At 70.5% G+C, this 112,261-nt stretch carries 108 protein-coding genes, 2 rRNA genes and 3 pseudogenes (2 of these 113 running past the window's edge); 73 read left to right on the forward strand and 40 right to left on the reverse strand.

All coding sequences use genetic code 11. The annotated features are described in order from the left end of the window. The 10 genes from RWE79_RS22510 to RWE79_RS22555 form a co-directional block, all read left to right on the forward strand. A 23S ribosomal RNA gene (locus RWE79_RS22510) occupies positions 1-2,915 on the forward strand; it begins 212 nt to the left of the window's first position. Between the two features lie 75 nt (positions 2,916-2,990). Then, a 5S ribosomal RNA gene (rrf, locus tag RWE79_RS22515) occupies positions 2,991-3,107 on the forward strand. Between the two features lie 380 nt (positions 3,108-3,487). After that, positions 3,488-4,162, forward strand: coding sequence for an HAD family hydrolase (locus RWE79_RS22520; RefSeq protein ID WP_475946017.1), 675 nt, complete (start codon positions 3,488-3,490; stop codon positions 4,160-4,162). Positions 4,163-4,210: 48 nt separating this feature from the next. Continuing rightward, entirely contained in the window at positions 4,211-5,419 is a 1,209-nt protein-coding gene (locus tag RWE79_RS22525; protein ID WP_475941868.1) for an MFS transporter, read from the forward strand. Continuing rightward, positions 5,388-6,566 (forward strand): acetoin utilization protein AcuC, encoded by a 1,179-nt coding sequence (locus RWE79_RS22530; protein ID WP_475941869.1) that lies wholly within the window; start codon positions 5,388-5,390, stop codon positions 6,564-6,566. Before RWE79_RS22525 ends, RWE79_RS22530 begins: the two co-directional genes overlap by 32 nt. 177 nt (positions 6,567-6,743) lie before the next feature. After that, positions 6,744-7,559 carry a phosphatase gene (locus RWE79_RS22535; protein WP_475941870.1) on the forward strand — a complete coding sequence of 272 codons (816 nt, stop codon included), beginning with the start codon at positions 6,744-6,746 and terminating at the stop codon, positions 7,557-7,559. Between the two features lie 127 nt (positions 7,560-7,686). Then, a complete protein-coding gene (locus RWE79_RS22540) occupies positions 7,687-7,899 on the forward strand; it encodes a helix-turn-helix domain-containing protein (RefSeq protein ID WP_475941871.1) in 213 nt (70 codons plus the stop codon). A 124-nt stretch (positions 7,900-8,023) separates the two neighbouring features. Beyond that, positions 8,024-8,122, forward strand: coding sequence for a 30S ribosomal protein bS22 (locus RWE79_RS22545; RefSeq protein ID WP_003948845.1), 99 nt, complete (start codon positions 8,024-8,026; stop codon positions 8,120-8,122). Between the two features lie 187 nt (positions 8,123-8,309). Beyond that, positions 8,310-9,377 carry an NAD-dependent epimerase/dehydratase family protein gene (locus RWE79_RS22550; protein ID WP_475941872.1) on the forward strand — a complete coding sequence of 356 codons (1,068 nt, stop codon included), beginning with the start codon at positions 8,310-8,312 and terminating at the stop codon, positions 9,375-9,377. A 26-nt stretch (positions 9,378-9,403) separates the two neighbouring features. After that, positions 9,404-10,471, forward strand: coding sequence for a lysophospholipid acyltransferase family protein (locus RWE79_RS22555; RefSeq protein WP_475941873.1), 1,068 nt, complete (start codon positions 9,404-9,406; stop codon positions 10,469-10,471). A 134-nt stretch (positions 10,472-10,605) separates the two neighbouring features. Here RWE79_RS22555 and RWE79_RS22560 read toward each other — a convergent pair whose 3' ends face one another. From RWE79_RS22560 to RWE79_RS22570, 3 genes are all read right to left on the reverse strand, one after another. Then, a complete protein-coding gene (locus RWE79_RS22560) occupies positions 10,606-11,796 on the reverse strand; it encodes a DUF5667 domain-containing protein (protein ID WP_475941874.1) in 1,191 nt (396 codons plus the stop codon). A 208-nt stretch (positions 11,797-12,004) separates the two neighbouring features. Next, positions 12,005-12,790, reverse strand: coding sequence for an ECF subfamily RNA polymerase sigma factor, BldN family (locus RWE79_RS22565; RefSeq protein ID WP_475941875.1), 786 nt, complete (start codon positions 12,788-12,790; stop codon positions 12,005-12,007). Positions 12,791-13,108: 318 nt separating this feature from the next. After that, the gene (locus tag RWE79_RS22570; RefSeq protein ID WP_475941876.1) at positions 13,109-14,050 is read right to left on the reverse strand and encodes an HAD family hydrolase; all 942 of its coding nucleotides are present in this window, start codon (positions 14,048-14,050) and stop codon (positions 13,109-13,111) included. 118 nt (positions 14,051-14,168) lie between these two features. Between RWE79_RS22570 and RWE79_RS22575 the strand changes: the two genes are divergently transcribed. From RWE79_RS22575 to hemB, 7 genes are all read left to right on the forward strand, one after another. Further along, positions 14,169-14,417, forward strand: a complete 249-nt coding sequence (locus RWE79_RS22575; protein WP_475941877.1) for a glutaredoxin family protein — start codon at positions 14,169-14,171, stop codon at positions 14,415-14,417. Between the two features lie 112 nt (positions 14,418-14,529). Beyond that, positions 14,530-15,267: a 3'-5' exonuclease gene (locus tag RWE79_RS22580; RefSeq protein WP_475941878.1), complete on the forward strand. Its 738-nt coding sequence runs from the start codon at positions 14,530-14,532 to the stop codon at positions 15,265-15,267. A 131-nt stretch (positions 15,268-15,398) separates the two neighbouring features. Continuing rightward, positions 15,399-16,178, forward strand: coding sequence for a redox-sensing transcriptional repressor Rex (locus tag RWE79_RS22585; protein WP_475941879.1), 780 nt, complete (start codon positions 15,399-15,401; stop codon positions 16,176-16,178). Then, entirely contained in the window at positions 16,175-17,527 is a 1,353-nt protein-coding gene (locus RWE79_RS22590; protein ID WP_475941880.1) for a glutamyl-tRNA reductase, read from the forward strand. Before RWE79_RS22585 ends, RWE79_RS22590 begins: the two co-directional genes overlap by 4 nt. Beyond that, entirely contained in the window at positions 17,524-18,507 is a 984-nt protein-coding gene (hemC, locus tag RWE79_RS22595; protein ID WP_475941881.1) for a hydroxymethylbilane synthase, read from the forward strand. The genes RWE79_RS22590 and hemC overlap by 4 nt, the downstream gene beginning before the upstream one ends. Beyond that, a complete protein-coding gene (locus RWE79_RS22600) occupies positions 18,504-20,132 on the forward strand; it encodes a bifunctional uroporphyrinogen-III C-methyltransferase/uroporphyrinogen-III synthase (RefSeq protein WP_475941882.1) in 1,629 nt (542 codons plus the stop codon). Before hemC ends, RWE79_RS22600 begins: the two co-directional genes overlap by 4 nt. Before the next feature lie 184 nt (positions 20,133-20,316). After that, the gene (gene hemB / locus RWE79_RS22605) at positions 20,317-21,309 is read left to right on the forward strand and encodes a porphobilinogen synthase (protein ID WP_475941883.1); all 993 of its coding nucleotides are present in this window, start codon (positions 20,317-20,319) and stop codon (positions 21,307-21,309) included. Here hemB and RWE79_RS22610 read toward each other — a convergent pair. Then, positions 21,300-22,163, reverse strand: coding sequence for a DUF4253 domain-containing protein (locus tag RWE79_RS22610; RefSeq protein WP_475941884.1), 864 nt, complete (start codon positions 22,161-22,163; stop codon positions 21,300-21,302). The genes hemB and RWE79_RS22610 overlap by 10 nt on opposite strands. Before the next feature lie 72 nt (positions 22,164-22,235). Further along, on the reverse strand, positions 22,236-23,969 hold the full coding sequence (gene argS, locus RWE79_RS22615) for an arginine--tRNA ligase (RefSeq protein ID WP_475941885.1): 1,734 nt from the start codon (positions 23,967-23,969) through the stop codon (positions 22,236-22,238). Positions 23,970-24,092: 123 nt separating this feature from the next. On the opposite strand from argS, the gene lysS reads away from it, so the two are divergent. Beyond that, positions 24,093-25,769 carry a lysine--tRNA ligase gene (lysS, locus tag RWE79_RS22620; RefSeq protein ID WP_475941886.1) on the forward strand — a complete coding sequence of 559 codons (1,677 nt, stop codon included), beginning with the start codon at positions 24,093-24,095 and terminating at the stop codon, positions 25,767-25,769. 4 nt (positions 25,770-25,773) lie between these two features. Here the strand turns inward: lysS and RWE79_RS22625 are convergent, their stop codons facing one another. The 3 genes from RWE79_RS22625 to RWE79_RS22635 all read right to left on the reverse strand — a co-directional run bounded on the left by RWE79_RS22625 (position 25,774) and on the right by RWE79_RS22635 (position 28,587). Beyond that, positions 25,774-26,916 (reverse strand): DUF2637 domain-containing protein, encoded by a 1,143-nt coding sequence (locus tag RWE79_RS22625; protein WP_475946019.1) that lies wholly within the window; start codon positions 26,914-26,916, stop codon positions 25,774-25,776. 133 nt (positions 26,917-27,049) lie between these two features. Next, positions 27,050-27,754 carry a DUF3558 family protein gene (locus RWE79_RS22630; RefSeq protein WP_475941887.1) on the reverse strand — a complete coding sequence of 235 codons (705 nt, stop codon included), beginning with the start codon at positions 27,752-27,754 and terminating at the stop codon, positions 27,050-27,052. A 65-nt stretch (positions 27,755-27,819) separates the two neighbouring features. Further along, the gene (locus RWE79_RS22635; RefSeq protein ID WP_475941888.1) at positions 27,820-28,587 is read right to left on the reverse strand and encodes a hypothetical protein; all 768 of its coding nucleotides are present in this window, start codon (positions 28,585-28,587) and stop codon (positions 27,820-27,822) included. A gap of 229 nt (positions 28,588-28,816) precedes the next feature. Between RWE79_RS22635 and RWE79_RS22640 the strand changes: the two genes are divergently transcribed. After that, on the forward strand, positions 28,817-30,010 hold the full coding sequence (locus RWE79_RS22640; protein ID WP_475941889.1) for an RtcB family protein: 1,194 nt from the start codon (positions 28,817-28,819) through the stop codon (positions 30,008-30,010). 93 nt (positions 30,011-30,103) lie between these two features. Here the strand turns inward: RWE79_RS22640 and RWE79_RS22645 are convergent, their stop codons facing one another. Further along, the gene (locus tag RWE79_RS22645) at positions 30,104-30,604 is read right to left on the reverse strand and encodes a lamin tail domain-containing protein (protein WP_475941890.1); all 501 of its coding nucleotides are present in this window, start codon (positions 30,602-30,604) and stop codon (positions 30,104-30,106) included. A 97-nt stretch (positions 30,605-30,701) separates the two neighbouring features. Next, the gene (locus RWE79_RS22650; protein ID WP_475941891.1) at positions 30,702-31,640 is read right to left on the reverse strand and encodes a 5'-methylthioadenosine/S-adenosylhomocysteine nucleosidase family protein; all 939 of its coding nucleotides are present in this window, start codon (positions 31,638-31,640) and stop codon (positions 30,702-30,704) included. Positions 31,641-31,703: 63 nt separating this feature from the next. On the opposite strand from RWE79_RS22650, the gene RWE79_RS22655 reads away from it, so the two are divergent. After that, positions 31,704-32,330, forward strand: coding sequence for a hypothetical protein (locus tag RWE79_RS22655; RefSeq protein WP_475941892.1), 627 nt, complete (start codon positions 31,704-31,706; stop codon positions 32,328-32,330). Between the two features lie 6 nt (positions 32,331-32,336). Here the strand turns inward: RWE79_RS22655 and RWE79_RS22660 are convergent, their stop codons facing one another. Then, positions 32,337-33,092, reverse strand: a complete 756-nt coding sequence (locus RWE79_RS22660) for an SDR family NAD(P)-dependent oxidoreductase (protein ID WP_475946021.1) — start codon at positions 33,090-33,092, stop codon at positions 32,337-32,339. 231 nt (positions 33,093-33,323) lie between these two features. Continuing rightward, positions 33,324-33,713 (reverse strand): annotated as a pseudogene (locus RWE79_RS22665) (aromatic-ring hydroxylase C-terminal domain-containing protein); the annotation flags it as partial. Here RWE79_RS22665 and RWE79_RS22670 point away from each other — a divergent pair. After that, positions 33,712-34,272, forward strand: a complete 561-nt coding sequence (locus tag RWE79_RS22670; RefSeq protein ID WP_475941893.1) for an antibiotic biosynthesis monooxygenase — start codon at positions 33,712-33,714, stop codon at positions 34,270-34,272. The pseudogene RWE79_RS22665 and the gene RWE79_RS22670 overlap by 2 nt on opposite strands. Positions 34,273-34,361: 89 nt before the next feature. Here RWE79_RS22670 and RWE79_RS22675 read toward each other — a convergent pair whose 3' ends face one another. Continuing rightward, positions 34,362-35,069: a hypothetical protein gene (locus RWE79_RS22675; RefSeq protein WP_475941894.1), complete on the reverse strand. Its 708-nt coding sequence runs from the start codon at positions 35,067-35,069 to the stop codon at positions 34,362-34,364. 228 nt (positions 35,070-35,297) lie between these two features. Between RWE79_RS22675 and RWE79_RS22680 the strand changes: the two genes are divergently transcribed. Beyond that, complete coding sequence (locus RWE79_RS22680; RefSeq protein WP_475941895.1) at positions 35,298-35,897, forward strand: histidine phosphatase family protein; 600 nt, start codon at positions 35,298-35,300, stop codon at positions 35,895-35,897. Here the strand turns inward: RWE79_RS22680 and RWE79_RS22685 are convergent. The 5 genes from RWE79_RS22685 to RWE79_RS22705 all read right to left on the reverse strand — a co-directional run bounded on the left by RWE79_RS22685 (position 35,819) and on the right by RWE79_RS22705 (position 38,428). Beyond that, positions 35,819-36,544, reverse strand: a complete 726-nt coding sequence (locus RWE79_RS22685; RefSeq protein WP_475941896.1) for a rhomboid family intramembrane serine protease — start codon at positions 36,542-36,544, stop codon at positions 35,819-35,821. The genes RWE79_RS22680 and RWE79_RS22685 overlap by 79 nt on opposite strands. Positions 36,545-36,670: 126 nt before the next feature. Further along, a complete protein-coding gene (locus RWE79_RS22690; RefSeq protein WP_475941897.1) occupies positions 36,671-37,063 on the reverse strand; it encodes a hypothetical protein in 393 nt (130 codons plus the stop codon). Between the two features lie 228 nt (positions 37,064-37,291). Further along, positions 37,292-37,789, reverse strand: a complete 498-nt coding sequence (locus RWE79_RS22695; protein WP_475941898.1) for an NUDIX domain-containing protein — start codon at positions 37,787-37,789, stop codon at positions 37,292-37,294. A 29-nt stretch (positions 37,790-37,818) separates the two neighbouring features. Continuing rightward, positions 37,819-38,082 (reverse strand): SCO5918 family protein, encoded by a 264-nt coding sequence (locus RWE79_RS22700; protein WP_475941899.1) that lies wholly within the window; start codon positions 38,080-38,082, stop codon positions 37,819-37,821. A gap of 142 nt (positions 38,083-38,224) precedes the next feature. Further along, positions 38,225-38,428, reverse strand: a complete 204-nt coding sequence (locus RWE79_RS22705; RefSeq protein ID WP_475941900.1) for a cold-shock protein — start codon at positions 38,426-38,428, stop codon at positions 38,225-38,227. A 328-nt stretch (positions 38,429-38,756) separates the two neighbouring features. Here RWE79_RS22705 and RWE79_RS22710 point away from each other — a divergent pair, with 328 nt between their 5' ends. Together RWE79_RS22710 and RWE79_RS22715 are read left to right on the forward strand one after the other, a co-directional pair. Continuing rightward, entirely contained in the window at positions 38,757-39,710 is a 954-nt protein-coding gene (locus RWE79_RS22710; RefSeq protein ID WP_475941901.1) for a metallophosphoesterase, read from the forward strand. Between the two features lie 86 nt (positions 39,711-39,796). Continuing rightward, positions 39,797-40,576, forward strand: coding sequence for a polysaccharide deacetylase family protein (locus tag RWE79_RS22715; RefSeq protein WP_475941902.1), 780 nt, complete (start codon positions 39,797-39,799; stop codon positions 40,574-40,576). Here RWE79_RS22715 and RWE79_RS22720 read toward each other — a convergent pair. Then, positions 40,564-41,091 carry a PadR family transcriptional regulator gene (locus RWE79_RS22720; RefSeq protein ID WP_475941903.1) on the reverse strand — a complete coding sequence of 176 codons (528 nt, stop codon included), beginning with the start codon at positions 41,089-41,091 and terminating at the stop codon, positions 40,564-40,566. The two genes, RWE79_RS22715 and RWE79_RS22720, sit on opposite strands and share 13 nt — an antisense overlap. A 91-nt stretch (positions 41,092-41,182) precedes the next feature. Here RWE79_RS22720 and RWE79_RS22725 point away from each other — a divergent pair, with 91 nt between their 5' ends. Both RWE79_RS22725 and RWE79_RS22730 read left to right on the forward strand, forming a co-directional pair. Continuing rightward, a complete protein-coding gene (locus RWE79_RS22725; protein WP_475941904.1) occupies positions 41,183-41,758 on the forward strand; it encodes a hypothetical protein in 576 nt (191 codons plus the stop codon). A gap of 77 nt (positions 41,759-41,835) precedes the next feature. Then, positions 41,836-43,101, forward strand: coding sequence for a glycoside hydrolase family 18 protein (locus RWE79_RS22730; RefSeq protein WP_475941905.1), 1,266 nt, complete (start codon positions 41,836-41,838; stop codon positions 43,099-43,101). Here the strand turns inward: RWE79_RS22730 and RWE79_RS22735 are convergent. The 3 genes from RWE79_RS22735 to RWE79_RS22745 are packed head-to-tail and all read right to left on the reverse strand — an operon-like array spanning position 43,098 to position 44,272. Then, complete coding sequence (locus RWE79_RS22735; protein ID WP_475941906.1) at positions 43,098-43,535, reverse strand: protein-tyrosine phosphatase family protein; 438 nt, start codon at positions 43,533-43,535, stop codon at positions 43,098-43,100. The genes RWE79_RS22730 and RWE79_RS22735 overlap by 4 nt on opposite strands. 57 nt (positions 43,536-43,592) lie before the next feature. After that, positions 43,593-44,024: a DUF5994 family protein gene (locus RWE79_RS22740; RefSeq protein ID WP_475941907.1), complete on the reverse strand. Its 432-nt coding sequence runs from the start codon at positions 44,022-44,024 to the stop codon at positions 43,593-43,595. After that, positions 44,021-44,272 carry a hypothetical protein gene (locus tag RWE79_RS22745; RefSeq protein WP_475941908.1) on the reverse strand — a complete coding sequence of 84 codons (252 nt, stop codon included), beginning with the start codon at positions 44,270-44,272 and terminating at the stop codon, positions 44,021-44,023. Before RWE79_RS22745 ends, RWE79_RS22740 begins: the two co-directional genes overlap by 4 nt. 568 nt (positions 44,273-44,840) lie before the next feature. On the opposite strand from RWE79_RS22745, the gene RWE79_RS22750 reads away from it, so the two are divergent. Further along, a complete protein-coding gene (locus RWE79_RS22750; protein WP_475941909.1) occupies positions 44,841-46,388 on the forward strand; it encodes a UDP-N-acetylmuramoyl-L-alanyl-D-glutamate--2,6-diaminopimelate ligase in 1,548 nt (515 codons plus the stop codon). A gap of 12 nt (positions 46,389-46,400) precedes the next feature. On the opposite strand, the gene RWE79_RS22755 is transcribed toward RWE79_RS22750, so the two are convergent. Next, positions 46,401-46,967 carry a nucleoside deaminase gene (locus tag RWE79_RS22755; protein ID WP_475941910.1) on the reverse strand — a complete coding sequence of 189 codons (567 nt, stop codon included), beginning with the start codon at positions 46,965-46,967 and terminating at the stop codon, positions 46,401-46,403. A gap of 79 nt (positions 46,968-47,046) precedes the next feature. On the opposite strand from RWE79_RS22755, the gene RWE79_RS22760 reads away from it, so the two are divergent. The 3 genes from RWE79_RS22760 (at position 47,047) to RWE79_RS22770 (ending at position 51,297) form a co-directional block, all read left to right on the forward strand. After that, positions 47,047-48,024 carry an antibiotic biosynthesis monooxygenase gene (locus tag RWE79_RS22760; protein WP_475941911.1) on the forward strand — a complete coding sequence of 326 codons (978 nt, stop codon included), beginning with the start codon at positions 47,047-47,049 and terminating at the stop codon, positions 48,022-48,024. A 12-nt stretch (positions 48,025-48,036) separates the two neighbouring features. Continuing rightward, positions 48,037-49,425, forward strand: a complete 1,389-nt coding sequence (locus tag RWE79_RS22765) for an FAD-binding oxidoreductase (protein WP_475941912.1) — start codon at positions 48,037-48,039, stop codon at positions 49,423-49,425. 414 nt (positions 49,426-49,839) lie between these two features. Then, positions 49,840-51,297, forward strand: coding sequence for an AAA family ATPase (locus tag RWE79_RS22770; RefSeq protein WP_475946024.1), 1,458 nt, complete (start codon positions 49,840-49,842; stop codon positions 51,295-51,297). A 417-nt stretch (positions 51,298-51,714) separates the two neighbouring features. On the opposite strand, the gene RWE79_RS22775 is transcribed toward RWE79_RS22770, so the two are convergent. Next, entirely contained in the window at positions 51,715-53,025 is a 1,311-nt protein-coding gene (locus RWE79_RS22775; RefSeq protein ID WP_475941913.1) for a helix-turn-helix domain-containing protein, read from the reverse strand. A 158-nt stretch (positions 53,026-53,183) separates the two neighbouring features. Here RWE79_RS22775 and RWE79_RS22780 point away from each other — a divergent pair, with 158 nt between their 5' ends. The 6 genes and pseudogenes from RWE79_RS22780 to RWE79_RS22805 all read left to right on the forward strand — a co-directional run. Next, complete coding sequence (locus RWE79_RS22780) at positions 53,184-53,639, forward strand: ATP-binding protein (RefSeq protein ID WP_475941914.1); 456 nt, start codon at positions 53,184-53,186, stop codon at positions 53,637-53,639. Then, entirely contained in the window at positions 53,633-54,133 is a 501-nt protein-coding gene (locus RWE79_RS22785; protein WP_475941915.1) for a hypothetical protein, read from the forward strand. The genes RWE79_RS22780 and RWE79_RS22785 overlap by 7 nt, the downstream gene beginning before the upstream one ends. An 8-nt stretch (positions 54,134-54,141) precedes the next feature. Next, positions 54,142-55,257 (forward strand): radical SAM protein, encoded by a 1,116-nt coding sequence (locus RWE79_RS22790; protein ID WP_475941916.1) that lies wholly within the window; start codon positions 54,142-54,144, stop codon positions 55,255-55,257. 2 nt (positions 55,258-55,259) lie between these two features. Next, complete coding sequence (locus tag RWE79_RS22795; RefSeq protein WP_475941917.1) at positions 55,260-55,394, forward strand: hypothetical protein; 135 nt, start codon at positions 55,260-55,262, stop codon at positions 55,392-55,394. A 78-nt stretch (positions 55,395-55,472) separates the two neighbouring features. Continuing rightward, the gene (locus tag RWE79_RS22800) at positions 55,473-56,318 is read left to right on the forward strand and encodes a protein kinase family protein (protein WP_475941918.1); all 846 of its coding nucleotides are present in this window, start codon (positions 55,473-55,475) and stop codon (positions 56,316-56,318) included. 508 nt (positions 56,319-56,826) lie between these two features. Next, a pseudogene (locus tag RWE79_RS22805) lies at positions 56,827-57,338 on the forward strand (site-specific integrase); the annotation flags it as partial. A gap of 65 nt (positions 57,339-57,403) precedes the next feature. On the opposite strand, the gene RWE79_RS22810 reads toward RWE79_RS22805, so the two are convergent. Then, positions 57,404-57,970, reverse strand: coding sequence for a hypothetical protein (locus tag RWE79_RS22810; RefSeq protein WP_475941919.1), 567 nt, complete (start codon positions 57,968-57,970; stop codon positions 57,404-57,406). A 114-nt stretch (positions 57,971-58,084) separates the two neighbouring features. Between RWE79_RS22810 and hemL the strand changes: the two genes are divergently transcribed. The 7 genes from hemL to ccsB all read left to right on the forward strand — a co-directional run bounded on the left by hemL (position 58,085) and on the right by ccsB (position 65,973). Beyond that, a complete protein-coding gene (gene hemL, locus RWE79_RS22815) occupies positions 58,085-59,398 on the forward strand; it encodes a glutamate-1-semialdehyde 2,1-aminomutase (RefSeq protein ID WP_475941920.1) in 1,314 nt (437 codons plus the stop codon). Then, a complete protein-coding gene (locus RWE79_RS22820; RefSeq protein ID WP_475941921.1) occupies positions 59,395-60,069 on the forward strand; it encodes a histidine phosphatase family protein in 675 nt (224 codons plus the stop codon). Before hemL ends, RWE79_RS22820 begins: the two co-directional genes overlap by 4 nt. Positions 60,070-60,323: 254 nt before the next feature. After that, positions 60,324-61,634, forward strand: a complete 1,311-nt coding sequence (locus RWE79_RS22825) for a polysaccharide deacetylase family protein (protein ID WP_475941922.1) — start codon at positions 60,324-60,326, stop codon at positions 61,632-61,634. An 88-nt stretch (positions 61,635-61,722) separates the two neighbouring features. Next, entirely contained in the window at positions 61,723-62,313 is a 591-nt protein-coding gene (locus RWE79_RS22830; RefSeq protein WP_475941923.1) for a TlpA family protein disulfide reductase, read from the forward strand. 13 nt (positions 62,314-62,326) lie between these two features. Next, complete coding sequence (locus RWE79_RS22835; RefSeq protein ID WP_475946026.1) at positions 62,327-63,091, forward strand: cytochrome c biogenesis CcdA family protein; 765 nt, start codon at positions 62,327-62,329, stop codon at positions 63,089-63,091. A 3-nt stretch (positions 63,092-63,094) separates the two neighbouring features. Then, positions 63,095-64,870 carry a cytochrome c biogenesis protein ResB gene (gene resB, locus RWE79_RS22840; RefSeq protein WP_475941924.1) on the forward strand — a complete coding sequence of 592 codons (1,776 nt, stop codon included), beginning with the start codon at positions 63,095-63,097 and terminating at the stop codon, positions 64,868-64,870. Further along, complete coding sequence (gene ccsB / locus RWE79_RS22845) at positions 64,867-65,973, forward strand: c-type cytochrome biogenesis protein CcsB (protein ID WP_475941925.1); 1,107 nt, start codon at positions 64,867-64,869, stop codon at positions 65,971-65,973. The genes resB and ccsB overlap by 4 nt, the downstream gene beginning before the upstream one ends. 15 nt (positions 65,974-65,988) lie before the next feature. On the opposite strand, the pseudogene RWE79_RS22850 reads toward ccsB, so the two are convergent. Then, a pseudogene (locus tag RWE79_RS22850) lies at positions 65,989-66,991 on the reverse strand (isopenicillin N synthase family dioxygenase). An 82-nt stretch (positions 66,992-67,073) separates the two neighbouring features. Beyond that, positions 67,074-67,526: a nucleoside deaminase gene (locus RWE79_RS22855; RefSeq protein WP_475941926.1), complete on the reverse strand. Its 453-nt coding sequence runs from the start codon at positions 67,524-67,526 to the stop codon at positions 67,074-67,076. A 265-nt stretch (positions 67,527-67,791) separates the two neighbouring features. Here RWE79_RS22855 and RWE79_RS22860 point away from each other — a divergent pair, with 265 nt between their 5' ends. Both RWE79_RS22860 and RWE79_RS22865 read left to right on the forward strand, forming a co-directional pair. Further along, complete coding sequence (locus RWE79_RS22860; RefSeq protein WP_475946028.1) at positions 67,792-68,325, forward strand: rhomboid family intramembrane serine protease; 534 nt, start codon at positions 67,792-67,794, stop codon at positions 68,323-68,325. Between the two features lie 37 nt (positions 68,326-68,362). Further along, on the forward strand, positions 68,363-68,980 hold the full coding sequence (locus tag RWE79_RS22865; protein ID WP_475941927.1) for a DUF4870 domain-containing protein: 618 nt from the start codon (positions 68,363-68,365) through the stop codon (positions 68,978-68,980). Between the two features lie 17 nt (positions 68,981-68,997). On the opposite strand, the gene mqnP is transcribed toward RWE79_RS22865, so the two are convergent. Both mqnP and RWE79_RS22875 read right to left on the reverse strand, forming a co-directional pair. Further along, positions 68,998-69,921, reverse strand: coding sequence for a menaquinone biosynthesis prenyltransferase MqnP (gene mqnP / locus RWE79_RS22870; protein WP_475941928.1), 924 nt, complete (start codon positions 69,919-69,921; stop codon positions 68,998-69,000). Positions 69,922-70,000: 79 nt separating this feature from the next. Further along, on the reverse strand, positions 70,001-71,458 hold the full coding sequence (locus RWE79_RS22875) for a menaquinone biosynthesis decarboxylase (RefSeq protein ID WP_475941929.1): 1,458 nt from the start codon (positions 71,456-71,458) through the stop codon (positions 70,001-70,003). Between the two features lie 88 nt (positions 71,459-71,546). Between RWE79_RS22875 and RWE79_RS22880 the strand changes: the two genes are divergently transcribed. Then, on the forward strand, positions 71,547-71,966 hold the full coding sequence (locus tag RWE79_RS22880) for a PLD nuclease N-terminal domain-containing protein (RefSeq protein ID WP_475941930.1): 420 nt from the start codon (positions 71,547-71,549) through the stop codon (positions 71,964-71,966). 40 nt (positions 71,967-72,006) lie between these two features. Here RWE79_RS22880 and RWE79_RS22885 read toward each other — a convergent pair whose 3' ends face one another. Next, positions 72,007-73,113: a hypothetical protein gene (locus RWE79_RS22885; protein WP_475941931.1), complete on the reverse strand. Its 1,107-nt coding sequence runs from the start codon at positions 73,111-73,113 to the stop codon at positions 72,007-72,009. A gap of 97 nt (positions 73,114-73,210) precedes the next feature. Here RWE79_RS22885 and RWE79_RS22890 point away from each other — a divergent pair, with 97 nt between their 5' ends. The 3 genes from RWE79_RS22890 to mqnE all read left to right on the forward strand — a co-directional run bounded on the left by RWE79_RS22890 (position 73,211) and on the right by mqnE (position 75,683). Then, positions 73,211-73,933 (forward strand): UbiX family flavin prenyltransferase, encoded by a 723-nt coding sequence (locus RWE79_RS22890; RefSeq protein ID WP_475941932.1) that lies wholly within the window; start codon positions 73,211-73,213, stop codon positions 73,931-73,933. Positions 73,934-74,015: 82 nt separating this feature from the next. Continuing rightward, positions 74,016-74,477, forward strand: coding sequence for an Lrp/AsnC family transcriptional regulator (locus RWE79_RS22895; protein WP_475941933.1), 462 nt, complete (start codon positions 74,016-74,018; stop codon positions 74,475-74,477). Between the two features lie 42 nt (positions 74,478-74,519). Further along, on the forward strand, positions 74,520-75,683 hold the full coding sequence (gene mqnE / locus RWE79_RS22900; RefSeq protein ID WP_475941934.1) for an aminofutalosine synthase MqnE: 1,164 nt from the start codon (positions 74,520-74,522) through the stop codon (positions 75,681-75,683). A gap of 96 nt (positions 75,684-75,779) precedes the next feature. Here the strand turns inward: mqnE and RWE79_RS22905 are convergent, their stop codons facing one another. The 5 genes from RWE79_RS22905 to RWE79_RS22925 all read right to left on the reverse strand — a co-directional run bounded on the left by RWE79_RS22905 (position 75,780) and on the right by RWE79_RS22925 (position 81,455). Further along, positions 75,780-76,544 (reverse strand): sulfotransferase family protein, encoded by a 765-nt coding sequence (locus RWE79_RS22905; protein WP_475941935.1) that lies wholly within the window; start codon positions 76,542-76,544, stop codon positions 75,780-75,782. A 384-nt stretch (positions 76,545-76,928) separates the two neighbouring features. Further along, positions 76,929-77,957 (reverse strand): hypothetical protein, encoded by a 1,029-nt coding sequence (locus RWE79_RS22910; RefSeq protein ID WP_475941936.1) that lies wholly within the window; start codon positions 77,955-77,957, stop codon positions 76,929-76,931. After that, complete coding sequence (locus RWE79_RS22915) at positions 77,957-78,895, reverse strand: N-acetylneuraminate synthase family protein (protein WP_475941937.1); 939 nt, start codon at positions 78,893-78,895, stop codon at positions 77,957-77,959. Before RWE79_RS22915 ends, RWE79_RS22910 begins: the two co-directional genes overlap by 1 nt. Continuing rightward, positions 78,892-80,142, reverse strand: coding sequence for a cytidylyltransferase domain-containing protein (locus tag RWE79_RS22920; protein WP_475941938.1), 1,251 nt, complete (start codon positions 80,140-80,142; stop codon positions 78,892-78,894). The genes RWE79_RS22915 and RWE79_RS22920 overlap by 4 nt, the downstream gene beginning before the upstream one ends. Then, positions 80,139-81,455, reverse strand: a complete 1,317-nt coding sequence (locus RWE79_RS22925) for a DUF6716 putative glycosyltransferase (protein ID WP_475941939.1) — start codon at positions 81,453-81,455, stop codon at positions 80,139-80,141. The genes RWE79_RS22920 and RWE79_RS22925 overlap by 4 nt, the downstream gene beginning before the upstream one ends. 361 nt (positions 81,456-81,816) lie before the next feature. Here RWE79_RS22925 and RWE79_RS22930 point away from each other — a divergent pair, with 361 nt between their 5' ends. The 3 genes from RWE79_RS22930 (at position 81,817) to RWE79_RS22940 (ending at position 83,345) form a co-directional block, all read left to right on the forward strand. Continuing rightward, on the forward strand, positions 81,817-82,353 hold the full coding sequence (locus RWE79_RS22930; protein WP_475941940.1) for an N-acetyltransferase family protein: 537 nt from the start codon (positions 81,817-81,819) through the stop codon (positions 82,351-82,353). Positions 82,354-82,459: 106 nt separating this feature from the next. Next, a complete protein-coding gene (locus tag RWE79_RS22935; protein WP_475946030.1) occupies positions 82,460-82,753 on the forward strand; it encodes a DUF4229 domain-containing protein in 294 nt (97 codons plus the stop codon). A 40-nt stretch (positions 82,754-82,793) separates the two neighbouring features. Beyond that, the gene (locus RWE79_RS22940; protein WP_475946032.1) at positions 82,794-83,345 is read left to right on the forward strand and encodes a TetR/AcrR family transcriptional regulator; all 552 of its coding nucleotides are present in this window, start codon (positions 82,794-82,796) and stop codon (positions 83,343-83,345) included. Here the strand turns inward: RWE79_RS22940 and RWE79_RS22945 are convergent. Both RWE79_RS22945 and RWE79_RS22950 read right to left on the reverse strand, forming a co-directional pair. Beyond that, positions 83,332-84,183 (reverse strand): MaoC family dehydratase, encoded by an 852-nt coding sequence (locus RWE79_RS22945; RefSeq protein ID WP_475941941.1) that lies wholly within the window; start codon positions 84,181-84,183, stop codon positions 83,332-83,334. The two genes, RWE79_RS22940 and RWE79_RS22945, sit on opposite strands and share 14 nt — an antisense overlap. A gap of 79 nt (positions 84,184-84,262) precedes the next feature. Continuing rightward, positions 84,263-85,558, reverse strand: a complete 1,296-nt coding sequence (locus RWE79_RS22950) for a 3-oxoacyl-ACP reductase (protein WP_475941942.1) — start codon at positions 85,556-85,558, stop codon at positions 84,263-84,265. Positions 85,559-85,641: 83 nt separating this feature from the next. On the opposite strand from RWE79_RS22950, the gene RWE79_RS22955 reads away from it, so the two are divergent. Next, a complete protein-coding gene (locus RWE79_RS22955; RefSeq protein WP_475941943.1) occupies positions 85,642-86,901 on the forward strand; it encodes an acetyl-CoA C-acetyltransferase in 1,260 nt (419 codons plus the stop codon). A gap of 146 nt (positions 86,902-87,047) precedes the next feature. Continuing rightward, positions 87,048-88,931, forward strand: a complete 1,884-nt coding sequence (locus RWE79_RS22960) for an AMP-dependent synthetase/ligase (protein ID WP_475941944.1) — start codon at positions 87,048-87,050, stop codon at positions 88,929-88,931. A gap of 82 nt (positions 88,932-89,013) precedes the next feature. Here RWE79_RS22960 and RWE79_RS22965 read toward each other — a convergent pair whose 3' ends face one another. Further along, entirely contained in the window at positions 89,014-89,217 is a 204-nt protein-coding gene (locus tag RWE79_RS22965; protein WP_003984261.1) for a cold-shock protein, read from the reverse strand. Positions 89,218-89,505: 288 nt separating this feature from the next. On the opposite strand from RWE79_RS22965, the gene RWE79_RS22970 reads away from it, so the two are divergent. The 6 genes from RWE79_RS22970 to RWE79_RS22995 all read left to right on the forward strand — a co-directional run bounded on the left by RWE79_RS22970 (position 89,506) and on the right by RWE79_RS22995 (position 95,757). Next, positions 89,506-90,357: a menaquinone biosynthetic enzyme MqnA/MqnD family protein gene (locus tag RWE79_RS22970; protein WP_475941945.1), complete on the forward strand. Its 852-nt coding sequence runs from the start codon at positions 89,506-89,508 to the stop codon at positions 90,355-90,357. After that, positions 90,357-91,865, forward strand: a complete 1,509-nt coding sequence (locus RWE79_RS22975; protein WP_475941946.1) for a serine/threonine-protein kinase — start codon at positions 90,357-90,359, stop codon at positions 91,863-91,865. Before RWE79_RS22970 ends, RWE79_RS22975 begins: the two co-directional genes overlap by 1 nt. A 52-nt stretch (positions 91,866-91,917) precedes the next feature. Beyond that, positions 91,918-93,117 (forward strand): cyclic dehypoxanthinyl futalosine synthase, encoded by a 1,200-nt coding sequence (gene mqnC, locus RWE79_RS22980; RefSeq protein ID WP_475941947.1) that lies wholly within the window; start codon positions 91,918-91,920, stop codon positions 93,115-93,117. Further along, entirely contained in the window at positions 93,117-93,632 is a 516-nt protein-coding gene (locus tag RWE79_RS22985) for an imidazolonepropionase-like domain-containing protein (protein WP_475941948.1), read from the forward strand. The genes mqnC and RWE79_RS22985 overlap by 1 nt, the downstream gene beginning before the upstream one ends. 107 nt (positions 93,633-93,739) lie before the next feature. Next, on the forward strand, positions 93,740-94,432 hold the full coding sequence (locus RWE79_RS22990) for a demethylmenaquinone methyltransferase (protein WP_475941949.1): 693 nt from the start codon (positions 93,740-93,742) through the stop codon (positions 94,430-94,432). A 5-nt stretch (positions 94,433-94,437) separates the two neighbouring features. Further along, positions 94,438-95,757, forward strand: a complete 1,320-nt coding sequence (locus RWE79_RS22995) for a geranylgeranyl reductase family protein (protein WP_475941950.1) — start codon at positions 94,438-94,440, stop codon at positions 95,755-95,757. 24 nt (positions 95,758-95,781) lie between these two features. On the opposite strand, the gene RWE79_RS23000 is transcribed toward RWE79_RS22995, so the two are convergent. Beyond that, positions 95,782-96,891: a baeRF3 domain-containing protein gene (locus tag RWE79_RS23000; RefSeq protein WP_475941951.1), complete on the reverse strand. Its 1,110-nt coding sequence runs from the start codon at positions 96,889-96,891 to the stop codon at positions 95,782-95,784. A 67-nt stretch (positions 96,892-96,958) separates the two neighbouring features. Continuing rightward, positions 96,959-97,774 (reverse strand): C40 family peptidase, encoded by an 816-nt coding sequence (locus tag RWE79_RS23005; RefSeq protein WP_475941952.1) that lies wholly within the window; start codon positions 97,772-97,774, stop codon positions 96,959-96,961. Positions 97,775-98,327: 553 nt separating this feature from the next. On the opposite strand from RWE79_RS23005, the gene RWE79_RS23010 reads away from it, so the two are divergent. From RWE79_RS23010 to RWE79_RS23070, 13 genes are all read left to right on the forward strand, one after another. Continuing rightward, positions 98,328-98,687 (forward strand): NADH-quinone oxidoreductase subunit A, encoded by a 360-nt coding sequence (locus RWE79_RS23010; RefSeq protein ID WP_475941953.1) that lies wholly within the window; start codon positions 98,328-98,330, stop codon positions 98,685-98,687. A 20-nt stretch (positions 98,688-98,707) separates the two neighbouring features. Beyond that, positions 98,708-99,262, forward strand: a complete 555-nt coding sequence (locus RWE79_RS23015; RefSeq protein ID WP_475941954.1) for a NuoB/complex I 20 kDa subunit family protein — start codon at positions 98,708-98,710, stop codon at positions 99,260-99,262. Beyond that, positions 99,259-99,996 carry an NADH-quinone oxidoreductase subunit C gene (locus RWE79_RS23020; RefSeq protein ID WP_475941955.1) on the forward strand — a complete coding sequence of 246 codons (738 nt, stop codon included), beginning with the start codon at positions 99,259-99,261 and terminating at the stop codon, positions 99,994-99,996. The genes RWE79_RS23015 and RWE79_RS23020 overlap by 4 nt, the downstream gene beginning before the upstream one ends. Next, positions 99,993-101,333, forward strand: coding sequence for an NADH-quinone oxidoreductase subunit D (locus tag RWE79_RS23025; protein WP_475941956.1), 1,341 nt, complete (start codon positions 99,993-99,995; stop codon positions 101,331-101,333). Before RWE79_RS23020 ends, RWE79_RS23025 begins: the two co-directional genes overlap by 4 nt. Positions 101,334-101,368: 35 nt before the next feature. Continuing rightward, entirely contained in the window at positions 101,369-102,133 is a 765-nt protein-coding gene (nuoE, locus tag RWE79_RS23030) for an NADH-quinone oxidoreductase subunit NuoE (RefSeq protein ID WP_475941957.1), read from the forward strand. 2 nt (positions 102,134-102,135) lie between these two features. Beyond that, positions 102,136-103,467: an NADH-quinone oxidoreductase subunit NuoF gene (gene nuoF / locus RWE79_RS23035; RefSeq protein ID WP_475946034.1), complete on the forward strand. Its 1,332-nt coding sequence runs from the start codon at positions 102,136-102,138 to the stop codon at positions 103,465-103,467. Further along, the gene (locus tag RWE79_RS23040) at positions 103,464-105,941 is read left to right on the forward strand and encodes an NADH-quinone oxidoreductase subunit G (protein ID WP_475941958.1); all 2,478 of its coding nucleotides are present in this window, start codon (positions 103,464-103,466) and stop codon (positions 105,939-105,941) included. The genes nuoF and RWE79_RS23040 overlap by 4 nt, the downstream gene beginning before the upstream one ends. Next, positions 105,938-107,278 carry an NADH-quinone oxidoreductase subunit NuoH gene (gene nuoH, locus RWE79_RS23045; RefSeq protein ID WP_475941959.1) on the forward strand — a complete coding sequence of 447 codons (1,341 nt, stop codon included), beginning with the start codon at positions 105,938-105,940 and terminating at the stop codon, positions 107,276-107,278. Before RWE79_RS23040 ends, nuoH begins: the two co-directional genes overlap by 4 nt. Continuing rightward, positions 107,271-107,879 (forward strand): NADH-quinone oxidoreductase subunit NuoI, encoded by a 609-nt coding sequence (gene nuoI, locus RWE79_RS23050; protein ID WP_475941960.1) that lies wholly within the window; start codon positions 107,271-107,273, stop codon positions 107,877-107,879. The genes nuoH and nuoI overlap by 8 nt, the downstream gene beginning before the upstream one ends. Then, complete coding sequence (locus RWE79_RS23055; RefSeq protein ID WP_475941961.1) at positions 107,876-108,703, forward strand: NADH-quinone oxidoreductase subunit J; 828 nt, start codon at positions 107,876-107,878, stop codon at positions 108,701-108,703. Before nuoI ends, RWE79_RS23055 begins: the two co-directional genes overlap by 4 nt. Continuing rightward, positions 108,700-108,999, forward strand: coding sequence for an NADH-quinone oxidoreductase subunit NuoK (nuoK, locus tag RWE79_RS23060; protein ID WP_405724288.1), 300 nt, complete (start codon positions 108,700-108,702; stop codon positions 108,997-108,999). The genes RWE79_RS23055 and nuoK overlap by 4 nt, the downstream gene beginning before the upstream one ends. Positions 109,000-109,013: 14 nt before the next feature. After that, positions 109,014-110,912, forward strand: coding sequence for an NADH-quinone oxidoreductase subunit L (gene nuoL, locus RWE79_RS23065; protein ID WP_475941962.1), 1,899 nt, complete (start codon positions 109,014-109,016; stop codon positions 110,910-110,912). A 118-nt stretch (positions 110,913-111,030) separates the two neighbouring features. Continuing rightward, positions 111,031-112,261, forward strand: the 5' portion of a protein-coding gene (locus RWE79_RS23070) for an NADH-quinone oxidoreductase subunit M (RefSeq protein WP_475941963.1). The gene runs 365 nt beyond the window's last position; only the first 1,231 of its 1,596 coding nucleotides appear in the window; it begins with the start codon at positions 111,031-111,033; its stop codon lies beyond the right edge, outside the window.

Below are 112,261 nucleotides of genomic sequence, written 5' to 3' on the forward strand. Positions count from 1 at the left end.
CGCAGGAAGAGAAAACAACCGTGATTCCGGGAGTAGTGGCGAGCGAAACCGGATGAGGCCAAACCGTATGCGTGTGATACCCGGCAGGGGTTGCGTATACGGGGTTGTGGGATCGTACTTCGATGGTCTGCCGGCCGTCGGGCGAGTCAGAAACCGTATGGATAGGCGAAGGACATGCGAAAGGTCCGGCGTAGAGGGTAAGACCCCCGTAGCTGAAATCTGTACGGCTTGCTTGTACGACACCCAAGTAGCACGGGGCCCGAGAAATCCCGTGTGAATCTGGCGGGACCACCCGTTAAGCCTAAATATTCCCTGGTGACCGATAGCGGATAGTACCGTGAGGGAATGGTGAAAAGTACCGCGGGAGCGGAGTGAAATAGTACCTGAAACCGTGTGCCTACAAGCCGTGGGAGCGTCGCGCATCGAGTTTACTCGGTGCGTCGTGACTGCGTGCCTTTTGAAGAATGAGCCTGCGAGTTTGCGGTGTGTTGCGAGGTTAACCCGTGTGGGGAAGCCGTAGCGAAAGCGAGTCCGAATAGGGCGATTGAGTAGCGCGCCCAAGACCCGAAGCGGAGTGATCTAGCCATGGGCAGGTTGAAGCGTGGGTAAGACCGCGTGGAGGACCGAACCCACCAGGGTTGAAAACCTGGGGGATGACCTGTGGTTAGGGGTGAAAGGCCAATCAAACTCCGTGATAGCTGGTTCTCCCCGAAATGCATTTAGGTGCAGCGTCACGTGTTTCTTGCCGGAGGTAGAGCACTGGATAGGCGATGGGCCCTACCGGGTTACTGACCTTAGCCAAACTCCGAATGCCGGTAAGTGAGAGCGTGGCAGTGAGACTGTGGGGGATAAGCTCCATGGTCGAGAGGGAAACAGCCCAGAGCATCGACTAAGGCCCCTAAGCGTACGCTAAGTGGGAAAGGATGTGGAGTCGCAGAGACAACCAGGAGGTTGGCTTAGAAGCAGCCACCCTTGAAAGAGTGCGTAATAGCTCACTGGTCAAGTGATTCCGCGCCGACAATGTAGCGGGGCTCAAGCGTACCGCCGAAGTCGTGTCATTGCAGCATGTACTCCCAACGGAGGCTGTGATGGGTAGGGGAGCGTCGTGTGCCGGGTGAAGCCGCGCCGGAAGGCAGTGGTGGACGGTTCACGAGTGAGAATGCAGGCATGAGTAGCGATACACACGTGGGAAACGTGTGCGCCGATTGACTAAGGGTTCCTGGGTCAAGCTGATCTGCCCAGGGTAAGTCGGGACCTAAGGCGAGGCCGACAGGCGTAGTCGATGGACAACCGGTTGATATTCCGGTACCCGCTTTGAAACGCCCAGTATCGAACCAGGCGATGCTAAGTCCGTGAAGCCGCCCTGATCTCTTCGGAGTTGAGGGGAGTGGTGGAGCCGACGGACCAGACCTGTAGTAGGTAAGCGATGGGGTGACGCAGGAAGGTAGTCCAGCCCGGGCGGTGGTTGTCCCGGGGTAAGGGTGTAGGCCGTGTGATAGGCAAATCCGTCACACATTGAGGCTGAGACCTGATGCCGAGCCGATTGTGGTGAAGTGGATGATCCTATGCTGTCGAGAAAAGCCTCTAGCGAGTTTCATGGCGGCCCGTACCCTAAACCGACTCAGGTGGTCAGGTAGAGAATACCGAGGCGTTCGGGTGAACTATGGTTAAGGAACTCGGCAAAATGCCCCCGTAACTTCGGGAGAAGGGGGGCCATCACTGGTGATCCGATTTACTCGGTGAGCTGGGGGTGGCCGCAGAGACCAGCGAGAAGCGACTGTTTACTAAAAACACAGGTCCGTGCGAAGCCGTAAGGCGATGTATACGGACTGACGCCTGCCCGGTGCTGGAACGTTAAGGGGACCGGTTAGTCACATTTCGGTGTGGCGAAGCTGAGAACTTAAGCGCCAGTAAACGGCGGTGGTAACTATAACCATCCTAAGGTAGCGAAATTCCTTGTCGGGTAAGTTCCGACCTGCACGAATGGCGTAACGACTTCTCGACTGTCTCAACCATAGGCCCGGTGAAATTGCACTACGAGTAAAGATGCTCGTTTCGCGCAGCAGGACGGAAAGACCCCGGGACCTTTACTATAGCTTGATATTGGTGTTCGGTTCGGCTTGTGTAGGATAGGTGGGAGACTGTGAAGTCATGGCGCCAGCCATGGTGGAGTCGTCGTTGAAATACCACTCTGGTCGTGCTGGATGTCTAACCTCGGTCCGTGATCCGGATCAGGGACAGTGTCTGGTGGGTAGTTTAACTGGGGCGGTTGCCTCCTAAAATGTAACGGAGGCGCCCAAAGGTTCCCTCAGCCTGGTTGGCAATCAGGTGTTGAGTGTAAGTGCACAAGGGAGCTTGACTGTGAGACTGACGGGTCGAGCAGGGACGAAAGTCGGGACTAGTGATCCGGCGGTGGCTTGTGGAAGCGCCGTCGCTCAACGGATAAAAGGTACCCCGGGGATAACAGGCTGATCTTCCCCAAGAGTCCATATCGACGGGATGGTTTGGCACCTCGATGTCGGCTCGTCGCATCCTGGGGCTGGAGTCGGTCCCAAGGGTTGGGCTGTTCGCCCATTAAAGCGGTACGCGAGCTGGGTTTAGAACGTCGTGAGACAGTTCGGTCCCTATCCGCTGTGCGCGTAGGAATATTGAGAAGGGCTGTCCCTAGTACGAGAGAGGACCGGGACGGACGAACCTCTGGTGTGCCAGTTGTCCTGCCAAGGGCATGGCTGGTTGGCTACGTTCGGGAGGGATAACCGCTGAAAGCATCTAAGCGGGAAGCCTGCTTCGAGATGAGTATTCCCACCAACTTGATTGGTTAAGGCTCCCAGTAGACGACTGGGTTGATAGGCCGGATGTGGAAGCCCTGTAAGGGGTGGAGCTGACCGGTACTAATAGGCCGAGGGCTTGTCCTCAGTTGCTCGCGTCCACTGTGTAGTTCTGAAGTAACGAACCGTGTTGTTTTCCGGTGGTCGTTAACTTCATAGTGTTTCGGTGGTCATAGCGTTAGGGAAACGCCCGGTTACATTTCGAACCCGGAAGCTAAGCCTTTCAGCGCCGATGGTACTGCAGGGGGGACCCTGTGGGAGAGTAGGACACCGCCGAACGATCTTTGAAAGAAGCCCCCAGGCTCAGCCTGGGGGCTTCTTTGCGTTCCAGCCGAGTGAACCAGCCCTTGCCGTCGTGACCGGGGAGAGCGGAGACCTGGGCGCCGTCGGCGGTGCAGGGGCTGTCCCAGTAGGTTTCGAGGGCGAGGTCCTGGTGGGAGTAGGTGAGGACGCCGACGATGCGGCCGTGGTTGTCGACGGCGGTGGGATACCAACTGGTGTCCATGTTGAGGACAAGGGGCTTGAGGTCGGTCGCGGGCCCGGCGGAGCCGGCGGGGACGGTGAGGGGACAGGCGGTGGCGGCGGCGGATTCCGTGGTCAGCGGCGCGGCCACGCCCACGCCGAGGGAGGTCCTCAGCGGTCCGGCTAGTGTGGGCGCGGTGCGCTATGACCTGGTGATCTTCGACAATGACGGCGTCCTGGTGGACAGCGAGCCGATCTCCAACCGTGTACTGGCCGGGTATCTGACGGAGCTCGGGCACCCCACCACCTATGAGGAGTCGATTCGCGACTACATGGGGTCGGCGATGCACCGTATCCACGATCTGGTCGCCGAGCGGACGGGGAAGCGCCTGCCGGCGGAGTTCGATGCCACGTTCCATGAGCGCGTGTTCCGGGCCTTCCGGCGGGAGTTGGAGCCGGTGCCCGGGGTGGCGGCGGTGCTGGAGAAGCTGTCGGCGGAGGGGATTCCGTACTGCGTGGCGTCGTCGGGGAGTCATGAGCGGATCAGGGTCGGGCTGGGGAAGGCCGGACTGTACGAGAGGTTCGGCGAGGAGCGGATCTTCAGCTCGGAGGACGTGGGCCGGGGCAAACCGGCACCGGATCTGTTTCTGCACGCGGCACGGGTGATGGGTCACCGGCCGGAGCGGTGCGTGGTGGTGGAGGACAGTCCGCTGGGGGTGCGGGCGGCGGTCGCGGCGGGGATGGACGTGTACGGGTTCACGGCGATGACGGCGGCGGGGAAACTGGCCGCGGCGAGCGGCCGGTTCGCGGACATGGGGGAGTTGCCGGCGCTGCTGCTGGGCGGAGGTGCGGAACCTGATCCAAACTGTTGACCGAACCCATCTACCGGTGCGTAGCTTCGGGCCCTACGCTGCACGCTCATGGACGGCATAGACGGCAGATTGCGGCATGGACGGGCCTCGTTGGCCGTCAGTTTCTTTGTCCAGGGTGTGGCGTTCGCGCTGCTGGTGACCCGGATTCCGGCGTTGCAGGACCGCTACGGGATCAGCGACGCGCTGCTGCCGCTCTTTCTCGCCGCGGTGCCGATCCTGGCCGGCGTCGGCAGTGTCACGGCCGAGCATGTGGTCAAGCGGGTCAGGCCCAGCGTGGTCCTGCGGTGTGCGCAGCCCGCTGTGTGTCTGGCGCTGCTCGGTGCCGGTGCCGGGAACACCGTATGGGAACTCGGTCTGGCGCTGGCGGCGTTCGGACTCTGCGTCGGGGCGCTGGACGCGTCGATGAACATGCTGGGGGTGAGCCTCCAGGCGTCGTACGGGCGGAGCATCATGCTCGGGTTCCACGCGGCGTTCAGCCTCGGCGGGATCCTGGGGGCGTCGCTGGCGTGGGCGGGGGCGCACTGGCACCTGTCGCTGGCGGTGCTGTACGGGCCGGTGGTCGCGGTACTGATCCCGGTGGCGCTGGTGGCCAGCCGCTGGTTCGTCGACCAGGCCGCGTCGTCGCAGGCCGAGAAGGAGCACGCGGCCGCCGGGGTGCCGTTGGCGATGAAGCTGCTGATGCCGCTCTGCATGGTGATGGCGTTCGCGTACATCGGTGACGCGACGGTCTCCAACTGGAGCGCGAAGTATCTGCAGGACACCCTGCACAGCTCGGAGCAGCTGGCGACGGTTCCGTACAACGTCTACATGGTGATGACGCTCCTCGGGCGGTCCGTGGGCGACCTCGGGGTGCGGCGGTTCGGGGCGGCCGCGGTGGTCCGGGTGGGGACGCTGCTGGCGGTGGCGGGCTTCGGAGTGGTGGCCGTGGCACCGGGGGCATGGGTCGGGATGGCCGGATTCACCCTGCTGGGGCTGGGGCTGTGCGTGATCGTGCCGCAGACCTTCGCCGCGGCGGGCCGGCTGTTCCCGGTCGGGTCGGACTCGGCGATCGCGCGGCTGAACATCTTCAACTACGTGGGCTTCCTGGTGGGCTCGCCGCTGGTGGGCGCGCTGGGTGACGCGTGGAGTTACCGGGGGGCCATGCTGGTGCCGATGGTGCTGGTGGCGGCGACGCTGCTGTATGCCCGCTCGTTCGACCCGGATCCGGCCGGATACGGTGTCGGCCATGAGCGGCCGCGCACAGCTGATGTGGGATGAGCAGGTAACGGGCTACGACTTCGGTTCCGGGCACCCGATGGATCCGGTGCGGTTGGCACTGACCATGGGGCTGGTCCGGGACTTCGGCCTGGACCGGGCGTCCGGGGTCACGGTCACGGCGGCGCCGCCGGCCGGTGACTCGACGCTGGGGCTGGTGCACCGGCCCGAGTACGTGGCCGCGGTGCGGCACGCCTCGGCCGATCCGAAGGCGGCGGAGACCGCGTACGGGATCGGTACCGAGGACAACCCCGCCTTCGAGGGCATGCACGAGGCGTCGGCGCTCATCGCCGGGCAGTCGGTGGGCGCCGCGGAGGCCGTGTGGCGCGGGGAAGCGTCGCACGCGGTCAACTTCGCGGGCGGCCTGCATCACGCCATGCCGGGGGCGGCCTCCGGCTTCTGTGTGTACAACGACGCGGCGCTGGCCATCGCGCGGCTGCTGGAGCTGGGCGCGGAGCGCGTGGTCTACGTGGATGTGGACGTACATCACGGCGACGGTGTGCAGGCGGTGTTCTGGGACGACCCCAGGGTGCTGACGATCTCGCTGCACGAGCATCCCCGGACCCTCTTCCCGCAGAGCGGCTGGCCGGAGGAGACCGGCGGCCCGCGGGCCGAGGGGTCGGCGGTCAATGTGGCGCTGCCGGCGGGGACGGGTGACGCCGGGTGGCTGCGGGCGTTCCACGCGGTGGTGCCGGAGCTGGTGGCCGCCTTCCGGCCGCAGGTGCTGGTGACCCAGCACGGCGCGGACACGCACTTCGAGGACCCGCTGGCCCATCTGGCCGTGAGCCTGGACGCCCAGCGCGCGGTGGCGGAGGCCTGCCACGAACTCGCGCACGCGCATGCCGAGGGGCGGTGGATCGCTCTGGGCGGTGGCGGTTACGAGGTCGTGGAGGTCGTCCCGCGCAGCTGGACGCACCTGGTGGCGATCGCCGCGGGGCACCCGATCCCGCCCGAGGCGGAGACGCCGGAGGAGTGGCGGGCGGAGGTCTACCGGCGCACGCGCAGAATCGCGCCGCTGCGCATGACGGACGGGCGGGACGCGAGCTGGCGCGGGTTCGACGACGCGGGGTACGACCCGGCGGACCGGCTGGACCAGGCGGTGCTGGCGACCCGGCGGGCGGTGTTCCCGCTGCACGGCCTGCTGGCGTAGCCGCTCGCCCCGGGCCCCCTCCGTCGCCCGGGGCCCGTCATCTCCCGCCCCGGGCGGCCGGACGTCACCCGTTCGGGCCTGTCACCCCGCCTCCGTCACCCTTGGCCTGTCATCCGTCGGGGGGATTCCGGGCGCTTTGCCGCGCGGCCCGGGACCGGGGGCGGGAGCATCGCCCCCGTGCTGAGTGTCGGCGCGCTGCGCGCGCACCTGCTGGCGGCCCGCTTGTCGGGCCCCATCGCGACGTCGCGGGAGAAGAGTCTGCGCAGCTACCGGCTGTTCGCGGCGGGGGACCCGCGGCAGCTGCTGGGGCTCGATCCGGAGCGGGCCTGGACGGTGGGGGAACTGCTGCGGCTGATGGCGGAGCGATGTGGCGTATCTCCTGACCCGGAGCACACTTCAGGGCATGATGTGATCGACCCCGATCGGACGCTGGCAGCGTTGGACGCGTTCGCGGACCGGATCCGATCAGCGGCGGACCACAGGGAAACCGTGCTGCTGGGGACGGGGCATCCGCAACGGTTGCACGGCTTCTACGCCGGATTGGCCGGTGCCCTGTCGGCGGCGGGATGTCGGATCCTCACACCATCGCATGGTCGATGTATCGATATGCCAACCCAATTCGGTCTACGCAGCCACACGCTGAGGTACGTAGCCGGCGTCGCGGTCGTATGCCCCACGGCCGCTGTCGCGCCCGGGTGCGAGCCGGGGGTACACACGCACTCGCCGCTCCCGGTTCGCGCCGCGCTCGCCGGGGCGGGTGGCTCCGACGGCGTACTGCCGAGCCTCGTGGTCGGGGACCACGGATGGGTCTGCGGGGCAGGTCAGCTGGGTATTGAAGCCATGGGGCTCGCGGATTCCGACGATCCGGCGGTCTTCGTGGCCCAGGCGGAGGGACGGGTGTCCGTCGCGGTTCCGCTTGATGACGCTGTGCGGTCTGATTACTACCGACCGCTTACGCGCTATGTACTCAATCGAGCGTGTCTGTCACAGTAGTCAACCGATAGCCACTCCTCTTCCCACTTGCATCACCCGCACCTAGTCTGGGGAGGAGCGCACATGCGAGCAGGAGTCACCGGAGGGGAAGCCGGTGCCCGACATGTGCGGAAGGTTCAGGTGTGTCATGGCTTCTAGCGAGAGGCCTCTCAACGAGGTCGTGTTCCTGACTGTGGCGGAGGTCGCCGCGGTGATGCGTGTGTCCAAGATGACCGTGTACCGGCTGGTGCACAGCGGTCATCTGCCGGCGATCCGGGTGGGCAGGTCCTTCCGGGTGCCGGAGCAGGCCGTCCATGACTATCTTCGCGACTCCTACGTGGGGGTGGGGGAATCTGCCTGACGGTGGTCCGCGCTGCTTCGCACCGCCGGTTTAGGCTCCCCGCTTCGGGGCGGGTAGGCTTGGCCGACGTAGGTCGTGTGGGCTCGGACGCCCCGCACCGAGTGAAAACGAAGCGAGGGTAGTCGTGGGCTCTGTCATCAAGAAGCGGCGCAAGCGTATGGCCAAGAAGAAGCACCGCAAGCTGCTGAAGCGGACGCGTGTGCAGCGTCGCAACAAGAAGTAAGCGAGCTACGCGTATCGCTTTCCCTGCCCTCTCGTCACCGCAACCGCGGAGGCGGGAGGGCAGCGGCGTTCGGGGAGGTTTACGCTCCCGTGGGGCCGCGTCCGTGGACTCGGGCGTCATCACGGCGCAACATCGACCCGATACGGTGCGTACACAGAATCCGCACAGCCAGCAGGAGGCACGGATCTTGGGCAAGGTGGTGCTCGTCACCGGGGTCGCCCGGCAGCTCTCCGGGAGACTCGTACGGCGCGTCATGCGCGAGCCGGACGTCGACCGGGTGATCGGGGTCGACGCCGTGCCTCCCGAGCACCATCTCGGTGGCGCCGAGTTCGTGCGGGCCGACATCCGCCACCCGATGATCGGCAAGGTTCTCGCGGAGCACGGCGTCGACACGGTCGTCCACATGGACGTCAGCGGCACACTGCCCGGCAAGAACAACCGGGCGGCGATCAAGGAAACCAACGTCATCGGCACGATGCAGCTGCTCGGCGCGTGCCAGAAGGCCCCGACCGTACGCCGTCTGGTGGTGAAGTCCACGACGAGCGTCTACGGCTCCGCACCGCGCGACCCGGCCGTCTTCACCGAGACGATGCCGCCCAAGTCGCTGCCCAGGGGCGGCTTCGCCAAGGACGCCGTCGAAGTCGAGGGCTACGTACGCGGCTTCGCGCGCCGCCGCCCGGACGTGGCGGTGGCGGTGCTGCGGTTCGCCAACATCCTCGGCCCGCGGACGGACACGCCCCTGTCGGAGTACTTCGCGCTGCCCGCGCTGCCGACGGTCTTCGGCTACGACCCGAGGCTCCAGTTCGTCCACGAGGACGACGTCATCGACGTACTGCTGCTCACCATCCGGGACCCGGCCCGCGGCACGCTCAACAGCGGGACGTTCAATGTCGCCGGGGACGGGGTGCTGCTGCTGTCGCAGACCGCGCGACGGCTGGGCAAGCCGATGGTGCCGGTGCTGCTGCCGGCGGTGACGTGGGTGGCGCAGACGCTGCGCACGGCGGGGATGACCGACTTCTCGCCCGAGCAGATCAGGCTGCTGACACACGGGCGGGTGGTGGACACGCGGCAGATGCGTGAGACGCTCGGGTTCACACCGAAGTACACCACCGCCGGGGCTTTCAGCGACTTCGCCCGCAGCCATGGGCCGGGGCTTCTGCCGCCAGGACTGCTGGCCCGGGGCGTCGACCGGGTGGCCGCGCTGCTGCCGGCCGGTGCGCCCGCTGACGGGCCCGCCGGTGGTGACCAGACGTGAGTGCCCCTACGAGGAGGAGCCGAGCCATGGCGGACGCCAAGGTCATCCCGTTCGATGAGGACACCCGCAGCCCGGCGGGCCCTACGGCTCCGTCGCTCACCTCCGTACGGCAGACGGCCTCCGAGGAGGAGGGCCAGGACGCCCCCGACGGCCGTGAGAGCGCCGGAACGGCGTCCTCCGCACCCGGGGAGGCCCCCGCCTCCCCGGCGGCCCTCACGGACGCGCTCACCGGCGTCGCCGATCGCCTGCTGGGCGGCCACTGGGACCGCAAGGTCGCCCATGGCCTCGACTTCCTGCGCCGCCGCGTCACCGGCGACTACGAGGTCGACGACTTCGGCTACGACCAGGACCTCACCGACCAGGTCCTGATGTCGCTGCTGCGGCCCCTGTACGACCAGTACTTCCGGGTCGAGGTCAAGGGCATCGAGAACATCCCGGCCGAGGGCGGCGCCCTGGTCGTCTCCAACCACTCCGGCACCCTGCCGATGGACGGCCTGATGATGCAGGTCGCCGTGCACGACCACCACCCGGCGGGGCGGCACCTGCGGCTGCTCGCCGCGGACCTGGTGTTCGTGCTGCCGGTGGTCAACGAGCTGGCGCGCAAGCTCGGTCACACGCTGGCGTGCGCGGAGGACGCCCAACTGCTGCTGGAGCGGGGCGAGGTCGTCGGGGTGATGCCGGAGGGCTTCAAGGGCCTCGGCAAGCCGTTCTCCGAGCGGTACAAGCTGCAGCGCTTCGGGCGGGGCGGATTCGTGTCCACCGCGCTCAAGACCGGCGTACCGATCATTCCGTGCTCCATCGTGGGCGCGGAGGAGATCTACCCCATGGTCGGCAACGCCAGGACGCTGGCCCGGCTGCTGGGCTTCCCGTACTTCCCGATGACGCCCACCTTCCCCTGGCTCGGCCCGCTGGGCCTGGTGCCGCTGCCGACGAAGTGGACGATCCAGTTCGGTGAGCCGATTCCCACGGACTGCTACACGCCGGAGGCGGCGGAGGACCCGATGCTCGTCTTCAACCTGACCGATCAGGTGCGGGAGACGATCCAGCACACGCTGTACAAGCTGCTGGTGCAGCGGCGGTCGGTCTTCTTCTGATCCCGGCCGCCGGCCCGTGCGGTTACCGGGTTGCCGACCGGGTTCGTGACCGGGTTGCTTCACCGTTCGTGACCGGGTTGCTTCACCGGTCGCCGGACGGGCTGGAATACCAGCCGGTCCGGCGACCGTGGCGGTCAGCTGTCGTCCGCCGCGAGACCCAGGCCCGGGAGAAGGCCCGGCAGGAGCGGCGGGAGGGTGACGGAGGGCTCCGCGGTCTCGGTGGTGGAGGCGCTGGAACTCGGGGTGGAGGTGGCGCCGCCGTCGACGAGGCCGCCCACCAGACCGTCATCGGCGGAGGTGCCGGACGAGGACGGGCTGGACTTGCCGGAGCCGCTGGACCTGTCGTCCGCGGAACCGGTCGAGGAAGGCGCGGGCCTGGCGGAGGTGCCGGAGCGCGTGCCACTGGAAGGGGCGGCGTTGTGGCTGTCGCCGGTGCCGGTGGTGGCCGGCGGCAGCAGCTTCTGGAGCGGGGCCACTTCCTCCTCTATGGCGTCGAAGACCGAGGTGACCTTCTTACTGACGTCGGTGAGCCGCGACGGGAGGCGGTCACGCAGTTCGGTCCAGCCCTGGCGGTGGGCGGTGGAGAACGCGGAGAGCGTCTCGATCGGCTGGAGGGAGCCGTTCTTGCGGTAGGCCGCGCTGAGCAGCCGGTGGCCCTCCGATGCCTCCTGCTGCATGCCGGACAGCGCCTTGGCGAGCTCGCTGACCGACTCGTCGTCGAGGTCGCCGCTCCGGCCGCGTTCCATGAGGCGGCGGGCCTCCTGGAGCCGGGTCGAGGCGAGGTCGAGATAGACCTTGCCGCGGTCGGCGTCGTCGTCGGCGAAGTCGAGCCTCATGTCCTCCATGCCGCGCTTGAGCCCGTACAGCGTGTCGCCGGGCAGCGCGTTGGTGCTGGCCGCGGCGACGCCGCCGAGGGCCCCGCCGAGGACGCCGACCGACAGGCCGCCGGCGGCGAGCCTGCGGCCCCAGCGGGAGCTGGGGCGGTACCGGTGGGCGCCGCTGCGGCCGCCCGCGGCACCGCCGCCGCGCTGTTCGGGCACCGCGGCCAGGGTGCCGTCGGCGAGCGCCGCCTCCATGGCGGCGATCAGTTGGGCCCGTTGTTCGATCTTCTTCGCGGGATCCAGCGTCGGCCGCGGTACGTCCTCAAGGGCGTCCGCCAATACCAGCATTCGGCCCTGGCCCGGGTCGGCATGCCGGTCCGCGGCATGAGCCGCGTGCGTGGCATGAGCACCATGCTGCTGCTCGCCGACCGCCTGGGGACCGGCGTCCTCCAGGGCCTCGGCGAAGGCGTTCGCCCGCCGGTGCGCTGTTGGGTTCGCGATCACGGGCGGCACCTCCTCTCGTCATTCACACTCGACTCCCCGAAGCGCCCGGAAGTTGCGTTCCTTGAGCCTGTCCACCCGATCGAGTGACCGGAAGCGAGCAGGGCACGGCAGTGGGGGTCTGCGTTTGATGCAACGAGTGCCGTACGAGTTGGGTTACGCAGTCATGATGATCGGATCGTGAAAGTGGGCGCAAGCGGATCAGACACCTTCACCGGGCGTCTTCGGGGAGCAGCCGGGCCAGCGTGCGCACCGCGCGGTACTGGAGCGTCTTGATGGCGCCCTCGTTCTTCCCCATGATGCGGGCGGTCTCGGCGACCGACAGGCCCTGGAGGAAGCGCAGTGTCACGCACTCCTGCTGCTGGGGATTGAGCTTGCGCACCGCTTTGAGCAGCGACTCGTTGGAGAGCGACTCAAGGACGGAGTCCTCGGGGCTGCGTTCGACCTCGTTGGCGTCGAGCATTTCGCCGGTGACGACTTCGAGGCGGAACCTGCTCGACTTGAAGTGGTCGGCGACCAGATTCCGGGCGATGGTGACCAGCCAGGCGCCGAAGTCGCGGCCCTGCCAGGTGAAGGTGCCGATCCTGCGCAGGGCGCGCAGAAAGGTCTCGCTCGTGAGGTCCTCGGCGGTGGCCTTGCCGTTCACGCGGTAGTAGATGTACCGGTAGACCGTGTCGGAGTAATGGTCGTACAGGCGGCCGAAGGCCTCGGTCTCGCCGGCCTGGGCCCGTTCGACCAGCTCCATCATGCGGCCGCTGTCGCTGTCGGCCGCGGGGCGGCGGGACGCGGTGGCGGCCCCCTGGGACTGTGTGTTGTGCCGGGTGGCGCGACGGCCGCCGACGGTGGTGCCCGCCTCGGCCATGGCGTACAGCGGACCGCATGCGGGTGCAGCGAGGGCGGGCATGGCGGACGCGGGGACAAGGGCGCGCAGGTGGTCGGCGACCAACGCGCGCAGCGCAGCCATGCCAGAGGCGTCAACCCCGGTGTGTGGGTACACGGGACTCCCAGAGGCAGAACTTCCATCACGTGCAGTACGGAACCGTTCACCCGCCGTGGCGACGCGTGGGAACCGGCTTGCGTCTGAGGAGAATAACGCTTCGTACAGGCGACGCTACACCGAGTTGCTGAAATCGCCGATTCCGCCCACTCTCTGACGGATTGGTGACTACTCAATTATCGAACGCGAAAGCGGAGTTGACCATACCGGGTCGTGAAATGGTCGCGTGGAGTGCGTGTTGTGGCTGTGTGACGCGACGGCGACTGGCGTGGGGCCGGAGGGGGTAGACCGAAAGGATGCCCGGACCGGCCCCGTTGCCTATCGGCGGCGGCGTTGCAGGGCCACGGCGGCGGCCGCGCCGCCGGCCACGGCGCCGACTCCCGCGGCGGCCGGGATCCCGATCTTCGCCGCCTTGCGGCCCGTTCGGTAGTCGCGCAGCCGCCAGCCCTCGCGGCGGGCGTGCTTGCGCAGACGCGTGTCGGGATTGATCGCGTACGGATGTCCGACCAGCGACAGCATCGGGATGTCGTTCGACGAATCGCTGTACGCGGCGCAGCGCGAGAGTTCGAGACCCTCGGCGACGGCCAGCGCCTTGACGGCCTCGGCCTTGGAGGGGCCGTGCAGCGGTTCGCCGACCAGACGGCCGGTGTAGATGCCGTTGATGTGCTCGGCGACGGTGCCCAGGGCGCCGGTCAGGCCGAGGCGGCGGGCGATGATGGTGGCGGTCTCGACGGGGGCGGCGGTGACCAGCCAGACCCGCTGCCCGGCGTCCAGATGGGCCTGGGCGAGGGCGCGGGTGCCGGGCCAGATCTTGCCGGCCATGTACTCGTCGTAGATCTCCTCGCCGATCGACATGAGCTCCTCGACGCGGTGCCCCTTGACGATCGACAGCGCGCTGTCCCGCGCCTCCTGCATGTGTTCGGGGTCCTCGGACCCGGCGAGTCTGAAGTACGCCTGCTGCCAGGCGAAGCGCACCAGGTCGCGCTTGTGGAAGAACTTGCGCTTGTACAGGCCGCGGCCGAAGTGGAAGAGCGCGGCACCCTGCATCACGGTGTTGTCGAGGTCGAAGAAGGCAGCGGCGTGCGGATCCCCGACGACGGGGAACTCGGGCGCCGCGGCGGCCTCTTCGGCACCGGAGCCGGAATCCTTCTGCTTGGGCAGCGGCGCCGCGAGTGCGGCCTCGGCCGCGGCCTCGCCTGCCAGGACGCTGCGCGCGGTCGCGGAGCGCCTACGGGGGGTGAGCCATCGAAGAGCGGCCATGGGCCGAGCATAGCCAGTTTGTCCCCCGCTCCCGCCGCAGGCGTGGAGCGTCCGTGTGAACTCCTCGCGACGGAACCGTTACCCGGGGCCGCTGCCGCCCGGGAGCACAATGGCTCCCATGACCAGGACGAAGAGGACCGTGACGCTGATCGGCAAGCCCGGCTGCCACCTGTGCGACGACGCGCGGGTCGTGATCGAGAAGGTCGCCGGGGAGCTGGGCGCGGCCGTGGATGAGCGCGACATCACACAGGACGAGGAACTGCACCGCAAGTACTGGGAGCAGATCCCCGTCGTCCTGGTGGACGGCGAACAGCACGACTTCTGGCGGGTGGACGAGGGCCGCCTGCGCAGGGCGCTCGGCGGCTGACCCCCGGGTGGGACGGTTTGCGCCGTTTCGCTGAGCTCGCCCATTCGATTACCATCGAGGTCGTTTTGGATTGCTGCGTACGGCGGGGGCGCGCGAAAGGATCGGTGAAGGCGTGCTCCGGGCCAGGCCTCAGGGGGTTCACGGCGGCTACGCCATTGTGGATCTTGAGGCGACGGGGTCGAGTTCCCGGCGCCACCGGGTGGTCGAGGTCGCGGTCGTCCTCATGGACGGCGAGCTGACGCCGCAGGGCGAGTTCGTCACGCTGATCGACCCCGAGGGCCCGGTCGGGCCGACGCACATCCACGGCATCGAGCCCGGTCATGTGACGGCCGCACGCGCACCGCGCTTCGCGCAGATCGCCCCCGAGCTGCTGAGGCTGCTGCGCGGCAGGGTCCTGGTGGGGCACAACGTGGGCTGTGACCGTGCCTTCCTGGCGGCCGAGTACGCCCGGATGGGCATCGGGTTCCCGGCCGTGCCCGAACTGTGCACGATGCGGATGGCCGCGCTGCGCGGCGCCCTCCCCGGCGCGCTGAGCCTGCGGGCCTGCGCGGAGGCGGCCGGGGTGACCGGCTGGACGGCGCACACGGCGCTGGGTGACGCGCGGGCCACCGCACGGCTTTTCGCTTACTACACAACGGGGCTCGCGCACGCCGTGGCGGCCCGTGCGCACGCCGAGGCGGCGCTGGTGCTGGCCGCCGCGGTGGACTGGCCCCAGATGGCGGTCGCCGGTACGAGCGCCGGCGTGAGCGCCGGGGCATTGTGGGTGGGGCGCGGCGTTACGGATGTGGCGCTCAAGCGGAACGTTCCGGCGCAGCAAATGGTTTCGTATGTCCGTAATGGGGGTGCGTGATGCCGGTCACTTCCGCCGGGCAAATCGGACACTATCTTTGTGCACGCGTTCACAAAGACATAGATTGGCGGGCACGGGGCGGTCATAGGGACTGTGGTCGCCCGCAGCCCAGCTCTACCCGCAGGAGCATCGTGGCAACTGGCCGAACTCACCGACCGGCGACCCGCAGCCGAGGGATTCCCGAGGCCACCGTCGCCCGTCTTCCGCTGTACCTGCGGGCCCTGACCGCCCTTTCCGAGCGCTCGGTGCCCACCGTGTCGTCGGAGGAACTCGCCGCGGCCGCCGGCGTGAACTCCGCCAAGCTTCGTAAAGACTTCTCCTATCTGGGCTCGTACGGAACGCGGGGCGTCGGATACGACGTCGAGTACCTCGTGTACCAGATCTCCCGCGAACTGGGCCTGACCCAGGACTGGCCCGTCGTGATCGTGGGTATGGGCAACCTCGGTGCGGCCCTGGCCAACTACGGCGGCTTCGCCTCCCGCGGCTTCCGGATCGCCGCCCTCATCGACGCCGACGCGCAGCTCGCCGGGAAGCTGATCGCCGGACTGCCGGTGCGGCACGCCGACGAGCTGGAGGACATCGTCGAGGACAACCAGGTGTCCATCGGTGTGATCACCACTCCGGCGGGCGCGGCCCAGGAGGTCTGCGACCGGCTGGTCGCGGCCGGCGTCACCTCGATCCTCAACTTCGCGCCGACCGTGCTCGCCGTGCCGGACGGCGTCGACGTGCGCAAGGTCGACCTCTCCATCGAGCTGCAGATCCTCGCCTTCCACGAGCAGCGCAAGGCCGGCGAGGAGCTGAGCGACTCCGCCGGCACCGCGGTCGCGCCGCCCGTCGCCGCCAAGACCGTACGGAGCGCGGTCAAGCGCCCCGGCCCCGACGGAGACCTGCCGGCGGTGATGCCGGCATGAGTCTTCTCGTGGTCGGCCTGAGCCACCGCAGCGCCCCGGTCAGTGTCCTGGAGCGAGCGGCGCTCGCCGAGGACACCAAGGTCAAGCTGCTGCACGACGCGGTCGCCGCCGAGCCGGCCGCCGAGGCCGCGGTGCTGTCCACCTGCAACCGCATCGAGCTGTACGCGGACGTGGACAAGTTCCACGCGGGGGTCGCCGAGCTGTCCACGCTGCTCGCCGATCACAGCGGCGTGCCGCTGGAGGAGCTCACCCCCTACCTGTACGTGCACTACGAGGACCGGGCCGTCCACCACCTGTTCTCGGTGGCCTGCGGACTGGACTCCATGGTCGTCGGCGAGGGCCAGATCCTCGGCCAGATCAAGGACACCCTCAGCACCGGCCAGGAGCAGCACACGGCGGGCCGGCTGCTCAACGACCTCTTCCAGCAGTCGCTGCGGGTCGGCAAGCGCGCCCACTCCGAGACCGGTATCGACCGCGCCGGGCAGTCCCTGGTCACCTTCGGTCTCGACCAGCTCGCGCGGGCCATCGGCGGCGTCGACTCCTTCGACGGCTGGGCCAAGGGCAAGCGCGCCCTGGTCGTCGGAGCCGGTTCGATGAGCTCGCTGGCCGCCAACACCCTGGCCCGGGCCGGCGTCAGCGACATCGTCGTCGCCAACCGTACGTACGAGCGCGCCGCCCGCCTCGCCGAGGCTGTCGGTGGCCGTGCCGTGCGCATCGACGACCTGGCCGCCGAGCTGCCGTACGCCGACATCGTGGTGTCCTGTACCGGCGCCACCGGGCAGGTCATCGCCGCCGACACTGTTGCCCGGGCGCTGCTGCACCGCACGGCGGACAGTCCCATCGGCCTGCTCGACCTGGCCATGCCCCGCGACACCGACCCGGTGGTGGCGACCCTGGACGGCGCCCACCTGGTCGACCTGGAGACCATCGGCAACGCCGCGCAGGACGCGCCCATGGCCGCCGACGTGAACGAGGTCCGCAAAATCGTCTCCGCGGAGGTCGCGGCCTTCGGTGCCGCCCAGCGCGCCGCGCACATCACGCCGACGGTCGTCGCGCTGCGCTCCATGGCCGCCGACCTGGTCGCCGCCGAGCTCACCCGCCTCGACGGCAGGCTCCCCCACCTGGACGAACGCGAGCGCGCCGAGGTCACCCAGACCGTGCGCCGCGTCGTCGACAAGCTCCTGCACGCGCCCACCGTGCGGGTCAAGCAGCTCGCGGGCGAACCCGGCGGCGCCGGATACGCGGACGCGCTGCGTGAACTCTTCGACCTCGACCCGCAGGCGGTCGCCGCCGTCAGCCGGGTCAGTGGTTCCGACGAACCGGCAGAACCGAATCGAGGGCGGGCATGACGAGCCCAACCGCAACTACCGCACTGAGACTGGGCACCAGGCGCAGCGCACTGGCGATGGCGCAGTCCGGTCAGGTCGCACGGCAGGTCCGTGAGCTGACCGGCCGGGATGTCGAGCTGGTGGAGATCACCACGTACGGCGACACCTCGCGCGAACACCTCGCGCAGATCGGCGGTACCGGGGTCTTCGTGTCCGCCCTGCGCGACGCGCTGCTCGCCGGTGAGATCGACTTCGCCGTCCACTCGCTCAAGGACCTGCCGACCGCCCCACCGGACGGGCTGACACTGGCCGCGATCCCGGTCCGCGAGGACGCCCGGGACGCACTGGTCGCCCGCGACGGTCTGACCTTCGAAGCCCTCGCCGCCGCCTCGCCGGACCGGCCCGCGCGGATCGGCACCGGCTCGCCGCGCCGGATGGCGCAGCTGAACCACTGGGCGCGTCAGCTCGGGCTCGCGATCGAGACGATACCGATCCGTGGCAATGTGGACACCCGGATCGGATATGTTGCCTCGGGCGACCTCGACGCCGTTGTCCTGGCCGCCGCAGGACTCAGCCGGCTGGGCCGTCTCACCGACGCGACCCAGCTGATCCCCACCGACGCCGTACTCCCGGCCCCCGGACAGGGGGCACTGGCCATCGAATGCTCTGCGCGATCCGCAGAGCTGGCCTCCGTGCTCGCCGAGCTCGACGACCCGCTCACCCGGGCCGCCGTGACCGCCGAGCGCGCTCTGCTCGCCGCCCTCGAGGCCGGCTGCTCCGCCCCTGTGGGCGCGCTCGCCGACCTTGTGGCCGACGGGCAGGTTTCCGAGCTGCGCCTGCGCGGGATCGTCGGCACGACCGACGGCACTTCGCTGGTACAGATGTCCATCACCGGTCCCACCCCCGCCTCTCGTGAGGAAGCCGTGTGCCTCGGCCGCGAACTCGCCGCCGAGATGCTCGCCAAGGGTGCGGCCGGTCTTATGGGGGAGCGCGCACTTTGAGCCCCACCGCCGCCGCAGCGACCAACAGCCCTGTCTGCGGACATGTCACTTTCCTCGGTGCCGGACCGGGAGATCCCGGTCTCCTGACCCTGCGTGCCGTCGAGGCCCTTGCCGGTGCCGACCTGCTGGTCGCGGACCCGCACGTGCTCGACGTCGTGCGCACGCACGCCAAGGCAGGCGTGGACACGGCCGAACCCACGCCAGGCGATGGCGTCTTGGGCGCCTCGGCCGACGCCACCCAGCTTTTCATGGCGTCCGCGCGCACCGGTAAGCGGGTCGTCCGTGCCATCGCCGGGGATCCCGGTCTCGATGCCGCAGCCGCCGAGGAGATGCTCGCCTGCGCCCGTGCCGGCATCCCCTTCGAGGTGGTTCCCGGTGTCGCCGCCGCCGTGGGGGTACCGGCCTACGCCGGGGTGCCCCTGCGGGGGGACGTACGGTTCCTCGACGCCGCCGGCGCCGGCAGCCGCAGCTGGACCGAGGCGGGGGCCAGCGATGCCACGCTGGTCGTCTCCACGACCCTCCAGTCCGTGGCGGCGGCCGCCGCCGAGCTGGTGTCGGCGGGCCGTAAGCCCGACACGCCGCTGACGGTCACCGTCGCCGGGACCACGACCCGGCAGCGCACGTGGTGCGCCACCCTCGGCACGATCGCAGCCGAGCTCAAGGCCACCAAGGCGCTGCCCACCCCGGAGGGCCCGATCGCCGCGATAGCCGTCGTCGGTGAGCAGAGCGTGCAGTGCCGTGACGAGCTGTCCTGGTTCGAGACCAAGCCCCTCTTCGGGTGGAAGGTGCTCGTTCCCAGGACGAAGGAGCAGTCCGCCTCGCTGTCGGACCAGCTCCGGTCGTACGGGGCCGTGCCGCACGAGGTGCCGACGATCGCCGTCGAGCCGCCGCGGACGCCCCAGCAGATGGAACGCGCGGTCAAGGGTCTGGTGACCGGCCGCTACGAGTGGATCGCCTTCACCTCGGTCAACGCCGTCAAGGCCGTCCGGGAGAAGTTCGAGGAGTACGGGCTCGACGCCCGGGCCTTCGCCGGGATAAAGGTCGCGGCGGTGGGCGAGCAGACCGCGAGGTCGCTGGTCGAGTTCGGGGTCAAGCCCGATCTGGTGCCCAGCGGCGAGCAGTCGGCCGCCGGTCTGCTGGAGGACTGGCCGCCCTACGACCCGGTCTTCGACCCGATCGACCGGGTCTTCCTGCCGCGTGCCGACATCGCCACGGAGACCCTCGTCGCGGGCCTGGTCGAGCTCGGCTGGGAGGTCGACGACGTCACCGCCTACCGCACCGTGCGCGCCTCGCCCCCGCCGGCCGACACCCGCGAGGCCATCAAGGGCGGCGGTTTCGACGCCGTGCTGTTCACATCGAGCAGCACCGTCCGGAACCTGGTCGGCATCGCCGGCAAGCCGCACAACGTGACCGTCATCGCCTGCATCGGCCCGGCCACGGCCAAGACGGCCGAGGAACACGGGCTGCGGGTCGACGTCATGTCGCCCGAGCCGTCCGTGCACGCGCTGGCGCAGGCCCTGGCGGACTTCGGTACCCGCCGCCGCGAGTCGGCGATCGCCGCCGGTGACCCCGTCACCCGGCCCAGCGAGCGCCGCCCCGGCTCCCGGCGCAGGGCGCGGGTCTGACCGGCCGTTTGCGTGAGGCAGGTGTTTCCACCCGCGGCCGCCGTGCGGTTCTCCACGGCGGCCGCGGGTTCGCCCTCACGGGGGCGTCCCGGCCCGGCGGCCGACGTGACGTCGGGAAAGGCACCGGCCGCACCGGCGTAACGTGGTTCGCGGAAGCCCTCGGCAGAGAAAGGCACCCACGGACATGAGCAGCTCCTACGGCGAGTTCCCCGGCACGCGGCCCCGCCGCCTGCGTACCAGTCCCGCGATGCGACGGCTGGTCGCGGAGACCCGGCTGCATCCCGCCGAGCTGATCCTGCCGGTGTTCGTCCGCGAGGGCGTCAGCGAACCCGTGCCGATCTCCGCCATGCCCGGAGTCGTCCAGCACACACGTGACACCCTGCGCAAGGCGGCCGCCGAGGCGGCCGAGGCGGGCGTCGGCGGCATCATGCTCTTCGGTGTGCCGGAGGAGGCCAAGAAGGACGCCGTCGGCACCCCGGGCACGGACCCCGAGGGCATCCTGCAGGTCGCCATCCGGGACGTGGTCGCCGAGGCCGGCGACTCGCTGGTCGTCATGTCCGACCTCTGCCTCGACGAGCACACCGACCACGGCCACTGCGGCGTGCTCGACGCCGACGGCCGGGTCGACAACGACGCGACGCTGGCCCGGTACGCCGAGATGGCCCGGGTCCAGGCCGACGCGGGCGTCCATGTCGTCGGGCCGAGCGGCATGATGGACGGCCAGGTCGGCGTGATCCGGCAGGCCCTCGACGGCGCCGGACACCAGGACGTGAGCATCCTGGCGTACACCGCCAAGTACGCCTCCGCCTTCTACGGGCCCTTCCGGGAGGCCGTCGGCTCCTCGCTCAGGGGCGACCGCAAGACCTACCAGCAGGACCCGGCGAACCTGAGGGAGTCGATGCGCGAGCTCGCCCTCGACCTCGCCGAGGGCGCCGACATGGTGATGGTCAAGCCTGCTCTGCCCTACCTGGACGTGCTGACGAAGGTCGCCGGGTCGGTGGACGTGCCGGTGGCCGCCTACCAGATCAGCGGTGAGTACGCGATGGTCGAGGCCGCCGCCGCGAACGGCTGGATCGACCGCGAGCGCGCCATCATGGAGACCCTGACCGGCATCCGCCGCGCGGGCGCCGACCTGATCCTGACGTACTGGGCGACCGAGGTCGCGCGTCAGCTCTGAGCGGCGGACCGCCGGTCCCCGCCGAAGCGCCAGAACGCCTTTCCCAGGACGACGCGTCCGGCGTATTCGCCGAGCGTCTCCTCCCCGCCCTCGGGGAGGATCCCGGGGCAGAGGGCGAAGTGCTCGGCGGCGACGGCCTCGGCGTCCGCCCGGGTCATGGGCGGGGCGGCGACGGAGAGCAGCAGCTCCCAGCGGGTGAGGGCGACGACGCGGATGCCGAAGCGGTCCTCCCAGGAGCGCAGGACGGCACAGAGCGGAGCGACGTCCTCGTCGTGGCTGACGGGGCCGGTCCAGCCGATGGCGGCCGGGATGTCGGCGCTGCGCCGGGCATGGACCAGAGCGGGGCGGAAGTCCTCGGAGCACCTGCGCGCGACCAGGCCGGCGACGACTTCGGCCGCCCGGTCGTCCGGGTCGGCCGCCGGCTCCCGGGCGGGGGCCGGGCCGGGCCAGTCCGGCCCGAAGGGGGCGAGGAAGCCGTAGCCGTCCTCCGTGTCCCCCTCGGCCTCGTTCCCGGGCTCCGCCTCGGCCCCGGTGTTCTCCGTGCTGTACTCCCAGAACTCGGCGAGGACGTCCTCCGGGTCGTGGTCGCCCGGGTACGACATCAGGCCGGGGTCGAGATCCCACTTCTCCGGCGGCAGCTCCGCGACGCCCAGCAGCACCGGCTGGAGCCCGGCCGTCATCCGCGCGGGCAGCAGCCCGGCCCAGCTGTCCGGGGCCGCCGGCTGCTTCGCGTACCAGAGCAGCGAGGGCTCGTCGGGGGTGCCGAACACGCTGCCGTGCGGCAGCCGGAGGCCCAGGGAGCGGCCTGTCGGGTCGTCCGCCAGCCCGGGCAGCGGATTGGGAAGCATCGCCATGGCACGACTGTAGGGCGGGCCACTGACAATGCGGGGCCCGCCCCCGGGAGCCGGGCTTACGGCTGCTCGGGCCTACAGCTGCTCGGGCGTGCGGATGCCGAGCAGGGCCATGCCGTGGCGCAGGGTGCGGCCGGTGAGGTCGGCGAGGAAGAGGCGGTTCTCGACCGTCTCCGGGGTCTCGGCCTTCAGCACCGGGCACTGCTCGTAGAAGGTCGCGAAGGCCGAGGCCACCGAGTAGAGGTACGCGGCCAGCTTGTGCGGCTCGTACGTCTCCGAGACGGAGGCCAGGGTGTCGCCGAACTCGTCGAGGAGCAGGCCGAGGGCGCGCTCGGCGGGGGCCAGCGGCAGCTCGGGGTGAGCGGCCGGCTTCGCGTCGCCCGCCTTGCGCAGGATCGACCGGATCCGGGCGTAGGCGTACTGCAGGTAGACGCTGGTGTCGCCGGTGAGGGAGACCATCCGGTCGAGGTCGAAGACGTAGTCGCGGCCCAGGGAGGTCGACAGGTCGGCGTACTTGATCGCGCCGATGCCGACCTCGGTGCCGCGCTCGGCGACCTCCGCGTCCGACAGCTCCCCGTTCTTCTCCCGGACCACGGCCATGGCCCGCTCCACGGCCTCGTCGAGCAGGTCGGCCAGCCGGAAGGTGTCGCCCTCACGGGTCTTGAAGGGCTTGCCGTCCTTGCCGAGGACCGTGCCGAACGGCAGGTGCTTGACGGTGACCTGGTCGGTGAGCCAGCCGGCGCGGCGGGCCGCGGCGAAGACCATCTTGAAGTGCAGCGACTGCCGGGCGTCGACGACGTAGAGCAGGGTGTCGGCGCCCAGCCCGGCCGTCCGGTCGCGGACGGCGGACAGGTCGGTGGCGGCGTAGCCGAAGCCGCCGTCGGCCTTCTGGACGATGAGCGGGACGGGCTCGCCGTCCTTGCCCTTGATGTCGTCGAAGAAGACGCACAGGGCGCCGTTGGAGCGCACGGCGACGCCGGAGTCCTCCAGCAGCCGGCAGGTCTCGACGAGCATGTCGTTGTAGCCGGACTCGCCGACGATGTCCTCGTCGCGGATCTCGATGTCGAGCTTGTTGTAGACCGAGTAGAAGTAGATCTTCGACTCGTCGACGAAGCGCTGCCAGAGGGCGAGCGTCCCGGGGTCGCCGGCCTGGAGGTCGACCACCCGCTTGCGCGACCGTGTCTTGAAGTCCTCGTCGGCGTCGAAGAGGGTGCGCGAGGCCTTGTAGAGGCGGTTCAGCCGGGACATGGAGGCCTCGCCCCCCTCCTCGCCCGCGTCGTGGTCCAGCTCGTGCGGGTGCTCGATCAGGTACTGGATGAGCATGCCGAACTGGGTGCCCCAGTCGCCGATGTGGTGGCGCCGCACCACGGTCTCGCCCGCGAATTCGAGGATCTTGACGATCGCGTCACCGATCACCGACGACCGCAGGTGCCCGACGTGCATCTCCTTCGCCACGTTCGGCTGCGCGTAGTCGATGACCGTGATGCCGGGGGCGTCCTTCGCGGGCACACCGAGCCGGTCGTCGGCGGCACGGGCGGCCAGCGTCCGGGTGATCGCGGCGTCGGACACGCTGATGTTGAGGAAGCCGGGGCCGGACACCTCGATGTCCGCGATCAGGTCGTCGGTGGGGAGCTTGCCGGCCACCTGGGCCGCCAGCTCGCGCGGGTTGGCCTTGCTCCGCTTGGCCAGGCCCAGCACTCCGTTGGCCTGGAAGTCGGCCCGGTCGCTACGTCGCAGCAGCGGGTCGGCACCGAGGGCGTCAGCGACGCGCTGCTGGATCGAGGCGGAAAGGGAGGGGACCGAGGCCATGGGATGGATGCCGTTCCTGAGAGGGGGCTGAGATGGATTCTCAGTATCCCACGCGGCTGCCACCCAATATTCTCTGGGACAATTGGCGAGTACCCGCTAATTCTCTGGAAGGAAGTCGAGACAGTGGCTCAGAGCACCGAGGCCGACTGGGTCGCCCGCTTCGCGGACGACGTCATCGCGGAAGCCGAGCGGCGGGCCCCGGGCACTGCGAAATCGGGTGCCGGCGCGCCGGTGGTCGTCGTCGCCTCCGGTATCAGCCCTTCCGGGCCGATCCACCTCGGCAATCTGCGCGAGATCATGGTCCCGCACCTGGTCGCGGACGAGATCAAGCGCCGTGGCGTCAACTGCGAGCACATCCTGTCCTGGGACGACTTCGACCGGTACCGCAAGGTCCCGGCGGGCTACGACCCCTCCTTCGCCGAGCACATCGGCAAGCCGCTCACCGCGGTCCCCGCGCCCGAGGGCAGCGAGTACGCGACCTGGTCCGACCACTTCAAGGCGCCCTTCCGGGCCGCGCTGCGCACGCTGGGCGTCGAGGTCACCGAGATCAGCCAGACGGACGAATACACCGCGGGCACCTACCGTGAGCAGATCCTGCACGCCATGCGCGAGCGCGGCCGGATCGACGAGGTGCTGGGCCGCTACCGTACGAAGAAGAAGCCCGGCACCGAGCAGGACGACGAGGACACGGCCCCGGTCGCCGAGTACTTCCCGTACAAGCCGTACTGCTCCGTCTGCGACCGCGACCTGACGACGGTGACCTCGTACGACGACGAGAGCACCGAGCTGACCTACACCTGCGCGTGCGGGCACGGCGAGACGGTGTTCCTGAACGAGTTCAACCACGGCAAGCTGGTCTGGAAGGTCGACTGGCCGATGCGCTGGGCCTTCAAGGGCGTGGACTTCGAGCCGTCCGGCGTCGACCACTCCTCGCCGGGCTCCAGCTTCACCGTCGGCAGCCAGCTGGTCCGCGAGATCTTCGGCGCCGAGCCGCCCATCGGGCCGATGTACGCCTTCGTCGGCATCAGCGGCATGGCCAAGATGAGCAGCTCCAAGGGCGGCGTGCCGGTCGCGGCCGACGCGCTGCAGATCATGGAGCCGCAGCTGCTGCGCTGGCTGTACGCGCGGCGCAGGCCCAACCAGGCCTTCAACATCTCCTTCGGGGACGAGATCTCGCGTACCTACGACGAGTGGGACGCCCTGGAGCGCAGGATCGAGGCGGGCACCGCCGCCGCGGTCGACGTGGCCGTGCATTCCCGCGCCGCGCGCACCGCGTCCGGGGTGCTGCCGACGACGCCGCGCAAGCTGCCCTTCCGTACCCTCGCCTCGGTTGTCGACATCACCACCGGCGACGAGGAGCAGACGCTGCGCATCCTGCGCGACTTCGACCCGGAACAGCCGCTGCGCACGCTGGACGAGGCCCGGCCCCGCCTGGACTGCGCCGTGAACTGGGTCAACACCCACGTCGAGCCGGAGGCCCGTACGCAGCTGCGCACCGAGCCGGACCGCGAGACGCTCGCCGCGCTGTCCGACAGCGATGTGCAGGCGCTGAAGCTGCTCGTGGACGGGCTGGACGCGCACTGGTCGCTGGACGGGCTGACGACGCTGGTCTACGCGGTGCCCAAGCTCCAGGCCGGTCTGGAGCCCGACGCCAAGCCGACGCCCGAACTGAAGGTGGCGCAGCGGTCGTTCTTCGCGCTCCTGTACAAGCTGCTGGTCGGCCGCGACACCGGGCCGCGGCTGCCCACGCTGCTGCTCGCCGTGGGCGCCGACCGGGTGCGGCTGCTGCTGGGAGCCTGACCTACTACGGCACGTACTGGCTGTCCATCTCGCTGCTGAAGCGCTCGTGCAGCTCCCGGATGTCGTTGACCACGGCTCGCTCCGGGAGCATGTCACCGCCGTACAGCTCGTTGAGCTTGCGCACGAAGCGACGGGCGTTCGGGCGCTCGCCGGTTTCGGCGATCAGCGTGCGGTACGCGTGGAAGTACGCGTCCTCGCGTGACACGCCGTCCGGGGGCGTGATGGACGGCGGCTCCGGTTCCGGGCCGGCCGCGAGCGGACGGCGCCCGTTGGAGGCCGGCCGGGGCTGGAACTGCTGGACGGCCTCCGGCTCCGGCTGCCACATCGGCTCCGGCTGCGGCGTCGGGGACGGCGCCCAGGGCGGGGTCGGCAGTCCGTTGGCGTCGATCGGCGGCACGGCCTGGCGCTGGACGGGGATGGGTACCGGGGCCGCGATGGCCTCAGGGGCCGGCCGGGACTCCGGGTCCGGCGCGGCGGTCACCGACAGCTCGGCCGGCACCGCCGGGAGCGTCTCCGCCAGGGGCACCCCGAATTTGGCCAGCCGCAGGGGCATCAGTGCCTCGATCGGGGCCTTGCGGCGCCAGGCCCGTCCGTACCGGGCCCGCAACCGGGCCTGGTAGACGAGACGTTCCTGCTCCAGCCGGATCACCTCGTCGTAGGAGCGCAGCTCCCACAGCTTCATCCGCCGCCACAGCCGGAAGGTCGGCCAGGGTGCGAGGACCCAGCGGGTGATGCGTACGGACTCCATGTGCCGGTCGGCGGTGATGTCCGCGACCCGGCCGACCGCGTGGCGCGCCGCCTCGACGCTGACCACGAACAGGACCGGGATGATGGCGTGCATGCCGACCCCGAGCGGGTCCGGCCAGGCGGCGGCGCCGTTGAAGGCGATGGTCGCCGCCGTCAGCAGCCATGCCGTCTGGCGCAGCAGCGGGAACGGGATCCGCAGCCAGGTGAGCAGCAGGTCCAGCGACAGCAGCACCACGATGCCCGCGTCGATGCCGACCGGGAAGACGTTCGCGAACCAGCCGAAGCCCTTGGCGAGCGCCAGCTCGCGCACGGCCGCGTACGAGCCCGCGAAGCCGATCGCGGCGATCACCACCGCACCCGCCACCACCACACCGGCCAAGATCCGGTGCGTTCGGGTCATAGGTATCGCGGCCACGCCTGCCCCTCCTGCCACTGCAGCACTCTCCCCGTACTGGCGGGGGCCAGCCTGTCATACAAAACGCCGGGCAAGTCGGCCTAATTCACCGCAATCAGTACAGGAGGGGTGGTGTTTGTTACGCGTTCTTCGCCGCGACGGACGCCACGGCCTCCTTGGCGGCCCTCACCGCGCCGCTGCGGATGTCCGCCGCCTTCGGCGTCCTGGCGTCCTCGAAGCCCGCGCCGTTGTACGACACGACGACGACCACATTGCCGGTGCGCGCGATCACCGTGACGTCCTGGTACTGCTCCTTGTCCTTCTTCACCTCGACCGACACCGTCGTGGCCCGGTCGCCGACACCGTCCACGGTCGTCGCCTCGGCACCCTTGACGGCCTTGGACTCCGTCAGCTGCTCCGCGTACCGCTTCTCCGCCTGGCTCTCGGCCGAGCCGATACCCGCGACCGGGTCGAAGCGCTGCAACGCGACATCGAGCCAGCGGTACTGGTAGCCGTCCAGGCCGTTCCAGGAGCAACCGCCGCGCGCCTGCGGCTCGGACGACTTCGCCGCGTCACCGGAGGCGTCCTTCACCTTCGGCACCAGCGACTTGACGGTCTTGGCGGACAAGGTCCTGCAAGGCTCGGGCAGCGCCTCGTACTTGGCCGCGGCCAGAGTCGGCGAGGCGGAGGCCGAAGCCGAGGCGGAGGCCGAACCGCTCGCCGGGGAACCGGAGTCCGCGGCCGAGTCCGAACCCGACGAGCAACCGGCGACGAGGGCTGCCGAGATGGTCGCGGCGGCCGCGCAGGCGAACAGTCGGGCGGGGCGCTTGGCTGATCGTTGCATGTGTCCTTCGCTCACTTCGTACTGAATTCGTACTGACAGCAAACGGCCAGACTACGCGTTATGGGTTATTCGTCGAGTTGATCTGCGAGCTCCGCGGCCACCTTGCGGGCGCCGTCCTGGAGATCCTGGCTGCCGGGATCGACTGAATTGTCCGTCGACCACTGCGAGTACTCGACGGTGACCAGCACATTCGACTTCCGGAAAACAACGGTGATGTCCCGGTGCACCCCGGAGTCACGGTTCTTGAGAACATCGTCCAGATATGCGCTGTTGCCGAGATCACTCAGCGCGCGCGGCGCGAGGGCGGAGTCGTCGGCGGAGGCCGACGCCGACGCCGAACCGGAGGAGGAGCCGGACGGGGACGGTGATCCGGAGGCCGACGCGGACGCGGACGCCGATGCCGACGCGGTCGGGGAGGCCGCCGTCTCGATGCCGGCCGCGACCGCCTTCTCGTCGTAGTCCGCGCGCGCCTGCGTCTCGTCGCTCACCGTGGTGTCGTACGAGACCACGCGCAGGAAGTCGACGTGCAGATAGCGGTTGCCCTCGTCCGTCCGGCCCGTCCACTCGCACCCGACCCGGCGGTCCGTGTCGTACGTCACCTCCGCCTCGCCCGTGTAGTCCGCCGCGTCGGGTACCAGCGCCCTGAGCGTGCCGGCGCTCACCGCCCCGCAGGGCTCCGGCAGCACCTGGTACTTCCCCGGGGGCGCGGCGGAGGCGCTCGTCGCCGCGTTCGCCGCCTTGCCGTCGGCCGTGGAGCCGTCCGAGCTCCCCGTGCCGGTGCAGGCCGTCAGCGCCGCCAGCGCCAGCACGGCTCCCGCCGCGAGAGCGCGCACGGCGGCGCGCGACGGGTGAGGACGGTCTCCCGATGGCTGCACTGACCTGGCCCCTTCCTCGAAATCCCGTGGCGCGTGTCTGCGGCCGGTGGACACAATGTCTACCGCACCCGCCGACGCGGCCGCCCGATCATGGGGCTTTTCCTGCGCCTTTGTCCTTGATTTCATTTTTCGACGAGACTTGTTTTGCCGTACCGATTTGTCCGTTGTTCAGTCTTGGGGGATTGAAATGTCCTACACCGAAGTGCCCGGCGTCCGGGTTCCCATCCGTATGTGGACCGACCCCGCCACCGTGGAGGGCGGAGCGATGCAGCAGCTGCGCAATGTCTCCTCCCTCCCGTGGATCAAGGGCCTCGCCGTCATGCCCGACGTCCACTACGGCAAGGGCGCCACGGTCGGCTCCGTCATCGCCATGCACGGCGCCGTCTGCCCGGCGGCGGTCGGCGTCGACATCGGCTGCGGCATGAGCGCGGTGAAGACCTCGCTGACCGCCAACGATCTTCCCGGTGACCTGTCCCGGCTGCGCTCGAAGATCGAGCAGGCCATCCCGGTGGGTCGTGGCATGCACGGCGAGGGCATCGACCCCGGGCGCTTCCACGGCATGCCCACCGCGGGCTGGGACGACTTCTGGGCCGGGTTCGACGGGCTGGCGGAGGCGGTCAGGTTCCGTCATGACCGTGCCGTCAAGCAGATGGGAACCCTCGGGAGCGGCAACCACTTCGTCGAGTTCTGCCTCGACGAGTCCGGCGCTGTCTGGCTCATGCTCCACTCCGGTTCCCGCAACATCGGCAAGGAGCTCGCCGAACACCACATCGGCGAGGCCCAGAAGCTTCCGCACAACCAGGGCCTGATCGACCGCGACCTCGCCGTCTTCATCTCCGACACCCCGCAGATGGCCGCCTACCGGCGTGACCTCTTCTGGGCGCAGGACTACGCCAAGCGGAACCGCGCGATCATGATGGCGCTCTTCCAGGACGTGGTGCGCAAGGAGTTCAAGAAGGCCGGTGTCACCTTCGAGCCGGTCATCTCCTGCCATCACAACTACGTCTCCGAGGAGCGTTACGAGGGCCTCGATCTGCTGGTGACCAGGAAGGGTGCGATCCGCGCCGGCAGCGGCGACTACGGCATCATCCCCGGTTCCATGGGCACCGGCTCGTACATCGTGAAGGGGCTGGGGAATGCGCGGTCCTTCAACTCCGCCTCGCACGGCGCCGGCCGCAGGATGAGCCGCAACGCCGCGAAGAAGCGGTTCACCACCCGCGACCTGGAGGAGCAGACCCGGGGCGTGGAGTGCCGCAAGGACTCGGGCGTGGTCGATGAGATCCCGGGTGCGTACAAGCCGATCGAGAAGGTCATCGACCAGCAGCGGGACCTGGTGGAGGTCGTCGCCAAGCTCAAGCAGGTCGTCTGTGTGAAGGGCTGAACGAGCCTCCGGCTCTGTCTTCGCCCCCGCTCCCGCCCCCGCCCCCGCCCCCGGTCCATCAGGTCGGGAGGCGGGGGCGGGGGCGTCCGGCTATCAGTTGTGGAAGCGTATGTAGCCGTTGCCGTCGGGGTCGGACCCGCTCCTGGTGTAGGCGTGGACATCCGAGCGGCTGCCGGAGGGCTTGTACAGGTAGATGGTGTCGCGGTCGTTGTTCCACATGAAGTTGCAGTTGTCGCGGTAGACCACGTTGTGCTTGTCGGAATCGGTGCCGTGGCCGCCGCGGAGCTTCACGTAGTCACCGGGCTGGAGCGAGTGGCTCGCGGTGAAGGTGAAGCGATTGCCGGTGGCGTCCTCGACGACGTAACCCTTGAGGTTGATGGTCGCCGAGGACGAGTAGTTCTTGATCGTCAGATACTCGTCGGCGGTGTTGCCGGAGGAGCAGCTGTTGGAGTCGCTGCCGGGCGCGTCGTACTGGGCGCCGCGGACTTTCAGCGCCGAGTGGTACTCGGCGGCCTGCGCCTGGGCCGGCGTCAGAACGACGGCGGCGCACGCTGCGGCGACGGCCGCCACGGCGATGCGGGCACGGTTGTTCACTGGAGTTCCCCCCTGGTCGGAACGGGGCCGCGCCTCCCCTGTGCGCGGCGGAGGTCCAAGGTTACAACAATGTGAACAAATGGCTATGGGCGGGTAGTTATCGCCCGGTGACGCGTTTGCCGATGACGGGGCCCTCGAAGACGCCGCCTTCGCCGATCCTGAGACGGGTGGGCCTGCCGCCGGGGAGTTCCTCGCCCCGGACGTCCTTGCCGATGACCTGCTCCTTGAAGGTGGCGCCCTTGCCGATCTCGATGGGTTCGGGCGGCAGGCCGGTGGCTGCGCCGTTCGCTGCGTGCGCGGCCGCGCCGGTGGCCGTGCGCGTGGCCGGGACCGCTTTGCGGAGGATGGCGACGGCGGCCTCAGCCGCGTTGCGGGCGGCGTCGGGCTGGGTACCGGAGGCGTCGGCGAGGGTTTTGCGGGAGTCGGCGCGGTCGCTGATGCCGCGGACCACGAGGGCGTCGAGGTTGCCGAGCCGGGCGGCGTGGAGCACGCCGGAGCCCTCCGTCTCGATGGCGACGGCGTCGTTGAAGTGGCGAGCGATGTGCGCGGTGGTCGGGGAGCCCGAGTGGGCGATCACGATGTCGCCGACGGCGACCGGCTTGAAGTGCACACCGGTCCGGCCGCGCAGGGCCGAACGGGCCGCCTGCGTCAGGCGATGGGACGGGAACCAGGCCTCCGGCCGTACGCGGGTGCCGTCCTCGGTCTCCTTGGCGCCGTGGATCGCGTACACCTTGGTGGCCACGACGACGTCGCCGATCGCGATCTCCTCGCGCAGGCTGCCCGCCACGCCGACGAGGACGACGGCCGCCGGGTCGAGCCAGTCGATGACGTGCTGGGTGAGCGCGGCGGCGTTGCGGGCGCCCTCGCCGATCTCCACGAGGGCGATCCGCCAGGCGCTGCCCGGGAGCCGGCCGGTCTCGGCCAGGGTGCCGCCGGGATGGGCCCGCTCCTGGACACCGGTGAGATGGGCCCGTACGGCGTCGTACTCCAGCGACAGGGCGGTGAGGATCACGGCTGTGGGCATTTCGTCGACCACTGGATCGTCCTCGCAATCGCCGCTTACGGTGATGGCTCAAGTGTGCCCGGCGGGAGGGGTGTTGTGGAGCGGGATGTGACGGCCGGGCAGTTGCTGCTGGCGGAGTACGCGTGCGTCAAGGACGAGCAGAAGGCAAGGATCGGGTTCCGCGACAACCTGCTGTACGTGACGCTCACGGCGGTGGCGGCGGTCGTGGTCACCACGGCCCAGTCCCGGCAGACGTCGATGCTGCTGGCGCTGCCGCCGGTGTGCCTGGTGCTGGGCTGGACGTATCTGATGAACGACCAGAAGATCTCGGCGATCGGTGGCTACGTACGCGATGACCTCGGGCCGAGGCTGGCGCGGCTGGCCGGGGTCACGGAGGGGGAAGGGCCGGGGCGGGAAAGGGTCTTCGGGTGGGAGACGGCCCATCGGGGGGACGGGCGGCGGGCCGTCCGCAAGGCGATCCAGTGCGTGGTGGACCTGACGGCGTTCTGCGTGGTGCCGCTCGTGGGGCTGCTGGTCTACTGGGCGAGCGGGCAGGGCGGGGGCCTGCTGGTGGCGCTGTCGGTGTTCGAGGCGCTGGTGGTGGCGGGGCTGGCGGTTCAGGTGGTGCAGTACGCCGGGCTGTTCGCCCGGCGGGCCCGCCCGGGGCCGGAGCCGGGCCCGGGGCCTGAGCGGGCCCCGGAGCCCCGGCCCTCTGCCCGGTGAGGTGGCTCAGGACTGGCGGTGCACCTTGTGCTGGGCGGCCTGCGCCCGGGGCCGGACCACCAGCAGGTCGATGTTGACGTGGCTGGGCCGGGTGACCGCCCAGGCGACCGTGTCGGCCACGTCGTCCGCGGTGAGGGGCTCGGCGACGCCCGCGTAGACGGCGGCGGCCTTGTCCGTGTCGCCGCGGAAACGGGTGACGGCGAACTCGTCGGTCTTGACCATGCCGGGGGCGATCTCGATCACCCGGACCGGCTCGCCGCTCAGCTCCAGGCGCAGAGTGGCGGCGATGGCGTGGGCGCCGTGCTTGGCGGCGACGTAACCCCCGCCGCCCTCGTAGGCGACGAAGCCTGCGGTGGAGGACAGGACGACGACCGTGCCGTCGCCGGAGGCGGTGAGGGCGGGCAGGAGGGCCTGGGTGACGTTGAGCACGCCGAGGACGTTGACCTCGTACATCGCGCGCCAGTCGGCCGGGTCGGCGGTGGCGACGGACTCGGCGCCGAACGCACCGCCCGCGTTGTTGATCAGGACGTCGACCGCGTCCAGGGAGGCGGCGAAGGCGTCGACGGCGGCCCGGTCGGTGACGTCGAGGGGGTGGACGGATACCGAGGCGCCCGTCGCGGTGAGCTCCTTGGCGAGGGACTCCAGACGGTCGGCGCGGCGGGCGGTCAGGGCCACGTGGTAGCCGGCGGCGGCGAGTCTGCGGGCCGTGGCGGCGCCGATGCCGCTGCTTGCGCCGGTGACGACTGCGGTGCGGGGGCTCATGTCGCGGGGCCTTTCGCCGGGTGAGGGGCTGTGCGTGCAGCATAGGCGGCGCCGGGCGGCCGGTCGCCTGGTGGGCAGGTCTGCAGGTCCGCAGGGCGGCCGGTCCGCAGGTCCGCAGGGCGGCCGGTCGAAGCAGCACGGCAGCCACACCGTCCGTGCCTTGCCGTGGCAGCCGTCATATGTCCGGTCCGGTCCAGCGGTCGAGGGCGTCCCGAGGGCTGCCGGGCCGGCTGTGTCCGAGGCCCAGGCGATGTGGCCGTCGGGGCGTACGAGCACCGTGGTGCGGCGCCGGCCGGCCCAGGTGACCGAGGTGACGCGGGGGCCGGCCGGGGCGTCGCCGGCGGTCTCCCCGGCCGGCGTGACCAGGACGAACCTGCCCGCGCAGGGCCTCGTGGAGACGGCCGCCGTCGGCCGGCCGGAGGTCGGGTGCGCGCTTCCCCACGTTCGTTGGCAACAGTAGGGGGAATCGCCTGGCCGGCGCCCACCGTGCAGCGTTACCTCACCGCCGAGCAGCCGTAGCGGCCCCGGCCGCCGAGGCCGCCCGTGGCGGACGGGGGCAGGGCCCCCGGTCCGGGTGTCATGCCCGCCGGTCCGGTGTGCGAGCTGAGACGGTGAACCCATGAGCGAGGAGACGGAGGGCGGTCGACCGGACGAGTCGGTGACGGTGGTCTTCTCCTGGCGGGTGAATCCCGGCAGGGAGGACGAGTTCCGGGAGTGGGCGCACGGGATCACCGAGCGCGCGGTCCGCTTTCCGGGCCACGAGGGCGTGGTGTGGCTGCGTCCGGCCACCCAGGTACGTGACTACTACGCGGTGCTGCGTTTCCGGGACGGCCCACGGCTGGCGGCCTGGCTGGGGTCCGAGGAGCGGGCTGCCTGGCGGGAGGCGGCGAACGGCATCGCTGTGGAGATCGCGGCGCACCGGCGGCCCACCGGGATGGAGACCTGGTTCCATCTGCCGGCCACGGCGAGCCCGCCGCGCTGGAAGATGGTGGTGGTCACCTTCTGCGCGGTGTACCCGCTGTCCGTGCTCCTGCAGTGGCAGGTCACCCCGCACTTGACGCAGTTGCCGCTGCTGCTGCGCGGCGTGCTGTTTCCGCTGATCATCGCGCCGTTGCTGACCTATGCCGTGATGCCGGCGCTCGGCAGGCTGTTGCGTGGCTGGCTGTACCCGCTGCCCTGACCGGCACAGAACCTGAACTCAGGAACTCAGGAACTCAGGACCTGGAACTCAGCGCCCGGACTCAGCGCCCAAAACTCAGCGCCCGGAACTCAGGAGGCGACAGTCGAGGACTTGCCCAGCGCGCTGAGCGCCTCCTTGGCGGCCGTCAGGGCGCCCTGGCGGACGTCGGCGGCGCTCGGGGCCTTCTTGGACTCGAAGTCGCTGCCGTTGTAGGTGACGGTGATCAGGGCGTTGCCCCGGCGCACCACCAGCACGGCTTCCTCCGTCTGCTGGCCGTCGTCCGTGGTCAGCGCGGTGCTCACGGAGGCCTCGTCGCCCACCCCGGTCAGACTGGATGATCGTTTCTGCTGGGCGTAGGTCTTCCGCGCCACCTGCTCGGCGGTCGTCGCGTTCGCGCCGTCCCCGCCGGAGGAGATCTCGAAGGTCACGTCGAGCCAGCGGTAGTCGAAGCCCTTGAGCGCGTTCCAGGAGCAGCCGGTGCGGTGCGTGGGGTCGGTGAGCTTGAGTTCCTTGCCGGCCGGCTTGACGTCCGGTACGAGCTTCTTGAGGGTGGCGGTCGTGATGGAGGTGCAGGAGGCGGGGGGCTTGGAGTACGTGGCGCCGGTGCCGGTGCCGGTGCCCGAGGTCGAGGTCGATCCCGGAGCCGAGGCGGAGGCCGAGGGCGCGGCCGACGAGGAGGAGCCCTGGCCGGAGGCGGTCGTGGTCGTGTCGCCGCTCGTCGACATGGACCAGCCGACGATCGCCAGTATGGCGGTGGGCAACAGACGTGCCGCGAGGGTGATGGGCAGAGGCGCCACAGGGTCTTCTCTTCGGTCGTGAGGATGACGACGAAAGTGAGACTGCCATACGAACCTGCGAGCGAACAGTCCCGTAGGCCCCTGCTTACACATCCCCCTCACAACTGGGCCCCGGAGCCCTACAATGCCGCCCCCACATTTTCGGGGTGCCGCAGCGGTACGGTCCGCGCCGCGGCCGATCCGCCCGTGGGGGCAACCAGGAGCACCCGGTCTTACGTCGCCTAGGACATGACACGAAGCGCGACCCGTTATCTGTACCTCGCCCGGCATGGCCAGGCGCTCCCCGACGAGAGCGGTCTCTCGGAGACCGGCCGCCGGCAGGCCACCCTGCTGGGCGAGCGGTTGCGCGAGGTGCCGCTGTCCGTGGTCCACCACGGACCGCTGGCCCGGGCGGCGCAGACCGCGCGGCTGATAGCCGGGCAGCTGGACGGCGTGCCGCTGCACGAGTCGGAGGTGGCGGGGGACTACGTCCCGTACGTCCCCGACAAGGACGAGCTGCCGGAGGACACCGCGGCTTACCTGCTGCGGTTCCTGTCCGACACCTCCGAGCAGGAGGCCGAGGACGGCGCGGTGCTCGCGGGCCAGGCACTGGGGCGCTTCACCGGCCCGGCCGAGGGTGAGGGCGAGCTCCACGAGCTGATCGTCACGCACAACTTCCTGGCGGGCTGGCTGGTACGGGACGCGCTGGACGCCCCGCCGTGGCGCTGGCTCGGCCTCAACCACAACAACGCGGCGCTCACGGTGATCCGTTACACCCCCGGCCGGCTGTCCTCGGTCCTGTTCTGCAACGACACCGGGCATCTGCCCGCCGCGCTGCGGACCTTGTGAACGCCGGCCGCCGCCGCGCCGCAAGCCGCCCCGAACAGGGCCACCACACCGTGCCCGTCACCCAGGGCCACCAGCGCGACGGCGGCACCACAGGCGAGAACAGCCGGCACGCGCAGGGCCGACACGCGCAGAACCGGCAGTACGGGCCCGGCGTCGCCGCGCAGCAGTGCCGCCCCGGCGAGGGTCATGGCCAGGCCGAAGGTGGCGCCCGAGTTGCCGCCGCCCTCGGCGTTCCACCACACGCCGAGGAGATTCATCAGCAGGGCGCAGGCGGCGAAGAGCCCCCAGACGGCCCGGGCGCCCCAGACCCGCTCGCCGACGTACCCGACCACGGCGAGCGAGGCGAGGTTGAACAGCGTGCCGTGGAGCCCGCCGTCCTGGACCACGGCAGCGGTGATCACCCGCCACCACTGGCCGTGATGGACGATCAGGCCGGGGTCGCGGTGCAGCGTGTCGTACAGCGACGGTACGAGGGTCAGTTGGAGGAGTGAGGGGACGGCGACGACCGCCCACAGCGCGAGGGCTCCGTACGGGCGCCCGGGCGTGAACGTCCGGTGCGGCCGCATACGCCCGCCGATGAGGACGGCGAGCCACAGCAGGGCGGCGTAGAGCAGCGAGTTGGCGAGGCCGTTGCCGGACGTGTCCATGTCTGCGGGTCCCCCTGGTGCCGGTCGGAGTGGTTCTCCGACGCCAGGGTGCCCTGTGGAGGCCCCGCGTGAGCAGATGCCGCGGTCATCGGACCGGGGTGACAGATGTCATGGCGCGGCTGGGTGCTACCCCGCCGCGCTGCTCGGCTCCGGCTGGGCGCGGCCGGCCAGCGACGAGACCCGGGCGGTGTGTTCGGCCGGGCCGGCGTGGGCGCCGGTGCTGGTCTGCTGCGCGGGCTGGGGCGCGTGGCCGGCGGTGATGGCGATGGGCGCGGCGGCCGGCGCGGCGGGCTCAGGGGCGGACGGGGCCGGGGCCGCGGGGGCGGCGAGGCGGCTGCGCAGGTGGTGGGTGGCGGCCTCGTCGAGGCCCACCGGACGCTGCATGCGCACGGCCAGCCGGCTGGCCTCGCGGCCGAGAGCGGCGAGATCCTCCCAGCGCAGGTGGACGACCAACTGCAGCTCGGCCTCCCCGTTGGGGAGGGCCTGCAGGGAGGAGAGGTTGGTGTGAGCGGTGGTCATCGGCTGGTCCTCACGATCTCGATATCGGTCTCGGCGGACATGCGGCAGAGGGCGGACGGCAGGCAGCAGCCGGCATACGGGTGCGTACGTGCGTGACGATCTCGGACGGTGAGGGATACGGATGGCCGTGCGAAGGTGTTCAACCCGGGCCGGCGCACCACGTCAGCGGCACGGGCTGTCACCGTGCGTGACCGGAGGCCCCGCAGGGGCACGGCGGGCGACCAGCGGTCACCGGGGGCCGGGCGGCCCGTCCCAGCCGTGCAGCGAGACCGACGCCTCGCCGGCCAGATACCGGGTGAGCGCGCCCCGCGTGCTGGGCACGAAGGGCGCCGGGACGGCCCCGGTCTCCGCCCAGCGCACCTGGGTGTGCTTGGCCGGTTCGGCGTTGACGGGCTCGCCGGACCACCGGTCGGTGGCGAAGACGACGGTGAGGAAGCCGTTGGGGGACTCCACGCCCCAGGAGGCGTGGATGAGGTGGGCCAGCCGGAGCGAGGCCGGATCGACGACGAGGCCGGTCTCCTCGCGCAGCTCCCTCACGGCGGTCGCGGTGACCGGCTCGCCGGGGTCGTTCTTCCCGCTCGGCAGATCCCACATGCCCTGGCCGAATTTCGACCCGGGGCCGCGCTGGAGGAGCACGACGCGGTCATGCTGGCGATCGTGGACGATCACGGCGGCGACGAGGAGTGTCATCGACTCGGTCGCGGGCCGGTGAGGGCTGGACGGCATCACCCCATGATGCCGGTGCCCTCTGACAATCAGAGGGTGTTGCTGCTGCCGGTGCTGGCGCTGGTCTCGCACACGAAGCCCAGGGCGCGCATCGCCCGGATGACCTCGCCGGCGCTGAAGTCACGGCGGTCCTGCCGGGTCACCACGGCGCCGACCTGCATGGGCGGGTACATGACCCCACCGATCTTGACCGAGGGGCCGGAGACGGGCTCGGGGGTGACCCCGCTCATCGCCTGCTCCACCTCGATCGCGTGGATGTAGAAGTGTCGGCGGGCGATGGTGACACGCATCATGCCTCAGCTAGGGGGTAGGCGACTGAAACCGGCGATCCCAGACTCTCACGGAACGGCGGACGAAGGTAGCCGCGCAGGCAGCGAAGCCGCGGGCCCGCATCGAGACGATGCGGGCCCGCGGCCTGTGGTGCTACTGCCCGGATCAGGCCGGGACGATGTTCTCCGCCTGCGGGCCCTTCTGGCCCTGCGTGACGTCGAAGGACACCTTCTGGCCCTCGTGGAGCTCACGGAAGCCGGAGCTGGCGATGTTCGAGTAGTGGGCGAAGACGTCGGCGCCGCCGCCGTCCTGCTCGATGAAGCCGAAGCCCTTTTCCGCGTTGAACCACTTCACGGTGCCGGTGGCCATGTCATTCTCCTCTGGTGGTGGCACCGCTGGTTATTTCAGGGCGTTCGTAAAAACGAAAATGCGCCCGAGGGTCACATCCCGTCAGGCGCACACAGAAAACCATGGGTACCAAAACTGCAACTGACTCGAAGCTAGCACAGATCTGAGCGAAGCGTGGGATTCTCCGCAAATTCCTTCCCGCGTGTTCAGCTCGCCGTCACCGGAGCCGCCACGAGGGCCACGAAACCGCCACCGCACGCTGCACATCATGCCTTGATACGACCGCGGCCGACGCCACGGGTCCGCCAAAGGGCCTCGGAGGCGCCCGGGTTTTCGCCAGACTGCTCGGGTGATCCTCGCCCATCTGAGTGACATCCACATCGGCGGCAGCCCGCAGAGCGCCGAGCGCGCGCTGCGGGTACGGGACTACGTCAACGGCATGCCCGGCGGGGTCGACGCCGTCGTGGTCACCGGGGACATCGCGGACCACGCGCTGACCGAGGAGTACGAGACCGCCCGTGAGGCGCTGCGCTACGACGCGCCCACCCTGGTCTGCCCGGGCAACCACGACGCGCGTGCCGCCTTCCGCGCGGTGCTGCTGGACGGCGCCGGGGCCGCCCCGCCCGGCGCGTCGTCGCACACACGGGCCGGCGCCGCGGTGAACGCCCCGCCCGACGCCCCGGTGAACGCCCCGCCCGACGATCCGGTGAACACGCGGCCCGACGCCCCGGTGAACACGCGGCCCGACGCCCCGGTGAACACGCGGCCCGACGCCCCGGTGAACACGCGGCCCGACGCCCCGGTGAACACGCGGCCCGACGATCCGGTCAACCAGGTGCTGCGCCTCGACGGTCTGACGGTCGTCCTCTGCGACTCCAGCATCCCCGGCCGTGACGACGGCTACCTGGACGACGCCACCGTGGCCTGGCTGGACGAGGTGCTGGCCGGCGCCGACGGCCCGGTCCTGGTCGGGATGCACCACCCGCCCGTGCCGCTCGGCCTGCCCCTGGTGGACGCGATCCGGCTGAGGCGTCCCGAGCGCCTGGAGAACGTCCTGCGGCGCCACCCCCAGGTGGTGGCCGTGCTGGCCGGGCACGCCCACACCGCGGCCTCGGCGGTCTTCGCCGGACTGCCGCTGTCCGTGGCCCCGGGTGTGGTGTCCACGCTGAAGCTGCCGAGGGAGGCGCGGGTGCCGGAGGAGTGGATCAAGGGCGATGTGCTCGACCGCGACGCGCCGCCCGCCTTCACCCTGCACGTCCTCGACGGCCGGACGCTGGTCTCGCACACCCGGGTCCTGTACTGACCCGACCCCGCATCGGGGCAACCCGCCCGCCGGGAAAGCCGTCAATCCCTACGGCTCGACTCACCCGGACCGGCGAAAGGTTCCCCATGCCCCTGCGCAAGCGCATAAGACGGCCGCGGCTGCTCATCACCTCCGCGACAGCCGCGGCCGTCTGTCTGGCAGTCGCCCTGACGCAGGCGCTGACCGTCGCGACGTACGACGTGACCTCACCGCGCGCCGCCAGGGACAAGGCCACCGGCGTCGTCACCGGTCCCGTCGACTGCCGGATCGCGAAGTGCGTCGCCCTCACCTTCGACGGCGGCCCCAGCCCGACCACCCCCGGGCTGCTGGACATCCTCAAGCAGGACCACCTGCACGTGACCTTCTTCGTACAGGGCCGGGGGCACATCGCGAAGTACCCGCGGATCCTGCGCCGGATGGCCGCCGAGGGGCACGAGATAGGCGACCACACCTGGACGCACCCGGTCCTGACCAGGATCGGCGAGGACGCGGCCCGCGGGGAGCTCACCCGTACCCGGGACGCCATCGAGGAGATCACCGGCAGCACGCCCCGCCTGATGCGCCCGCCGCAGGGCCGTACCGACCGCGAGGTCGAGAAGATCTGCCGCGACCTGGGCATGGCGCAGGTCCTGTGGAGCGTCACGGCGAAGGACTACGAGACGACCGACCCGGCGCTGATCACCCGGCGGGTGCTCGAACAGACCCATCGCGACGGCATCATCCTGCTCCACGACCTGCACCGGGGGACCGTGCCCGCCGTCCCCGGCATCATCCGGGAGCTCCAGCGGCGCGGCTACACCATCGTGACGGTGTCCCAGCTGCTCGCCCCCGCCGTGGCCGAACCGGGCATGGTCTACCGCCCCTGAGGGGGACGGAGCTGTTCCTGCGCCCACTCGGCCCATTCGCGCTGGGTGGTGCTGAAGCGTAGCCCCCACTCCAGGGCGATCCGCCCGTGGACCGAGAGCGCGTCGTCCCCCTGGCCCACCACCTCGCTCAGCTCGACCAGGCTCTCCCGCTGCTTCGCCGCGCGTTCGGCCTGGCGGCGCAGGAAGGCGACCGCCTCGTCGGGTTCGAGCGTGCCGAGGAAGAACACCCGCAGCAGCATGTCGCTGCGGCGTACCCGGGTCGGCTCGACCTCGATCAGCCAGTGCCGCAGCTCGGCGCGGCCGGCGTCGGTGATCGCGTACTCCTTGCGGCCGCGCGGCCCCTCGGCGGCGACGGTGACCAGTCCGGCGTCGGCGAGCTTGCCGAGCTCGCCGTAGAGCTGGCTCTGGGTGGCGGCCCAGACGTTGGCCAGGGAGATCTCGAAGACCTTGAGCAGGTCGTAGCCGCTGGCGGGTGCGTCGGCCAGCAGGCCCAGTACGGCGTGTCGGAGACTCATGCGTCCATCTTACAACATTGACATGTCAGTTAGGGACTGTCTATCTTCGACATGTCATCAGTGGAATGTCATTCCGTTCGAGGAGACCCCTGTGCTCGGCTACCTCCGTTCCTTCCTGCCCTGGATCACCTTCGCCGTCCTCAGCGGTGACGGGCAGTACCGCTACGGGGCCCTCGCCGGCTTCCTCGTGGCGGTGGTCCTCGTGGTCGCCGAGCGCCGGTCGGGCCGCCCCTGGGACGCCCAGATCATCGAGCTCAGCTCGGCCCTGTTCTTCGGCCTGCTCGCCCTGGCCGCCTTCGCCGTCACCCCGGCCCCCTTCGGCGACTACGGCCCCGCCGTCTCCGTCGGCTGGCTCGCCCTCACCGCCTGGGGTTCCCTCGTCGTCGGCCGCCCCTTCACCCTCGGCATCGCCCGCACCATGACGCCCCCCGAGGTCCACGGCAGCCCGATCTTCCGTCGGGTCAACGTGGTCATCACCGCCGTGTGGGCCACCGCCTTCACCGTCAACTGCCTTGCCCTGGCGGTACTCCTGGCTCTCGCCCCGCACGCCACCGCGGCTCTGGTCGCCGTCAAGATCTGCGGATTCGCGGTGCCGGCCGTCTTCACCGTCCGCTACCCGCGGATCGTCGCCCGTCGCGCCTCGGCGGCGGTTGGTCCGAACCATTGACCCGAATGGTCTAGTCCAACTACGGTGCGGGCCAAGCCGATCCCCGTCGAGTAGCACCCGAACCGTCGAGGAGAACCATGCCCGGTCCGACCGCATCACGCCGCCGCGCCCGCCGGTCACTCACCGCGTTCGTCGCCGGATGTACGGCCCTGCTCACGGCAGGGCTGCTCTCCGCCCCCGCGCGGGCCACCGCCGTCCAGCACCCTCCGCGGAGCGCCAAGTCCGGTGAGAAGGTCGTCGGTTACTTCATCGACTGGGGCGTCTACGGGCGCGACTACCACGTGAAGAACCTGGTGACCTCCGGCTCCGCCGACAAGCTCACCCACATCAACTACGCCTTCGGCAACGTCACCGACGGCAAGTGCGCCGTCGGCGACGCCTGGGCCGACTACCAGCAGCCGTACGACGCCGCCTCCAGCGTCGACGGCACCGACGACAGCTCGCGGGACGGGGCGCTGCACGGCAACTTCAACCAGCTGCGCGAGCTGAAGAGGCTGCACCCGGACCTCAGGATCCTGTGGTCCTTCGGCGGCTGGAGCTGGTCGGGCGGCTTCACCCGGGCCGCGGCCGACCCCGCCGCCTTCGCGGACTCCTGTTACCGACTGGTCGAGGACCCGCGCTGGGCGGACGTCTTCGACGGTATCGACATCGACTGGGAGTACCCCAACGCCTGCGGCCTGGTCTGCGACAGCAGCGGGCGCGGCGCGTACCGGGACGTGATGGCCGCGCTCCGCCACCGCTTCGGCGGGCACGAGCTGATCACCTCGGCCGTCACCGCCGACACCTCCGCCGGCGGCAGGATCGATGCCGCCGACTACGCGGGCGCCGCCAGGTACGTCGACTGGTACAACCCGATGACGTACGACTACTTCGGCACCTGGTCCGGCACCGGTCCCACCGCCCCGCACTCCCCGCTCACCGCCTACCGGGGCATCCCGTCGAAGGGCGCGGACACCGCCGCCACCATCGGCAAGCTCCGGGGCCTCGGCATCCCGGCCCGCAAGCTCCTGCTCGGCCTGGGCTTCTACGGCCGCGGCTGGAGCGGCGTCACCCAGCGGGCCCCCGGCGGCACCGCCACCGGCCCCGCGCCGGGGACGTACGAGGCCGGCGCCGAGGACTACAAGGTCCTCAAGACGGCCTGCCCCGCCACCAGGACCGTCGGCGGCACCGCCTACGCCCTCTGCGGCGACCAGTGGTGGAGCTACGACACGCCGCGCACCATCGCCGGCAAGATGCGGTACGTCAGGTCCCAGGGCCTGGGCGGCTCCTTCTTCTGGGAACTCAGCGGCGACACCGCCGACGGCGAGCTGGTCACCGCCATCAGCAGGGGGCTCACGCCCTAGAACCGCGTGACGAACCGGCGCTGCCAGGGCGTCTCCACCGCCCGCGCCGCGTAGTGCTCCCGGACGTACGCGACCGCCTCGCCCCTGGGCACCCCGTCCAGCACGGCGACGCAGGCCAGCGCGGTGCCGGTTCGTCCGTAGCCGCCCCTGCAGGCGATCTCCACCCGCTCGGTCCCGGCGCGTTCCCAGGCTTCCCGCAGGGTCTCGGCCGCCGCCGTCCGGTCCGACGGCAGCCGGAAGTCCGGCCACCGCAGCCACCGGCTCCGCCACCCGACGGCGGGCGGCTCGTGCCCGAGCAGATACACCCCGAACCCCGGCTCCGGGCCCTCCGGCAGCGGCCTGCGCAGCCCCCGGCCGCGTACGAGCCGCCCCGAGGGCAACCGCAGTACGCCCGGCGCCGAGGGGTCCCAGGTCGTGTACGTCTCCTCGCCCATGGCGTCACGCCGGCGCGCCGGTCGGGCTGAGAATCAGCTCGTCCGGCGCCCGCGCGCTCAGTGGCCCGGAACGGTGGGTTCCAGGGGTTCCATGGGCTCCAGGGGTTCCAGGGGCTCCACGGCGACGGCGTCGGGCGCCCCGAGGAGGCGTTCGCCCTCGGCGGCGTCGGCGCCGGGCGGTACGACCAGCAGGTCGCAGCGGCCGACACCGTAGGCGAGCAGGCAGATCGCGCTGGGGCTGTGGGAGACGTCGGACCGGGTGATGTGCACCACCCGGTCGGCGACCTGCAACAGACCGGGCCCGGTGCGCCACATGGAGCGGCTCACCGTGACCCGGGTGAGGTGCGGCCAGCGCGGTTCCAGCGCGGCCAGCAGGCCGGGCAGCTCACGGGCGAGGGAGTGGGAACGGGGCCACCAGGCGCCGTCCAGGCGGTGCGGCCCGGTGTCCGGGGGGAGCAGCGCGAGTCGGGTGGGCAGTGGGCCGGTCATGAGCCGTCCCGGTCCGCCGGGGTCAGCCAGGGCCGGAGGGCCGTCGTCGGGTCGGGGACGCGGGTGGTGTCGACGGTCAGCATCAGGCGGGTGCCGCTCCTGCTCTCGCCGGCCGGGTAGCTGCGCTGCTCGGTGCTGCCGAACCAGCTGCGCAGCGCCTGCGCGATCAGTTGGGCCACGTCCGGCGACGCGGCGGTGACACGGACCTCGGCCAGGCCCGGCGGGGGCAGCGATCGATCGGGGCTCATGGTGACCTTCATTCCGGGGTGGGTGCGGAGCACTGCCGTGAGGCCGCGCGTCACGCTTACGGATCATGGTCGAGCGTCACGCTCAGTCAGGGCGAGGGGAGTCGCCGGACACCGGTGGCCGGCTGCGTGATCACGCCCATGGCGTGGACCTGTCCCCGGGCCCCTTCGCGTACGCGCCGACCCGGCGTCGTCGAACCCCGAGAACGACACCGGCATGGCAACCGGCGTGCGAAGTGCTCTCAGTAGTGACCACTGTACTCCGGCCGGGTTCGGGGCCCGCTGTGCCAAGGGCCGGGCGAGGCCTGTGCGGGGGCCGGGCGAGGCCTGTGCGAGGCCGGGGGGAGGGCCGGGCCGGGGCCGGGTCGGGTGGCCGGCCGGTTCGCCGGGCGTAGACTCCCGCAGCGTCGAGCCGAATTCTGCCGTGCTCGGACTTCTGTCACACCTGTGCGCTCCCCGACAGTCGGACGCCTGCTCTCCAGGCGCCGGACAGCCAGGTTCATGGTCATCACCGCGGTCCTCCGGCCTGCCGTTCCCGGCGCACCAGAGCTCCGCTTCCGAGGGGACAGCTTTGAAACTCAACGAACTGCTGGACGGGCTCGCTCACCAGGTGCTCCAGGGCGACACCGCGACTCCGGTCTGCGCGGGACCGCACTTCGACGCGCACCGGATGACCCCGGGGGCGCTGTACGTAGCGGTCCCCGGGCACCGCGAGGGCGGCCCGGAGGCGATCTCGCGGGCCGTGGAGTTCGGCGCGGTGGCGGTACTCGTGGAAGACGGAGGCGAGTACGGGGACGGGGACGGCGCCGCCCCGGTGCTGCCCGAGGGTGTGTGCGTCGTACGGGTGCCGGACGCCCGGGTGGCGGCCTCGGCGGTCGCGGCCCGCTACTACGGCGAACCGGGCCGCGACATGGACGTGGTGGCGATCACCGGCACCAACGGGAAGACCTCGGTGTCGTACATGGTCGAGTCGGTGCTGCGGATCGCCGAGGGGGCGCGGGTCGGCGTCATCGGCACGGCCGGCAGCCGCATCGGCGACGAGCAGGTGCCGATGCCCCGCTCGGCGCTGACCACGCCGGAGTCACCCGACCTGCAGTACCTGCTGGGGCACATGCGCGACCACGGCACGGGCAGCGTGGTGCTGGAGGCCACCTCCATGGCGCTGCTGACCCACCGGGTGGACGACGCCCACATCGACGTCGGGGTCTTCACCAACCTGACCCAGGATCACCTGGACGACCACGGAACGATGGCGGAGTACCGGGACGCCAAACTGCGGCTGTTCCAGGGGCTGTGCCGGCGGGCCGTGGTCAACGCCGACGACCCGGTCGGCGCCGCCGTCCTGCCGCTGATGCCCGGCGCCGTCACCACCTACGCCGTCGACACCGAGGCGGACTACCGGGCCACCGACCTGCGCCTGGACGCCACCGGCAGCCGCTTCACCCTGTACCACCGGGGGCGCGGCTACCCCGCCGAGATCCCGGTCCCCGGCCGCTTCTCGGTGTCCAACGCCCTTGCCACGGTCGCCGCCTGTCACGTCCTCGGCCACGACCTGGCGGCGCTGGTCGACGCGCTGCGGCTGATGCCGCCGGTGCCGGGACGGTTCGAGCGTCAGGTGACGGCGTCCGGCACCGCGGTGATCGTGGACTACGCCCATTCGCCGGACTCGCTGGAGAAGGTCCTCACCGCCATCCGCGGCTTCGCCACCGGCCGGGTCATCACCGTCTTCGGCTGCGGCGGCGACCGCGACACCACCAAGCGCGAGGCCATGGGCGAGATCGCCGGGCGGCTCTCCGACCTGTGCGTCCTCACGTCCGACAACCCGCGTACCGAGGCGCCCGAGGCGATCCTCGACCAGATCGCCCCCGGCATCGCCGGCACCGGCACCCCGTACGAGCGCGAGACCGACCGCAGGCGGGCCATCGCCTTCGCCCTCGCGGCCGCCGGGCCGGGCGACGTGATCCTGGTCGCCGGCAAGGGCAGTGAGCCGCACCAGATCATCGGCGAGGAGCTGTTCCCCTTCAGCGACATGGCGGTCGTCCGCGAGCTGGCCGCCGGCCCCGGCGGTCTCCCGGCGGAGCCGGCGGTCGGGCCCGCGCAGGAGGCCGTCGCCCGGTAGGCCCGTCAGCACTCAGTACGGATGCCGGTCCTTCTTGTCCGTCCAGGCCTGGTAGGCCATGGCGCCCAGCTCGGGGTGGATCTGCTCGACCGGGATCCGGCGCTGGTCGAGGGGCTTCTCGAAGTCCTCGTACTGGTACGCGTCGTCGAAGCCGATCTCACGGGTCGCCTTCAAGTCGCAGCTGTAGTACACCGCTTCGAGCCGCGACCAGTAGATGGCGCTCATGCACATCGGGCAGGGAGCGCCGCTGATGTAGATCGAGCAGCCCATCAGCATCCGGGCCCGCTCGGCCACCGGGTCGGGGGAGCCCTCGGGACGGGGCACGTAGGTCAGCGTGCTCTCGTTCTGGTGCTCCTCCGAGATGGACGGCGCCTCCGGGTTGAGGGTCGCAACTGCCTTGCGGATGGTCTCCACTTCGGCATGGGCGGTGGGGTCTCCGGTCAGGAGTACGCGATTCTGTCCGCGGGCGACGATGTCGCCGTCACGAGTGATCACCGCGCCGAACGGACCGCCCCAGCCGTTCTCGACGGACTCGGTGGCCAGCCGTACGGCTTCGGTCAGGAACTCCGTGTGGCCCATGTCGGCAACCTCCACTCAGCAATGTCGCTTAAATGTCCCATTTGTGGCGGTAACTACCTTATGTACTAGACTACTCCGTATGAGTACCCGTGCAAGCCGTGCTCCGGTCGGTGACAGCGCGACCGTCGTGACCTCCCAGAAGGTGAGGGACGGCCACGACGAGGAGTACCGGCTCTGGCAGGAGAAAACGAACCGGGTCGTGCGGGATTTCGACGGGTTCGAGGCCACGGAGGTGTATCCGCCGGACTCCGGCGACGAGCGCGAATGGGTGGTGGTGTTCCGCTTCGCCCGCGTCGACCAGCTGACCGCCTGGCTGGACTCCGGCGCCCGCCGCGAACTGCTCACCGAGGGCCGTTCGTTGCTGGAACAGGCCCCCACGCAGGAGGTACTCGCCGGTGGGCCGCCGCCGCCCTCGCGGGACACGGCCGTCACCGCGGTCGTCGCCCATGACGTACGGCCGGGCCGCGAAAGGGAGTTCGAGCGCTGGCAGGACAAGGTCAGCAGGGCGCAGGAGGGATTCCCGGGTTACATGGGGACGGAGCTCTTCCGGCCCGTCGAGGGAATTCAGGACCACTGGGTCGTCGTCTTCCGCTTCGACACCCGCGAACACCTCGACGACTGGCTCGCGTCCGACTCCCGCACCGGCCTTCTGCGCGAGGGACGCGACTACTTCTCCTCGTACGACGTACGCAAGATCGGGTCGTCCTTCAGCGGCTGGTTCCGTTTCGGCGACGACGCGAAGGACACGGCCCCGCCCAACTGGAAACAGGCCATGTCCGTGGTGCTGGCGCTCTATCCCACCGTCATGGTTCTGAATCTGACCGCCGGTCATGTGTTCAACGACCTGAGCGTCCCCGGTTACCTGGCCCTGTTCTTCGGCAACATCCTGAGCGTCAGCGTCCTGACCTGGCTGCTCATGCCCCTGGTGAACCGGCTGCTGGCCTTCTGGCTGGTGCCCGGCAGAGCCCGCACGGTACGCGTCCAGTTGGCGGGCACGGCGCTCGTGGTCCTGTGCTGGGCGGTGCTCATCACCATTTTCGCGCTGACCACCCACTAGGCCGAGGTTCTGATGCGCATCGAAACGAGGATCGCCGAGCAGACCTTCCGCCGGGGCGACCCCGGGTACGCGGAGACCTGGGCGGAGATGCTCTGGAACGGCCTCAAGCCGGAGCGCTTCCCCGACGTCATCGTGCGCGCCGCCTCGCAGGCCGACGTGGTGGCGGCCGTCAGAACGGCCCGCTCCGTCGGCCTGCGCGTCGCCGTACGGGCCGGCGGCCACAGCTGGTGCGGCTCCCCGCTGCGCGACGGCGGCATGCTCATCGACGTGTCCGGGCTCCGCGGCTGCTCCGTCGACCCGTCCTCCGCGACGGCCACCGTCCAGCCCGGTTTCACCGGCCGCGCCCTGGTCCGCGAACTGGCCCCGTACGAGCTGGCGTTCCCTGCCGGGCACTGCGGGTCGGTGGCCCTGGGCGGATACCTCCTCAGCGGCGGACTCGGCTGGAACTCCCCGGCGTTGGGGCCGGCCTGCGTCAGCGTCCAGCAGATCGAGGCCGTGACCGCCGACGGCGACGTCGTCACCTGCGACACCCAGCAGAACCCCGACCTCTTCTGGGCCGCGCGCGGCGCGGGCCCGGGCTTCTTCGCCGTCGTCACCGCCTTCCGCCTCGGCCTCCACCGCCGTCCCGCGGGCATCCTGTCGACCACCTGGACCTTTCCGCTGAACGAACTGGGCCCGGTCGTCGACTGGGCCACCGAGGCCGCGGCCGACCTCCCCCCGGCCGTCGAACTCTCCTACCTGCTGGCCACCGCGCCGCCCGACGCGCAGACGCACACGGCCGCCCCGCGCGCACCGCGGCCCAAGGCCGTCACCGTCGCCGCCACCGCCTTCTGCGGCACCCCCGAGGAGGCGGCCCGCGCCCTGCGCCCCCTGCACGACTGCCCCCTCGCCGACCGCGCCCTCTCGCACGGGACCGACCTGCCCACCTCGTACGAGGACCTCTACGAGCTCTCCGGCCCGCTCTGGCCCGCCGAACACCACTGCGCCGCCGACACCCTGTGGTCCGACGCCGACTACGCCACCCTCCTCCCGCCCCTCGCCGACGCCGTCGCCCACGCCCCCTCGGACAAGTCCCTCGTCCTCGCCCCCGTCACCCCCGTCTCACCCACCGAGGCCGGCGCGCACGACATCGCCTTCTCCGTACTCGGGACCAGCTATGCCGTCCCCTACGCGATCTGGGACGACCCGGCCGCGGACGCCGCCAACACCGGCTGGCTACGGGACACCATGCATGCCGTCGCCCCCCTCGGCACCGGCCACTACATAGCCGAGGCCGACCTCACCGCCGACCCCTCCCGCGCCCGCGGCTCCTTCACCCCGGCCGACTGGCAGCGCCTGGCCGACCTGAAGGCCCGGTACGACCCGGAGAACGTCTTCCACACCTACCTGACCCCCGAGTAGAGCCGGCCCGGCAGGGCAGCCAGGTCCGGCCCGGACCAGGCACCTGCGCCCGGCCGCGGGTCAGCGCCCCGCCACACGCCTCGACGCCCTGCGTCCACGGAGGGGGAGCTGAGATGCTGGAATCCTCGTGTCGAGAGGGGCCGGACGCATGCAGTGGGAGATCCATCCGAGCGGCCGGCGCGGACCCTCGACAGGGAGGACGGGTACGTCAAGCTCCGGCGCGGGGTGGACCAGCAGCATGCTGCTGGCAGCGCCCGTGCCGGCATCGTAGAGGCGCACTCCCATGCCGCCGGTTCCCTGCCTGAGCAGAGGTTTCGGCACGGTGCGTGGCGACCCTCGATCAATGATGAGCCTACGTATAATAGACGTGGTTATCATTGAACTCGGAGGTACGTGGTGGGCAAGCCGGCTGGGATGTTCGATCGGGACTTCGAGTGGTCGGAGCTGGTCCGGTTCGCCTCGTACTCGGGTTCTGAGGCGACACTCGGGGTGGTGTCGGGGCGTCGGAGGCAGGGGAAGACGTTCCTGCTCGACGGATTGTGCCGGGCGGAGGGAGGCTTCTTCTTCGCCGCGAGCGAGGCTACCGAGGCTGAGTCGTTGCGCCAGTTCGGGGCGGCCCTCGCCCGGTTCCAGGAGCGGCGGGCGCCCTTCAGGTTCGCGCACTGGGAGGAGGCGGTCGAGGTCCTGATGTCGCTGGCCGCCCCGGGCGGGCGGCCGTTGGTGGTGGTGCTGGACGAGTTTCCGTTCCTGGCGAAGGCGTCACCTGAGTTGCCGTCTCTGTTGCAGCGGGCACTGGGGCCGCAGGCACGTCGCGAAGTCGGGCCGGTGCGGCTGCTGTTGTGCGGGTCGGCGCTGTCGTTCATGGGGAGTCTGCTTTCGGGTACGGCGCCGCTGCGTGGCCGTGCCAGCCTGGAGTTGGTGGTGCCTACCCTGGATTTCCGCTTGGCCGCTCAGTTCTGGGGCCTGACCGACCGCCGCCTGGCGTTGTTGGTCAACTCCGTGGTCGGGGGTACCCCTGCTTATGGGCGTGAGTTCGTCCTCGGGGACGCGCCCGTCGACCTGGACGACTTCGGCCCCTGGGTGCTGCGGAACGTCCTGAACCCCGGTCGTCCTCTGTTCCGGGAGGCCCGCTTTCTGCTCGCGGAGGAACCGGATCTGCGCGACACCGCTCTGTACCACGGGGTGCTGGCCGCCATCGCCCAGGGCAACCACACCCGCGGCGGCATCGCGGGCTACCTGGAGCGCAAGTCCACCGACCTGGGGCACGCGCTCACCGTGCTGGAGGACACGGGCATGATCGTTCGTGAGCCCGACGCCTTCCACGGCAAACGCTCCGCCTATCGCATCGCCGAGCCGATCCTGACCTTCTACCACGCCCTGATGCGCCCCGAGTGGAGCGACCTGGAGCGCCCTGGTCGGGCCCCCGCTGTGTGGGAACGGTCCCAGGTCACGTTCCGCAGCAAGGTCGTCGGCCCGCACTTCGAGCAGGTGTGCCGCACTTGGACTCGCTGGTACGCAGATCCCGGCACTCTCGGCGGTCACCGCAGTCGCGTGGAGTCCGGAACGGTTCCCGACCCGGCCGCAAAGACCAGCCACGAGCTCGACCTGGTGGTCTTCGGGCGGGATGAGGACGGCCGCGAATCCCTCCTGGCCATCGGCGAAGCCAAGTGGAACGACGTCATGGGGCTGGGGCACCTGCGCCGACTGGAGCACATCCGCACTCTGCTGCGTGCGCGCAACGGTGTGCAGGCCGCCGATACCCGCCTGCTCTGCTTCAGCGGAGCGGGCTTCACCGACGAACTCCGCGCCCTCGCCGAACACACCCCTGTTATCCAACTTATTGATCTGGAGCGGCTCTACGACGGGGAATGAGCATCGCACCGGCGGTTTGTGCATGCCCGACAAGGTGAGATCCTCCAAGATGAAGAAGAAGTCGTGATGCGGGAGACCGCGATCCCGGAAACCGAGCACCAGGAACGCGCCTCACGCGGACTCCTGCCGGGTCCTTCGTCCTCCCAGAAGACGCGCCATCCGCCTCCGGGAATTACAGCGACGATCTGGTCTGCCCGCTCCAAGTGAGAGAAGTCCACATGATCCGTGACCCGACGCATTGCGCCGCGCCGGGGGTCGACTACCAACGCCTCACCGGTCGTCGGGTCCCACGCCTCCACTTCCGCTGCTTGCAACGCCAGGTCCAGCGCAGATCCTGGACTCGGCAGCGCACTCCCGTATTTCCGCGCTCCACATCGCGTCGGCGTGAAGTCCGGTAGCAGGGGTTGGCGGTGTCGGTCAGAAGCTCGCGGCACGTTCATCGAGCTCATCCGCTTCCGGCAGGCTTTTGACGCGGCTGAGGCGGGCGCGCATGTCCTGTACGGCGTCCTGGACCTTTACGGACCGGACGCCGTCGGCGCAGTCGAGGAATTCGTTCCAGGAGGCGATTGCGGCGCTGGCGTCGTCACGTCGCAGGTGGACCTGTCCGAGGTCGGCGAGCACGATCGCGCGGGTGCGGCGGCGGTCCAGGCCGTGGATGTCCAGGGCGTGGTGGAGATGTTCCTCGGCGGCGTCGAGGTCGCCGAGGCCGGCGAGGATCATGCCGGATTCGTGGGCCCAGCGTCCTGGGCTGTAGTGGGCTGCCCAGGACTCGCCCGGCGCGGACGGGGTGCGTTCGATGGCCGTTTGTGAGAGGGCGAGGTGGCGGGTGGCGGTGCGCCGGTCGCCGTCGAGGGCGGCGGCGTTGGCGAGGGTGGCGTTGTAGTAGGCGATGGCGCGTGGGTGGTTGAGGTGGCGGGCGAAGCGTACGCATTCCTCGGCGATGCGGACCGCTGCGGCTCGGTAGCCGAGGTCGATTGCCTGGACGGCCATGCCGCGCAGGGCGGTGGCGGACAGTTCGGCGTCTCCGGCTTCGGCGGCCAGGCGGTAGGAGTGGGCGTAGTACTGCTGGGCCATGCCCTGGTTGCCCTCGTCCTGGGCCATCCAGCCGGCGAGGTGGACGAGCTGAGAGGTGGCGGCGAACAGTCCTCGCCCGGTGGCTTCTGTGTAGTTGCCGCTCAGCCAGGGGGCTACGTCGTCGGTGAGGTAGCGGACGGCAAGATAGCGTGCGTGGCCGCCGCCGAGTTCTGAGGCGGCGTCGCCGAGCACCTTGGCCATGTGCCGTACGGCCGCGACCTCGCCCGTACCGACTCTCACCGCCCCTGCGGCGGCCGTGCGGGTGCGGCGGGTGATGCTGTCCAAGTCGGGGAGCGCCAAGGCGGTGAGCGCGTAGGCGCTGGAGGCTGCAAGGAACTGCCGACGCTCCACGTCGCTCCTTCCCAACTGGATGACTGAGATCACGGTATCTCCGGGCGCGTAGGTGCCGTTGCCCCGATCCTCGTCTGCCGGTGCGGACAGCGGCCCTTCCATTTTGAGGACCTGTTTCAGCCACGGCATCCAGTAATCAGGCACCCGGGTGCCGCGCTCCCAGCGATAGACCGATCCACGGTCCAGGCCGCGCGGGCCGCGTCCTTCGGCCACGCCCAGTTCGCGGGCAAGCCGTTGCTGGCTCCATCCCAGAGCGGTACGTGAGGCCTTGATGGTCGCGCCGACGCTTCCGTTGTCCGTCACGATGCCCACCTCCTGGCTGGCCTACGCGGGCCTACATGTGGTCTACAGCCTGGCAGCTCCTCATCGTCCGTGCCCGGTAGTTGACTCGGAGTCGCCGTCCAGGGCGACGAGTTCGCGACATGCTCGCTCGCTTCTTCGCAGAGGCAGGAACCGGTCGAATGACGATGTTGCAAGACGGGGTGGATGACGGGAGTCCGCTCGGATCCGACAAGCGCTCCTTCGCTCCCTACCCGACCGCCGTGGCTGAGGCCCGGCGCTTCGCGACGGACACTGCGGCTCGGTGGGGCATCACGCAGCGGGCCGGCGACATCCGGCTGTGCGTCAGCGAACTGGGCACCAACGCCATCGTGCATGCGGCTGCCCCAAAGAGCGGCTTCACCCTTCGAATTCTCGCGTGGACCCAGCGCCTGCGTGTGGAGGTGGAAGACCAAGGTGGTGGGCTTCCGGTACAGCGGACGGCACGGTTCGAGGACACCTCTGGTCGCGGTCTGCTCCTGGTCGACGTGCTCTCTGATGACTGGGGTGTCGTTGAGGGACCACGTGGCAAGACCGTGTGGTGCGACTTCATGCTCAAGCCTGATGCCGGCTGGACCGCGGGGGCGGTCGCATGCTGACCGGACCGTCGCGGCAGGACACGTACGTCTCCCTCGGTCTGCTGGCATCGCTGAGTGCGTTCACCTGGATCGGTCGCGATCCAGCAGACGCTCCGGTGGGGATGGTTCTCGTTGCGCATGCTCCGGTGCGCGGTGCGGAAGGCACTGGCCGGAACGTGGAGCAGCGCATGCGGGCCTTCGCCGCTGGGCTCGGTATGGGCAACTCCGACGAGGCCGTGCCCGACCTGGGGCCATGCCTGTCCGTCCATCCGGGCTCGCTGGTGGTGCTCCGGCCGCAAGAGGCCCGCTATGGGCTCCGTCTTCCCGCTCATCCCCGGTGGGTCCGGTCGCTGCTGTCGCGGCCGGACGTGGCGGTGCTCGTCGGCCTCGATCTGCTCGCCCGGACCAGCAGCATGTCCGACGTTGACGGCTATCTCGACCGGGGGCTGGAGGCCGGCCGCCTTTTCTTCGGAACCGCCAGTGTCGAGCGACACCCACACCGTCCTGGTCTCTAGGAGCCATCGTGCATGAAGTCATTGCCAGCCCGTTCCTGGACAGTCACCTCGTCCTCCGGCCCGGCAGCCCGTCAGGGCTGAAGGTCCCCTTCAACAAGTACAAGGAGCTTGAGAGCACGGCCGAGAACGATGAGGCGTGCCCTGCTTGGCTTGTCGAGCACGTCCATCGGGCCTGGGGAGTCGACCTCGCGGGGCGCCCGGTATCGGGGACAGTGCTGATCCGTACGCCCTCCCCGCACGGGTACGGCCGCGCCTCCTACGAGATCAACAAGGGCTGCAACTTCGCCTGCGAGCACTGCTATCTCGGGCTGAAGGAATTCCAGGGCCTGGCCTGGGAGGACAAGGTCCGGCTGCTGCACGTCCTGCGTGACGCGGGTGTGCTGTGGCTTCAGCTCACGGGCGGCGAGCCGATGATCGACCAGCACTTCGCCGACACCTACGCCCTCGCGTACGAGCTGGGCATCATGATCGAGGTCCTGACCAACGGCTCCCGCCTCGCACGCCCGCAGATGCTCGACCTCTTCTCGGGACTGCGGCCGAGCAAGGTCACGGTATCCATCTACGGCGCGACCGCCGACAGCGTCGACGCCCTCACCCAGCGAAAGGGTGCGTTTCGGATGGTGCAGAGGGGCCTGGCCGCAGCTCACGAGGCGGGCATCCCGTTGGAACTGGCACTGATCATCACGAAGCACAACGCTCACGAGACCAACCAGATGCGCGCCATGGCCGAGCGCTTCGGCGCGCGCACCAAGGAGTACGCCAACATCTCGCCCACCTACTTCGGCACCGGCGAGACCCTGGCCGCGCAGGCTCCCGGCTACCTCAACAAGGGTGAGATCTTCAGTGGCTGTCCAGCCGGCCACACGTTCTTCCACGTCGACCCGCTCGGCATGGCCAGCATCTGCAAGGTCGGCCGCGACCGGCAGATCCCGCTCATGACCGAAGGAGTCCAAGGCCTCGCCCGACTGGGCGACATCGCCGACTCCCTCATGCTTCGCACCGGTGGCTGCTCCGGCTGCCAGCTGTCCGGCACCTGCCGGGTCTGCAGGCCGCTGGCGAAGGCCTACCAGGAGGCGGAGGCACCACTCGCGAGTTACTGCCAGCACACAGAGACAAGGAGCTGACCATGACGGCTGTTCTGGTAGAGATCGCACCGATCCGGCCTGCCGAGACGGACGAGGAGGTCGTCCTTCTGGACGACCTGGAGTCATTCGGCGAGCTGGCGCTGCCCGGCTGCGGCGACGACAACCCGTACCAGTAACCGACCACGGCGGGGGCCCTCTGGCGTTGCCGGCGGCAGAGGGCCCCTGCGTCCCTCCGCTTCTGAGAGTCTGCTGCCATGGCAACGACACTGGTCTCCTTCGACGACCTGCCCGAGCCCGTCCGCGCCGCCGTCGAAGCCCAAGCGGGCTCGATCCTCAAGGCGGAGACCGTTTCCGCCGGGCTGAACAGCGCGCTGTCCGCACGCGTGCACACCGCTACCGGCACCTTCTTCCTCAAGGGCCTACGCAGCGACCACCGTTGGGTATGGACGCAACAGCGGGAAGCCGACATCAATTCGTACGTCGTCCCGCTCGCCCCGCGCCTGCTGTGGCACTTCGATACCGGTGGCTGGAACGTCCTTGGCTTCGAGGCCGTTGAAGGCCACCACGCCGACTACGCTCCCGATTCCCCAGACCTGCCCGAGGTCGCCCGCGCCCTGCGGCAGCTCGCGGACATTCCGTGCCCGGACATCCCCCTGCGTCTCGCTGAACAACGACTTGCTTCATACGTTGACGACCCGGCCGTACTGGAGTACTTCGCGGGTGACAGCCTGCTGCACACGGATCTGAACAACCACAATCTGCTGGTCGCGGATTGTGCGCACATCGTCGACTGGGGCTGGGCCACGCGCGGGGCGGCCTGGCTCGACGCGGCCTACTGGGTCGTCTGGCTCATTGCAGCAGGTGGTCATGCCCCGGGCCATGCTGAGACTTGGGCGGCTCAGATTCCTGCTTGGAGCACAGCCAGTCCATTGGCCGTGGACGCCTTCGCCGAGGCAAACGCACGCGTCTGGGAAGAGATCGCAGGCGTAGACCCCGACACCTGGACCAGCAACATGCTCGCCGCAGCAAAACAGTGGAGGGCCTTCCGGATCGGACGTGTCAATAACGAGCAAGAGCGAGGTGCTGACCAACGGGGGTAACCAGCGGGAAGTATCACAGGATTAGACAAGCTGGGTTACGGCCCCGGTTATGGTTGAAGACGCTCGATTTCTCTACTGAAAGCCCCCATGACTTCGTCATTTGTGATCAATATGAGTGTAAGAGAAAATGTGACGGGCTGAGGGTTTGGTTGCACCAAGATTACTGGGACGCCTTCGATTATTCTGATAGGCTCTCTTCATGCTCGAAGGGAAAACAGTTTCTCGAATATCGCCTGCCCAGTCGAGAAGGTCTTCGTAGCTCGTCACGATCCGATCTGCAAAGTGCTCGATAATCTCTGGGTTTCCGGGCTCTCCGGGTAGTCCAAACGCTTCGATCTGCGCGTGTTCATCGAATACTAACATCGCCCCGTTGGCGACCCCGATGGCGTCACTCCAGATTTCCTGGAGGTAGGTGATCGCCGAATCGAGGTCCAGGTATCTCCCAGTTCTTCGCCGTATCCCATTTGGTAGTCGCGCCACTTGGGCTCCAGGCGTTCTTTGTAAACCGCAGATACGGATCGTGAAGAACAAGCTGGTCTTCGCCCTACCCAAGGGCAACCGGATCCGGTCCGTGCCGATGTCACCCGGCGTCGCCAAGGAGCTGAGGGCCCACATCAAGGAGTTCCCGCCCGTGGCGATCACCCTGCCCTGGGGGACGGCGGACAGAGAGCCGCGTACCGCAGTGTCTTCAGCCAGGGTGACCGGAAAGGAGCGCTCGTCGCGGCCGGGGTGATCCCGCCCCGTACCTCCGGCTCGCAGTACTTCGCTGCCGCGCCCGACGACGGGACGCACGCGCTCCGGCACGCGTACGCCTCGGTGCTGCTGGACGCCGGGGAGACGGTCAAGGCGCTCGCCGGGTACGTGGGCCACTCCGGCCCCGGCTTCACGCTGCGGACGTACACCCACGTCATGCCCGCGAGCGCCGCCCGGACCCGTCGGGCCATCGATCAAGCCCTTGCCCTGACGGGTGCGGAGGGAGCTTCCCGGGCCGTGTGCCCGCAATGTGCCCCGGCGGCCTGAAGCGGGCCCTCCCGGGCTGCCGCTTGGACGGCCCCCTAAACGATCAACTCAGACGAACCCACAGGTCACGGCCAGACCAGGCAGTACAGCTGGTGGCCGGACTCGTGGCAGCGCTGGGCGAAGTCCTGCCATTCGTGGAGCATCTCGTAGATCACGAAGGCGTCCCGGGGGCCGCGGCGGTCGGGGACCGTGGACCAGATGAAGGCGGCGGCGCCGAGGGACTCCTCGTCGGCCTTGCGGAGGGGCTCGACGACGGATATCGGCAGCTTGACGACGGCGTAGTCGGGATGCAGCACGACCAGTTCGAGGGGCGGGACCTTCGCCGGGGGTATGCCTTCGATGCCGGTGAGGACCATCGCGGCCATGGTCTCCGGCTTGACCTTGGTGTACATGCCCTGGCCGAGCTCGTCGCCGCCCAGTTCCTCGGGGCGCATCGATATGGGGACGCGCGCGGCCGTCGCTCCGTCCGGCGCACCGAAGTACTTGTAGGTCACCCCCACTCGGCCACCCCTGCTCCCACTCTGTGCTGCGGCTTGTTCGCGATCGGCTGACGGCCGGCGACGGCGGCCGGTGGGGCGGGCAGGTTCGGGCTCGTCGTTCGCACCTTCGCCCAGCTCGTCACCGCGCTGCATGTCACTACCCGACCATTCGCAGACCCAACCGCGCAACCCGATCATCGTCTCAGATGCACGGTCGAGACCTGACCGCGCCCGCTCACAGCCTCCAGCGTTTGAGAGCATGTGCTTGTGAGCTATCCGTACGCATACGAAGCGCCAGTTTCTCAGACCCTGTTCGACCGAGCTGCGGCTGTCACCCCGGGAGGCGTGAACTCGCCGGTCCGGGCGTTCAGGGCGGTGGGCGGTACGCCCCGGTTCATGGTGTCCGGTACCGGTCCGTACCTGACGGATGCGGACGGACGGGAGTATGTCGATCTTGTCTGCTCGTGGGGACCGATGATCCTCGGCCACGCGCACCCCGAGGTGATCGGGGCCGTGCAGGCGGCGGTCGCTCGCGGTACGTCCTTCGGGACGCCGGGTGAGGGCGAGGTGGAGCTGGCCGAGGAGATCGTGGCCAGGGTCGCGCCGGTGGAGCAGGTGCGGCTGGTGTCGTCGGGGACCGAGGCGACGATGTCGGCGATCCGGCTGGCGCGCGGCTTCACGGGCCGGGCGAAGGTGGTCAAGTTCGCGGGGTGCTACCACGGTCATGTGGACGCGCTGCTGGCCGCCGCGGGTTCCGGGGTTGCCACGTTCGGGTTGCCGGACTCCCCGGGGGTGACGGGGGCGCAGGCGGGCGACACGGTCGTACTGCCGTACAACGACCTCGAAGCCGTCCGGGCGGCCTTCGCCGCGCACCCCGGCGAGATCGCCTGTGTGATCACCGAGGCGTCGCCGGGGAACATGGGCGTGGTGCCGCCGCTGCCCGGGTTCAACGCCGGGCTGGCGCAGCTGTGCCGCGACAACGGCGCGCTGTACATCTCCGACGAGGTCATGACCGGTTTCCGGGTGTCCAGGGCGGGCTGGTACGGGATCGACGGGGTCCGCCCGGACCTCATGACCTTCGGCAAGGTGATGGGCGGCGGGTTCCCGGCCGCGGCCTTCGGCGGCCGGGCCGACGTGATGGGGCACCTGGCCCCCGCCGGGCCGGTCTACCAGGCGGGCACGCTGTCCGGTAACCCGGTGGCGACGGCCGCCGGCCTGGCGCAGCTGCGGCTGCTCGACGACGCGGTGTACGCGACCGTGGACCGGGTCGCCGCGGAGGTGTCGGGGCTGGTGAGCGAGGCGCTGAGCAAGGAGGGCGTGGCGCACCGGCTGCAGACGGCCGGGAACATGTTCTCGGTCTTCTTCACCGAGGGCGCGGTCACCGACTACGACCAGGCCCGGGGCCAGGAGGCCTTCCGGTTCAACGGTTTCTTCCACTCGATGCTGGCGCAGGGCGTGTATCTGCCGCCGTCGGCCTTCGAGTCCTGGTTCGTGTCGTCGGCGCACGACACCGCCGCGGTGGAGCGCATCGCTGCGGCGCTGCCCGCCGCGGCCCGAGCTGCCGCGGAGGCATCGGTATGAGTGAGATCACCGTCGTCCACCTGATGCGTCACGGCGAGGTCGAGAACCCGTCCGGCGTGCTGTACGGACGTCTGTCCGGCTACCACCTGTCCGACCTGGGCCGGAAGATGGCCGACCGGGTCGCGGAGCATCTGGCCGGCCGGGACATCACGCGGGTCGTGGCGTCGCCGCTGGAGCGGGCGCAGGAGACGGCGGCGCCGATCGCGGCCGTCCTGGGCCTGGAGACGGCGACCGACGAGCGGCTGATCGAGGCGGAGAACGTCTTCCAGGGCAAGACCTTCGGCGTCGGCGACGGTGCTCTGAAGAACCCGGGCAACTGGAAGCACCTGGTCAACCCGTTCAAGCCGAGCTGGGGTGAGCCGTACGTCGAGCAGGTCGTGCGGATGAAGGGCGCCCTGGACGCGGCCAGGGACGCGGCGCGCGGGCACGAGGCGGTGTGCGTGAGCCATCAGCTGCCGATCTGGATCGTCCGCAGCTTCGTGGAGCGGCGGCGGCTGTGGCACGACCCGCGCAAGCGGCAGTGCACCCTGGCCTCGCTCACCTCGTTCACGTACGAGGACGACCGGATCGTGGCGGTCGGCTACAGCGAGCCGGCCCGCGACCTGGTGCCGGCGCATCTCCTCGCGGGGGCGAAGCCGGTCAAGGGCGGCTCGAAGGGCTTCGGGGCGTAGCTCTGCCCGGCCCCGGCACCCGGCCCGGCCCCGCCCTCCCCGGCACCCGGCCCCGCCCCCGGCACCCGGCCCCGCCCCCGGCAATCGGCCCCGCCCCGCCCCGGCCCCGCCTCGTCCTGTCCGGGGCTGATCCGTATGCGTGAATCCGGCCCATTGGGCAGGAACCTCCGTGTTTGTCACGGCATCTAATCAGTTGTTCATATTTTATGGACGGCAGAGAAGGGCAGTGGTGAGCGAGCACGGACGGGGTGCGCATGCGCGACATCAGCCGACGAGGGATGGTGGGCCTGGCCGCGGCGGCGGCCGGGGCGGGTGGCGCGGCCGTCTTCGGTCTGACGAGAGGACCGGCGCGGCGCCCCGAGGGGCGTCCGGCGCCCGGACCGCACGAGCCGGCCGGGCCGCGGCCGCCGCACCGGCCGGGCCGCCCGCACCGTCCGCCCGTCCGGCTGATCGGCGACGGCTCGACCGCCGACACGGGCCCCCAGCCGCACCAGCCCCCGCCGCCCGAGCCGATGGAGCCGGGGGAGAAGCCGCCGCAGTTCGTGATCTTCTCCTGGGACGGGGCGGGGGAACTGGACACCGGGCTGTTCGCGCGCTTCCGTAAGCTGGCCGCCGATCACGGCGCGACGATGACCTTCTTCCTCTCCGGGATCTATCTGCTCCCCGAGTCCAGGCGGCACCACTACCGGCCGCCCCGCAACCCCGTCGGCGCCTCCGCGATCGGCTATCTCACCGACGACCACATCCGGGCCACCCTGCGACAGGTACGGCTGGCCTGGCTGGAGGGGCACGAGATCGGCACCCACTTCAACGGGCACTTCTGCGACGGCTCCGGCTCGGTCGGCCGCTGGTCTCCGCAGGACTGGCACAGCGAGATCGAGCAGGCGATCGGCTTCGTCGAGACCTGGCGCACCAGCACCGGCTTCCAGGACCTCGAACCGCTGCCGTTCGACTACCGCAGGGAGCTGACCGGCGCCCGCACCCCCTGTCTGCTCGGCCAGCGCAACCTGCTCCCGGTCGCCGCCCGGCTCGGCTGGCGGTACGACACCAGCTCGCCCGGCGGCACCCAGACCTGGCCGGACCGCACCCACGGGCTGTGGGACCTGCCGCTCCAGGCGCTGCCCTTCCCCGGGCGCGGCTTCGAGGTGCTGTCGATGGACTACAACATGCTGGCCAACCAGTCGGTGCGGGCCACCCGCAGTGACCCGCGCAACTACCCGGGCTGGGAACGGCAGGCGCGCGAGACGTATGTCTCCGGCTTCCGGCGGGCGTACGAGACCAACCGGGCACCGCTGTTCGTCGGCAACCACTTCGAGGAGTGGAACGGGGGGATCTACATGAACGCCGTCGAGGACGCGCTGAAGCTGATCGCGGATCACGACGACGTCCGGCTGGTGTCCTTCCGGCAGTTCGTGGACTGGCTGGACGCGCAGGATCCGGCGGTGCTGGCGAGGCTCCGTACGCTCCTGCCCGGGGAGGCGCCGGTGGAGGGGTGGGCTCGTTTCCTGGCGGCGGAGCGTCGGCAGAAACGTTCCTTCCGGCGGGTCTCCGCAGTGCGGTCGTGACGCCACGCTTATGTGGGGCGTTTGCCGCTTTCGGTAAAGGTGTCGGGGGTGCGTAAGATCGCCCGGCACCCCATGCGAAACTTTTCACATGAGTTCTCTCCGCAGTGCCGCCGTGCTCGCCGGAGCCGCCGCGCTCGCGCTGACGGCCACCGCGTGCTCGTCGAGCGCGAGCTCGTCCTCCTCCGGCAGCGGCACCAACTTCGTCAGCGGCACCGGTGAGATCACGGCCGTGAAGCAGGGTCACCGGCAGGCGGCACCCACGCTGAGCGGCAAGACCGTGGACGGCGACACGCTGGACGTGGCCGACTACCGGGGCAAGATCGTCGTCCTCAACATCTGGGGATCGTGGTGCTCGCCCTGCCGGGCCGAGGCCAAGAACCTCGTGACCGTCGCCGACGACACCAAGTCCAAGGGCGTCCAGTTCATCGGGATCAACACCCGTGACCTCCAGACCGCGCAGGCCAAGGCCTTCGAGAAGGAGTTCAAGGTCGGCTACCCGAGCCTGTACGACCCCGCGGGCAGGCTGCTGCTGCGTTTCCCGAAGGGCAGCCTCAACCCGCAGGCCATCCCCACCACGATCATTCTCGACCGCGAGGGCAAAATCGCGGTGCGCGCCCTGACCCCGCTCAGCGAGGCCAAACTGCGCAAGGCGCTCGCCCCCGTGATCGCGGAGAAGTGACGTGACAACCGGCGTGACCGCACTCGCCGCCGCCGGCGACGTCAACCACACCGTGCTCAGCGGCGCGCTGCTGGCCGCCGTGCCGATCGCGCTGCTCGGCGGGCTGGTCTCGTTCTTCTCGCCCTGCGTGCTGCCGCTCGTACCGGGCTACCTCTCGTACGTGACCGGGGTCACCGGCACCGACCTGGCCGAGGCCAAGCGCGGCCGGATGGTGGCCGGGGCCTCGCTGTTCGTCCTCGGCTTCACCGCCGTCTTCGTCTCCGGGGGCGCGCTGTTCGGCAACTTCGGCTGGACGCTGCAGGAGCACAAGGAGATCATCACCAAGGTCCTCGGCGCGCTCACCATCGTCATGGGCCTGGCCTTCATGGGCGTGGTCGGCGGTCTCACCCAGCGCGAGTTCCGGTTCCACCGGCGGCCCGCGATGGGCCTGGCCGGGGCCCCGCTGCTCGGTGTGCTCTTCGGCATCGGCTGGACACCCTGCATCGGCCCGACGCTCGGCGCCGTCAACACCCTGGCCTTCAGCGAGGCCAGCGCGGCGCGCGGGGCGCTGCTCACCTTCTTCTACTGCCTCGGTCTCGGCGTGCCGTTCATACTGGCCGCGGTCGCCTTCCGCCGCGCGCTCGGCGCGTTCGGCTGGGTCAAGCGTCACTATGTGTGGGTCATGCGGATCGGCGGCGGCATGCTGGTCGCCGTCGGTGTGCTGCTCCTCACGGGCGTTTGGGACCACATCGTGTACCAGATGCAGATCTGGTCTTCCGGCTTCACCCCAGGGATCTGATCCATGAGCACGACCGACGAGAAAGAGCTCGGCGCGGCCGGCGCGCAACTGTCCACCGCCCCTCAGGAGGAGGACGCGGGCACGGTCATGGCCGGTTCCTTCGGCGGCGTGCGCAAGCCGGGTTTCGGCGGCGCGGCCGCCTGGACCGGCCGCGAGGCCTGGGGCTGGCTGCGCTGGACGTGGCGGCAGCTGACCTCGATGCGCGTCGCGCTGATCCTGCTGTTCCTGGTGTCGCTCGCCGCGATCCCCGGCTCACTGATCCCGCAGACCAGCACCGACGCGGTCAAGGCGCAGGACTTCGCGGACGCGCACACCACCGCCGCGCCCGTCTACGAGAAGCTCGGCCTCTTCCACGTCTACAGCTCGCCCTGGTTCTCGGCGATCTACATCCTGCTCTTCATCTCCCTGGCCGGCTGCATCGTCCCGCGCAGCTGGCAGTTCGTCGGCCAGCTCCGCGCCAAGCCCCCGGCCGCGCCGCGCAACCTGACCCGGCTGCCCGCGTACGCCACCTGGCGCACCGCCGCCGAACCGGACGCGGTCCTGGCCGACGCGAACAAGGTGCTGCGCAAGCGGCGGTTCCGCACGACGGCCGGCGGTTCCGCCGTCGCCTCGGAGAAGGGCTTCCTGCGCGAGGCGGGAAACCTGCTCTTCCACATCGCGCTCTTCGGACTGCTGATCTCCTTCGCGGTCGGCCAGTTGTGGAAGGGCGAGGGCAGCAAGCTGGTCGTCGAGGGCGACGCGTTCACCAACACCGCCACCTCGTACGACGACTTCACCCCCGGCTCCTTCTACGGCACCGACGACCTCAACGCCTTCGGCTTCGACCTGGACAGCTTCACCGCCTCGTACGCCACCAGCGGCCCGGACATCGGCTCCGCACGCACCTTCCGCGCCAACATCCACTACTGGAAGGGCGCGGACGGCAAGATGCACAAGTCGTCGATCGAGGTGAACAAGCCACTGGAGATCGCCGGTTCGAAGGTCTACCTCAACGGGCACGGCTACGCCCCGGTCGTTACCGTCAAGGACGGCCAGGGGTCGGTGGTCTACAAGGGGGCCGTGGCCTTCCTGCCGACGGACTCCAACCTCACCTCCACCGGTGTGATCAAGGTCCCCGACGCCCGCGACAAGAACGGCGAGAAGGACCAGCTGGGCTTCAGCGGGCTGTTCACCCCGACCTACCAGATCGACACGGTCCAGGGCCCGCACTCCGGCTTCCCGGCGCTCGGCTACCCGGTGCTGGTGCTGACCGCGTACCACGGTGACCTCGGCGTCGACGCCGGGCTGCCGCAGAACGTCTACCAGCTCGACAAGTCCAAGATGAAGCAGTTCACCGACAGCAAGGGCAGCAAACTCGCCGCCAACCTGCTGCCCGGCGAGACCATGAAGCTGCCCGACGGCGCCGGCTCGATCACCTTCGACGGCGTCAAGACCTTCGCCCAGTTCCAGGTCACCCACCAACCCGCCACCGGCTGGGCGCTGGGCAGCGCCGTCGCCGCGATCCTCGGCCTGGCCGGCTCGCTGTTCATCCAGCGGCGCCGCATCTGGGTGCGCGCGGTGCGCGGCGAGGACGGCGTCACCGTCGTCGAGCTGGCCGGCCTCGGCCGCAGCGAGTCCGCCCGTATCGCCGACGAACTCGGCACCATGGTGGACGCCCTGCTGCCGACGGCCCCGGTGGCGCCCGAAGAGCCAGCAGAGCCAGCAGAGCCAGCAGAGCCAGCAGAATCCGCAGATCCCGCAGCGGAATCCCAGCCCGACGACGAAGGAGCCCGCGCGTGAGCATCGCTGCCGCGGCGGTCAACGAGAACGCCGCACACATCAGCAACTACCTGATCTACTCCGCGATGGCCGTCTACACGCTGGCGTTCCTCGCACACATCGCCGAGTGGACGTTCGGCAGCCGCAGCAAGGTCGCCGTCCAGTCGGCCGCGCTGGTGACCGGGGCGGTGGGAACGGGGGCGGGGGCCGCGAGGGCCGGTAGACCGGCCGTCACCGGCGCCTCGGCCAAGGGCGGCACCGCCACCCTCGACCGCCCCCAGGTCGTCACCCGCACCGCGGCGAGCGACCGCGGCATCCCCGACGGCCCCGGAGCGGCCGGCGAGGACGAGCAGGGCGACATGTACGGCCGGATCGCCATCTCCCTGACCGTGCTGGCCTGGGCGCTGCACGTCACCGGTGTCGTGGCCCGCGCCGTCTCCGTCCAGCGTGCCCCCTGGGGCAACATGTACGAGTTCTCGACCACCTTCGGCGCCACGGCGGTCACCGCGTACCTGCTCCTGCTCGTACTGCGCAAGAACGTCCGCTGGATCGGCCTCTTCCTGGTCACCGCCGTGCTGCTGGACCTCGGGCTGGCCGTGTCCGTGCTCTACACCGACAGCGACCAGCTGGTCCCGGCCCTGCACTCGTACTGGCTGTGGATCCACGTCTCGTGCGCGATCATCTCGGGCGCGTTCTTCTTCCTGGGCGCCACCGCGACCTTCCTGTACCTGTTCCGGGACCACTACGAGGTGGGCCTGGCCCAGGGCCGCAAGGACAAGGGCGCCTGGGCCGGCGCCATGTCCCGGCTGCCCTCCGCGGCCTCCCTCGACAAGTTCGCCTACCGGATCAACGCGGCCGTCTTCCCGCTGTGGACCTTCACCATCATCGCCGGCGCGATCTGGGCCGAGGCCGCCTGGGGCCGCTACTGGGGCTGGGACCCCAAGGAGACCTGGTCCTTCATCACCTGGGTCGTCTACGCCTGCTACCTGCACGCCCGCGCCACGGCCGGCTGGAAGGGCCGCAAGGCCGCCTACCTGGCCCTTCTCGCCTTCGCCTGCTTCATCTTCAACTACTACGGCGTGAACATCTTCATCACCGGCAAGCACTCCTACGCGGGCGTGTGAGCCTTCCCGGCGGCATCAGCCGACGGTGATCGCGTCCAGTTTCGCGCGCAGGTACGTGTGCGAGTCGACCGGCCCGTACGCGACCCGGCCCACCGGGGCCGGGACGGACTCGACGAGGGTGCGGGTGTCGCACTCGTAGAAGTAGACCAGCGACATCAGCTCCTCGGCCGGGGCGTCGGCGGAGGGCGGGAGGACGCGGTGGCGCCCGGGAGCGCCAGCGGTCGCCGGTCCAGCGGGCCATGAGGTCCCCGATGTTGATGGTGAAGGCGTCGGGGTCGAAGGGCGCGTCCTGCCAGCCGCCCTCGTCGGTGAAGACCTGGAGGCCGCCCTTGCCCTGCTGCCGGTCCAGGACCGTCACGGTGCCGAAGTCGGTGTGCGGGCCGATCCGGAACTGGCCGGGCCGGGGCTCACCGACCACGTCGGTGCCGGGATACCAGTTGATGTTGAACCCCCAGGTGGGGTGGCCGGTGTGCCGGGTGAAGAAGTCCGTGTCCTGGCCCAGCGCGGCGGCGAGCAGCTCCAGCAGCTGGTCGGAGAGGACGCGCATCCGGGCCAGGTACTCCGTCACCAGGGCGCGCAGCCGGGGCGCCTGCGCGGGCCAGACGTTCGGGACGAACCACTCGGCGTCGGTCTCCGGATCGCCGGTGGGGTCCTCGGACGCGAAGGACCAGGACTCCTTCAGGTCCGGCGGGGTCGGCGTCCCCTCGGCGTAGCCGTTGGCCTCCGCGCCGGGGCCGAGCCAGCCACGGCCGCCCACCCTGACCGCGTACGGCTCCTTGTCGGCGGGCGGGAGCCGGAAGAAGTCCCGGGCGGCCTCGCGGATGCCCGAGCGCAGCGCAGGGTCGACCCCGTGGCCGGTGACCAGGAGGAACCCGGCGGTCTGCAGGGCCTCGTCCACGGTGGCGGCGACGGCCTTACGGGCCTCGGGGTCGCCGGACAGCCAGGGCCGCAGGTCGATGGTGGGGATCCGGGGCGCGGGCTTTGACCGCCCCGAAGGCGTCGAAGGCGTCGATGGCATGCGATCTCCTGGGGATCGGGGAACGGATCGGGGGCGGATCGGGCGGCGGATCGGGGGCGGCCCGGCGGCCGGACCGCCGGGGCTATTCGCCGATGTCCTCGTGCCACAACTCGGGCCGGGCCGCGATGAAGTCGGTCATGAGCGCGGTGCACTCGGGGTCGTCGAGCAGCACGATCTCCACGCCGGCGCTCTCGGCCAGCCAGTCGTGGCCGCCGTGGAAGGTCCGCGCCTCGCCGATCACCACCCGTGAGATGCCGAACTGCCGGATCAGACCGCTGCAGTACCAGCACGGCGACAGCGTCGTCACCATGGTCGTGCCCCGGTAGGTGCGCTGCCGTCCCGCCGCCCGGAAGGCCGAGGTCTCGCCGTGCGCCGACGGATCGCCGTCCTGGACCCGGCGGTTGTGGCCCCGGCCCAGGACCGTGCGGCCGTCCGGACCGTACAGGGCGGCCCCGATCGGGATACCGCCCTCGGCGAGTCCGGCGCGGGCCTCGGCGACGGCTGTCGCGAGCATTGTTGCGTCGTCCAGCTGCATGAGCACCACTCTCTCGGCCGGAAACCGACCGGGCAATGTACCGGCCCTTCGAACACCGGTGCCGCCCGGGGCCACGTGGCCGTTCAGAGGCCGGCAGCCTGACAGGAACCGCCCCGGATGTCACAGGCGTTGTCTACGGTGGACGCACAACGACCGGAGGGGGGATTCGGTGGCGTACAAGCCCGTGGGACGGCGGAGGGAATGGGCCCGCGAGCAGTGGGCCGGGCTGGGGGCCGGCGACCGCGTCAAGGCCGCCGCCGGGCTGATGTTCGCCTGGGTGGGGCTGCTCTGGCTGCTGGAGACGCTGGATGTGCTGTCCCATCACGCGCTGGACACCTTCGGCATCGTGCCGCGTGAGATCGGCGAGCTGCGGGACATCGTGCCGGCCGCCTTCATCCACTTCGGCTTCGACCATGTCGCCGCCAACAGCATGCCGTTGTTCGTGCTCGGCTTCCTGGCCGCGCTGCGCGAGATACGCCGTTTCGTGGCCGTGGTGTTCGTGATCGTCCTGGCCAGCGGCCTGGGCGTCTGGCTCGTCGCGCCCGCGCACACCAACACCGCCGGCGCCTCCGGAGTGGTCTTCGGGCTCTTCGGGTATCTGCTGGTCCGGGGCTTCGTCGACCGCCGCCTGCTGGACATCGGCGTCGGCCTGCTCGTCGCCGTCCTGTACGGGTCCATCCTGTGGGGCGTGCTGCCGACCGCGCAGGGGGTGTCCTGGCAGGGCCATCTCTTCGGCCTTCTGGGGGGCGTGGCGTCCGCCTTCCTGTTCCGTGACGTACGATCCGGGATCATCCGCTGACCTGGGGAGAGGCCGGCATGTCCAACGGGGGGACCACATGACCGATTTCGACAAACAGCCCGACGACGAGGCGGCGGCCACGCCACCGCCTCCCGGCCCGCAGCCCGGCCACCCGGGACAGCCCGGCGCCCCGGGACAGCCCGGCCCCGCGGGATATCCGGGGCCCGCGGGTTATCCGGGGTGGGTGCCGCCACCGCCGCGCCGGTCGCCGACCAGCATCGCGATGTGGGCACACCTCGGCGCGATCATCACGCTGACCGTCGGCGGCAGCGTGTGCTGCCTCGGCCCGCTGCTGTGCTGGATCGCGCCCCTGGTGATACGTAACGACGCGCAGAACCGGCAGGACCCCTTCGTCCGCCACCACGCCACCCAGGCCCTCAACCACGCCATCACGCAGGCGATCGTGATGACGGTCGCCATGCTGCTGGGGATCGTGGCCTACATCGGCCTGATCGTCACCCTCGTAGCCCATGACAACGGCAACGGGGCCGGGGGCCTGGCGGCCATCCCGGGGACCGCGGCCGCGCTCTTCGTCGCGCTCGTCGGGTACTGCATCGCCGGATTCGTGTTCGCCATCATCGGTACCACCAAGGCCAACAGCGGCCAGTGGTGGTCCTATCCGAAGTTCCTCGCGATCCCGTTCGTCAAGCCCTAGCGGGGCTGTTCGGACGTTCAGACGCCGAGGCCACGCACCGCGAGGTCGAGAAGCGCGCACGCGAACAGGGCGATCCCGATGAAGCCGTTGACGCTGAAGAAGGCCCGGTTGAGGCGGCTGAGGTCGTGCGGGCGGACGATGGAGTGCTCGTAGAGGAAGGCACCGGCGACGACGACCAGGCCGAGCCAGAGGAAGGCGCCGGCGCCGGTGGCCAGCGCGTACCAGACCAGCAGCCCCGTGGTGACGGCGTGGCAGGCCCGCGCGCCGTGGATCGCCGCGGGGACGCCGAAGCGGGCGGGGACCGACAGCACGCCCTGCTCACGGTCGGACTCGACGTCCTGGCAGGCGTAGATCAGGTCGAAGCCGCCGATCCAGACGCCGACCGCCAGCCCGAGGATCACCGCTTTCCATGACCACTGGCCGGTGACGGCCAGCCAGGCGCCGATCGGGCCGATGGCCTGGGCCAGGCCGAGGATCGCCTGCGGGAAGTTGGTGAACCGCTTGCCGTACGGATAGAGCACCATCGGGAAGACGGCGAGCGGCGCGAGCGCCAGGCACAGCGGGTTGAGCAGGGCGGCCGCGCCGAGGAACGCCACGAGCGCGATCAGCGCCCCGGTCCAGGCGGACTTCACCGTCACGGCGCCGGTGACCAGTTCGCGGTGCGCGGTGCGCGGGTTCCGGGCGTCGATCTCACGGTCGATGATCCGGTTGGCGGCCATCGCGAAGGTCCGCATGGCCACCATGGCGAAGGTGACCAGGAACAGCCGCCACCAGTGGACGTTCCGGTCGAGCTCGAACATCGCGGTGAGGGAGGCGATGTAGGCGAAGGGCAGCGCGAAGACCGAGTGCTCGATCATCACCAGCCGCAGGAACGCCGGAACACTCCCGCCGGCGCGGGGACCACGGCCCGTGCCGCCGACCACACCCTCCGCCGCCGACATCACAGGCCGCACCCGGGAGTACCGCCGCGGCGGCGGGGAGGCCTGCTGCCGCTGCCGCCCTCCGAAATCGTTCCGCTCGTCACAGCCCGTACTCCTTCCATCGCTTCGTCACCCGTTCGGCCGTCTCGGCGTCCGGCAGCACCATCTCCGGCCAGCCGCCGTCCCGGGTGTAGCCCTCCTCGGGCAGTTTCCTGGTCGCGTCGATGCCCGCCTTGCCGCCCCAGAACTGCTGGTACGAGGCGTGGTCGAGGTGGTCCACCGGGCCTTCGACCACGGTCAGGTCGCGGCCGTAGTCGGTGTTGCCGAGCGCCCGCCAGGCGACCTCGTGCAGATCGTGCACGTCGCAGTCGGAGTCGACGACGACGATCAGCTTGGTCAGCGACATCATGTGGGCGCCCCAGACGGCGTGCATGACCTTCTGGGCGTGCTTGGGGTACTTCTTGTCGATCGAGATGATCGCGCAGTTGTGGAAGCCGCCCGCCTCGGGCAGGTGGTAGTCCACGATGTCCGGCACGATGATCTTCAGCAGTGGCAGGAAGAACCGCTCGGTGGCCCGCCCCAGCGGCCCGTCCTCGGTCGGCGGCCGGCCGACCACGATGGACTGCAGCAGCGGCCGCTTGCGCATCGTCACGCAGTCGATGGTCAGCGCAGGGAAGGGCTCCTGCGGGGTGTAGAAGCCGGTGTGGTCGCCGAAGGGGCCCTCCGGGAGCGTCTTGCCGGGCTCCAGCCAGCCTTCCAGGACGACCTCGGCCTGGGCCGGCACCTGGAGCGGCACCGTCCGGCAGTCGACCATCTCCACCCGCTTGCCCTGTACGAAACCGGCGAACAGGTACTCGTCGATGTCACCGGGCAGCGGGGCGGTCGAGGCGTAGGTCACGGCCGGCGGGCAGCCGAAGGCGATGGCGACCGGCAGCCGTTCGCCGCGCCGCTCGGCCACCTTGTAGTGGTTGCGGCTGTCCTTGTGGATCTGCCAGTGCATCCCGATGGTGCGCCGGTCGTGCCGCTGGAGGCGGTACAGGCCGAGGTTGCGGACGCCGGACTCCGGGTCCTTGGTGTGGGTCAGCCCGAGGTTGAAGAAGGACCCGCCGTCGTCGGGCCAGGTGAACAGCGCCGGGAGCTGCTCCAGGTCCACGTCGTCGCCGGTGAGCACGACCTCCTGGACCGGCGCGTCCGAGGCCTTGACCTTCTTCGGCGGTACGTGGGTCATCCCGGCCAGCTTGCCGAAGGCCTCGCGCATCCCCACGAAGCCCTGCGGCAGTTCCGGCTTGAGCAGGCCGCCGATCCGGTCGCTGATGTCGGCGTAGGAGGTCAGGCCGAGCGCCTTGAGCAGCCGCCGGTCGGTCCCGTAGACGTTCATCGCCAGCGGCATCGAGGAGCCGCGCACGTTCTCGAAGAGCAGCGCCGGGCCGCCCGCCTTGTTCACGCGGTCGGTGATCTCGCCGACCTCCAGATGGGGGTCGACCTCGGCTTTGATGCGCTTGAGGTCGCCGTCCTTCTCCAGAGCTCTCAGGAAGGAGCGAAGATCGTCATAAGCCATGCTTTCCAGTATCCGGTACGCACTACTCTGGACCCGTCACCGGGCCCCTCGTGCGGCCCGCCACCGCGTTCTGGGGGACCCTTCCGCGATGTTCAGGTATCTGCCGTTCCTGCTGGTGCTGGCGCTGTGGATCTACGCCTTCGTCGACTGTCTGAACACGCCGGAGGAGGAGGTGCGCGGGCTGCCCAAGGTGGTCTGGGTGATCATCATCCTGCTCTTCGGCGAGGTGCTGGTCGGTCCGGTCGCCTGGCTGGTCGCGGGCCGCCGCCGGGGCGTTCCGGCGGGCGGCGGCACGCCGGCGGAGTGGCACCGCGACCACCGGGGGGAGGCCCCCGGCGGATGGGTCGCGCCCGACGACAACCCCGAGTTCCTGAAGTCGCTCCGCGAGGAGAACAAGAAGGACGAGACCCTCCTGAAGAACTGGGAGGCCGATCTGCGGCGCCGCGAGGACGAGTTGCGGCGGCGCGAACAGGGCGGCGCCGGCCCGGAGGACGGCCCGACGGCCTGAGCCGTACGGGCTGTCCTGCGGACCGGCGGGTGCCCGCGGCTCAGTCCTTCGACAGATCGCCCATCATCAGCTGCATGACGGCGCCCATGACGTCCTGGGGGTTGAGGGTGGTGGCGCCGGCCGGGGCCCGGACGGGCTCCGCGTCGGCGCTGAAGCCGATGGTCATCGGCAGTTCGCCGGTGGCCTTGTCGTCGAGCTGCGCGATGTCGATCGTGACGCCGGACAGCATGCCGTCCTTGATGGCGAGGTCGAGGCCGATGTTCTTCTTCGGGGCGTCCTTGAGGTCGTCGGGGTCGAAGCCGCCGGGCAGTTCGTCCTCGTACGGCTTCAGCGCCTTGCTGAGCGCGTCCGCGGTTTTGGCGGCCGGGACGGTGGCGGTGACGTGGTCGACGCCGTCCTCGCTGCCCGCGTTCTTGAAGGTGGCGTTGGAGCCGACGGCCTTGGTGACGGCCTTGACGATCTTCTGCTGGGTCTTCGCGTCGAGCGCGTCCGTGCTGCTACCGCTGCCGCTGCCGCTGCCGCTGCCGCTGGTGCCGGCGCCGAACTGCTCGGACAGCTCGCTAAAGGCGTCCGGATCGATCGAGACCCACTTCCCGCCGAGCAGGTCCTTCACCGACTTGTACGAGGACGGGAGCTTGTCGGCCTGGTCGAGCATCGCCTGGAACTGCTTGAGTTCCGCCTTGCTGTCCGCGTCGTCGCCGCCGCCTGCGCCGGTGTCCGAGGCCAGCGACATCAGCTGCTCCAGGTCGGCGCGTACGTAGTACTTCTTGCCGGCGAGGCTGCGGACCTCCAGCAGGGGCGACTTCCCGCCGGTCGACAGGGACAGGGCCGACGAGGCGGCCTTGGCGCCCTTGCCCTCCGTGGCGTCCTTGAGGGACGTCTTCGAACTCAGCGACACGGAGATTTCGAGATCGGCCAGCATCTTCGCGCTGTCATGCGTGAAGTCGTCCTCGCCCTTCATCGCCGACCAGATCTGACTCTCGGTCCCGTCGAACCCGCCGGTGATCGTGACGGCCTTCTGCTCGTTCAGTTTCTCCACGGCCCGCTGGGCCTTGGTGCCGGCACTGATGTTCTCGGCCGTGCCGCAGGCGACGGCGGCGGAGGCTATGAAGACGACGCAGCCGGCCGTGGCGACGCTCTTGCGCATGGTGTTGATCGCGTACTCCTCAGAGAAGGGTTTTCCGTGATGTGGGACTCCCGTCGCCGCCCGAAGGTTGCACGACGGCCGGGATAGGCTCGCCGGTATGGCAGGCATCGACGACAGCAAGCCCCGCAGGCCATGGGTCGTCGGGGTGTCCGGCGCTTCCGGGACGCCTTACGCGGCGGCGGTGCTGCGGGGGCTGCTGCACGCCGGTGAGGCGGTGGACCTGGTGGTGAGCCGGGCCGCCCGGCTGACCCTGCTCGACGAGACCGGGGGCCCCTTCCGCGACGCCCACTGGCGGGACGACCTCACGCGCTGGCTGGCCCGCGGCGCCGACGGCACGGCCGACCGCTTCGCCGTGACGGGGCCTGGTCCGGCCGGTGCGGCCGGTGCGGCCGACGTACGGTACTGGCCCGCCGGGGACCTGGCGGCGGGGCCGAGCTCGGGCTCGTACGCCGTGAAGGGGATGCTGATCGTGCCGGCCAGCACGGCCTGTGTGGCGGGGGTGGCCCTCGGGCTGTCCAAGGACCTGCTCCAGCGGGCGGCGAGCGTGACGCTCAAGGAGCGGCGCCCGCTGGTGGTGGCGGTCCGTGAGACGCCGCTCAGCGGCCAGACCCTCAAGCAGCTCGTCGCCCTGGACGAGGCGGGCGCCGTGGTCCTGCCGGCCTCCCCGGCCTTCTACGCGGGGGCCACCGGCATCCAGGACCTTGTCGACTTCGTCGCCGGGCGCGTACTGGACGTTGCGGGGGTGCCGCACCAGCTCTACCGCAGGTGGGAGGGAGAACTGGGCGCCGCTGCCGGGGCTGCGGCGGGCATCGCGGAGTAGATGCGCAGGGCGCATGCCGGTTTATGCCTTAGATTCTTGTCCGGACAGCGTAGTCGCAGCACGAATGAAGGGGTCCATTCTGATGGACGCGGTGGACAGGCAGCTCATCCAGGCGCTACGGGAGAACGGCCGGGCCTCCTACGCCGAACTGGGCCGGCTCGTCGGACTGTCGGGCCCCAGCGTCACCGACCGGATCAACCGTCTGGAGCAGGCCGGTGTCATCACCGGCTACCGGGCCACCGTGGCCCCCACGGCCCTCGGTCTGGGCGTCACCGCCCTGGTCGGCCTCCAGCTCAGCGACGCCGCCGATCACGAGGACGTGGCGATGCGGCTGCGCGACCTGGACGAGATCGAGGACTGCTGGTTCATCGCCGGCGAGGACTCGTACATGCTCAAGGTCCGGGTCGCGGACGTCGACGGCCTGGAGCGGACCATCCGCCGGCTGTCGGGGACCAAGGGGGTGGCCCGGACCCGCACCACGATCGTGCTCAGCACCAAGTGGGAGAACCGGGTCGGCGCGCTGCCCGACGAGGCGGGGGCGTAGGCTCGGCCGGGTTGATTCGTCATGGTTGGAGGAGGCTGCGGAATGGACGCTGGACTCAAGCGTGAGCTGGAGGAGAAGGTCCACTCGGGCGAGCGGCTCTCCCGCGAGGACGGTATCGCCCTCTACGAGTCCGACGACCTGGCCTGGCTGGGCGGTCTCGCGCACTACGTGCGGGAGAAGAAGAACGGCGACGTCGTCCACTTCAATGTCAACCGGCATCTGAACATGACGAACGTCTGCACGGCGTCCTGCGCCTACTGCTCCTTCCAGCGCAAGCCCGGCGAGAAGGACGCGTACACGATGCGTATCGAGGAGGCCGTCCGCCTCGCCACGGCGATGGAGAGCGAGAACCTCACCGAGCTGCACATCGTCAACGGCCTGCACCCGACGCTGCCCTGGCGGTACTACCCGCGCTCGCTCAAGGCGCTCAAGGAAGCCCTCCCGGAGGTCTCGCTCAAGGCCTTCACGGCCACCGAGATCCACCACTTCGAGACGATCTCCGGGCTGAGCGCCGGCGAGATCCTCGACGAGCTGATCGACGCGGGCCTGGAGTCGCTGACCGGCGGCGGGGCCGAGATCTTCGACTGGGAGGTCCGGCAGCACATCGTCGACCACCGCACCCACTGGGAGGACTGGTCGCGGATCCACCGCCTGGCGCACGAGAAGGGTCTCAAGACCCCCTGCACCATGCTCTACGGCCACATCGAGGAGCCCCGGCACCGGGTGGACCACGTGTTGCGGCTGCGCGAACTCCAGGACGAGACCGGCGGCTTCCAGGTCTTCATCCCGCTGCGCTACCAGCACGACTTCGTCGACCTCAAGGACGGCAAGGTCCGCAACACCCTCCAGGCCCGTACGACGATGGCCTCCGGGGCCGAGGCACTGAAGACCTTCGCGGTGTCCCGGCTGCTGTTCGACAACGTGCCGCACGTCAAGGTCTTCTGGGTCATGCACGGCGTGCAGACCGCCCAGCTCGCGCTCCAGCACGGGGCGGACGACATGGACGGCTCCGTCGTCGAGTACAAGATCACTCACGACGCGGACAACTACGGCACCCCCAACAAGCTGACCCGGGACGACCTGCTGGACCTGATCCGCGACGCGGGTTTCCGGCCGGTGGAGCGCAACACCCGCTACGAGATCATCCGCGAGTACCCGGGTCCCGACGCGGGCCGGCGCGAGGCGCCGCAGGCCATGCGCCTCTGAACCCGGCCACCCGCGGGCGGCGATCGCCGCCCGCGCCCCGGCGCCCGGGCCGGTACCGGGTCCGGGCCGGTACCGGGTCCGGGGCGGTACCGGCGGTCAGCCCAGGTAGCCCCACGCGGTGGCGATGGCGCGGAGACCCTCGGGGATCTCCTCGGCGGTGGGAAGCGGCCGGCCCGGCTGGACCGTGCCGGAACGGATCTTGTCCTTCCAGTCGCCGATGCCCTTGGTGAAGTCCCCGTGGTCCTGACGTCCGTAGGCGATCATTCCGGGGTCCCATCCGATACCGAGGAATTCGCAGATGCGGCGGGTCTCGGCCTCGGGGGACCGGGTCAGCTCCTCGTACCGGACGGTGAGTCCGGGAAGTGCCTCACGGGCCTGTTCCAGGTACTCCATGTAGTTATGGGTGTGCGGAACCGCCTCGGTCATGGGGCGCTGGTCCGGACTGCCCTCGTGCCAGGACCGGGCGATGGAGTACGGGTGCCGGATCAGGAAGACGAAGCGGGCGTCGGGCCAGCAGGTGGCGAGCCGCTTCCAGACGAAGACATTGCTCGGCGTCTTCTCCACGAGGGTGTGTTTTCCGCTGCGCAGGAGTTCGCGGTGGAGCATGCGGTCCCACAGGAGGTGCTCCACGTCGGCGACGTTGTGGCCGAGGGCCTCCAGCGCCTGGACGGCCGGTTCGGTGGTCGGCCGTACGGAGAGCCGGCGGACGTGCGTCTCGATCGGGGCGTGCAGGCCGGGGTGGCTGTTGAGGATGACCCGCAGCAGCGTCGAGCCCGAACGCGGCGGGGAGAGCACGAAGACGGGGGCGCGCAGCAGGCGGTCGGTCCCCGGGTCGGCCGGCGGGCGCGCCGCGGTGGACACGGGGCCGTCCGGCGTTCTCGCGCGGTCCGCGGCGGAGCGGACCCGGGTGACCCGGAAGCCGGTACATTTCTCGAATGCGGCATTGGCCGATTTCTTCCAAGGCATGGCAAAGACGCTATAAAGGCGTGATGAGACCAGCCTGAAATGTTTATGGGCGTACCCTCATGAAATGCTCCCGGTTTCCTGTGTCGCCGCCCGACGGGAAAAGGGCCGGAGCCGCCCCGGAAAGGCAGGCGCAGCGCCCCCACGCGCAGCACGCCTGCCTTTCCGGGGCGGCTCCGGCCCTCTGACGTCCTGGGGTGTGTTGAGAAAGTAGCGCCGTCCGCCCGCAGGGCGGGCTCCGCGGCGTCCGGTGCGTGCGATCGCAAGGCGGTGCAACACGCCCTAGATCCGTACCGCGTCCAGGTGGTGGCGGGCGCGGGCGCTGGAGGTCACCTCCCCCAGGAACGCGGCAGCACGCTCGGACGTGCCCGGTTCGAGCCACGACTGGACGGAGTCGTGGACGACGATCTCGACACCGGTGCCGTCCAGCACGGTGGGCAGGGTGTGCACCACGGTCGAGGGGAAGCTGACCACGGTACGGGCCACCGGCCCCGAGCGCAGGGCCAGTTCGAGGGGAAGGTTGGGAGAGACGATCTCGACGCCCGCGACCTCGGCGATGCGGGCGAGCTTGGCCGGGTCCTCACGGCGGTGCGCCAGGTAGCGGTCGATGCCGTACTCGTGGGCGAGGGTGATGACCTCGGCGATGTAGCGGTCGACCGAGACCAGGCCGGTCTCGGCGAGGGACGTGCCCACCAGGTCGACCCCCGGCAGCACCTGGGGCGGGCCGTAGCGGCGCCGGGTCCAGGTGTAGCCGTTGACGGAGGCGACACCGCCGGGGGGCAGCCGCAGGTCGGTGGCCAGGGAGGAGAAGACCTCCAGCCGCCGGCCGTGGCCGGGGGTGAGCCGGCGGCCGGCGCGTACCGCGGCGGCCGGTGCCCGGCCGGTGCGGTGCCAGCGTACGAGCGGAGCACCGGCCAGCAGCTGCGTGGACAGCTCCAGGGTCGCCGTGCCGTCGTCGACGAGGACGACCTCATGGGCGCGGGTCAGCGGCAGCAGGCGCTGGATCAGCCCCGAGAAGGGGTCGCCGATCACCAGCCGGCCGGCCCCGGCCAGCCGTGGCGCCAGGGAGGCGACACAGCGGGCCAGGGTGACCGGGTTACGGCGGATGTCGTGCACGCTCACGCCGACGCCCTCGGCGCGGGCGACCGCCCCCATGGCGTCCAGCTGTCGCCGGGTGGTGCCGTCGAGGGGGAGGAGGACCGCGACGTCGAGCCTGCCAGGGTCGACGACGGCCCGGCGCTCCCCGAGTGCCCACTCCAGCAGGTTGAGCAGCTGGGCGGGGCTCTCCACCAACGCGAGCGTGCGGCTCATCAGGCGGAGGCCAGTTCGGCCTCGGCGGCCTCGCGTTCGGCGATGATGCCGGGGACGCGGCGCAGCTTCTTCATGGGGCCGAGTTCGCCGTCGTAGACCTTCTTGACGCCGTCGCCGAGGGCGGACTCGATGATGCGGATGTCGCGGACCAGGCGGTCCAGGCCCTGGGGTTCGACGGAGGCGGCCTGGTCGGAGCCCCAGTTGGCGCGGTCCAGGGTGATGTGACGCTCGACGAAGACGGCGCCGAGGGCGACCGCGGCCAGCGTGGTCTGCAGGCCGATCTCGTGACCGGAGTAGCCGATCGGGACGTTGGGGAACTCGTTCTGCAGGCTGTGCACCATGCGCAGGTTGAGCTCTTCGTTCTTGGCCGGGTAGGTCGAGGTGGCGTGGCAGAGAATGATGTTGTCGCTGCCCAGGACCTCCACCGCGTGGCGGATCTGCTTCATGGTGGACATCCCGGTGGACAGGATGACGGTCTTGCCGGTGGCGCGCAGGGCGCGCAGCAGTTCGTCGTCGGTGAGGGAGGCCGAGGCGACCTTGTGGACGCGGATGTTGTCGAACTTCTCCAGGAAGGCGACGGCCTCGACGTCCCACGGGGAGGCGAACCAGTCGATGCTCTTCTTGGTGCAGTACTCGTCGATGGCGCGGTAGTCGTCCTCACCGAACTCCACCTTGTGGCGGTAGTCGATGTAGGTCATGCGGCCCCAGGGGGTGTCGCGCTCGATGTCCCACTGGTCGCGGGGGGTGCAGATCTCGGGGGTGCGCTTCTGGAACTTGACGGCGTCGGCGCCGGCCACGACGGCCGCGTCGATCAGCGCGAAGGCGTCCTCAAGGCTGCCGTTGTGGTTGATCCCGATCTCGCCGGTGACGTAGACGGGGTGACCGGTGCCGACGAGACGGTCGCCGATCCTGCGAACTCGTGAGGGGGAGGAAGTCATCGCTTGTACAGTTCCTTTCCGAGAAGCCACGCGGCTATCTCCCGGACAGCTCCGTGTCCGCCGTTCTTGGTCGTGGTAGTCCTGGCGGCGGCACGGGCTTCTGGTTGGGCGTCGGCGACCGCTACCGGCCAGCCGACGATGTTGAAACAGGGCAGGTCGTTCACGTCGTTGCCGGCGTAGAGCACCCGCTGGGGGTCCACGCCCTGCTCTTCGCACCACTTCTTGAGTGCGAGGTCTTTGCGGTCGATGCCGTGCAGCACGGGAATGGACAGCTTCCGTGCGCGGGCGGCCACGACCGGGTTGGTCTCGGTGGACAGGATCAGCAGCTTCAGGCCCGCGCGGCGCAGGGCCGCGATGCCCAGGCCGTCACCGCGGTGCACGGCCACGGTCTCCCGGCCGGCCTGGTCGATCCAGACCCGGTCGTCGGTCTGCGTGCCGTCGAAGTCCAGGACGACGGCGTCGATGTCGTCCCGGCCGGGCAGCGCGCCGGACCCGGGGGCACCGGCGTCGAGCAGCGGCGCGAGGGCGCGGGCCCGGTCGAGGTCGCCGGGCTCGTCGATCTCCAGCACGCGGTCCGGGTCGGTACGTACGAGCGCGGTGCGGCCGAAGAAGCGGTGGCCGGCGGTACGGAAACCGTCGGCGCGCATGGCGTAGGCGGTGCCGGTCTCCAGGAACTCCTGCGGGCGGTCCTGGCGGCGGGGGCGGGAGGACTTGTCGTGGTTGACGCCGAAGCCCGAGCCGCCGGTGCCGGTGCCGGTGCCGGTACCGGTGCCGCCGTCGGCGCCGCCGGGCTCGGTGCGCCAGATGAAGCCGTGGGTGGGTGCGGCGGTCAGGGCCGAGTCGGCGCCCTCCTCCACGACGGCGGCGGCGACCCCCTCGACCTCCTCGGGGGTGATGAACGGGCTGGTGCACTGTACGAGCAGCACCACGTCGACCGGGGCCCCGTGCCGGGCCTCGTGCTCGTCCATCGCGTGCAGCACCGCGGCCTCACTGGTCGCGGTGTCCCCCGCGATCGCGGCCGGCCGCAACACCACCTCCGCGCCGGCCGAACGAGCCGACTGAGCGATCGCCGGATCATCGGTGGAGACCACCACATCGGTCACCAACCGCGCCTCACGGCACGCCCGCACCGCCCGCGCCACCAACGGCACCCCGCCAACAGGCGCCAGATTCTTGCCCGGCACACCCTTCGAACCACCCCGCGCCGGAATCACGGCAAGAACGCGCGGCTGCTGACGGTCGTTCATATCTGTCCCCAGCGGCGGATCATGGGGGCGACCCGCTGGTGGCCCACGCGATAGAGGCCCTTGGCACTGCGGCGCACCGCTCGCCGCAGTGGAGCACTGATGACTCCGGCGAGCCCGGTGCCGTCGCCGAGCGGGACGGGCAGCGGACGGCCCTTCTCGTCCAGGCCGTGCCGGGCGAGGAGTTCGGGAAGATAGAAGGAGCTGCGCTGCGGGGTGTGGAAGGTCCGCAGGGTCGGCAGCGGGCCGTTCTCGCGCAGCACGGCGATCCGGGCGCGGGTGGCGGCGTACGGATTGCTCTTGCCGACGCCCTGCGCGGCCACCCAGACGGGGTCCGGGGTGGGCACGATCCCCTCGTCGAGGTCCGCCCAGGAGGCGAGGCAGCCGGAGTTGACGAAGTAGTGGTTGCCGTGGGCCTCGCGGACCCCGAAGTCGGTGAGGATCGCGGTCGGGATACCCCGGTGCAGGGACTCCAGGGCGGCCGTGGAACTGACCGTGACCAGCAGGTCGGTGTGGTCCAGGACCTCGCCCATGTTGCCGTAGACCAGTTGCAGGTTCTCCGGGGCCGGCTCCTCCAGTTCCTCGATGAGGACCTGGTAGGGGTGCGCCTCGACATGGGTGGTGTGCTCGCCGGGCAGGCTGCGCAGCTTGAACAGCACCAGGCGTTCCGGGTGTCGCCGGGCGTGCGCGGCGGCCCGCTCCAGCAGGCGTATCCGGGCGCCCCGGCCCTTGGGCACGGAGGGCTGGACGGCGAAGCAGAGGGTGAAGGGCCGGTCGGTGCTGTACGCGGCCGGCCGGTCGTAGGGAGCGCCGCCGAGGAAGGGCAGGGCCGCCTCGACGACGGTGTCCGGGTCGATGCCGATGCCCCGGAAGACGTTGCGGAAGCGGTCCGCGTCGAAGGCGCTGTTGGCTATCACGATGTCGATGCCGGCCCGGGTGAGCAGGCCGTCCACCATCTTCTCGTACACAACCCCGACATAGCCGGTGACGGTGACCGGCCGGTGCGCGCGGCCTTCCCAGTTCTGCCCGAGGCTGTGGGCCAGGGCGAGGGTGGTGCCGCCCGCGGTGGCGAGGACCAGGATGTCGGCGGCGGCCAGTTCCTCGTCGTCCATCAGCTCGGCCGCGATCACCTCGCGCTGGGTGTCGGGCATGATGCCGACCTCGGCGAGCTGACGCTCGGTCGGGGTCGAACGGGAGCGCAGGAAGTAGGCGTCGAGCCTGTGCTCGGGAGCGATCTGACGGGCGACCGAGGCACCCCACTTCCAGCGGGTGTCCGAGTCGGCCAGCACGACGACGCGCTGCGGGGTTGTTGTCACGTATCGGCCCTTCCGGGCGGGCGCTGCGAGCCCGGTGATGAAGATGAGGTTGTGGGGGCGTCCCGCTGCTGCGGGAGTGAGCTGACGGTATGGAGCGGGCATGAGGCAGGCCTGAGGTGCGCCTGAGCCCCGGATGAGGAGAATCTGAGTGTTCGCCTCATGAGCCGAACAGACCTCCCCGTTGTGGACGCATGCTCGACCAGCAAGATGACGTGCAGGGAAACCGGGTATTGCCGGAGGGTGGTCCACCGGTATCGACCTGCGCCCGGGGCGCGGCCCGGCCCGCCGGGGAGCCGGCGCGGGAGGCCGGCGCGGGCCGGGCGGCGCGGGCCGGGCGGGGCAGCGCCTAGGCTCAGGAGTCATGGCAGCCAAGGAGATGCTCACGTTCGTCCTCGACCCCGGGCCGACCCCCGCCCTCCTGGACGAGCTCACCGCGCTGTGGGCCGAGGTCTCGGACGCGGGCGGCGCGGTCGGATACGCGGAGATCCCCGTCGACCGGGACGAGATACGCGCCGAGGTGGAGCGCTACGCCGCCGCTCTCGCCGAAGGCCGGATGCGGCTCCTCGCGGGCCTCGGTCCGGACGGACGTCTGGCCGCCACCGCCTTCTTCGCGCTGAACACCCGCCGGACCACGGGTCATTGGTGCTGGCTGTACACGGTCATGGTCCGGCCCTGCCTCCAGGGCGGCGGCCATGGCCGGGCGCTGCTGGCCGAGGCGGAGCGGCACGCCCGGAAGCTGGGCCTGGAGGCGCTGCGGCTCACCTGCCGCGGCGGCATGGGCCTGGAGGACTTCTACCGGAGCTGCGGTTACCGGGAGGTCGGCCGGGTCCCCGACGGCCTGCGGATCGCCGCCGACGACCACCGTGACGACGTCATGATGTGGCTCCCCCTGACCTGACCCCGGCCGGGCCGTGCTTCACTTGACGGGCACAGTGCCGTAGCCGGAACGTCACCGAAAGAGGGAACCCGCCGTGAGCTGGAAGCCGAGCTGGAAGCCGAGTGCCATGCTCCGCTATTCGCTGCTCCGCCTCGGACTCTTCGCCGCCTCCTTCGCGGTGGTCTGGGGCCTGGTCTACGTCCGGGTCCTTCCCGCGGGTCTGGGCAACTCCAACCTGCTGTGGGTCATGCTGCTCGCGCTCGTCATCAGTGCCCCGCTCAGTTACGTCCTGCTGCGCGGCCCCCGCGAGGAGGCCTCCGTCCAGGTGTCCCAGCGGGTGGAGCGGGCCAGGCGCGACTTCGACGCCACGGCGTCGCACGAGGACGCCGCCGACGACGCGGCGCGCGCCTTGCAGAGCTGACGTGGCCAAGCGGGTCGCACGGCCGGTACGCGAGCAGCAGATGCTCGGTGCGGCGGTGGCGACCTTCGCCCGGCGCGGTTACCGGGCCACGTCGATGGACGAGATCGCCGAGGTGGCGGGCGTCTCCAAGCCGCTGCTGTATCTGTATCTGAAGTCCAAGGAAGAGCTGTTCACCGCCTGCGTCCGGCGGGAGGCCGCCGCCCTGGACGCCGCTGTACGGGAGTCCGTCGAGCCCGGTGACGATCCCGAGCGGCAGCTCCGCTGCGGCCTGCGGGCCTTCTTCACGCACACCGCCGGGCACCCGGACGGCTGGGCGGTCCTCTACCGTCAGGCCCGTACGCAGGGCGAGCCCTTCGCCGGCGACGTGGAGCGGCTGCGGTCCGGCCTGGTCGCGTATGTCACCGCGTTGGTGTCGGCCGCCGCGGGCCCGGCCGACTGCGATGCCGCCGGGGTCGCCCACGCGCTGGTGGGCGCGGCCGAGTCGCTGGCGGAGTGGGCCAACGCGGTGCCGGGGAGCAAGCCCCAGGACACCGCGTCGACCCTGATGAAGTTCGCCTGGCCGGGGCTGGAGAGCCTGCTCAGACGGGGCTGACCGTGCCGCGCAGGTGCAGCCGGTCGTCGCCGCGCAGCTCGAAGGCGTCGCCGCCGGCGGCGTAGGTGACCCGGCCGGGGAGCAGGACCGGGGCCCTGAACTCGGCGCGGGCGGTGAACGCCTCGCCGGCCGGGGCGCCGTACGCGGCGAGGCAGCGGGCGAAGGTCCACATCCCGTGGGCGATGGGACGGGAGAAGCCGAGCGGCCGGGCCGTGAGCGGGTAGAGGTGGATCGGGTTGTAGTCCCCCGAGACGGCGGCATGGCGGCGCCCCAGGTCGGCGGCGAGCCCCCACTCCTCGACGGCCGGCAGCGGTCCGCCCGGCGGGTCGCCGGCCTCGGTGGCCCGCTCACCGGTGACCCGCTCACCGGTGACCCGCTCACCGATGGTCCGGTGCCGGGCCAGGTAGGTGCTGCGGTCCTCCCAGACGAGGGCGCCGCCGAGCCGGACCTCGGTGACCAGGACGGCTTCGGTGCCGCGGTGATGCGGGCGCAACCCGGCCGCGTAAACGGTCAGTTCGGGGCGGTCGGTGGTGCGCAGCGGCTGCCGCTGGACGATCTCCACCGAGGTGTGGACCAGCCCCATCAGCGGCAGCGGGAAGCCGCGTGCCGCCATGATCCGTGCCGCCAGCGGGAAGCCCAGGATGTGCGGATACGTGACGGGTACCGCGTGGCCGTCCGGGGGCGGGAAGCCGCACACACCGGCGTACGCGGCCGCCTTCCCGGCGTCGATGCGCACGGTGGGCCGGGTCAGCCGGGTCCCCGGCAGCGCGGCCTGCGGCGAGGGCCGCTTGCCGAGGCCGGTGAGGGCGCCCTTGGCGAGGGTCAGGAGCAGGGGCATGCGGTGAGGCCTCCGGCGGGGTCGGCTGGGGCGGTGCGGGCGGTGCGGGCGGCTGGGCCGGTGCGGGTCCTGGGCCGCATCACGCGCCCAGCAGGCTCTGGCCGCAGACCCGGACGACCTGGCCGGTGACGGCGGCCGAACCGGGCTCGGCGAGCCAGCCGACGGTCTCGGCGACATCGACGGGCAGGCCGCCCTGGCCGAGGGAGTTCATCCGGCGGCCGGCCTCGCGGATGGTCAGCGGGACGGCGGCGGTCATGCCCGTCTCGATGAACCCGGGGGCCACGGCGTTGACGGTGATGCCGCGCGCGGTGACGGCCGGGGCCTGGGCCAGGGCGCGGACGAAGCCGATGATCCCGGCCTTGCTGGCGGCGTAGTTGGTCTGGCCGGTGTTGCCGGCGATGCCGCTGATGGAGGCGGTGGCGACGATCCGGGCGTCCTCGCGCAGGGCGCCGGCCGCGAGAAGGGCGTCGGTGGTGCGCAGCACGCTGCCGAGGTTGACGTCGATGACGGAGTCCCAGCGGTCGGCGGCCATGTTGACGAGCCGTCGGTCGCGGGTGATGCCGGCGTTGTGCACCAGGACGTCCAGGCCGTCGGGGACGGCGGCGGCGATGCGTTCACCGGCGTCGGGGGCGGTGATGTCGGCGGTCAGCGGGGTGCCGCCGATCCGCCGGGCGACCTCGGCGAGGGTGTCGGCCGCCGAGGGCACGTCGAGGCAGACGACATGGGCCCCGGCGGCGGCGAGCGTGGTGGCTACGGCCTCCCCGATGCCCCGGGCGGCGCCGGTGACCAGGGCGGTACGCGGGCCGTCCTGGTCACCGGCGCCGGTGACCGTCCGCCGGGCGGCGGTGATCCGGACGACCTGCCCGGAGACGTAGGCCGACCTGGGGGAGAGCAGGAAGCGCAGCGTCGACTCGGCCTCGGCGGCCCCCGCGCCGTCGGCGAGCCGCAGGAGCTGGACCGTCCTGCCGCGTCCGATCTCCTTGCCCAGCGAGCGGATGAACCCCTCCAGGGCCTGCTGGGCGGCGGCCCGGTGGTGGTCGGCCGGGTCCGGGTCGGCGCCCAGGACCACCACCCGGCCGCGGTCCGCGACGGACCGGACGACGGGGTGCAGGGCGGCGTACACCTCGCTCAGCCCTTCCGCCGAGGCCACCGCCGTCGCGTCGACGACCACCCCGGCGTAGGAGACGCCGTCCTCGGCCTTGTGCCGTACGTCCGGCACCGGCAGCGCGGGGAGCACCTCCGCCCCGCCCGCGGTCAGCGACAGCACCGGCCCCTCCAGCGGCCCGCGCAGCGGCACCGGTTGCGGCAGCCCCAGCCGGCGGGTCAGGAAGCGGCCGGGCGCCGAGCCCGCGAAACCCAGGTACCGATCGCCCATTGGCCTTCTCCTTACTCGGGAGTAAATTTACGCGTGAGTAAGGTTACCGGAGGTAAGAGCACGCCCGCCTAGGAGTCCTCACCATGAACAGCAGTCCGCGCCGCGTCGCGATCCTCGCCGGCAACCGCATCCCCTTCGCCCGCTCCGACGGCCCCTACGCCACCGCCTCCAACCAGGACATGCTGGGCGCGGCCCTGGCCGGCCTGGTCGAGAGGACCGGTCTGGCCGGCGAGCGCATGGGCGAGTTCGTGGCCGGCGCCGTCCTCAAGCACAGCCGCGACTTCAACCTCGCCCGCGAAACCGTCCTGGGCAGCGCCCTCGACCCGGCCACCCCCGCGTACGACATCCAGCAGGCCTGCGACACCGGCATGCAGGCGATGATCGCCGTCGCCAACAAGATCGCGCTCGGCGCCGTCGACTGCGGTATCGCGGGCGGCACCGACACCACCAGCGACGCCCCGCTCGCCCTGAACGACGGGCTGCGCCGCATCCTCCTCGACACCCGCCGCGCCAGGTCCGGCACCGCCCGCGCCAGAATCCTGTCCCGGATCCGCCCCCGCCACCTCGTCCCCGAGATCCCGCGCAACGCCGAGCCCCGCACCGGGCTCTCCATGGGCGAGCACGCCGCGATCACCGCCCGCCGCTGGGGGATCGGCCGCGCCGAGCAGGACGAACTGGCCGCCGCCAGCCACCGGAACCTGGCCGCCGCCTACGAACGGGGCTTCTTCGACGACCTCCTCACCCCGTACCTGGGCCTGCGCCGTGACCAGAACCTGCGCCCCGACTCCACCCCCGAGAAGCTGGCGCGGCTCAAGCCGGTCTTCGGCACCCGCGAGCCCGGCGCCACCATGACCGCGGGCAACTCCACCCCGCTGACCGACGGCGCCGCGCTCGTACTGCTCGCGAGCGAGGAGTGGGCCGCCGCGCACGACCTCGCGCCGCTCGCCTACCTCACCGCCTACGAGACGGCGGCCGTCGACTTCACCGGCGACGACGCCGAGGGGCTGCTCATGGCCCCCGTGCACGCAGTCCCGCGGATGCTGGAACGCGCCGGACTCACCCTCGCCGACTTCGACTTCTACGAGATCCACGAGGCCTTCGCCTCCCAGGTCCTGGCCACCCTCGCCGCCTGGGAGGACCGCAAGCTCGGCACCGTCGACCGCGCCCGCCTCAACGTCACCGGTTCCTCCCTCGCCACCGGCCACCCCTTCGCCGCCACCGGCGCCCGTATCGCGGCGACCCTGGCCAAGCTGCTCTCCGGGACCGGCGGGCCCGCCCGAGGCCTGATCTCCGTCTGCGCCGCCGGCGGCCAGGGCGTCACCGCGATCCTCGAACGCCCCTGAGCCCCCGGCAGCCCTTCCAGCCCTTCCCTTCCAGCCTCTCCAGCCCCTGGAGCCCCGCATTCCTCCGGCCCTTCCGCCCCTCCGAGCCCGCCGTGTCCCGGCGCCGTACGTACCGCCAAGCCTTCTCCCTCGCCCATGGAGCCGCCATGTCAGCCGCCCCTGCCTCCGCTCCCGCCCTCGTGGAGCCCGAAAAGCTGCTCGGCAACGACCGGGTCGTCCAGGTCACCGTCCCGCCGCTGGTGCCCCCGGTCGCCCACGGCAGCCTCGCCGACATCCCGTTCGGCAACGCCGCCGAGGCACCGGACGAAGTGCTGCTCAGCCGCAAGGACGCGGGCGGACGCTGGCTGGACATCACCGCGGCCTCCTTCCGGGACGAGGTGCTCGCGGTGTCCAAGGGCCTGGTGGCGGCGGGGCTGCGGCCCGGCGACCGGTTCGCGATCATGGCGCGGACGACCTACGAGTGGACGCTGCTGGACTTCGCGGCCTGGGCGGCCGGACTGATCACCGTCCCCATCTACCCGACCTCCTCCGCCTCGCAGGCCGCCTGGATCCTGGCCGACTCCGGCGCGGTGGCCTGCGCCGTCGAGACCGTCGACCAGGCCCGGGTGATCACCGGCGTACGCGGGCAGCTCCCCGGGCTCCAGCATCTGTGGCAGATAGACGCCGGCGCCGTCGGCCAGCTCTTCACCGCCGGGCGCGACATCGCCGACGACGAGATCCTGGCCCGCCGCAGCATGCTCACCCCCGGCACGGTGGCGACCCTGATCTACACCTCGGGTACGACCGGCCGCCCCAAGGGCTGTGTGCTCACCCACGGCAACTTCTTCGCCGAGGTCGACAACGCCATCGAGCTGCTGCACCCCGTCTTCAAGGCCAGGACCGACGAACCCGCCGCCACCCTGCTGTTCCTTCCGCTCTCCCACGTCTTCGGCCGGATGGTCGCCGTCGGCTGCCTGCGCGCGCGGGTCCGCCTCGGCCATGCCCCCAGCATCGCCACCGACGACCTGCTCGCCGACCTCGCCGGCTTCCGGCCGACCTTCCTGCTGGCCATCCCGTACGTCCTGGAGAAGGTCTACAACACCGGCCGCGCCACCGCGGAGAAGATGGGCCGCGGCTCCTCCTTCGACCGCGCCGCCCGGGTCGCCCGGGCGTACGGGGAGGCCGAGGCGGCCGGCCGCAGCCCCTCCCTGAAGCTCAGGGCCGCCCACAAGCTGTACGACCCGCTGGTCTACCGCCGGATCCGGGCCGCCCTCGGCGGCAGGGTCCGCTACGTGATCTGCGGCGGTTCACCGCTGGGCCGCCGCCTCACCACCTTCTACGCGGGGGCCGGCATCCAGGTCTTCGAGGGGTACGGCCTCACCGAGACCACCGCCGCCTCCACCGTCACCCCGCCGCTGGCGCCCCGCCCGGGCACCGTCGGCTGGCCGCTGCCCGGCACGGCCGTCCGTATCGCCGAGGACGGCGAGGTGCTGCTCAGCGGCGGCCATGTCTTCACCGGCTACTGGAACGCCTCCGTGGACGCCGAACCAGCCCTCCGGCAAGGCTGGTTCGCCACCGGTGACCTCGGCCGGCTCGACGCCGACGGCTATCTGACGATCACCGGCCGCAAGAAGGAGATCATCATCACCGCGGGCGGCAAGAACGTCGCCCCCGCCCCCCTGGAGGACCGGCTGCGGGCCCATCCCCTGGTCGCCCAGTGCGTGGTGGTCGGCGAGGGCCGCCCCTACGTCGCGGCCCTGGTCACCCTCGACCCCGACGGCCTCGTCCACTGGCGGCGCATGCACCACAAGGAGGACCTCGGCCACCACGAGGTCACCACCGACGCGGACCTGCTCGCCGACATCCAGCGGGCCGTCGACGACGCCAACTCCACTGTCTCCCGCGCCGAGTCCATCCGCCGGTTCGCCGTCCTGCCGGTGGACTTCACCGAGGACTCCGGTCACCTCACCCCCTCCATGAAGCTCAGGCGCGCGGCGGTCACCACCGACTTCGCCGAAAAGATCGAGGCCCTGTACGCGGCCGGCCGCTGAGCGGACGGCCGCCCGTACATGCAGGAGCCCCGCACGGCGGGATGCCGTACGGGGCTCCTTCGGTACTGCTAGCAGGCCGCGATCAGACCGGCGTGACGTTCTCCGCCTGCGGGCCCTTCGGGCCCTGGGTCACGTCGAAGTTCACCTGCTGGTTCTCCTCCAGGGAGCGGAAGCCAGAGGCGTTGATCGCGGAGTAGTGGACGAAGACATCCGGGCCGCCGCCGTCCTGGGCGATGAAGCCGAAGCCCTTTTCAGCGTTGAACCACTTGACGGTTCCGGTAGCCATAAGCCCTCCTTGGGCCAAAGGGTTGCCCTGCTCCAGAACCTGCTACTGCGAAGTCTGAAAACTACAAAAGCCTGCGGGTTACATGCTCCGCAGGCTCTGTACTGCAAGGGAAACCGAACTGCAACTTGCGAAGAAGGTAGCACGCAGGATCGGCGCCGGGGAAGACCATCAAGATCCGATTTCTGAGACGGTGTCGCGGGGCCGAGCCGGGCCCGGCCAGGGGGTTGCGCGGGGGTGTCCACCGGCCCCGGCCACAAGATCCAACGACGCCCGGACTAGCCTCCTGATGTGGACAAATCTGCCTCAGACACCGCCGGCCGACCCACCCGCCCCCGCGTCGGGCACATCCAGTTCCTGAACTGCGTGCCTCTCTACTGGGGCCTCGCCCGGACGGGTGCCCTGCTCGATCTCGAGTTGACCAAGGACACTCCGGAGAAGCTCAGCGCCCAACTGGTCCGCGGCGACCTGGACATCGGTCCGGTCACCCTCATGGAATACCTCAGGCACGCCGACGAGCTGATCGCCCTGCCCGACATCGCCGTGGGCTGCGACGGCCCCGTCATGTCCTGCGTGATCGTCAGCCAGGTCCCCCTCGGACAGCTCGACGGTGCCCGGGTCGCGCTCGGCTCCACCAGCCGTACGTCGGTGCGCCTGGCCGAGTTGCTGCTCGCCGACCGCTACGGGGTGACCCCGGAGTACTACCGCTGCCCGCCCGACCTCTCGCTGATGATGCAGGAGGCGCAGGCCGCCGTCCTGATCGGCGACGCCGCGCTCCGCGCCTACCTGCACGACGGTCCGCGGCTGGGCCTGGAGGTCCACGACCTCGGCCTGATGTGGAAGGAGTGGACCGGCCTGCCCTTCGTCTTCGCCGTGTGGGCCGCCCGCCGCGACTTCCTCGCCCGGGAGCCCGGGACCGTCCGCGAGGTGCACGAGGCCTTCCTCGCCTCCCGGGACCTGTCGCTGGAGGAGGTCGCCAAGGTCGCCGAACAGGCGTCCCGCTGGGAGGCCTTCGACTCCGACACCCTCCGGCGCTACTTCACCACCCTGGACTTCTCCCTCGGCGCCGAGCAGCTCGCCGGCATCGCCGAATTCGCCCGACGCGTCGGCTTTCCGGCGGAGGCGAGGGTAGAACTGCTGTAATGCGGCCACTGGAAGCGAACGACCCCACCGTCATCGGCTCCTACCGGCTGCTGCGGCGCCTCGGCGCGGGCGGTATGGGCCGGGTGTACCTGGGCCGCAGCCCCGGCGGCCGGACCGTGGCGGTCAAGGTCGTACGCTCCGAACTCGCCGACGACCCGGAGTTCCGTACCAGGTTCCGGCGCGAGGTCGAGGCCGCCCGAAGAGTCGGCGCGGCGTGGAGCGCCCCGGTGCTCGACGCCGACACCGAGTCGCCGGTGCCCTGGATCGCGACCGGATACGTGGCCGGGCCCGCGCTGTCCGACGCGGTGGCCGGGTCCGGGCCGCTGCCGGAGACCGGGGTCAGGGCCCTGGGCGCCGGGCTGGCCGAGACCCTGGCCCATGTGCACGGCCTCGGGCTGATCCACCGCGACCTCAAGCCCGCCAACGTCCTGCTCGCCCTGGACGGCCCGCGCCTGATCGACTTCGGTATCGCCCGGGCCATGGACGCCACCGCCTCCCGTGCCACCGGCACCGGCGTGGTGGTCGGTTCGCCCGGCTACATGTCGCCCGAGCAGGTGCTCGGCCGGCCGCTGGGACCACCGTGCGACGTCTTCGCGCTCGGCGCGGTGCTGGCGTACGCGGCCACCGGGCGCGGCCCCTTCCGCGGGGACAGCGCCGCCGTACTCCTGTACAAGGTCGCGCACGAGGAGCCCGAACTCGACGGCATGCCGCCCGGGTTGCGCGCGGTGGCGGAGGCCTGCCTGGCCAAGGAGCCCTCGGTTCGGCCCACTCCGGCCGAGATCGCCGGACGGCTCGCGCCCGGCGGTGCGGCGCTCCTGGTACGGCAGGGCTGGCTGCCGCCCTCGCTCACCGGCCAGCTGGCCGCCCGCGCGGTCGAACTGCTCAGCCTGGAGGCGGCGGCCCCGCAGGACGCGCCGCCGCCCGGCTTCGGACCCGCCCCCAGCGACTACGTACCCCTGCCCCCGACCACCGCCGGGCACGAACCCCCGACGGCGCCCCCCGCCGGGCCGCGGCGCCGCAGGACCGCCGTCGCCGTCGCGGCGGCACTGGCGGTGACGGCGGCCGCCGGGCTGACGGTGTGGCTGCTGCCGTGGGGCAGCGCGGACGAGGGCACCGGCGACGCGGCCGCCACGAGCAGCCCGTCGGTGCCCGCCGCCTTCGTCGGACGGTGGAAGGGCGACACCACCACCGCGAACCTCGGGGCGCCCGGCACCATGGACATCACCATCAGGCAGGGAAAGGTCGGAGCGGTCGTCGGCCGCGACCACAGCGTGCTGTCGCTGCTCGGCACCACCTACGACTGCAGCGGAGACTGGAAGCTCCGCAAGGTCACCGCCAAGGAGATCGTCCTGGACACCAGCGGCGGCACCAACCCCCATCCGGGGATCTGCTCCGACGGCTCCGCCGACGAACGGTTCACCCTCAACTCCGACGGCACCCTGCACTACACATCCGGTGACGGCCTGGCCGGCCGGCCCGAAGGGGACCTCGCCAGGTCGGGCGGCTGAACCGCTGGCGTAGGCTGGCCCGGTCCGTCGAACCCTCCGAAAGGGATGCCCGGTGCCCGAGAACGCCGACCTCCAGTCCGTCCTCGACCGTGCCGCCGCAGGCGGCCGCATCACCCCGGAGGAGGCGCTCGCCCTCTACCGGTCCGCGCCCCTGCACGCGCTCGGCTCGGCCGCCGACGCCGTACGCCGCCGCCGCTACGCCGGCACCGAGCACATCGCGACGTACATCATCGAGCGCAACATCAACTACACCAACGTGTGCGTCACGGCGTGCAAGTTCTGCGCCTTCTACGCCGCACCCAAGGACACCGCCAAGGGCTGGTCGCGCGACCTCGACGACATCCTGCGCCGCTGCGCCGAGACCGTCGAACTCGGCGGCACCCAGATCATGTTCCAGGGCGGTCATCACCCGGACTACGGCGTGGAGTACTACGAGGAGCACTTCGCCGCCATCAAGCAGGCCTTCCCGCAGCTGGTCATCCACTCGCTCGGCGCCTCCGAGGTCGAGCACATGGCCCGGATCTCCGGCGTGCCCGTCGAGGAGGCCATCAGCCGCATCCACGCCGCCGGGCTGGACTCCTTCGCGGGCGCCGGCGCCGAGCTGCTGCCGGCCCGCCCGCGCAAGGCGATCGCCCCGCTGAAGGAGAGCGGCGAACGCTGGCTGGAGATCATGGAGATCGCCCACGGACTGGGTGTGGAGTCCACCTCCACCATGCTGATGGGCACCGGCGAGACCAACGCCGAGCGCATCGAGCACCTGCGCATGATCCGTGACGTGCAGGACCGCACCGGCGGCTTCCGCGCCTTCATCCCGTACACGTACCAGCCCGAGAACAACCACCTCAAGGGCCAGACGCAGGCCACGCTCTTCGAGTACCTGCGCATCATCGCCATCGCGCGGCTCTTCCTGGACAACGTCGCCCACATCCAGGGCTCCTGGCTGACCACCGGCAAGGAGGTCGGCCAGCTGTCGCTGCACTACGGCGCCGACGACCTCGGCTCGGTGATGCTGGAGGAGAACGTGGTCTCCTCGGCGGGCGCCAGGCACCGCTCCAACCGGATGGAGCTGATCCACCTCATCCGCTCCGCCGGCCGCGTCCCCGCCCAGCGCGCCACGACCTACGAGCACCTCGTCATCCACGACGACCCGGCGAACGACCCGGTCAACGACCACGTCGTCTCCCACTTCTCCTCGACCGCGATCGAGGGCGGCACCGCCCACCCCGAGCTGAAGCTGATCGACGCGAGCTGATGCTCACCCTGCACACCGGCACCGACGGGCGGGCCGTGGTGATCTCCGGCGGCCGCCTCGCCGCCGTCGGCCCGGTCGCGGAACTGCTCACGCGGTACGGCGACCGGGTCCGGGTCCGCGACTGGCCCGGGGTGCTCACCCCCGGGCGCCATGAACCGGACGCCGTCGCGCTGCTGGAGCACGCCTACTGGCCCGACCCCCGGGAGGCGGACGAGCTGGGCACCGAACCGCTGACCGGCGCCGCGCTCACCGCGCTGGCGCCCACCGACAGCCGCTGGGGCGCCAGCGCCCGGCGCGGCGTCCAGCGGCTCCTGGCGTCCGGGACCACGGCGCTCGCCGGCCCCTTCACCCGCCCGACGGTCCGCTCCGCCGTGCAGCGCTGCGGTATCCGCGTCGGCCCGCCCGGCCCCCGCGCCCTGGCGCCGGACGACGCCGCCGACTTCGCGGTCCTCGCCCCGGACGGCCGCTGCCTGGCCACCGTGCTGGGCGGGCGGCTGGTGTACCGGAGCCGGTGACCCGCGCGGCGGCCGCGCTGCCGCCCGTACGAGCACGCGCGGAGCGCGTCGCGCGCCGACACGACCCTGCGGCCGAGGCCGGGCGGGCCGCACGGCACAATGGCGGAGTGACCCGCGCATCCCTGGACAAGCAGCCGCACGAAGTCGCCGCGATGTTCGACGACGTCGCCGCCAACTACGACCTCACCAACGATGTGCTGTCCCTCGGACAGGACCGCCGCTGGCGCAAGGTGGTGGCCCGGTCGCTGGACGTCCGGCCGGGGGAGCGGGTGCTGGACCTCGGGGCGGGCACCGGCACCTCGTCGCTGCCCTTCGCCGCGGCCGGGGCGCGGGTCGTGCCGTGCGACTTCTCGCTCGGCATGCTGCGCGAGGGCAAGAAGCGTCATCCCTTCCTGCCGCTGACCGCCGGTGACGCCACCCGGCTGCCGTTCGCGGACGGGGTGTTCGACGCCGTCACCATCTCCTTCGCGCTGCGCAACGTCCACGACACGGACGCCGCGCTGCGCGAGCTGCTGCGGGTCACCCGGCCCGGCGGCCGGGTCGTGATCTGCGAGTTCAGCCACCCCACCGTCAAGGTGTTCCGCACCGTGTACACCGAGTACCTGATGCGTGCCCTCCCGCCGGTCGCCACCGCGGTGAGCAGCAACCCCGACGCGTACGTCTACCTCGCCGAATCCATCCGCGCCTGGCCGGACCAGCCGGCCCTGGCCGCCAAGCTCCAGCGGGCCGGCTGGTCCAAGGTCGCCTGGCGCAACCTGACGGGCGGGATCGTCGCCCTGCACCGCGCCACCAAGCCGTAAGCACCATGACGAAACGGGAGACCCCGACCGTGACCGAGTCCGCCAAGAAGGCAGCCTCCGAACGCAGCGCCGATGTGATCGTCGTCGGGGCCGGGCCCGCCGGTTCGACGACCGCGTACTACCTCGCCAAGGCCGGGCTCGACGTCCTGCTGCTGGAGAAGACCGCCTTCCCGCGCGAGAAGGTCTGCGGCGACGGGCTGACCCCGCGCGCGACCAAGCAGCTCGTCGGCATGGGCATCGACATCTCCGAGGAGGCCGGCTGGCTGCGCAACAAGGGCCTGCGCATCATCGCCGGCGGGGTCCGCCTCCAGCTCGACTGGCCGGAGCTGGCCTCCTTCCCCGACTACGGACTCGTGCGCAAGCGCGAGGACTTCGACGAGGTGCTGGCCCGCCAGGCCCAGAAGGCCGGCGCCCGGCTCCACGAGCGCTGCAACGTCGGCGCCCCGATCCGCGACGAACGCACCGGCCGGATCATCGGCGTCGAGGCGAAGCTCGGCGAGGAGAAGACCCCGGTCACCTTCCACGCCCCGCTCGTGGTCGCAGCCGACGGCAACTCCACCCGGCTCTCCCTCGCCATGGGTCTGCACCGCCGCGAGGACCGCCCGATGGGCGTCGCGGTGCGTACGTACTTCACCTCCCCGCGCCACGACGACGACTACCTGGAGTCCTGGCTGGAGCTGTGGGACAAGCGCGGCCCCCAGGACCGGCTGCTGCCCGGCTACGGCTGGATCTTCGGCATGGGCGACGGCACGTCCAACGTGGGCCTGGGCATCCTCAACTCCTCCGCCGCCTTCAAGGAGCTGGACTGGCGTGAGGTCCTGAAGTCCTGGTGCGCCTCCATGCCCGCCGAGTGGGGCTACACCGAGGAGAACCAGATCGGCCCGATCCGCGGTGCCGCCCTGCCGATGGCCTTCAACCGCCAGCCGCACTACACCAAGGGCCTGCTGCTGGTCGGCGACGCCGGCGGCCTGGTCAACCCCTTCAACGGCGAGGGCATCGCCTACGCGATGGAGTCCGGCCAGATCGCCGCCGACGTCATCGTCCAGGCCCACGCCCGCACCACCCCCGCCCAGCGCGAACTGGCCCTCCAGGCGTATCCGCGCATCCTCAAGGACACCTACGGCGGCTACTACACGCTGGGCCGGGCCTTCGTGAAGCTGATCGGCAACCCGAAGGTCATGAAGGTCGCCACCCAGCGCGGGCTCAGCCACCCGCTGCTGATGCGGTTCACCCTCAAGCTGCTCGCCAACCTCACCGACCCGACCGGCGGCGACGCGATGGACCGCGTCATCAACGGCCTGTCGAAGGTGGCCCCCAAGGCGTAGCGCGGTGGCCGGGCCGCGGCCGCTTCAGAAGCGCAGGACCGCCGCGATGTGGTCGTGTGCGGACAGGGCGCCGTCGGGGAGGAAGACCACCTCGCCGCCGGTGTCGAGGGTGGCCTCGATGATCTCGTCGACGATGTCCTCGCGGGCGGCCATCCCCACGGCGTCGGGGGCGTCGGCGGGCACGAGGTGGCTGTCGGTGACGCAGACGGTGCGCTGGAAGCCGTCCTCGACGGCCAGCAGGTCGATGCGGCCCTCGCGGACGGTCTGCCAGGCCTCGTCGACGCCGGCGGCGAAGACCCGGCGGCCCTGGGCGTCCTCGATGCGCCGGGTGACCTGGTCGATGCCGTGCCGGGCCTCGGCGTCGAGCACCGGGCGCAGTTCCTGGACGAGGGCCTGGGCGGGGCCGTTGGTGAGGCCGCCGCTGGTGATCCGGGCGGCGGCGGACCTGGCGGCGGTGCCGACCTCCTCCAGGAGGCCCAGTTCGTGGGCGAGGCCGACCAGGTAGACAGGCCGGGGGTCGGCGGCCAGCAGGTTCTGCAGGGCCGCGTCGACCTGCCGGAAGAAGCGCCGGGCCTCCTCGCCGCGCAGCGCGTCGAAGCGGTCGCCGATCTGCTCCCGGCGCTCCGTGTCCGGCTGGGTCCGGTCCGGTTCCAGGGGGAAGCCGCCGTCCCGGGCCGGGTGCACGGTGTCGTCGCTGCCGCTCCACAGCGTCGTACGGTCCAGGGACACGGCCAGCACCCAGTAGGGGTGTGCCTGTTCGCGGGCCGCGACGAGGTTGCGGGTCTCGTACGTGTCGCTGAACACGACGCGTTCGGCCACCGGGCGGGGCAGGTCCCAGACCTCGTGCTCACCCGGCGCGGCGAAGATGGCCAGTCCGTCCAGGGTGTGCCGCAGGTCGATCTCGGACACCGCGCGGTCGAGTTCCCCGCTGACGTTGATCCGGGCCTCACGGGTCACGGCGGGATCGGCTTCGAGGCGGTGCTTGGCCTCGCCGATCAGATTCCGCAGCCGTACCGGGTCCTCGGAGTTCAGTGGCCGGCGGCGATGGGCCGGCAGGGCCACGGTGACGGCGGGATAGGGCCGCCGGGCCCGCAGTGCGGTGAGAGTGCCCGAGGTCAGGTCCGTGATGTGCATCAGCGCCTCCAGACGGTGGCTCCTCTACAGCATCACGCACCTGCCCCGGGTCCGCACCCGTTACGTCCTACGCGACGCGTACCGCCGAGGTCGGCATGTAGTACGCCATCTTCTGGATCACGACGCCCTTGCTGGGGTTGGCGGCGTCCAGGTACTCGCCGTTGCCCACGTAGACGGCGACGTGGTAGGCGGAGCCGCGGCCGCCCCAGAAGAGCAGGTCGCCGACCTGGACGTCGGAGACGGGGACGGCGGTGCCGACGGTGGACTGCTCGGCGGCGGTGCGTGGCAGGTCCACGCCGATGGTGGCGAAGGCGGCCTTGGTCAGGCCGGAGCAGTCGAAGGCGGAGGGGCCCGTGGCGCCGTAGACGTACGGCTTGCCGACCTGGGCCTTGAGGAAGCTGATGACCGTGGCGACGCTGCCGCTGGCCGTCGAGGGGACGGAGGCGAGCGAGGTGCGGGCGTCGGAACGGGAGGCGGTGGTGTCCGTCGCGGCGCGCGCCTTGGCGGCGGCCTTCGCGGCGGCGGCCTTGCGGTCGGCCTGGAGCCTGGCCGTCTCGGCCTGCTTGAGGGCCGTCTTGTACGCGGCGTCCTTCTCGGCCTGGACCTGGAGGTCGAGCGCGGTCTGGTCCAGCGCGTCGACGGCCTGCCCGGCCGTGGTGGCCGTGGAGAGGGGAAGCACCGGAATGCTGCCGGTGGTGGTCGTGTCATCGGCCTTGGCAGCGGTGTCGGCGTTGGCCGGAGCCGACATCCCGGTCAGTGCGAGCGTGCCTATCACGCCGCCGGCGATCCCCGCGCGACGCACCCAGTTGGGGTTGGTCGCGGTCTGCGAGGCGTGTCGCCGGCGGCTTATATGCGAGCTCGTGTCGGACTTCGTAGGACTCATGAAGTCTTGGGTATCAGCATTCACGCCTTCGGCTCAACAAAAGTGCGATCCGCCACAGTTGAAGGCGCTGTACCGCTATCATCCGTTTTCCGATCTTGCTTATAACCGGCAAACGCGACATCAAGTCCATTTCCTCGTGCGCGCGTTCACGCGCTCCGCCGCCTGTCGGTGCGGGCGTTGTTCGCTCACCCGTATGAGTGGCCGGCGCTACCACGCGGCCCCGTCCATCTCGAATTTGCCTGCGCGGCAGGGTTCTTGATAGTGCAACAACCCTCGCGACCAGCGGCGACGCGATGGATTATGACTTCTGGTGATCATTTGTGTGCGCCGCGTGGGAAGATCACCGCTCATCCGACTTCATGATCATTCGCCGGGTGGTGTAGATCACAAAGACCGGAGTGAACCCCGTGTCGCAGATCACAGACCGGGAGACGTAGGATGCAGGCGGTCCGGGCTTGTGAACTGCCTCACATAGAAGCGATCTTCGTGACGCGGCCCACATCTCCGGGCACGGTCCGTCATCAGTCATCGTCGACTGGAAGGAGCGGGGACGGTGAACGCCTACGCGCCCATTCTCGTGCTGGGCGGCCTCGCGGCCGGCTTCGCGATCTTCTCCGTGGTCATGGCCTCGCTCATCGGCCCAAAACGGTACAACCGGGCCAAACTTGAGGCGTACGAGTGCGGTATCGAACCCACTCCGCAGCCGGCCGGCGGAGGCCGCTTCCCGATCAAGTACTACCTCACGGCGATGCTCTTCATCGTCTTCGACATCGAGATCGTCTTCCTCTATCCCTGGGCCGTCACCTTCGACTCGCTCGGGATCTTCGGGCTCGTGGAGATGCTCCTCTTCGTGCTCACCGTCTTCGTCGCCTACGCCTACATCTGGCGCCGCGGCGGCCTGGAATGGGACTGAAGGGGCGGGAGTAGAACAGCATGGGTATTGAAGAGAAACTGCCGAGCGGTTTCCTGCTGACCTCCGTCGAGACGGCCGCCGGCTGGGTGCGGAAGGCGTCGGTCTTCCCGGCCACCTTCGGCCTGGCCTGCTGCGCCATCGAGATGATGACCACCGGAGCCGGGCGCTACGACCTGGCCCGCTTCGGAATGGAGGTCTTCCGCGGCTCGCCCCGGCAGGCGGACCTGATGATCGTCGCCGGCCGGGTCAGCCAGAAGATGGCGCCGGTGCTGCGGCAGGTCTACGACCAGATGCCGAACCCGAAGTGGGTGATCTCGATGGGCGTCTGCGCATCGAGCGGCGGCATGTTCAACAACTACGCCATCGTGCAGGGAGTCGACCATGTGGTCCCTGTCGACATCTATCTGCCCGGCTGTCCGCCCCGCCCCGAGATGCTGATGGACGCGATCCTCAAGCTCCACCAGAAGATCCAGCACGAGAAGCTCGGCGTGAACCGCGAGCAGGCGGCCCGCGAGGCGGAGGAAGCGGCCCTCAAGGCGCTCCCCACCATCGAGATGAAGGGGCTGCTGCGATGAGCGAGTCCTCCGACCGGCCGAACCCGGACCGGGACGTGCAGTCCGAGAACCTCCCCGGCCAGCGCTCCGACCACGGCGAGGCCATCCGCGTCCAGCGCGGCATGTTCGGCGCCCACAACGGCGGCGACACCTCCGGCTACGGCGGCCTGGTGCGGACCGTGCGGCTGCCCGGGGCCACCGCCCGCCCGTACGGGGGCTGGTTCGACGAGGTCGCCGACGAGCTGGAAGGCGCCCTGGAGGAGCAGGACCTCCTCCCGGACAACGCGATCGAGAAGACCGTCGTCGACCGCGACGAGCTCACCTTCCACATCGCCCGGGAGCACCTGCCGCTGGTGGCCAGGACCCTGCGCGACGACCCCGCGCTGCGCTTCGAGCTCTGTACGGGCGTGAGCGCCGTCCACTTCCCCGAGGACAAGGGCCGCGAGCTGCACGCCGTCTACCACCTGCGCTCGATCACCCACAACCGGCTGATCCGGCTGGAGGTCTCGGCGCCCGACGCCGACCCGCACATCCCGTCGGTCGTGCCGGTCTACCCGACCAACGACTGGCACGAGCGCGAGGTCTACGACTTCTTCGGGCTGATCTTCGACGGCCACCCCGCGCTCACCCGGATCATGATGCCGGACGACTGGCAGGGCCATCCGCAGCGCAAGGACTATCCCCTCGGCGGCATCGCCGTCGAGTACAAGGGCGCCCAGATCCCGGCTCCGGACCAGCGGAGGTCGTACTCATGAGCACGCACGCACCCCACGCACCCCAGCCGGCCGAGGAGCGCGAGACCACCGAGGGCCGGGTCTTCACCGTCACCGGCGGCGACTGGGACGAGCTGGCCGAGACGGTCGGCAGGGCCGACGACGAACGCATCGTCGTCAACATGGGTCCCCAGCATCCCTCCACCCACGGAGTGCTCCGGCTCATCCTCGAAATCGACGGCGAGACGGTGACCGAGGCCCGCTGCGGCATCGGCTACCTGCACACCGGCATCGAGAAGAACATGGAGTTCCGGACCTGGACCCAGGGCTCCACGTTCGTGACCCGCATGGACTACCTCACCCCGTTCTTCAACGAGACGGCGTACTGCCTGGCCGTGGAGAAGCTGCTCGGCATCACCACCGAGATCCCGGACCGGGCCACCGTCATCCGCGTGATGCTGATGGAACTCAACCGCATCTCCTCGCACCTGGTGTGCATCGCCACCGGCGGCATGGAACTCGGCGCCACCACGATCATGATCTACGGCTTCCGGGACCGCGAACTCATCCTGGACGCCTTCGAGCTGATCACCGGCCTGCGCATGAACCACGCGTACATCCGGCCCGGCGGCCTCGCCCAGGACCTCCCGCCGGGCGCCGTCGACCAGATCCGCGAGCTGGTGAAGAAGTTCCGCAAGAACCTTCCCGAGTACGACAAGCTCGCCACCGGCAACCCGATCTTCAAGGCCCGGATGCAGGACGTCGGCTATCTGGACCTGGCCGGCTGCATGGCCCTCGGCGCCACCGGTCCGATCCTGCGGTCCACCGGACTGCCGCACGACCTGCGCAAGTCGCAGCCGTACTGCGGTTACGAGAACTACGAGTTCGACGTCCCGACCGCCGACAGCTGCGACTCCTACGGCCGCTTCCTCATCCGGCTGGAGGAGATGCGGCAGAGCCTGGACATCGTCGAACAGTGCCTGGACCGGCTCCAGCCCGGCCCGGTCATGGTCGCCGACAAGAAGATCGCCTGGCCCGCGCAGCTCGCGCTCGGCCCGGACGGGCTCGGCAACTCGCTCGACCACATCAAGAAGATCATGGGCACCTCCATGGAGGCCCTGATCCACCACTTCAAGCTGGTGACCGAGGGCTTCCGGGTCCCGGCCGGACAGGCGTACGTGGCCGTGGAGTCGTCCAAGGGCGAACTCGGCGTGCACGCCGTCAGCGACGGCGGGACCAGGCCCTTCCGGGTGCACTTCCGCGATCCGTCGTTCACCAATCTGCAGAGCATGGCGGCGATGTGCGAGGGCGGCCAGGTCGCCGATGTCATCGTCGCCGTCGCGTCCATCGACCCCGTGATGGGAGGCGTCGACCGGTGAGTGCCACGTCAGCCAACCAAGAGGTGCAGCTGGGCATGCCCCAGCTTCCCGCGCCGGACTATCCGGCCGACGTACGGCAGCGGCTGGAGGCCGACGCCCGCGAGATCATCGCCCGCTACCCCGGCGAGCGTTCGGCCCTGCTGCCGCTGCTGCACCTCGTACAGGCCGAGGAGGGGTACGTCACCCGCACCGGCGTCCGCTTCTGCGCCGAACTGCTCGACCTGACCACCGCCGAGGTCACCGCGGTGTCGACCTTCTACTCCATGTACCGCCGCCGGCCCAGCGGCGACTACCAGGTCGGGGTCTGCACCAACACGCTGTGCGCCGTCATGGGCGGCGACGCCATCTTCGACGAGCTCAAGCAGCACCTGGGCGTCGCCAACGGCGAGACCACCCAGGACGGCAAGGTCACGCTGGAGCACATCGAGTGCAACGCGGCCTGCGACTTCGCCCCGGTGGTGATGGTCAACTGGGAGTTCTTCGACAACCAGACACCCGCCTCCGCCAAGCAGATCGTCGACGACCTGCGCGCCGGACGCACCGTGGAGCCGACCCGGGGCGCCCCGCTGTGCACATACAAGGAAACGTCCAGGATTCTCGCCGGGTTCCCCGACGAGCGCCCCGGCGCGGTCGAGGCCACCGGCGGCGCCGGACACGCCTCGCTCGCCGGACTCCGGCTGGCCCGCGGCGAGTCCCTCCCGGGCGCCGGAACGGGCGTACCGCGGCAGCCCTCGCCGCCGTCGCAGGACGAGGCACCGCAGGCCCGCCCGGCCGCGACAGACGGCGAGGAGGAGCTGTGACCATGGTCGACTCCGAGGAGAAGCTGCTCTCGCCCGTACTGTCGGCGTTCTGGGACGATCCGCAGTCCTGGACCCTGCAGACCTACCGCCGCCACCAGGGGTACGAAGGGCTGCGCAAGGCGCTGGCCATGGCGCCGGACGACGTCATCGCCTTCGTCAAGGACGCCGGGCTGCGCGGCCGGGGCGGCGCCGGCTTCCCCACCGGCATGAAGTGGCAGTTCATCCCGCAGGGTGACGGCAAGCCGCACTACCTGGTCGTCAACGCGGACGAGTCGGAGCCCGGCACCTGCAAGGACATCCCGCTGCTCTTCGCCAACCCGCACGCGCTGATCGAGGGCATCGTCATCGCCTGCCACGCGATCCGCTCCAACCACGCCTTCATCTACCTGCGCGGCGAGACCGTCCCCGTCCTGCGCCGGCTGCACCACGCCGTCGCCGAGGCCTACCGGGCCGGCTACCTCGGCAAGGACATCCAGGGCACCGGCTTCGACCTGGAACTGACCGTCCACGCCGGCGCGGGCGCGTACATCTGCGGCGAGGAGACGGCACTGCTGGACTCGCTGGAGGGCCGGCGCGGCCAGCCCCGGCTGCGGCCGCCCTTCCCGGCGGTCGAGGGCCTGTACGCCTGCCCGACCGTCGTCAACAACGTCGAGTCCATCGCCTCGGTCCCCGCCATCCTGGTCCGCGGCAAGGAGTGGTTCCGCTCGATGGGGAGCGAGAAGTCCCCCGGCTTCACGCTCTACTCCCTGTCCGGCCATGTCGCCAACCCCGGCCAGTACGAGGCCCCGCTCGGCATCACGCTGCGCCAGCTGCTCGACATCAGCGGCGGCATCCGCCCCGGCCACCGGCTCAAGTTCTGGACCCCGGGCGGCTCCTCGACCCCGATGTTCACCGACGAGCACCTGGACGTCCCGCTGGACTACGAGGGCGTCGGCGCCGCCGGGTCCATGCTCGGCACCAAGGCGCTGCAGTGCTTCGACGAGACGACCTGCGTGGTGCGGGCCGTCACCCGGTGGACCGAGTTCTACGCCCACGAGTCCTGCGGCAAGTGCACACCCTGCCGTGAGGGCACGTACTGGCTGGTCCAGCTGCTCCGCGAGATCGAGAGCGGCGGCGGGCGCCTGTCCGACCTCGACAAGCTCTACGACATCGCCGACAACATCAACGGCAAGTCCTTCTGCGCCCTCGGCGACGGCGCCGCCAGCCCGATCTTCTCCTCCCTGAAGTACTTCCGCGCGGAGTACGAGGAGCACATCGAGCGGGGCGTGTGCCCCTTCGACCCGTCCAAGTCCACGGTGTGGGCCGACAAGTCTCACCTGGAGGTGAACGCGTGACCGTCACCACCAACGCCCCCTCCGGAGAGGCGGCGGTACCACCCGAGAACCTGGTGTCCGTCACCATCGACGGCATCGCGCTCTCGGTACCCAAGGGCACGCTGGTGATCCGGGCCGCCGAACTGCTGGGCATCGAGATCCCGCGCTTCTGCGACCACCCGCTGCTCGACCCGGTCGGCGCCTGCCGGCAGTGCATCGTCGAGGTCGAGGGCCAGCGCAAGCCGATGGCGTCCTGCACCATCACCTGCACCGACGGGATGGTGGTCAGGACCCAGCTCACCTCCGGCGTCGCCGAGAAGGCCCAGCGCGGGGTGATGGAGCTGCTGCTCATCAACCACCCGCTGGACTGCCCCGTCTGCGACAAGGGCGGCGAGTGCCCGCTCCAGAACCAGGCGATGAGCGCCGGCCAGGCCGACACCCGCTTCGAGGGCCGCAAGCGGACGTACGCCAAGCCGGTGCCGATCTCCACCCAGGTGCTGCTCGACCGGGAGCGCTGCGTGCTCTGCGCGCGCTGCACCCGCTTCTCGCAGCAGATCGCCGGCGACCCCTTCATCGACCTCGTGGAACGCGGCGCCCTCCAGCAGGTCGGCACCGGCGAGGGCGATCCCTTCCAGTCGTACTTCTCCGGCAACACCATCCAGATCTGCCCGGTCGGGGCGCTCACCTCGGCGGCCTACCGCTTCCGGTCCCGGCCCTTCGACCTCGTCTCGTCGCCGAGCGTCTGCGAGCACTGCGCGGGCGGCTGCGCCACCCGCACCGACCACCGGCGCGGCAAGGTCATGCGGCGGCTCGCCGCCGACGACCCCGAGGTCAACGAGGAGTGGATCTGCGACAAGGGCCGCTTCGGTTTCCGCTACGCGCAGCGGCCCGAGCGGCTGACCCACCCGCTGGTGCGCAACGCGGACACCGGTGAACTGGAGCCGGCGAGCTGGCCCGAGGCGCTGGACGCCGCGGCCCGCGGGCTCGCCCGGGGCCGCACCGGCGTCCTGCCCGGCGGCCGGCTGACGGTGGAGGACGCCTACGCCTACGCCAAGTTCGCCCGGGTCGTCCTGGACACCAACGACGTGGACTTCCGGGCCCGTACGCACTCGGCCGAGGAGGCCGAGTTCCTGGCGGCGGCCGTCGCCGGACGCGGACGCGACCTGGACGGTCAGGGGGTCACCTACCGGCTGCTGGAGGCCGCACCGGCCGTACTGCTGGTCGGCCTGGAGACCGAGGAGGAGGCGCCCGGCGTCTTCCTCCGGCTGCGCAAGGCCCACCGCTCGGGCCGCCGGCAGGCCTGGGCACTGGCGCCGTTCGCCACCCGGGGCCTGGAGAAGGCGGGCGGCATCCTGCTGCCGGCCGCACCCGGCACCGAACCGGAGTGGCTGAACGCGCTGGCGGACGGCACCGGACTGGACGAGCCGGGCCGGCGGGCCGCCGAGGCGCTGCGCGCCGACGGCGCGGTGATCCTGGTCGGCGAACGGCTGGCCGCCGTCCCCGGCGCGCTGACCGCCGCCATCCGGTTCGCCGCCGTCAGCGGGGCGACACTCGGGTGGATCCCGCGCCGCGCCGGTGAACGCGGCGCGGTCGAGGCCGGCGCCCTGCCCGGGCTGCTGCCCGGCGGACGCCCGGTCACCGACCCCCGGGCCCGCGACGAGGTCGCCCAGGTCTGGGGCATCGACCTGCTGCCCCACCGCTTCGGCCGGGGCACCGACGAGATCCTCACCGCCGTCACCAAGGGCGACCTGACCTCGCTGCTCGTCGGCGGGGTCGAGGTGGCCGACCTGCCCGATCCCGCACTGGCCCGCAGGGCGCTGGACACGGCCGGCTTCGTCGTCAGCCTCGAACAGCGGCCCAGCGAGGTCACCGACCGGGCCGACGTGGTCCTGCCGGTCGCCGCGGTCGCCGAGAAGGCCGGCACGTTCCTGAACTGGGAGGGCCGGGCCCGGCTCTTCGAGGCCGCGCTCAAACCCGACCAGGCCGTCACCCGGCTCCAGATGCCGGACGCCCGCGTGCTGACCATGCTGGCCGACGCGATGGACGTGGCCCTCGGCCTGGCGGACGTAAGGGCAGCCCGCGCCGAACTGTCGCGCCTGGCTCCCTACGAGGGGCCGCACGCCTCGCCGCCACTGGAGTCCGCCGGATCGCTGCCCCGGCCGGGCCGCGGCGAGGCCGTCCTCGCCGGCCACCGGCTGCTGCTCGACCAGGGCCGCCTCCAGGACGGCGACGAAGCGCTCGCCGGCACCCGGCACCCCGCGGTCGTCCGGCTGTCGGCCGCCACGGCCGCGGGTGCCGGGCTGGCCCAGGGCCAGGTGGTGGAGGTCAGCGGCCCCGCCGGGTCCGTACGGCTCCCGCTCCAGATCACGGCCATGCCGGACCAGGTGGTCTGGGTGCCGCTCAACTCGGCCGGCGGGGGAGTGGCGTCCGACACGGGTGCCGTCCCCGGCCAGGTCGTCCGGGTCGGCGCCGTCCAGTCGGAGGTGACGGCATGACCGCGTCCACGTATGTGCTCGCCGCCGAGGACCTCTCGACCTTCGGCACCGACCCCTGGTGGCTGGTCGCCGTCAAGGCGGTCTTCTGCTTCGCGTTCCTGATGCTGACCGTGCTGTTCTCGATCGTCTGGGAGCGCAAGGTCGTCGCCTGGATGCAGCTGCGCATCGGCCCCAACCGGCACGGCCCCTGGGGCATGCTCCAGTCGCTCGCCGACGGCATCAAGCTGATGCTCAAGGAAGACCTGATCGTCAAGCGCGCCGACAAGGTCGTCTATGTGCTCGCGCCGATCATCGCCGCGATCCCCGCCTTCATGGCGATCGCGGTGATCCCCTTCGGCCCGGCGGACAACCAGGTGTCGATCTTCGGCCACCGCACCGCGATGCAGCTGACCGACCTCCCGATCGGCATCCTCTACATCCTGGCCACGGCCTCGATCGGCATCTACGGCATCGTCCTCGCCGGCTGGTCGTCGGGCTCGACGTACCCGCTGCTCGGCGGTCTGCGCTCGTGCGCCCAGATGATCTCGTACGAGATCGCGATGGGCGTGGCCTTCGCCTCGGTGTTCCTCTACTCCGGCTCGATGTCCACCTCGCAGATCGTCGCCTCGCAGCAGGACCGCTGGTACATCCTGCTGCTGCCGGTGTCCTTCATCATCTACATCGGCACCATGGTCGGCGAGACCAACCGCGCGCCCTTCGACATGCCCGAGTCCGAGGGCGATCTGGTCGGCGGCTTCAACACCGAGTACTCGTCGATCAAGTTCGCGCTCTTCATGCTCGCCGAGTACGTCAACATGGTGACGGTCTCGGCGGTCGCGACCACCCTCTTCCTGGGCGGCTGGCGGGCCCCGTGGCCCATCAGCACCTTCTGGGAGGGCGCCAACCACGGCTGGTGGCCGATGCTGTGGTTCGTGGTGAAGGTGCAGCTGCTGCTGTTCTTCTTCATCTGGCTGCGCGGCACGCTGCCCCGGGTCCGTTACGACCAGCTGATGAAGCTGGGCTGGAAGGTCCTGATCCCGGTCTCGATGGTGTGGCTGATGCTGGTCGCCACCGTGCGCGCGCTGCGCAACGAGAACTACGGCTTCCAGCAGATCCTGCTCTACGTCGGCGGGGCGGTCGTACTCGTCCTGCTGGTCTCGCTCGTGGTCGACGTCTTCCGGGACCGCGAGGACAAGCAGCGGGAGGCGGCCGGGAAGTCGGCGCCGCCACCGGAGTTCGACCCGTTGGCGGGCGGGTTCCCCGTGCCGCCGCTGCCGGGGCAGACGCTGCCGCCGGTCCCCCGGCGCGCGTCGCGCGCGGAACGTCAACTCGTAGGCAAGGAGGCCGACGATGCCTGAGTTCCTCGGGCCGGTCGCGGGCTTCGGCGTGACCTTCAAGGCCATGTTCAAGAAGCGGCTGACCGAGCAGTACCCGGAGGAGAAGAAGCCGACCGCGCCCCGGTTCCACGGCCGCCACCAGCTCAACCGTCATCCGGACGGGCTGGAGAAGTGCGTGGGCTGCGAACTGTGCGCCTGGGCCTGTCCGGCCGACGCCATCTACGTCGAGGGCGCGGACAACACCGAGGAGGAGCGCTACTCCCCGGGCGAGCGCTACGGCCGCGTCTACCAGATCAACTACGCCCGCTGCATCCTGTGCGGGCTGTGCATCGAGGCGTGCCCGACGCGGGCGCTGACGATGACCAACGAGTACGAACTCGCCGACAGCAGCCGTGAGTCGCTGATCTTCACCAAGGAGCAGCTGCTCGCCGGCCTCGAAGAGGGCATGGTCGAGAGCCCGCACTCGATCTTCCCCGGGACGGACGAGCAGGACTACTACCGGGGTCTGGTCACCGAGGCCGCCCCCGGCACCGAGCGCCAGGTGGCGGTCTCCCGGGGCGAGAAGCCTGACGAGAACGCCACGAACGCCACGAACACAACCTCCGAGGAGGTGCAGGCATGATGAGCAGTCTCGCCACCGCCGCCTACACCACCTCCACCGGCGAGGCGGTCCAGTTCTGGGTGCTCGGCACCGTGGCGCTGCTGGGCGCGCTCGGCACCGTACTGATGAAGAAGGCGGTGCACAGCGCGCTGTCGCTCGCCGGCACGATGATCGTCCTGGCGGTCTTCTATCTGGCGCAGGGCGCGTACTTCCTGGGCATCGTGCAGATCGTGGTCTACACCGGCGCGATCATGATGCTCTTCCTCTTCGTGGTCATGCTGGTCGGCATCACCGCCGCCGACTCGGTCAAGGAGACCCTCAAGGGGCAGCGCTGGCTGGCCGCGCTCTGCGGCATCGGCTTCGGCGTGCTGCTCGTCGCCGGGATCGGCAACGCCTCGCTCGGCTCCTTCACCGGGCTGGGCCAGGCCAACGCGGGCGGCAATGTGGAGGGCCTGGCGGCCCTGATCTTCACCAAGTACGTCTGGGCCTTCGAGATCACCGGCGCGCTGCTGATCACCGCCGCCGTCGGCGCGATGGTCCTGACCCACCACGAGCGCACCGAGCGCCGTCACACCCAGCGCGAACTCGCCGAGCAGCGGGTCCGTACGGGCACGCAGGTCCCGCCGCTGCCCGCGCCGGGTGTGTACGCCCGGCACAACGCGGTGGACATCCCCGGCCTGCTGCCGGACGGCACGCCGGCGGCGCTGTCGGTCAGCGACACGCTGCGGGCCCGTGGCCAGGTGCGTGACGTGTCGGCCGAGGCGCTCAACGACCTGGCCGAGCTGGAGCGGCGTACGGCCCGCCGGCTCGGCCGCAAGGCGTCAGTGAAGGAGGTCGGCAAGTGAATCCGGTCAACTACCTGTACCTGTCGGCGCTGCTGTTCACCATCGGCGCGGCCGGGGTGCTGATCCGGCGCAACGCGATCGTCGTCTTCATGTGCGTCGAGCTGATGCTGAACGCCTCCAACCTGGCGTTCGTCACCTTCTCCCGGCTGCACGGCAACCTGGACGGCCAGATCATCGCGTTCTTCACGATGGTCGTCGCCGCCGCCGAGGTGGTCGTGGGGCTGGCGATCATCGTGACGATCTTCCGCTCCCGCCACTCGGCCTCGGTCGACGACGCCAGCCTGATGAAGCTCTGAGGGGTAGCGACACTGTGGAGAACCTGATCGGACTGCTCGTCCTGGCCCCGCTGCTGGGCGCCGGTGTGCTGCTGACCGGCGGCCGCAGGCTGGACCGCACGGGCCACTGGCTCGGCTGCCTGCTGGCGGGCGCCTCCTTCGTCATCGGAGCCGTCCTCTTCGCCGACATGCTGGGCCGCTCCGGCGACGACCGGACGCTGACCTCGCACCTGTTCACCTGGGTGCCGGTCGGTGGCTTCCAGGCGGACGTCGCCTTCCGTCTCGACCAGCTGTCGATGACCTTCGTCCTGCTGATCACCGGTGTGGGCACACTGATCCACATCTACTCGGTCGGCTACATGGAGCACGACGAGCGGCGGCGCCGCTTCTTCGGCTACCTCAACCTCTTCCTCGCGGCGATGCTGCTGCTGGTCCTCGCCGACAACTACCTTCTGCTGTACGTCGGCTGGGAGGGTGTCGGTCTCGCCTCGTACCTGCTGATCGGCTTCTGGCAGCACAAGCCCAGCGCGGCGACGGCGGCGAAGAAGGCCTTCCTCGTCAACCGTGTCGGTGACGTGGGCCTGTCGATCGCGATCATGCTGATGTTCACCACCTTCGGGACCTTCTCCTTCGGGCCGGTCCTCGGAGCGGCGGACAAGGCGGGCCAGGGAGTCCTCACCGGCATCGGCCTCATGCTGCTGCTGGCCGCCTGCGGCAAGTCCGCCCAGGTGCCGCTGCAGTCCTGGCTCGGCGACGCGATGGAGGGCCCGACCCCGGTCTCGGCCCTGATCCACGCGGCGACCATGGTGACCGCCGGCGTCTACCTGATCACCCGCTCCGGTGCGATCTTCGACGCGGCGCCCGACGCGCAGACCGTGGTCGTCACGGTCGGCGCGGTCACGCTGCTCTTCGGTGCGATCGTCGGTTGCGCCAAGGACGACATCAAGAAGGCGCTGGCCGGCTCGACGATGTCGCAGATCGGCTACATGGTGCTGGCGGCCGGCCTGGGCCCGATCGGCTATGTGTACGCGATCATGCACCTGGTCACCCATGGCTTCTTCAAGGCGGGCCTCTTCCTCGGCGCCGGATCCGTCATGCACGGCATGAACGACGAGGTCGACATGAGGCGTTACGGCGGCCTGCGCACGTACATGCCGGTCACCTTCGTCACCTTCGGCCTCGGCTATCTGGCGATCATCGGCTTCCCGGGCCTGTCCGGCTTCTTCTCCAAGGACAAGATCATCGAGGCCGCCTTCGCCAAGGGCGGCACCGAGGGCTGGATCCTGGGCGCGGCCACCCTGCTGGGCGCGGCCATCACGGCGTTCTACATGACCCGCGTGATGCTGATGACCTTCTTCGGCGAGAAGCGCTGGGAGCCGGACGCCGACGGCCACCGGCCGCACCCGCACGAGTCGCCGAAGACCATGACCGTCCCGATGATCGTGCTGGCCTTCGGGTCGGTCTTCGCCGGTGGCCTGTTCAGTCTCAACTCGTCCTTCCTGCACTGGCTGGAGCCCGTCACCGGCCACGAGGAGGGCCACTCGCCGCTGAGCGCGGGCACGGTCACCGCGGGCACCATGGTCGTCCTCGTCATCGGTGTGGCCCTGGCCTGGCTGATGTACGGACGCCGGCCGGTCCCCGCCGTCGCCCCGCGGGGCGGCCTGCTGACCCGCGCCGCCCGCCGCGACCTGTACCAGGACGACTTCAACCATGTGGTGCTGGTGCGCGGCGGCGAGCATCTGACCCGCAGCCTCGTCTACGTGGACCACACCGTGGTCGACGGCGTCGTCAACGGCACCGCCGCCTCGGTGGGCGGCCTGTCCGGACGGATGCGGCGGCTGCAGAACGGATACGTACGCAGCTACGCGGTCTCCATGCTGGGCGGCACCGTGGTCCTCGTGGCCGCCACCCTGCTGATGCGGGGGGTCGCGTGATGACGGTCCGTCTCCACAGCGCCCACAGCGCTCACGGGGCACCCGAGGCCCACAATGCCCCCTCCGTGCCCGGCCGTACGGCCGGGGAGCGGCCGGAGCCGATCAGGACGGTGGCGTGATGTCCTTTCCTCTCCTCACGGCGACCGCCGCCCTCCCGGCGCTCGGCGCGATCGCCACGGCCGCCGTCCCGGCGGCGAAGCGGGCCGGTGCCAAATGGCTCGCGCTGGGCTTCTCGCTGGCGACACTGGTGCTGGCCGCCCTCGTGGTCGTACGGTTCGACCCCGGTGGGGCGCGCTACCAGCTCACCGAGTCGCACGCCTGGATCGCGGACTTCGGGGTCCGCTACGAACTCGGGGTCGACGGCATCGCGGTCGCGCTGATCGGGCTCACGGCCCTGCTGGTCCCGTTCGTCATCGCCGCCGGCTGGCATGACGCGGACCCGCTCGAAGAAGAGAACCCCAACCGCCGCTGGCGGCCGACGCAGGGCTTCTTCGCGCTGATCCTGCTGGTCGAGGCGATGGTGCTGATCTCCTTCGAGGCCACCGACGTCTTCGTCTTCTACATCTTCTTCGAGGCCATGCTCATCCCGATGTACTTCCTCATCGGTGGCTTCGGGGACCGTGCCCACGCGGCCGGCGAGGAGGAGGCGGCCCGCCAGCGCTCGTACGCGGCCGTGAAGTTCCTGCTCTACAACCTGGCCGGCGGCCTGATCATGCTGGCCGCGGTGATCGGCCTGTACGCCGTCACCGCCGACCAGCTCGGCACCGGTACCTTCTCGCTCCAGGAGATCCTGCAGGCGCGGGCGGCGGGCAAGCTGGACATGTCCTCGACCGCCGAACGGGCACTGTTCCTCGGCTTCTTCTTCGCCTTCGCCGTCAAGGCCCCGCTGTGGCCGCTGCACACCTGGCTGCCCAACGCGATGCAGGAGTCCACCGCCCCCGTCGCGGTGCTGATCACCGCCGTCGTCGACAAGGTCGGCACCTTCGCGATGCTCCGCTACTGCCTCCAGCTCTTCCCGGAGGCCAGCAAGTGGGCGACGCCGGTGATCCTGGTGCTGGCCGTGATCAGCATCATCTACGGCGCGCTGCTGGCCGTCGGACAGCGGGACATCAAGCGGCTGGTCGCCTACGCGTCCGTCTCGCACTTCGGCTTCATCATCCTGGGCATCTTCGCGATGACCAGCCAGGGCCAGGGCGGCGCGACGCTCTACATGGTCAACCACGGGATCTCCACGGCCGCCCTGATGCTGGTGGCCGGCTTCCTGATCACCCGCCGCGGCTCCCGCCTCATCGCGGACTACGGCGGGGTGCAGAAGGTCGCGCCGGTACTGGCCGGGACGTTCCTGATCG

The sequence above is a fragment of the Streptomyces sp. RLA131 genome (genome assembly GCF_056270125.1).

What these genes read in the sequence shown, in the direction of transcription:
- RWE79_RS22785 (WP_475941915.1), top strand. Translation starts at nt 53,633, where the DNA reads ATGCTGACCGGACCGTCGCGGCAGGACACGTACGTCTCCCTCGGTCTG.
- RWE79_RS22855 (WP_475941926.1), bottom strand. Translation starts at nt 67,526, where the DNA reads ATGCAGCTGGACGACGCAACAATGCTCGCGACAGCCGTCGCCGAGGCC.
- RWE79_RS22920 (WP_475941938.1), bottom strand. Translation starts at nt 80,142, where the DNA reads ATGAACGACCGTCAGCAGCCGCGCGTTCTTGCCGTGATTCCGGCGCGG.
- RWE79_RS22695 (WP_475941898.1), bottom strand. Translation starts at nt 37,789, where the DNA reads ATGCCGTCCAGCCCTCACCGGCCCGCGACCGAGTCGATGACACTCCTC.
- RWE79_RS22745 (WP_475941908.1), bottom strand. Translation starts at nt 44,272, where the DNA reads ATGAGCCCCGATCGATCGCTGCCCCCGCCGGGCCTGGCCGAGGTCCGT.
- RWE79_RS22930 (WP_475941940.1), top strand. Translation starts at nt 81,817, where the DNA reads ATGGCAGCCAAGGAGATGCTCACGTTCGTCCTCGACCCCGGGCCGACC.
- RWE79_RS22825 (WP_475941922.1), top strand. Translation starts at nt 60,324, where the DNA reads ATGCGCGACATCAGCCGACGAGGGATGGTGGGCCTGGCCGCGGCGGCG.
- RWE79_RS22985 (WP_475941948.1), top strand. Translation starts at nt 93,117, where the DNA reads ATGCTCACCCTGCACACCGGCACCGACGGGCGGGCCGTGGTGATCTCC.
- RWE79_RS22630 (WP_475941887.1), bottom strand. Translation starts at nt 27,754, where the DNA reads ATGCAACGATCAGCCAAGCGCCCCGCCCGACTGTTCGCCTGCGCGGCC.
- RWE79_RS22910 (WP_475941936.1), bottom strand. Translation starts at nt 77,957, where the DNA reads ATGAGCCGCACGCTCGCGTTGGTGGAGAGCCCCGCCCAGCTGCTCAAC.
- resB (WP_475941924.1), top strand. Translation starts at nt 63,095, where the DNA reads ATGAGCACGACCGACGAGAAAGAGCTCGGCGCGGCCGGCGCGCAACTG.
- RWE79_RS22765 (WP_475941912.1), top strand. Translation starts at nt 48,037, where the DNA reads ATGCGCATCGAAACGAGGATCGCCGAGCAGACCTTCCGCCGGGGCGAC.
- RWE79_RS22610 (WP_475941884.1), bottom strand. Translation starts at nt 22,163, where the DNA reads ATGGCGATGCTTCCCAATCCGCTGCCCGGGCTGGCGGACGACCCGACA.
- RWE79_RS22940 (WP_475946032.1), top strand. Translation starts at nt 82,794, where the DNA reads ATGCTCGGTGCGGCGGTGGCGACCTTCGCCCGGCGCGGTTACCGGGCC.
- hemB (WP_475941883.1), top strand. Translation starts at nt 20,317, where the DNA reads ATGAGCAGCTCCTACGGCGAGTTCCCCGGCACGCGGCCCCGCCGCCTG.
- RWE79_RS22875 (WP_475941929.1), bottom strand. Translation starts at nt 71,458, where the DNA reads ATGGCTTATGACGATCTTCGCTCCTTCCTGAGAGCTCTGGAGAAGGAC.
- RWE79_RS22800 (WP_475941918.1), top strand. Translation starts at nt 55,473, where the DNA reads ATGGCAACGACACTGGTCTCCTTCGACGACCTGCCCGAGCCCGTCCGC.
- argS (WP_475941885.1), bottom strand. Translation starts at nt 23,969, where the DNA reads ATGGCCTCGGTCCCCTCCCTTTCCGCCTCGATCCAGCAGCGCGTCGCT.
- RWE79_RS22730 (WP_475941905.1), top strand. Translation starts at nt 41,836, where the DNA reads ATGCCCGGTCCGACCGCATCACGCCGCCGCGCCCGCCGGTCACTCACC.
- RWE79_RS22795 (WP_475941917.1), top strand. Translation starts at nt 55,260, where the DNA reads ATGACGGCTGTTCTGGTAGAGATCGCACCGATCCGGCCTGCCGAGACG.
- RWE79_RS22995 (WP_475941950.1), top strand. Translation starts at nt 94,438, where the DNA reads ATGACGAAACGGGAGACCCCGACCGTGACCGAGTCCGCCAAGAAGGCA.
- RWE79_RS22555 (WP_475941873.1), top strand. Translation starts at nt 9,404, where the DNA reads ATGGCGGACGCCAAGGTCATCCCGTTCGATGAGGACACCCGCAGCCCG.
- RWE79_RS22575 (WP_475941877.1), top strand. Translation starts at nt 14,169, where the DNA reads ATGACCAGGACGAAGAGGACCGTGACGCTGATCGGCAAGCCCGGCTGC.
- RWE79_RS22700 (WP_475941899.1), bottom strand. Translation starts at nt 38,082, where the DNA reads ATGATGCGTGTCACCATCGCCCGCCGACACTTCTACATCCACGCGATC.
- RWE79_RS22975 (WP_475941946.1), top strand. Translation starts at nt 90,357, where the DNA reads ATGCGGCCACTGGAAGCGAACGACCCCACCGTCATCGGCTCCTACCGG.
- RWE79_RS22965 (WP_003984261.1), bottom strand. Translation starts at nt 89,217, where the DNA reads ATGGCTACCGGAACCGTCAAGTGGTTCAACGCTGAAAAGGGCTTCGGC.
- RWE79_RS22885 (WP_475941931.1), bottom strand. Translation starts at nt 73,113, where the DNA reads ATGCGCAAGAGCGTCGCCACGGCCGGCTGCGTCGTCTTCATAGCCTCC.
- RWE79_RS22720 (WP_475941903.1), bottom strand. Translation starts at nt 41,091, where the DNA reads ATGAGTCTCCGACACGCCGTACTGGGCCTGCTGGCCGACGCACCCGCC.
- RWE79_RS22530 (WP_475941869.1), top strand. Translation starts at nt 5,388, where the DNA reads ATGAGCGGCCGCGCACAGCTGATGTGGGATGAGCAGGTAACGGGCTAC.
- RWE79_RS23005 (WP_475941952.1), bottom strand. Translation starts at nt 97,774, where the DNA reads ATGAGTCCTACGAAGTCCGACACGAGCTCGCATATAAGCCGCCGGCGA.
- RWE79_RS22590 (WP_475941880.1), top strand. Translation starts at nt 16,175, where the DNA reads ATGAGTCTTCTCGTGGTCGGCCTGAGCCACCGCAGCGCCCCGGTCAGT.
- RWE79_RS22895 (WP_475941933.1), top strand. Translation starts at nt 74,016, where the DNA reads ATGGACGCGGTGGACAGGCAGCTCATCCAGGCGCTACGGGAGAACGGC.
- RWE79_RS22570 (WP_475941876.1), bottom strand. Translation starts at nt 14,050, where the DNA reads ATGGCCGCTCTTCGATGGCTCACCCCCCGTAGGCGCTCCGCGACCGCG.
- RWE79_RS22670 (WP_475941893.1), top strand. Translation starts at nt 33,712, where the DNA reads ATGAGCGAGGAGACGGAGGGCGGTCGACCGGACGAGTCGGTGACGGTG.
- nuoH (WP_475941959.1), top strand. Translation starts at nt 105,938, where the DNA reads ATGACCGCGTCCACGTATGTGCTCGCCGCCGAGGACCTCTCGACCTTC.
- nuoF (WP_475946034.1), top strand. Translation starts at nt 102,136, where the DNA reads ATGGTCGACTCCGAGGAGAAGCTGCTCTCGCCCGTACTGTCGGCGTTC.
- mqnE (WP_475941934.1), top strand. Translation starts at nt 74,520, where the DNA reads ATGGACGCTGGACTCAAGCGTGAGCTGGAGGAGAAGGTCCACTCGGGC.
- RWE79_RS22820 (WP_475941921.1), top strand. Translation starts at nt 59,395, where the DNA reads ATGAGTGAGATCACCGTCGTCCACCTGATGCGTCACGGCGAGGTCGAG.
- RWE79_RS22680 (WP_475941895.1), top strand. Translation starts at nt 35,298, where the DNA reads ATGACACGAAGCGCGACCCGTTATCTGTACCTCGCCCGGCATGGCCAG.
- RWE79_RS22860 (WP_475946028.1), top strand. Translation starts at nt 67,792, where the DNA reads ATGTTCGCCTGGGTGGGGCTGCTCTGGCTGCTGGAGACGCTGGATGTG.
- RWE79_RS22945 (WP_475941941.1), bottom strand. Translation starts at nt 84,183, where the DNA reads ATGCCCCTGCTCCTGACCCTCGCCAAGGGCGCCCTCACCGGCCTCGGC.
- RWE79_RS22755 (WP_475941910.1), bottom strand. Translation starts at nt 46,967, where the DNA reads ATGGGCCACACGGAGTTCCTGACCGAAGCCGTACGGCTGGCCACCGAG.
- RWE79_RS22735 (WP_475941906.1), bottom strand. Translation starts at nt 43,535, where the DNA reads ATGGGCGAGGAGACGTACACGACCTGGGACCCCTCGGCGCCGGGCGTA.
- RWE79_RS22740 (WP_475941907.1), bottom strand. Translation starts at nt 44,024, where the DNA reads ATGACCGGCCCACTGCCCACCCGACTCGCGCTGCTCCCCCCGGACACC.
- nuoI (WP_475941960.1), top strand. Translation starts at nt 107,271, where the DNA reads ATGCCTGAGTTCCTCGGGCCGGTCGCGGGCTTCGGCGTGACCTTCAAG.
- RWE79_RS23025 (WP_475941956.1), top strand. Translation starts at nt 99,993, where the DNA reads ATGAGCACGCACGCACCCCACGCACCCCAGCCGGCCGAGGAGCGCGAG.
- RWE79_RS22685 (WP_475941896.1), bottom strand. Translation starts at nt 36,544, where the DNA reads ATGGACACGTCCGGCAACGGCCTCGCCAACTCGCTGCTCTACGCCGCC.
- RWE79_RS22770 (WP_475946024.1), top strand. Translation starts at nt 49,840, where the DNA reads ATGTTCGATCGGGACTTCGAGTGGTCGGAGCTGGTCCGGTTCGCCTCG.
- RWE79_RS22880 (WP_475941930.1), top strand. Translation starts at nt 71,547, where the DNA reads ATGTTCAGGTATCTGCCGTTCCTGCTGGTGCTGGCGCTGTGGATCTAC.
- RWE79_RS22625 (WP_475946019.1), bottom strand. Translation starts at nt 26,916, where the DNA reads ATGACCCGAACGCACCGGATCTTGGCCGGTGTGGTGGTGGCGGGTGCG.
- RWE79_RS23020 (WP_475941955.1), top strand. Translation starts at nt 99,259, where the DNA reads ATGAGCGAGTCCTCCGACCGGCCGAACCCGGACCGGGACGTGCAGTCC.
- RWE79_RS22780 (WP_475941914.1), top strand. Translation starts at nt 53,184, where the DNA reads ATGACGATGTTGCAAGACGGGGTGGATGACGGGAGTCCGCTCGGATCC.
- RWE79_RS22640 (WP_475941889.1), top strand. Translation starts at nt 28,817, where the DNA reads ATGTCCTACACCGAAGTGCCCGGCGTCCGGGTTCCCATCCGTATGTGG.
- RWE79_RS22660 (WP_475946021.1), bottom strand. Translation starts at nt 33,092, where the DNA reads ATGAGCCCCCGCACCGCAGTCGTCACCGGCGCAAGCAGCGGCATCGGC.
- RWE79_RS22950 (WP_475941942.1), bottom strand. Translation starts at nt 85,558, where the DNA reads ATGGGCGATCGGTACCTGGGTTTCGCGGGCTCGGCGCCCGGCCGCTTC.
- RWE79_RS22760 (WP_475941911.1), top strand. Translation starts at nt 47,047, where the DNA reads ATGAGTACCCGTGCAAGCCGTGCTCCGGTCGGTGACAGCGCGACCGTC.
- RWE79_RS22690 (WP_475941897.1), bottom strand. Translation starts at nt 37,063, where the DNA reads ATGACCACCGCTCACACCAACCTCTCCTCCCTGCAGGCCCTCCCCAAC.
- hemC (WP_475941881.1), top strand. Translation starts at nt 17,524, where the DNA reads ATGACGAGCCCAACCGCAACTACCGCACTGAGACTGGGCACCAGGCGC.
- RWE79_RS22915 (WP_475941937.1), bottom strand. Translation starts at nt 78,895, where the DNA reads ATGACTTCCTCCCCCTCACGAGTTCGCAGGATCGGCGACCGTCTCGTC.
- RWE79_RS22865 (WP_475941927.1), top strand. Translation starts at nt 68,363, where the DNA reads ATGACCGATTTCGACAAACAGCCCGACGACGAGGCGGCGGCCACGCCA.
- RWE79_RS22890 (WP_475941932.1), top strand. Translation starts at nt 73,211, where the DNA reads ATGGCAGGCATCGACGACAGCAAGCCCCGCAGGCCATGGGTCGTCGGG.
- RWE79_RS22715 (WP_475941902.1), top strand. Translation starts at nt 39,797, where the DNA reads ATGCCCCTGCGCAAGCGCATAAGACGGCCGCGGCTGCTCATCACCTCC.
- RWE79_RS22830 (WP_475941923.1), top strand. Translation starts at nt 61,723, where the DNA reads ATGAGTTCTCTCCGCAGTGCCGCCGTGCTCGCCGGAGCCGCCGCGCTC.
- RWE79_RS23015 (WP_475941954.1), top strand. Translation starts at nt 98,708, where the DNA reads ATGGGTATTGAAGAGAAACTGCCGAGCGGTTTCCTGCTGACCTCCGTC.
- RWE79_RS22705 (WP_475941900.1), bottom strand. Translation starts at nt 38,428, where the DNA reads ATGGCCACCGGCACCGTGAAGTGGTTCAACGCGGAAAAGGGCTTCGGC.
- nuoE (WP_475941957.1), top strand. Translation starts at nt 101,369, where the DNA reads ATGCCCCAGCTTCCCGCGCCGGACTATCCGGCCGACGTACGGCAGCGG.
- RWE79_RS22525 (WP_475941868.1), top strand. Translation starts at nt 4,211, where the DNA reads ATGGACGGCATAGACGGCAGATTGCGGCATGGACGGGCCTCGTTGGCC.
- RWE79_RS22955 (WP_475941943.1), top strand. Translation starts at nt 85,642, where the DNA reads ATGAACAGCAGTCCGCGCCGCGTCGCGATCCTCGCCGGCAACCGCATC.
- RWE79_RS22540 (WP_475941871.1), top strand. Translation starts at nt 7,687, where the DNA reads ATGGCTTCTAGCGAGAGGCCTCTCAACGAGGTCGTGTTCCTGACTGTG.
- RWE79_RS22935 (WP_475946030.1), top strand. Translation starts at nt 82,460, where the DNA reads ATGCTCCGCTATTCGCTGCTCCGCCTCGGACTCTTCGCCGCCTCCTTC.
- RWE79_RS22960 (WP_475941944.1), top strand. Translation starts at nt 87,048, where the DNA reads ATGTCAGCCGCCCCTGCCTCCGCTCCCGCCCTCGTGGAGCCCGAAAAG.
- RWE79_RS22810 (WP_475941919.1), bottom strand. Translation starts at nt 57,970, where the DNA reads ATGCAGCGCGGTGACGAGCTGGGCGAAGGTGCGAACGACGAGCCCGAA.
- RWE79_RS23000 (WP_475941951.1), bottom strand. Translation starts at nt 96,891, where the DNA reads ATGCACATCACGGACCTGACCTCGGGCACTCTCACCGCACTGCGGGCC.
- mqnP (WP_475941928.1), bottom strand. Translation starts at nt 69,921, where the DNA reads ATGTCGGCGGCGGAGGGTGTGGTCGGCGGCACGGGCCGTGGTCCCCGC.
- RWE79_RS23055 (WP_475941961.1), top strand. Translation starts at nt 107,876, where the DNA reads ATGATGAGCAGTCTCGCCACCGCCGCCTACACCACCTCCACCGGCGAG.